Genomic DNA, 107,663 nt, shown 5'->3' on the forward strand with positions numbered 1-107,663 from the left:
ATCACCGGATACCTACTCGCCAACGGCCTTCAGGGACGCCTCAGAAGCGATCAAGCGTTACTCAGGTACGAGGCTCGTCGCCGACTTCGCGACGGTAACGGCCGTGAAGGGTTCCGAGGCAAACGAGTTGATCGCAGCAGAACGGGAACGGTTCGCGCAGCTATCAAACGACCTCGAGAGATACGCCGAGGGACTGGCCGACGCAGCCTCCGACAGCCCGGGCTCCATGCCGAATGAGATGCGAATGCGGATGGGCGAACAGGTTAGCGGCGGGCCACTCGCAAAACGCCCCCGGAATGAATCCAACCGAGCCGCAATGTCGGCCGAACACACGTTCCATATGATGCTGGAGACGTGCACATCGTGTCATGCCCGATATCGGGTGAGAGATTGACGAGCCAAGGCAGCGGCTGGCAGCTTGATCAATGTCGCTGTTGGTGTAACCTCTGATCTTCCTATCTGAAACTCGTTGCCGACACGCGCCGCAGCCTGCGGCGCGTGTTTATGCTACGTGTTCAAGCGACGTGGCTGCAGCACGATTTGTTGAAGGCGGCCCCATAGCCCGCTTCTTCGATTGCGGCGATGAAGGCTTCTGCTCCGATCGTGGATTCAATGGATGCCGTCTTTGCCTCGAGATCGACTGCAATCTTGGCCTCGGGATCGACGGACCTTACTGCCTTCTCGACCGCGCCCACACAGTGGCCACAAGTCATATCCGGAACATTTAGATGGATCATTGGATAGTCTCCTGCTCGTTTCATCTCAATGAAGATGGGGCCTCCAACGATGGGAAGGTCAATAGCGTTGGTTCGAATTTTGCCTGCCCGTGTGGGGCGCAATTTTTGCCTGGACGAGAAGCATGGCGGGGAGGGAGTGTTGACAGCGCCATTATATCCGTTATTCTGGATTAATGGATATCAATGTAGCAATCGCAGCGCTTGCCGCACTCGCTCAGACCACCAGGCTCGAGACTTTTCGACTTCTCGTCCGACACGAACCCGACGGCGTGCCAGCCGGCGAACTCGCCCGCCTTCTCGAGGTCCCGCAGAACACCATGTCCGCGCACCTTGCGACACTGTCACGCGCGGGCCTCGTGACAAGCGAACGCCAGAGTCGCTCGATCATCTACCGAGCGGACCTTCAGGGGCTGCGCGACCTAACCCTCTTTCTGTTGAAAGACTGCTGCGGCGGCTCGAGCGAACTCTGTGCGCCGCTGATTGCCGAACTTACGCCCTGCTGTGCTCCCGAGGTGAAGCCGTCATGAGCGACATCAGGTTGGAGCCAGTCCCGGGAGGCGATCCAGAACTGAAGCTGGCGCTGTCGGCTTCCGGTCTTCCAACTGAAGACCTCCTGGTCATCGCGCTCCACCTTGGGAGCAGGTGGACGGTAGTGATGGCCACTTTCCGGGGAATGTTGGGCGTGCAAGAGCGCAGTCTCTCCCGCGCTTTGCTGGCTCGCGCGGGTGCACTCGCGATCGCGGCTTGGGGCATGAAGAGTTCGTTCGAAATGGCCTTTGGTTCGAAGCTGATGCTGACCTACACACTCGACATGTGACTTCACGGAGTCGACGCTGGGATTCTTCCTAAACTACGGGTCGATTGTCGGGCTCTACACTTCGATCACACATTACGGTCTCGCTGGCGTCCGCAGACACCTCGCTCGTGAACGTCCCATACCGATCTCTTGATAAGAATAGTCGAATAGCCGTCGGTTCTATCTGACGGAAATGTAGACATAATCCAACGGGACCTTAGCCACGCCGGCGGCATCCGAATGCCGTAAGATCGCGACGATGGCCGAACCTATGACGTTGCGGTCGCTCCGGATGCCCGCTTGTCCCCTTGCGTCGGCAGCTTGTCTTCAGATCGCTGCCGTCAGCTAAAACGATATGCCGATTCGTTTCTATCGATCTCGAAGGCACTTGGTCTTCGGCCAGTTGGAGCTTATTTTCGGCTCAAATTTCCTCGGGCGATTTCCGGGTGGCTTCTGGGCGGCGCTCACGAGAGCGATACGGCCTCACAGCATGATTTCTCATCCCAACCGCGGGGCTAGCCCGCTTCGTTTGGTTGCAACGCCCCAAAGTGGAACGTCTGTCGCTCAAATGCCGCGAAAACCAAAGAAACACCATCGCCTCGAATCGAGTTAAGGAGCTTCTCGTCGAAACATGTCTCGATCTTGCCTGGCAGCTCTTGATCCTCTTCGGCCAGCGAGAACCGCGAATTCTTCCACCATAGATCGGGATAGTAATGCTTAGCGATGAGCATGCCAAAAGATCGAGGAGATAGTTTGCGTGATGAGGCCCATCGATCATCGCCGGACATACCGATGTGGAAATGCGCCCCAGGATGTCGCACGCGTTTGTACTGGCTCTCGCTGTACTCGAACCGCACACGCGGAATGTAGTTGCCAACATTGAGGCTTGAAATCAATGACGAATACTCTTCGTCATTGATCTCGTCTCGTTCTAAAGCGTCCTTCAATTCATTAAATTCGGCAAGGGCATCCGGCGAGCCACTCACTCGAGGATTTGGGTAGTACGCCAGCGCCCAGTCGCCCCCGGAATCGTGTGAGAACTGAAAGTATGCGAGGTCTTTTAATATGAAATTGTAGTGCGATAGGGAGAGGCCCTTTTCATAAACGACCCCATAATCTCTCGACGTAAGACTGGTCTTATTGAAGTCTTCAGACCGGGGCAGTGCCACTAAATAGACCGTGTGTTCGAGAAATTCCTCGCTTTCGAAGAAAGCATGGATCGCCCGGATGCTCGCATTGAAGTCATCCCGCGTCATTAGTCTTCCTCGACCAAGCTCGCCATATCCTCATCAGACAGGTTGAGCTCATTCTTCAAACGTTCCATTCGACGCTTGGCCTCGACCAGGCGGGCATGCTTTTCTTCCAGACCACGTTGAATTGTGTTCAGCTGGCTCATGTTTGGCATAGTGAAGCTTAATCGCGGGCTATTCTCGACCGCGGCGTTAATCTCCGACGCTAATTGAGAAAAGGTCCTAGTGGCCATGCCGAAAACGCGCAACCACCCCTTAGTACGGGTAAAGGCAACAAAGAGCTTGTTTCGGCCGGTTCTCGTCTTCAAGGAGGCTGCATCGGCACCCACGACGATCACAACCGCGGCCTCATTTCCTTTGGCGCGATAGACGGTGCTCAACGTCACTTTGCCATCTATCCGGAACGGCGGTTCGCTGTATTTGTCGATGATGATATTATTGCAAGGAATGCCGACGGCCAGAAGCCCGTCGGCAATCTTGGTGAAGTAGCTCCTAGCGGTGCGGTCATCCAAGCTCACTACCAGGATTTGATGTGGATGAATGCCTTTATCAATGAAAGAGCGTACCTCTGCCACTGCGGCTTCGACTTCTTCGCCAAAGGAATCAGCTGATTGTCCCCGAATAATCGGAACCTCAGCAGGCGTTTCCAAGACGCTCGGACTATTCACAAGCGGACGCTCTACAACATTTTCGCTGCCTGACGTGAAAGTTCCCGACACCACGTCATAGCCGACGTCCTCCCAGTGCTTGGCATTCTCGAGCATCTGGACAATTTCACCATAGATGCCGAAACCTACCGCGTGTGCGAGGATCAACACGTCGCGTTGATTTCGATACGAGCGTTGGAGAACGAAATCGTTTGTTTCAGTTCCTCCTGGCAGGCTGCGGGTCAGGGAGATGCGAGGTTGCCCGTCAGTGTCTTTTCCGAACAACTGTTCGGGCTCTCGTACCTTCACGTCGAATACGTTCTGAAGCTCATCATATGCCCAGATGATCTGCTTCCGATCGCGGTCGCCTTTTGCGAGATAGAAGCACATTTGGTAGAAGCCGTCGGGAAAGTCCTGACCTTCATCCACCAGAATAACATCATAGTACGGGGCAACAACGCCTCGATCCACCAAGTCGCGGCAGACGGTGCCAAATGGATCGCTGACGTTGCTTACCTCATTGTACGACTTCGGCGAGACGCCTGCGCGGATACAGGTATCACGATAGACGCCAGGCAAATTTTGCCGCCCCCAACCATGGCGAACATGGACGTTATCCCAGTTCGGATCGACCTCTGCAAAGTGCCGGTGAAACCGAGTGATCAATCGCTCAATGATATCTCGGAGACTCCGAGTATAGTAGGTAATCAGAATCTTCGCGTTTGGATTTTCAATGTGCGCAAGCGCGGCCTTCATAGCCAGGATGACCGTTTTGCCAGTGCCGGCCAAACCGCGAATGCGCTGGGGCCCTTGAATGGCGGTTAGTGCAACCGATCTCTGTGTTGCATCGAAATTATAGATCACAGCTTCGAGGTCGCGATATGCTCGGGCTACCGGATGTACTTCCTCGTCTTCTTCGGCATCCAGTATTTGTCCAAGGGCCTTTGCGCCTTCGATAATGGCTTGAACCTCTGCAATTTGAGTGCTGTCGAGCGGGCCACTCTCTTGTTTGAGCAGGCGGAAGAGTTCACCGTCGCTGCCCGCGAACTCGACTTCGTCGTTGTCAAATTTTTTCGGATCAAGGTTTGGGGCGTAAATGATTGGAACGACGTCAAAAATCAGCCGACGCTTCTTTTTCAGTTGCAGGCTCTTTCCCATCAGGGACTCTGTCGTGGCGGCCGCTTGAAGGATGCTGATGGCATCTCGCTTAACGTCCGCCCTGTCGGACGACAACGAAATCTTGACCAGTTTTATACCCTGTGTATCGCCCACCACCGTCAAGTCGGAGCTATGGGTTCGGCCGTCGTAGTCTTTGACTTGGGGCCATCCGGCATAGAGGACGATCTTTTCGGTTAGGCCAAACACCTCTCCCGCACGGACTGCGCGAACCAGATTGTTCGCAACCGCATCGTTCTCGCGTCGCCCGATGGTGGGGATGAAGGTTACCGGCATGAAGTATTTTCCCTATTCTCTAGCGGGCGACCCTAGTTCCAGCCCGTTTTTAGATCAAGTCGTCGGCACAATAGCCATTCCCACCGAACCGACATCTCTCTCGGAGAATTGCTCGGCAGAGCCGGAGAGACACCAGACCTACCGTTGGTGTTCCTCCATGACGGAAGGCCCGTGAAGCCCGGCTATCATGCGATCAAGATCAAGGCTGGCCAGTTTTCCGCGCTGTATTTCGGGGCGATTTAGGAGGCCTGGTCGGATATCTTAGTCCAACTCTGGGACATCGACGAAAACGAGCGGACACATATATCAGCCGGGAAGTTCTCGGCCACCGACCGCAAGTTTTCCGAACACGTCCGTCTTGACGGCTCCGCCAAGTTGACCTTCGAAGTCAGCGATGGCGTCCGCCCGATGCAGTTATTCTGCGCGAACGCTTCTAATGCGGAAGACGGCGCTCTCCACGTCGCGTTGACGCCGCGTCCGGCGAGTTGCAAGCCACACGGTCGGCCTTGCGCCACTAGGGCGCGAACCTTGAAGGCCAGCGGGACTGGAAAGCCCGCTGCCCTCCGGGCGCATGGCTGCGCCACCGCACGACGAATTCGGCCACACCCGGCACCACCCTGACGGCGCGCTTTTCCGCATCACCAAGGAAGGGTCCTGCAGCGGTCGTCGGCGGAGGCTACAAAAGCGACATGCGGGGATTCGGGAGTGTCATGAGCGACGACGATATCCGCGCCGTGCTCGCTTTCAACAAAGGCACCTGGCCGCAGCCGGAATGGGAGTATCAAGCGGAGATTAGTAGTCAGGAGCGAGAAACAACTCATTAACAGACGGCGTGCGCCAGTCGGGTCATCTTCAATTGCGCAGGCTCACAATCAAAAAGAGCAATTGTCGCTTCCAGCCGCTGGCGGATGGAAGCGAAGGCGCAATCTTATAGATTCTCACGCAAAAGTGAACCATAAGTTGAATTTTTAAATTAGAAAATTGTTCTATGGTGGGAAAAATTGAAGTCTTTAGTTAGGTAAAGAAACCTAAGTATAGCCTATAATTAAAGACTCCAAATAGCGGTCGATGCAAAGTTTTTCCCTTTGATGGTCGGCCAAAATAGTTTTGTTTGATCAATACTTTTTATTCGCGCTAAAGTAGTGGAAAAAAGGATCGGATGGTGCTTCCATTACAGCGCTGCAGCACTCGACGATACCTAGCTGCCGGACGGCGGTAGAATGGTTTGTTCCTAGTATACCTACAGGAGGAGGCTGAGGTGGTAGCACACGATGAAATGAAAACACGTGCAGTCGCATATCTTCGGAATGCCTGTGCAGACGATCTCAAGCTCGTGGATCAAAGAGCGCAGATCGAGCAGTTTTGCGCGGCACGTGGATGGCAGTTCATTGCAGAATACGCTGACAGTGGCTGTAGTGGTACTGATGGGAAGCGCCCACAGTTCCAACGGATGATTGCTCGGGCAGTCGATATTGACCATTCTTTCGACGTCGTTGTCGTGACCACGAACAGCCGTTTCTTTCGAGGTATGCGCGGATTAAATCGTTATGTCCAAGTGCTGGAGTGCGCCGAGGTCCGTTTAGTTTCGATTTCCGAAGGCGTGGCAGGCGCTCAGGATCGAACTACTATGAGACGCCTCATGGGAAAGTTCGGCGAATATCTCTCTCGACAAGACAGTCTGTACATCAGGGCTGCATTGGCGATGCTGCCGAGAGGCGGATATTCGACGGGGTCCCGCCGGCCATATTCCACTGCAACCGCTGTTCTACCCTATGGAAGAACCCGGCAAAGACTCGTTGCTGACTTGCTGGAGGCCAAGAACGTCAAATTGGTTTTCCAACTATTTCTCTCGGGTGATGGTGCGACGGGGCCATTGGGAACAAAAGAGATCGCCAAACGCCTAAAATTACCAATGAGACGAAGATTGTAGCAACGTCCTCCACCGCCGATCGATCGATGTTCGCTCCAGATGATCGTATTCCATTCAGCGGATAGGGGGCGACGCATTCACGTCGGTGGCTCCGTGAGGCCGCGAAATTCAGTAGGTTTGCCAATAACAAAGAAGTGACCGCTTAACGGAGCGACATATGAAGACGCGTGGCAACCAGATGTCCCTACTGCCATCTTCAGGGTTCTCTCGAGCGCGATCTGTGACCGAAAATTTTCGCCCACAGTCAAAGTTTCCGTGCCGCATGCAAACAAGAGCCAGCGGACGCTGGATTGTCACGACGGTCTTCACAACAGACTTTCGAGTGACCGATATTGAAGTACGCGCCCTCAGAGCCGGGCTTGCGAGCACTATCATGAGTGCCCTTTTTGACATCGGGCGGGAACCGAACCGTCCGCCTGGAAAATGAAGGATGATACCAATGCCCAAAAAGCCCCCCGAAACTCTTGCATCTGAAAAAACGGATTTCGGGCGGAGAGGCTCGGTCTCGGCGAGGCGGAAACTGCTCCAGGGTAAAACGACGAACTCCACGTCGCTGGCGAGTTTGGCGGTTCGGGCTGTTGCGTATTGCCGTGTTTCTACGGGAGAAAGCGCTGCGAGCAATTTGTCGATTCCAGATCAGGAGCAGCAGCTAAAGCGGTATATAAAAGATAAAGGATGGATACTTGTAGACGTGTACAAGGAAGAGGGTCGGAGCGCAAAGACGACAAATCGACCGATATTTAAGAAAATGATTGATGATGTTCTTAATTCTCATCCAAAAATTCAAAAACTTGTTGTTTATCATACTGCAAGGTTCTCCAGGAGGATGAGTGATTTTGATAGATATGAGACAATGTTATTCGAGAACGGGATTGAACTCGTATTTGTTACACAGAATTTTTCTAAAGACATTGGGGGCTTTATTGGGAAAGCTGCATCAACGCTCGTTGATGAAGTGCACTCAAGAAAAACTGCTGAAGACACAAGCCGAACTATGACCCGGCTAGCGCTGGAAGGGTTCTACGTAGGCGGAGTACTCCCTCTTGGTTACAAGGCCGTTCCAGTCGATTCGGACCCGTCGCGCAAAATTATTGTTGTGAACGAGGAGGAGCGCCCACTCGCGCGCCGCATCTTCGATTTGGCGTTGTACGGCTCTCCCGACAGCCCTCCGTTGGGTGTTAAGGCAATTGCCGTTAAGCTAAATGAAGAACACATCTGCATTGGTCGGATTCGGCGGTGGAATAAAGCCCACATCCATAGGATATTGACCAACCCGATTTACAAGGGCACCAAACTTTACAACGAAAATGCCAAAGATGAACAATGGCTGAGTCGCTCGCCGGAGCTCATAGTCATTCCCGTACCTGCAATCGTTACTTCAGAGGAGTTCGAGGCTCTCGCGGAGCAGCTTCAAAGCAAAGACCCGCGACTTGGCACGGCAAAAAAGTTCTCCAGTCCGCTCCTATTATCCGGGATTGCCTTTTGTGGGTGTGGCGCGGGAATGACGCTCTCAACCGGAAGAAACCACGTTGGCAAAGATTACCGCTACTATCATTGCGGACGGGACGATCGGTTTGGCAAGTTCGACTGCGATGGACCCAGAGTTCCCGAAACAACGCTCGATGAGATTGTTATTGATGAGATCATTACCCAGGTACTCGATCCGCGACGCATTCGTTCTCTTTTGGAAAAGCTGAGAGAGCATTACCTCGCGGAGCAATCCGAGCGAGAAGGGCACGCCCAGGCCCTGCGGGACCGCCTTAAAGTGGCTGAGCAGACCTTCGAAAATTTGTACACGATCGCAAAGCATTCACCGAATTTGGCCAAGGAGCCGTTGATACTTGAGCGCTTGGAAAAGGCGCAATCGAATCTTAGCCAGTGCAGAGGCGCTGTCAGGGAATTGATCTCTGACAAGGAAGTGGCAGGTATCAGCGATGACCAGATTGATTATTTTTCTTGTAAGGTAATCGATCATCTCCGGCATGGTGAGCCGGCGAGTATCAAGCGTTATTTGGGCTCCATTTTAGAGCGCGTGATTGTGACAGGCACTCGCAAGGAGGCAGGCACGACGATAACAATCGTCGGAAAATATGCTGAACTCGAGGCGGCGGTTAAGCGTGAATGCTCTGATACTGACAATTTAAGCCAGACGCCACGTGTTCGTGGATTTGTCAGAAAATGGTGCCCCCAGCAAGACTCGAACTCGCGACCCCCTGATTACAAATCAGGTGCTCTACCAACTGAGCTATAAGGGCATCATTGCTGGAGGGAGTTATCATATTTCGCGCCGCTGTAAAGCGAAAAACATGATGTTCATCAGATAGTCCAGTCGGGAATCATGGCGGGCCGGGGAATGACTTCGGCACAGCGGGACATCGAGCGCGGGAGGTTCTCCGCGAGGAACTCGATCAGCGCCCGGACAGCGGGAAGCATGCCGTGCCGGGAGGGGAAGGCCGCATGGACGGTCGATTCCGGTGACGACCACTCGGGCAGGATGGGCACGAGCACACCGGTTCTGAACCCGCGCTCAACGAGCGTATCGGGCAGGAGGCCGATGCCGATACCTTCGATCGCTGCCCGCTCAAGGATCGCGAAGTCTGCACAGGCAAGCACGGGCGTGTGAGCGATGTCGTGAAAATCGCCTTCAGCGTTCACGAGGGTCCAGATCACGCGCGACGACTGCTCGTGGAGAGCCACTGTCGGCATCCGTGGCAGCGTCTCGAGGGTGATCGGCCCGCGCTTCTCGACGAAGGATGGGCTCGCTGCAAGATAGCTTCGCGTGCCACCGAACTTGCGCACGATGACAGACTGGTCGCTGTCATATCCCTCGCGAACCCGCAGCGCCACGTCGATGCGCTCCTCGATGAGATCGATCGGTCGGTTGGTCACGGTAATCGAAAGGCGAATCAGCGGGTATTTCTTGAGGAAGGACGGGATCGCATCCGCGAGCATTGGCGCAAAGCCCGGCGGCATGGCGAGCCGCACCATCCCGGCCGGCTCATCCTTCGCCGCCGCGATCACGGCCTCGGCAGCCTCGACGCTCTCGAGCACGGTCGCGCAGTGTTCGTAGAAGGATTGTCCGATTTCCGTCACCCTGAGCTTGCGGGTCGAGCGTTCGAGAAGGCGTACGCCCAGTTGCTCCTCCAGACTGGCCACCCGCTTGCTCACCTTTGATTTCGGCACGCCGAGCGCGTTGGCTGCGGCAGTGAAACCCTTGTTCCTGACGACTGCGGCAAACAGGGCGAGATCATTGAGGTCCTGCATGGATCGGCTTCCGGCGTGGCGTTTGATCGGAACTGTCCATTTATTGTTTCTCTCGGGAAACAGTCAATTGTCCTTCGGCCGGCTTATCGGGTCATTGTTTTCGGAACATATGTCTGTGCATCGAAACCCGCTCAAAGGTGCAAGACCATGAACGTTCTTCACATCGACTCCGGCATTCTCGGAGACCATTCCGTATCCCGCCGCCTGACAGCGGCCATCGTCGCCCAGATCAAGGCCGATCACGCCGAGGCCAAGGTGGTTTACCGCGATCTCGTTGCCGAGGCGCTTCCCCACCTTCACGGCGGACACCTGATGGCGGCCAACGCCAAGCCCGAGGAAATCGACGCCCAGGTTGCCGGCGAAGTTGCCGTATCGGCGACCGTCCTCGATGAGTTCCTCGCAGCCGACACGCTCGTCATCGGTGCTCCTATGTACAACTTCTCCCTGCCGAGCCAGCTCAAGGCCTGGATCGACCGCATCGCGGTCGCCGGCAAGACCTTCCGCTACACGGAAAATGGTCCCGAAGGCCTGGCCAAGGGCAAGAAGGTGATCGTCGTCTCCACCCGTGGCGGCCACTACTCCAGCGGCCCTGCTGCGGCCATGGACCACCAGGAAGCCTACCTGCAGGCAGTCCTCGGCTTCCTCGGCATCACCGATATCGAATTCGTTCGGGCAGAAGGCCTGGCGCTTGGTGGTGACGCCAAGGATTCCGCGATTGCCGAAGCCGAGAAGTCGATCGCCGGCCGTGGCGACTGGAAGCTCGCCGGCTGATCCTGTCGCGCAGGCAGATGATTCTCGAGCCGCCGGACAGTCGTCCGGCGGCTCGTTCGATTCTGGACGACCGATTCCCTTCGGCACCGGATGGGTGTTGCCTTCGCCGCGCAGCGCCGTGCAAGCTCGACAAATCCGCCGATCGGACTAAAATTCGGCGATGGCCCGCTTCTCAAGAATGATCCTGTTCGCGGCAGTGCTGGCCGGCGTAGCGGCTGAGGCTCTTCCAGCCGCCGGCGGGCCGCCGGATGCGCGCTGTACCTGCCGCAATCGCGACGGGTCCAAGCACGAACTCGGCTCCGTTGTCTGCCTCAATGTCGATGGCCGCCGATATCTCGCGCGATGCACGATGGTTCTCAACGTGACGAGCTGGCAGAAGGTTCAGGACGGATGCCCGGTGTCCGCCAGGCCTTCCCTGATGTCGATGCCGGTCGCCTTCGCAGCCGATTGATCTCTACTTCGCGAGAAACTGCCGTGCGGCATACATGGCGATCGCCGCGGCATTCGACACGTTCAGCGACTTGATGGCGCCGGGCATGTCGAGGCGCGCAAGCGCCTTGCAGGTGGCGCGCGTCTTCTGGCGCAGTCCCTTGCCCTCTGATCCCATGACGAGTGCGATTCGGTCGCCGGAGAAAGTACCCTCGAGCGGCTGCGGACCTTCCGAATCGAGACCGATGGTCAAGAATCCAAGCTTGTGCAGTTCCTCGAGCGCCTCGGCCAGATTGGTGATCTGGATATAGGGAATGAGCTCGAGAGCACCGGAAGCGGTCTTGGCAAGCACGCCCGACTCGGTGGGCGAGTGGCGCATTGTGGTGATTACGGCGCCTGCGTCGAACGCGACGGCGGAGCGCATGATGGCACCCACGTTGTGCGGATCCGTCACCTGGTCCAGCACGAGGATAAGCGGGCTGTCCTTGAGTGCCTCCAGCCTGCGGACGGGCAAGGGACGCGTCTCCAGCATGACGCCCTGGTGGATCGCCTCGGGTCCGAGGATCTTGTCGAGATCGGAAGGAAGCACGGTTTCGACGGGATAGGGCAGGGTGGCCGGATCCGGCAGCTCGAGCCTGAGGGCGGCGTTCTGGGTCACGCTGAGCTTGACGATCTTTCGCTCGGCGTTGTCGAGAGCCGCGCGAACCGTGTGAAGTCCGTAGAGGAAGACCTGGTCGGGCGCGATTTCCGGCGCTTTCCAGCTCTCGGCCTGCCGGCGCCTGCGGTCGTCTTTGGGCGTGGGTATTTCGCCCCGTTCGCGCCGCTGGTCGCGGTGCGCCCTGCGCAGCTTGGCGTAGTGGGTGTCTTTGGCGCTCTTGCCGGTCTTTTCGTCTTTGCTCATGCCGCCTTATAGCCTTCGTTGACCGTTCCGCAAATCCCCGGTGCTCGAAACGGCCTCGCAACCTTTGTCGTGTTTTTCGCAAAAATTTCCGTACCCTCGTGTTGACAGGATCAAGGAGGCCGGTCATATAGCCGCCCAGATCGAAGGGGCCGCGCCTCACGGAATTGCCTCTCTGATCTGCTTATGCTTGGTCGCTTGATCCCGACAGAAAAATGGAGGGATGCCCGAGTGGTTAAAGGGGACGGACTGTAAATCCGTTGGCTCAGCCTACGTTGGTTCAAATCCAACTCCCTCCACCATTCTGTTGGTTCGGATCGAACGCCGCGGGTATAGCTCAATGGTAGAGCAGCAGCCTTCCAAGCTGAATACGCGGGTTCGATTCCCGCTACCCGCTCCAATCTTTTCAATCACTTACAGGTGGTGGCGTGTCACTCGTGTCACTGCCGTGTCACTCGGCTGATTTCGGCCGTTTTCCAGCTCTTGCTTCTGCTACCTTGCGGCTTGCCTCCAAACCGTCGCCACGGCTGTAACGACGAGTGGTTTTCGTCGTGGTGTGAGTCGCGAGGTCTCTTGCTGCTTCCAGAGAGCCGGTTGCTTCAACCGTTTCCGACACGGCGCCCGCTCGCGAATCCATCGACCAGATATTCGAGGGCACGCCCGCGGCATCCCGCACCTTGCGGAATTTCTCGGTGTAGCGATTCTCCCAGTATGGTTTCCCGGTGTCCTCGTCGATCACGACGGGGCCGATGTCGGGAATGCGGTAGGCTTTCAAGGCTTCCTGGACCAGCGGCAAGGTTTTGAGATCGCGTGCGACGCCCACGCCCGTCTTGCTGGTCTTGAGCGTGAGAATCATATCCTTCGAAATGGATTTGGCTTGCAGGCCTGTCCACCGGAAAGGCTGGCCCTCCGAAGACGGTGCCCATTCGCCAATGACGTCGATACGCCGGAGCGCCGTTTCGAACTTTACCGCCTCGACAAACCCGATTGAGGGGCATTCCATCTCGGCGCTCTTTGCCACGATCGCCAAGCACTGATCGTAGGTCATCGCGACCGTCCGCGGGGCCGGAAGTTCGAAGCGCATATCCGAAAGGATCAAGCGGGCCTCTGCGCAGCCGTGGAGGCGTTCTCCGGCTCCGTAGGAGATTATCACCCGGAGGAGCTTAATCGCGCCTGAGGCCCGTCTGTGGCCTTTTCTACGCCATCGTTCGAACCATCTTTTGAAGTCGGAGGCCCTCAGGGTAGCGATTTCAATCTCCCCGACGTTCTTCTCCAGCACCCTCAGGCTCGGCTCGTAGTCTCTGATTCGGGTAGAATGCTTGACCGTCCGGAGTGAACTGGTCGGATCGTGTCGATAGACATCTATCAGGGATTTGATCGTGCCGCTGTAGGTAGGCGCCGCGCCCAGATGCCTGAGTTCGTGCCGCAGCTGATCCGTCAACCGCTTGCAGGTCTCGGTAATCTGCTCGTCGGTCAAACCATCATCGAGGCGGCGTGCAGACAGGTAGTCTGGCGCTCCCTTCACTGCGCGTTTCGGGTTCCAGTAGTGGACGAGCGTGCCGTCCTTGTTCTTCCGGTACTGGTAACCGGGCCTATCAGTCCTCATCCCAGTGTTCCTTTCCATTTCGGGCGGGGATGCCCGAAGGAAGGATGCGGTCGGGGAGCAAGCCAGCGTCAATCGGGGCAGGGCTGTGGACAGCGGGGATAATGGTAGCAACCAGCGTCTTCATGTCGAATTGCACGACTGCGCCATGTTTCTGGGCGGCCTTGATCAGTCGCTCGGCGTCGGCCTGGCGAAGTGCGGATCTCGTCATGCGGCGCCTCTTTCATTGATTCCGGGAAGCGTCATCGCGCCCTCCGCCAATTGTCGAAATCATTCCGCAGCGACTGCCAGCGCTTGCGGGCGTTCTCGTCCTTGTTCAGTTCTCCCATGGACTGGACGGCGAGAAGGCTGCGCACGCGTGTCTTGATGCGCTCCAGATCGGTCGCCTCCAGCTGGTGGCGTTCGGCGAGGTAGCGGCGAAACAGGTGATCGTTTGCGCACTTCATGGCGCATTCGGCGGCGAAGTCTTTGGGCTTCGCTTGTTTCGGCTGCAGCTCGCGGATGACGCGGAACGCTTCATTGAGCAGCACGAGCAGCGCCGCCACATATTCCGGTGACCTGATCATCAGTCGGCGGTCGTCGTGGCTGCAATCGGGGAGGAGGGCCGCGATCGGCTCGACCTCGCCGGTCACGGTGTTCTCGACGCAGATTTCGGCGCGCATGGCTGTCGTGTCGTAGGATTCGGACCAGAGCGGGCTGGCAAGGTCGCTCGCGCTTCGGATATCGGGCAGGAGCTTGCGGGCGGTGGCGAGATCCATCAGCGGGCTTCCTCCGCCCTCGTCTGGGGCGGCTGGCTGGCATAGCTCGGACCAAGCCCGTCATGCTGGTTCGTCCAGTTGATGTTCCAGCTTTCCATGACGTGCGGCGTCTGGCCCTCAACCGTCAGCAGCTCGTGCATCAGTTCGGCGCAGATGTATGCCATCGCCGCCGACTGATCTTTGAAGGCGATCATCGACGAGTTCGCGCCTTTGCCTTTGCGCTCGTCGATAACGTCCCACTGGCTCGGCCCGCCACGAAGGCGGAAGAGACGACCATGATCGCGAGACGAAATATCCCAATGACCGTAGTTGCGGCGGTAGACTGAGAAACCGTCGATCATGACTGGCTCTCCGTGACGACGGACAGCGCCTTGCGGAGCTTATCGATGGCTATGTTATGGAGGTGGACGAGCGCACTTGCCGCCTCATGATGCTGGTCGCCGAGGTAGGCTATCTCGCGCTCGTAACCGAGATCAAACCTCGACGCCAACATGATGTGGTCGCCGCGCTGCGGTCCCGATCCTTGCCACCAAACTCGCCAGTAGCGCAGGTCTTCATCCTCGATCGGATAGCCCGTCAAGTCCGTTTCGGGCACGGGAGCGAAAAATGCTTCCTGGGGAGGATCGTCAGGGCGGCGCGGCTCGGGTGATGCTGTAGGCGGGTGCCTGCGAGCTTCATGGCGTAGCAGTTGGTGCAGCCCGGCGAGACCACGGCGCAGCCCGTGATCGGGTTCCATGTGGCGTCGGTCCACTCGATCTTCGTTCCGTCAGCCATTGGCGCGACCCTTCCTGACGAACTTCACCGTTTTCACACAGCTGCCGGGGTGGTCGGCTATGACCTTTTTCTCTGCCAGCAGGGCGTTGACTGCGCCGATGACGACGGTGCGGCCGTCGTGGAGAAAGACGCGGAAGAGGGGCTTGGCGGGCAGGATCATCGACCTTCCTCCATCATCTGCAGCACGTGCATGGTGTTGTAGGCGACGCTGACCGGGCGCATGTCGTAGCTGCCGGATTTGCGGGCAACGGGCTTGTAGAGGATGGTGCGCCTGCTGTCGGCCGCCCGACGCCGGGCGAGTTCCTCGCGCAGCCAGCGCGGCTTGCGGGTGGCTACATAGGAGATAAGCTCGGGCCTGCCGCAGCCGATCTCCTCGGCAATCTCGCGGTAGATGGCGCCGGCGAGAATGCGGGCGCGGATATGCGCCTCGATCTTTGGCGTGATGCGGCTCGAAAGCGGCGTCGACTTCTGGAGGGTGGTGCTCTCGGACATCAGAGCGCCTCGGCGAAAAGCAGGGGGTGCAGCACGCCCATGTTGCGGGCGGGGTCTTCCTGCGGACGATCGGCGAAATAGGCGTGGCCGGCCTCGGCGATAGCGAGTTCCGCCAGATCTTCGACGCGGCGATCGTGGATTTCCGCCGCGAGGCGGAGGCGCGCCTCGGTGGCTGCATCGAGCATGATGGTGATGTGGGTCACGACGGGTGTTCCTCGACGATGAAGGGGAGTGACGGGGCGGCTTTCCGCCCCGTTGCTTCGAAATCAGGCTGACGTGCCGGACATTTCCGGGCGGCCCTCGAACTTCGGCAGCTCGGTCTCGCGCGCGGCGAATTCGAGCGCGCGGCGGACTTCCTCGGTGATGTAGAGATCGGGCCGGAAGAGGACGAAGGTCCAGGCAATGACGCCGTCGCGCAGCTTGTATCGCAGGCGCACGGGGATGCGTGTCGCCTCGCCGCCGTGGAAGATCGGGATGTTGATGACGAAGACGCCATGCACGCTGATCGGCTGGCCGTCGGCGTTCTTGTGATCTTCCTCGAAAACGATCTGGCTTTCGCCCGACTGCAGCTTGATGGCGTTTTTCACGCGCACCTCGGCGTTGATCTGCAGGCCGCGGGACAGCACAACGAGATCATTCGGGAAGGCGACCTTCGCGGAGAACATCTTCGCGAAGGTTTCCTCCTCCAGCGTATCGGGGGCGGCAAGGTCGTGAGCGTGATCTTCGATGAATTCGGCAAAGGACGCCTGGTCCATTGCCTTGCCATGCACGGCCGTCCAGACCTTCCATTCCTCCGACTGGGGGAAGGAATAGAGGATGCGGTGCTTGCCATTATCGGGAACGGCTGCGGCGTGATAATCGATCACGGCGGTGAGGCTCGGCTTCTGCCAGTCGGTTTCGGCAAAGATCGCGCTCGTGCTCAACCTGTGCCGGTTCACCAGCTCTACGAAGGACTCGAGCGTTGCGACGGCCGCCGTGCCGATCTTGCGCTCCGGGCGTGTGCGCCACGGCTCGACGAGGTTGTGGATACCGGAGACGCTGCCATTGGTACGATTGAGCAGGACGGGAATGCTCGCCGGCACGCCCTGAACGCTGGACGGAAGGGAGATTATGACGATCTCGGTCTTCGCCTCCTGCGCGAGGGCGGCGATTGCTGTGACGGCGGTTTCGGACAGCTGGTCCATTGGTGTTTTCCTTCTGGTTGAGGTGGGAAGCTGAAAGGCTGGGGCCGGTTACTGGCTGACGCTCGCGCGCTCGCTGGCGTCGCGCGGTCCCGCGAACATGTCGTGCTGGCGCGGGTGTTCGGTCGAAAGGGCGCCATCCTCGACGACCCAGAAAACCGAGTTCTTGCGGGGGCGCTTCGGGGTCTTGGAATCCATCTCGACGCCGATCGTGACCATGCCGTCCTTGACGGAGAAGGCGAGCTTGACGGTCGTGGTGCCTTTGAAAGTGGCGTGGGGGTTCTCGTCCGACATGTCGGCGAGTTTCTTCAGCGTATCGCCGATCTCTTCGGAGAGTGCCGGATTGAACTGTCCGTTCTCCAGCATGCCGATGATCATGGACGCGTCGCGGATCTTCTTCATGGTTGGTGTTCCTTGGTGGCTTGGGGGAGGAGCCGGACGCGCGGGCGCGGCCGGTCAGTTGAGGCGGCTGGCGATGAGGGCGACGCCTTGAATGATGGCCATGGTGGCAATGCCGGCGGCGTAGGACATCAGGTGGCTGGTGAACCGGTCGGCGCGGGCAAGGGCTGCGCGGCGGCGGTGGATCGACTGCCATTCCGCATCGAGCGGCGCCGTGTCTTCGCGGGTGGAGACGGGGGCGGCGCGCATCAGGCATCGCCCCCCATGGTCAGCGCCAGAAGAGCGAGGATGCAGACCGCGATGATTGACCACATGGCGAGCTGCGTCCGCAGATGGTTGCGGCGGACGGCCGCGAGATCGCCGCTGTGGTCCTCGGCCGGATAGTCGCGGGGCGCCTCCATCTCCGTCAGCTCCTGCGGATGGCGCGGGCATTGGCGAGATCGCGGGCGGCTGGGCCATGCAGCTCGACCTGGCGGCCGGTGAAGCCTTCGCCGATCAGATCATCGGCGGTGCAGCCGTGACCGATGCGCAGCATGGTCTCGGCCATGTCGTGGCGGATATTGCGGGTTTCGTAGGGTGCGTTGTGCATGGGCGTTTCTCCGTTCGAAGCATTTCGACGGGGAAAACGTAGCCATAAACGCTACATCTGTAAAGATGACGTAGCTATTACGGCTACAAATATTTTGGTAGCTACGAATCGTAGCTGCAAGAGGGGTACTCGCGATGCTGTTAAAGTGGCTGTTTCGCGGAAACGAATATGCCGCCGGCCTACCTAGTCAGGGTTATTGGCCACGGTTCTCGAAGTGCTTCAGCAACGAGGTGGCACGGTTAATGATTTCCCGTACCGATGCGGCGCCGTTGTCCGGATCATCGTTTGCAAATGTCGACTCTAGACGCGAATTGATCTCCGCGGTGACTGAGCGTCCATTCTCCTTGGCTGCAGCCGTGACCTTTCTTCTGAGGTCCAATGGCATCCGCAAGTTGAATTGAGGGTCATCCTTCGACATGCTGAACTGATGACATAAAAATATTCCACCTGATATGCACCACCGGTGCACCACTTTGCGCCTTGCGCAGTGAAGCGCGGCTGGTAGTAATAGTAGGTGGTGAAATTGAGAAAGATTTTCCCGTAACGTGCGGGAATTAAACGAAAAGGGATTGTTTCAAATTGGGAATATCAGGTCACTTTCTGCGTAGGTGAGGCGCAGTAGCGAATTTTGAGGGGCGTTGCAAATCGTTTGGAGGCTGCGACGCAGAATTGAAAGCTGTATCGAGTTGGAGTGGAAATGCCGCATAGAGAGTCCAGCTATCTGCCGGAGGACAGTTTCCCGGAGGTTTCAACGCTGTCGACGAGCGATGCCCTGTTAGATGCGATCCATGCTTATCGGAGCGGGCTCGCTGATTTCATCGAGAATGCGCCGGAAGATGATGATGAGGCGAACGCCTACGCAGACACCACGTATTGCGGACCCATGTTGCTGTTGGAGGGGTGGAGTGCGCCTGCGGCGTCGAGGGGGTCGGCGCTGGCAGCGCTCAAGCTTGCGTGCGATGCGCACGCGGCTGGCGATCGGGGTCTCGTGGGCCCGATGATCTTGGCCGCCCTGGGTTATTTCGAGGGCGGCAGGTAGGCGGTTTTCTTACATATTGATGAGCGAGCGTCGCACGCGTCCAACCACGCGGGGCTCGTTGTCGAAGTAGATCGGTTCAATGTTTGGATCGGTCGATACGGGTTCGAACCGCTGCGGCGGACCTGGGCGATACCGCTTGTACGTTGCGTTTCCTTCGCCGTCGTCGATGACGTAGCATCCGTTGTTGACTAGCTTTGTGTCTCCGCGATCGACGAAGATTATGCTCTCCGGTGGCGATATTCTGTCCATAGAATTCCCTTCCACGCGTAGGGCGATCCAGTCACCCTTCGGAAGGTCTGCGACTATCAGGCTGCCGAGGTGTTCGTCGGCCGCGTCATCCCTAGATAGTGTTCCCGCACTGACCCATGAAATCAGCGGGACGGTCTGAGGCGGCGTGGTCTCGTCCGCCGGCAACGGAAAGCCGGTGACCTCAGAGATGGCAAACATCTCCTTGGCGTCCAGAATTCGACGACCCTTCAGGATCTTGTTTATAAGCGAACGGTCCTCGCGCCACCCGAATCGATTATGAAGGCGACGGGTGACCTCGGCCTGTTTCAGCTTGCTGTGAGCCAGTGCGGCTTCGACCCAATTCTTGTCCATATCCTCATTGTAGCGATGTGTTGGCAACAAATCAGTTTCCAAGATCGCTACACTCCTCTTGCGTTCGTAGCTATTTTGGCTACATTGCGTGCATGGAACCTGCTCGCACCATCATCAATCGGCTAGGCGGCCCTAGCAAAGTGGCTACCATTACCGGCGTTCATCGTACCCGCGTGTCCAACTGGGCACGCGAAAAGACGGCTGGTGGCACGGGCGGCATCATCCCCTTCAAGCACGTTCGCACACTGCTTGCGGCCGCGCGCGAACAGGGTGTGGAGCTTTCCGCGGATGACTTCCTTCCGCGCGAGCCCAGCGAGGCCGCCGAATGAGCAGCCTCTCTTCCTTCCCTTCGCGTCCGGCTCGTCGTTCCGCCGGTTCGCGTCAGCGTCGGAGGCCTGCAACAGTCTCCGGCGCGCCTTTTTTTCATGCCCTATTCCCCGCGGCGCATGCCGGGATTCCTCCCCTCGGCTGTGCCGCACCTGGCGTCCCGTCGCATTCGTGGCCACGCGACTGCGACGGGGCGTCTCTTTTGGTTCATCCCTGTGCATGCGGGCCTCCGTGATCTGACCCGCTGAATCTCTCACTTCCGAATTCTTCCCGCCACGGGAAAACCCGCCCGGATTTCCCGGCGCGGGAAAGCCATGTCTTTTTCCAGAGGACGCCATGACCGACGCATTCATCATGAGACTGAAGGCCGCACAACGGGACCTGATCGAGGCCTGCGGCGGCGTGGAACGGGCGGCCGCAAAGTGCGGCTATTCCAAATCGACCGTGGGGCGGTGGTACGACCCGAACGATGGAACGGTGATGCCGATCCCGGCCGTCGTCACGCTGGAGCGCGATGCCCGCGCGCCCTTCCTCACGGCGGTACAGGCGGAGGCCAACGGGCGGCGGCTGACCGACCCCGACCAGGAGCGGGCGACCGACATTTCCGTGTTGACCAGCCATGCCGAGGTGATGCGGCAGGCCTCCGAGCTGATGAACGCGATGGCGCTCGCCATGGAAGACGGGAAGATTACCCCGGCGGAAGCGACGACGGTCGACAGGATTGCATCCGCTCTTGATGCCGCCTCCTCGAACCTCCGGGCCTCGCTTGCCAACGTCAAGGCGCGACAGGGCGCGGTTGCCGCTCTGCGCGTCGTGAACGGGGAGGGCGAATGATGGGGCCGGGCCGGAAACAGGCGCTGCGGCGGTTCGATCCGCTCGACGAGATGTTTATCCAGCCGCTGAGCGGAACGGCGCGGGCCATGGTCCGCGCCGCTTTCGTCAGTGCCGACGGGACCGTGTTCGCCCAAACGGCCATGCGCGAGCGGGCGGCGGAGCAGGCGCTGGCCGCCGGATACCTCGCCGAACACGCCGCGGAAGGCGTGCTTCGCATTACCGCAGCCGGCATCGAATACATGCGGATGCTCGCGAGGGCCGCATGATGGCGCTTTCGATCAAGCAGTTAAGCGACGGGCAGCGCCATATCCTGACCGAGGCGCTTGCCAATGGCAGCTACCGCTGCGACGGCGACAGCGAGCAGAAGCGGGCGCGCAGCCTCAACAGCAAGGGGCTGCTTTCCCGCGACCCGAAGGATGGCTTTGTCTGGTCTTTGACCGATGCGGGCAGGGCGGCGGCCGGAGAGATTGCGCCGGTAGCCGTAAACGCGGTCGCGGTTCGGGAGCCGATCCCAGAAGAGGCAGCTACAGCGCCCGTGCGCTTCGATGCCTCGGACCTGACGGCGACGGTGCTGCGGGCGCGCGCGCTGCTCGACGATGGCGATGTTATCCGCGCCCGGATTCTGGCGGAAGGCGCCTATGAGCAGGCGAAAGCCGAAGCGCGGTTTGCCGAGAAGTTCGGCGCCGCCGAGCAGCTCGTCGCGAAGGCGCGGCAGCTGCAGGGCGATGCGTTGCTGATCGAGACGCGGGCAAAGATCCTGATCTCGTCGCAATGGGGCGCGGCGCAAGAGGCGGGTACGGCGACCAAGGGCGGGAGGCCAAAAACCGTTTCAGACGGAAACGGTTTGCGTGCCGAGGATACGGGGCTTTCCCGCAAGGAAATCCACGAGGCGCGCAAGCTTGCGGCGGCGGAAGAGCGTTCGCCGGGCATTGTCGAGCGGGCCATTATGGCTCGGGTCGCGGCAGGGCTCGAACCGAGCCGCGCAAACCTGCGCGTCGCCGTGGGCACGCAGTCCGCGACGAAAGAAGAGCGCGGAAACAATCTCTACGAGACGCCGCCGGAGGCGATGCATACCCTGCTCGCGCTTGAAACCTTCCTGCCGACCGTGTTGGAGCCGGCCTGCGGTCGCGGCGCGATTTCGGGCATGCTGGAGGCGGCGGGCTATGACGTCATCTTGTCGGATCTCGTCGACTACGGCACGGCGGACCAGCACGGCGAGGTGCAGGTCGTTGCCGATTTCCTCTTGAGCGAGGCGCATCCCGGCGAGCCGGACATCGTGACCAATCCCCCTATGGCGAGGTGCTGAATGCCTTCGTGGCGCATGCGCTGCGCGTGCACCGCCCCGGCAAGATGGCGCTTCTGCTCAATCTCAATTTCCTTGCCGGTTTCTACGACCCCGACCGTACCTTCGTGATGGACGAATGCTCACCCGCCCGGATCTACGTTTTCAAGCGGCGGCTGCCGATGATGCACCGCGACGGCTGGGACGGGCCGACGGCGAGCAGCCGAATGAATACTGCGTGGTTCATCTGGGAGCGGGACGAGGGCGGCAGCTACGGCGACCGGACCGAGATCCGCCGCGTGGACTGGAAAGACTACGTGCCCGCCGTGGCGGAAAGCGAGGCGGCGTGAGCGAGCGCACCTTTCCGCAGGCCCGTATCCCGTTCGGCGAGACTGTCGCGCTCGCCTATCAGATCACCTGCTCCGACTGCGAGGCCGTTGCCTACTTCCCCTTGAAACGCGGTGGCGTTCCTCGACCTCCCGCATCCGTCATCGCCCATTTCCACGCGGCCGGCTGGTCTGTCGGCAGCTCCTCCCGGAAGGACGCCTGCCCGGAATGCCTGCGCAAGTCGCGCGCTGCAAAACCCTCAGTGAAAGGACCAGAGATGTCGCTGACCTCCAAGCCGGCGGACGCGTCGCCCACGGCGACTGTCAAGCCCACCGCCGTTTCAGCCAAAGCCGCGCCGCCGCCGGAAATGGGGCGGACGGAACGGCGCATCATCAACGACAAGCTCGACGAGGTCTATGGCGAGGGCCGCTACAAGACGCCGTGGACCGACGCCCTGGTCGCCAAGGATCTGGGAGTGCCGCGCGCCTGGGTGGCGGAAGTCCGCGACTCCTTCTTCGGGCCGGAAGGCTCCAATCCGCTCTATGACGAGTTTCTGCGCGCGGCTACCGAGTTCAAGGCGCGGCACGATGCCTTCATCGAGCAGGAGAAGAGGCACTGCGAGGAGGTGAACCGCCTTCGCAAGCTGCGCGACGACCTGGCCGGGCAGGCGAGCGAGATCCAGCGCGTTGCCAAGCGCATCGAGCGGGAGATCGCCCGATGAACGAACTTCGCGAAGGAATTGCCGAGATCGCGGCGGCGACGAATGACGCGGAACGGGCGGCGGCGCTGCTGCGGTGCTCGCTTTCGCTGCTGATGACCTGCGAATTCACGCTCCGCAACCGCTTCATGCTCACCGGTTTTCACGAGGGGATTGCCTATCTCGATGCGGAGCTTTTGGCGCTGCGCACGCCGCGGGACGCGGAAGGCGGGATTGTGAACAGCATGGCCGTCGATGTGGGGCGCGGACGCATGCGGAACGTTGCGGCCGGGCTTCCGGCTTCGCGCATGGAGGCGCCGTGATGTATCGCGATAGCCTCTTTTCTGGCGCTGCCTTTGAGCAGCTCCCGCGTCATCATGGTTCGGGCCGCCCATTGATCGTCGACAGCTTTGCGGGCGGCGGCGGGGCCTCGACGGGTATCGAGATGGCGCTCGGCCGCTCGCCCGACATCGCCATCAACCACAATCCGGCGGCGCTAGCGCTCCATGCGGCGAACCATCCGGAGACGCTTCACCTTTCGGAGAACGTCTACCGCGTCGACCCGCTCGACCACCTGCGCGGGCGGCATATCGGGCTGATGCACTTCTCTCCCGACTGCAAGCACTTCTCCAAGGCCAAGGGCGGCAAGCCCGTGGAGCGCAACATCCGCGATCTCGCCTGGATCATTCCCGGCTGGATCGAACGCATCCAGAAGAGCGGCGGCCGGGTCGACGTCGTCACCATGGAGAACGTCGAGGAGTTCAAGGATTATGGTCCGCTGATCGAAACCGAACGCGGGCTGATGCCGGACCCGGAGCGCAAGGGCGAGAGCTACCAAGCGTGGGTGAAGGCGCTGAAGCGGCTCGGCGGCAAGATCCAGTCGCGCGAGCTGCGCGCCTGTGACTACGGCGCGCCGACCATCCGCAAGCGGCTCTTTGTCATCATACGCTTTGACGGAAAACCGATCATCTGGCCGGAGCCGACGCACGGACGGCCGGGCGATCCGGACGTGATTGCGGGCAAGAAACTGCCCTGGCGGACGGCGGCGGAATGCATCGACTGGAGCCTACCTTGCCCCTCGATCTTCGACACGGGCGACGAGATCATGGCGAAGCACGGCTTGAGGGCGGTGCGCCCGCTCGCCGGCAACACCATGGCGCGGGTCGCGCGCGGGATGAAGCGCTATGTGCTCGATGCCGAGCGGCCGTTCCTCGTGAACCTGACCCACGGCGCGCGCTGCGAGGATCTGGCGGCGCCATTCAACACGATCACCGGCGCGAATCGAGGAGAGAAAGCGCTCATTGCGCCCTCGGTCAGCCGCTTCAACAGCGGCGCAACGGGCAGCGCGATGGACGAGCCGATGTCGACCATCACCGCGAACAGCTTCATCAAGCGGCCGGGCGGCGCGGCGCCCCTCGGTGTCATCGCTCCGCATCTAATGACGATGCGCAATTCGGGAAAGCCGTTCAACGGAGCGGATGAGCCAACGCATACGATTACGGCTGGGGGTGCGGGCCAGACGGTCATCGCGCCTGTGCTCACGCATGCTCAACAGGGCGGGGCGGTTCGGCCCGTCGATGCGCCTCACCATACGATCACGGCGAGCACGAAGGACCAGAACGCGGTCATCATTCCGACGCTCGTCGGATGCGGTGGCCGGGCAGGGCAGAGCCGCCCGCGAGGCGGCGACGAACCTGTGGCCACGATCACGGCGAAGGCGGACAGCTGCGTGGCGGTCGCCTTCGTCGCGCAACACAACAACGACAGTCGTCGCGACGGCGGGGTGAACCCCGGCCGGTCAGCCGATGCGCCGCTATCGACCGTCACGGCGACCGGTGCGCAACAGGGCGTCATCTCCGCCTTCGTCTCGCGCCAGTTCGGCACGAGCACCGGACACGCGATGGACGAGCCGAACGGCACCATCACGGCGGACGGCGGCGGCAAGTCGCTGCTGGTGGCACCATACCTGCACGCCTACTACGGCGTTGATCAGGATACGCCGGAAACAGAACCGTTTCACACGATCACCACCAAGCCGCGTTTCAGTCATGTCGAGGGGGCAATCTCGGCGCCGCCCTTCACCGAGGCGCAGGCAGTTCGCGCCCGCGAGGTCGCTGCCTTCCTGCGCGCGCATGGCTTCTGGGACGAACGCGAATTCGTGACGCTTTCGATCGGCGGCGAGACCTTCGTCATCGTCGATATCGGCATGCGGATGCTGACGCCGCGCGAACTCTACAACGCGCAAGGCTTTCCGCCCGACTACGTGATCGACGGCGGCTGGAGCGTGCCGGAGGACGGCGGAGCGCCGGTCTGGATCTCGTTTCCGAAGTCGGTCCAGGTCTCCTGCGTCGGCAACAGCGTCTCTCCGCCCGTCGAGGCGGCGATCGTGGCGGCGAACTGCCCCGAGCTGATGGTGATCAGGGAGGCGGCCGAATGAGCAACAAGTGCTCCTTGATCGTCTGGGATCGGGATTTCGGCAGTTCGATCCGGAAGGTTATTGCCGCGCGCCTTGCTGACCACGCCGACGAAGAAGGGCGAGGGATCTGGCCAAGCGTCGAGCGGATCGCCGCTCAATGCAACACCTCCTGCCGGACGGTACAGCGGACCCTGGCGGCGTTCGTCGACGAGGGGGTTTTACGCATCATTTCCGAAGGCGGGCGCGGGCCGGGATCGACGCGCCGGTATGACTTCGACATGACAATTTTGCAGGCTTTGCCGCTCGCCGTTTGGGGCGCGGATGCCAAGGGTGACACTGACGACGCTAAGGGTGACACTGACGACATAAAAGGGTGTCACGGTGTCACCCAAACCACCATAGAACCACCAATAGAACCATCAGAGAGAGAGGGCGCGGGCGAGCGGGGGCAAAGGCAGGAAGCGGAACCGGCATCGCCAGCCGACGACGGCGAGGCCGATCCGCGGACGCTGATGAAGCGCGTCAAGGCGCTTGAGGTCGGCTTGAAGCGCAACCCGTGGCCGAAAGTGCTGTCGTCCTCGACGGATTGGTCGCTGCGCCAGTTCACCAAGCTTTCGCCCGAAGAACGCCGGCTGGCTGAAGAGCGGCGCGACGCCTATCTCGCCGCATGCCCGAAGGACCGCGACGGAAACCCGAAAGCCGTGCCGCTCGGCGTCTACCTGCGCGACCGGAAATTCCTCGACGTGGAAGCGATCGTGCCGCGTGTGGCCGCGAAAGCCGAAGTGATCGCGGTCGCGCCTTTCGGGCCGGTCTGGGCGGCTCTGCGCGAGATGGCTTTCATCAAGGGGCCGGTCTCGGTCGAGATGCCTGTCGGCCGCCGGGAGGCCATGCAGCGGACATTCGAGGCGCTGGGCCGGGCGAGCGCAAGCCGGGCACATGCCTACATCGCCGGCAAGGGCGTCCGCATCGGCGAGAATGGCGCGCTGATCTTTCCTGACGATTTCGAGCAGGCGGAGTATCGCCGGATGGTCCGCGATGGGGGCTATCCGGAGGTCAACCGGCTGCACGAGCTGGCCGGCAATCGCGAGCGTGGACAGGCGGAGGGGCGCTTTGCGGCGCTTGCGGATCTTTGCGAGCCGGTCCCGGTTGGCTCTGCCCTGTTCGAGGAATGGCGCCGGCACGATCACGAGGCGAACCGGCCCTTCGTGCCGAACCCCGGCAGCATGCCGGTTGTCTACTTCCCGAAGGGTGGCCCGGCCGGGCTGGTTGAATTCGAGCGCGCAGCGCGCGTGGCATTGGCAATGGAGCGAGGCGATGAATATGCGGCATAGTGGCTTTGACGGCGCGCGGGTTGGGTCGGATTGCGGCATGCACTTCGAGGATCGCATGAGGCAAATCCGCTCCGAAATGCTGGGTGCGGCCTCGCTTGCATGCAAGGCTGATTCGCCATGGTTCGCGCTGCGGGTGTGGAGCGGGCGCGAGGAAGCTGTGGAAAAGTCGCTGCTGGAGGCCGGCATCGAGGCGTTGGTGCCGATGCGGAAGGGGCGGGAGTATCGCCGTCGCGGTCGCGTGATCCCGGCGCAGATGATCCCGGTCATGACCGGTTATGTGCTGGTGCAATGCCTCCGCTCGGAGCAGGCATTCCTCGGCTTGCTCGGTGTCGAGCACGTGATTTCCGTCATCGGCGGCTGCGAAACGCCCTTGCCGATTCACAACGAAGAAGTGCAACGATTCAAGACGAAGGCCTGCGAGGGGGCTTATGACTGGGAAGTGCCGGCGGGGTTGTTCAAGCGTGGCATGAAGGTGCGCATAGGGCAGGGCCCGTTTGCCGGTATCACCGGTGAGATCGTTTCCTGCCGAGACGACGGGCGAGGCGATGCCGTGGTCGAAGCGCAGATGTTTGGCGCAATGACGCCGCTCCTGGTGCCTCTTGCAATTCTCGAAAAACCGTGAGTAAGAATTGCCTCAAGGATGATCCGATGATCCTGCAGTGAGCCCCTGAGAACGGCCGAAAGGTCGGGAACGCAAGTTCCGGGGTCGGTACACCGGTCGGACCCTTCCCTGACTGCCTCCCGAGCGAGGCGCCGATTCAGGGGCAGTGCGCAAGCTATGTTCAATCGTTCCCCTCTGGATACCTCGGCGGCCTTCGGGTCGCCGTTTTCGTATCAAGGGGTATGACCGCCGAAATCCGCTTTGACGCTTCCGACTTCGACAACCTCGGACGGGCAATCGCCCGCCTGCCTGGTGAGATCAAGACGAAGGCTATGGCGAGGGCAATGCGGCGCATGCGCGACATGGCGCGCACCCGCATCGTCGACCACTCGCACAAGCGCACAAAGGTGCCGGTCCGAATGGTGCAGGCGCTGACCAAGGCCTACTTCAACGCCGGCGGCAATACCGTCGAGGTGATCGAGAAGTCTGGCTGGATCGGGCTGGCCAAGCTGGGAGCGCGACAGACGAAAACCGGCGTAACCACTCGGGCACGGGGCTCATACAAGTCGGCTTTTATCGCCACGATGGCGAGTGGGCATAGGGCCGTGTTGATGCGGGACGGGAAGGGCAGGCTGCCGATCCACGAACTGTTCGGGGCAAACCCTGCGCATGACGTGACGAACAATCCCGACGAGTTCCTGCCAGTGTTGGCGCAGCTGATCGAGGAGCACCTCGCACCCCGCGTCCTTCACGAGATCGAACGCCAGCTCCCGCGCTGACCCCCTCGACCCCTGACCTCGACCCCTCGACCGGGCGCCCCCTCGATGGGTCCCTCCCGGACCTACCCCCAAGCGGGCCGGGACGACCCCGAAATTCCGCTAGTCAGAGCACCTGAAATCCTGACCTGACAAGCCTGACAACAGGCGTCAGGCCTGACAACGAGACCTTGCGCCAATCATGAACGCCCTCGAAAACCAGTCTTCGACACCGACCGGCGACGGCGGCGTATGGGTGACGATCGCCGACCTTGCAAAGCGCAAGGGCGTGTCGCGCCAGACGGTGCACGAGCGGGTGGCCCGGCTTGAGAAGGACGGGCTTCTCGCGACCAGACGCGATGGTCGCAGCAAGCTCGTCGAGCTGGCGACCTATGACCGGGCCGTCGGCCAGGCGGGCGATGCCTTTCGTGAGAGTGGTGCCGAGACCAAGCGCAAGGCCGCCGCGGCCGATGCCGCGCCGGTGCCTGCTCCGCTCCGAGATGCACAGGCCGAACGGGCGCAATACGAGGCCAAGCTTAAGGCGCTCGACTATGCCGAGCGGACGGGGCAGCTGCTGCCGATCCGCGGGCCGCATGGCATCGAGACGGCGATGATCCGCATTACCGAGGAGTTGGTGCGCGATCTGAACGCGCCCTTCAACTGGATCACCGATCTGATGGAAGCGGCGCGACAGGGTGAGCCGGCACTGCGCCGACTGCTCCGCTCCCGCATTCACGAGCAGCGCCAGACCATCGCGAACCGCATGGCCACCATCCTCGGCGAGGCTGCGGAAGCCGAAAAGGCCGGTGTCGAACTCGATCTTTTTGCCGGAGAAGGCGAATGAGGGTTGCCCTGAAGCGCTCGGCGCTCGCCGTCCTAGCCGGTGTGCTCGCGGCCGGTCTGATGCCGGAAGACGTCGTGACGCCGTCGGCGTGGGCGCAAAAGCACCTGGTCGTGCCGGACGGACCGCGCTCCGGCGAAATCTGGGATGCGCGCGAGACGCCTTACATCTGTGAACCGCTCGACATGATGGCGACGGAAGCGGGCGTCAACGAGATCGCCGTTCGCAAATCTGCGCAGACCGGCTTCACGACGATGGTGTTGGCGGCAGTCGGGCACATGATCGACAAGGACCCGTGCCGGGGCATGATCGTTCAGCCGACGACCGGCGCGCTCTCCGACTTTAATCGCGACAAGCTGGGGCCCGCGATCGAGCAGTCGCCGCTGCTCAAGAAGAAGGTGAAACCGCAGACGTCGCGCGAGGGCGACGCCTCGACGACCACATCGAAGCGTTACCCGCACGGTTCGCTCACGCTCGCGATTGCGACTTCCGCGGCCGATCTGCGTTCGAAGACGATCAAGAAGGCCTGGCTCGACGAGATCGACGAATACCCTGACGACCTCGACGGACAGGGCGATCCCATCGGCATGGTCGAGGCGCGGCAGGAATCCTTCCTGATGTCCGGCGAGTGGCTGCGGGCCTACGTCTCGACGCCGACCGTCAAGGGCGCGTCGAAGATCGACGACTATTTCCATGCCGGTGACCAGCGCTATTGGCACATTCCGTGCCCGCAGTGCGGCGCCGACTTCAAATTCATCTTCGACCGAAAGCACTTTCGCTTCAACGACAGCTACCCATACGAGGCGCACTATGTGACGCCGTGCTGCGGCGGTATCGTCGAGGCGCACGAGAAAGTGGCGTTGATGCGCAAGGGCCGGTGGATTGCGGAAGCGCCGCGGCCCGGCGCGTTCCCGTCCTACCACTTCGACGCCCTGACCTCTCCCTTCGTTCCGTGGGACAAGATCGCCTCACGTTTCGTCGAAGCGAATGACGATCCGCAGAAACTGAAGGTGTTCTACAACCTGACGCTCGGCCTCGCCTACGATATGAAGGGCGACGCTCCGGACCACGTTCGTCTCATGGAGCGCCGCGACTCCCATCTGACGCGCGGACACATTCCGGCGCTCGGCCTCATCCTGGTCGGCTCGGCCGACGTGCAGATGAAAGGCATCTGGTACTCAATCCGCGCCTACGCGCCGGATCGTCAGTCCTGGGTCGTTGATGCCGGCTATCTTGACGGCGCGACCGATGATCCGCATGGCGGAGCCTTCGTGATGCTGGAGGAGATCCGGACGAAGCAGTGGCCGGACGCGTTCGGGCAGAGGCGGACTGTGGATGCATTCGGGATAGACTCAGGCTACCGCTCGCACGTGGTTTACACCTGGGTGCGCGGCAAGCACGCGACCTTCGCCCTGAAAGGGCTGGACGGCTGGTCTCGTCCGGCGCTGGGGCAGCCGTCTCCGGTTGATATCGACTTCAACGGCAAGCGCATCCGCAGCGGTGCGATGGTGTGGGGCGTCGGCACCTGGTCTCTGAAGGGTGCACTCTATGCCGATCTTCGGAAAGAAGGGCTTGCAGCCGGTAAGGAACAGGACCCGCCCGGTTACATGCATTTCGGGAAATGGATGGATGAAGTCTATTTCCGGCAGATTACCTCGGAATATCTCGGGACGGAAAAGGTCAAGGGCAAGGGGCGCGTGCGGCGGATCTGGGTTCTGCGCGCCGGCGAGGAAAACCACCTTCTCGACTGCGAAGTCTACAACAACGCGCTCGCCGATTATCTCGGTGTGTCGCGAATGACGCCGCAGGAATGGGCGTCGCTTGCCGCAATGCGCGGCGTACCGGAAACGGTGAAAATGCCGGACATGTTCGCACCGGCTCCGTTGCAGGTCGCCCAGCACGCGGCGATGTCGAGCGAGAGCTCAACCGATCCGGTCGAACGGATAGAGGTCGACGAGGCCGCGCCGGAGGATGGTTCGGGCTGGTACGGAAACGGCGGATCGTTCTGGGAGTGACCATGACCGTTCAGACTACATGGGTTCAGGCCGATCTCGCGGCTATCGAGACGGCGATCGCGACCGGCGCGAAGCGGGTTCGGTTCCAGACGCACGAGGTCGAGTATCAGTCGATGAGCGATCTTCTGAAGGCGCGCGATCTCATCCGCGCGTCGCTCGATGCCTGCGCTGACGGCGGCAAGGTCTATTTCACCGAGTTCGATGGCGGGTACTGATGAACGTTCTCGATAAGGTTATCTCAGTGTTCAGCCCGGAAGCTGGTCTGAAGCGCGCCGCCTCGCGGCAGATGCTTGATCACTTTCGCGAGCGTGACTACGCGTCCGCGCAGACCGGTCGTCGCAACAAGGCGTGGCGCGCTCGCGCCACCTCGGCCAATGTCGAGGTCGGGGGCGCGCTCGGCACGCTGCGGAACCGCGCCCGTGACTTCGTGCGCAATCGCTGGATGGGGCAGCGGATTCTCGACGTTCTGACCTCGCATGTGGTCGGAACCGGGATCACTGTCGTGCCGAATACCGGCTCCGATCGGGCGGACAAAGCGTTCAGCAGCGCGTGGGAGGAATGGCAGGAAGTCTCAGACGCCGAGGGCGTGATGGGCTTTGGTGCCATGCAGGCGCTTACGGTTCGTTCCATGGTGGAGGGCGGCGACAGTGTCGTGCGGATGATCGACCTCGAAATGGGGGAGGCGGACGGATCGGTACCAATGCGGCTCCTCGGCCTCGAAGGGGATCAGATCGATACGAGCCGCGACCGATATTTCGCAGACCAGACCGTCCGTCTCGGCGTGCAGCTCGGCAAGTGGGGGCGCCGCAAGGGGCTCTGGCTTCTGCCGGAGCATCCCGGCGATATGTCCCTTGCCAGTGTTGCGGCATCCTCGCTCGTCGCCTGGGAAGATCTCTGCCACCTCTATCGTCCGCTGCGCTTTGGCCAGGTGCGGGGGATATCGTGGTTCGCGCCGCTTCTGGTCACCGCGAGCGAGATTCAGGATCTCATGGAGGCCGCAATCGTCCAGGCCCGGACACAGGCGAGCTTTGCCGGCTTCATCAAGAGGCAGCCGGGCGGGATGAATGTTCTGGCGGCGACCAAGGACGAAAAAGGAAAACCGGTCACGCGCATCGAGCCCGGCATGATTGCCGATATCGGCGAGGCGGATATCACGTTTTCCAATCCATCTTCGCAATCGGCCTTCGCCGAGACCTACATCGCCGGCATGCAGGCGATGGCCGCTGGCGCCGGACTTACCTATGACCAGATGACCGGAGATCTCCGGCAGGCAAACTATTCCAGCCTTCGGGCAGGCAAGATCGAGTTTCGCCGGCTCGTCGAGCAGATCCAGTATCACATCGTCGGCCCGCGCCTTTGCATGCCGGTGGCGCGCCGGTTTGCCGATCGCGCGGTCATGGCCGGCAAACTGGCATATCGCCGGGCTGGCTATCCTTGCGATTTGATCATGCCGGCCAACGAGCCGATCGATCCGAAGAAGGATCTGGAGGCCGACATTCTCGCGGTTCGCGCAGGGCGAATGTCGCCACAGGAATTCATATCCGCCTGGGGGAGCGACTGGCGCAAGGTCGTCGCCGACTTCAAGACGTTCTTCGCGACGATCGACGGTTCCGGCGTGGCGCTGGATATCGATCCCCGCCGCCCGGCCGGCGGACGAACCGAACGGCCCGAACCGGCTCCCGAAACCTGAGACAGGACATCACGATGAGCAAGGTTATCCAGTTCCCGAAGATGCTTCGGGACGCCGAAGTGCGCGCGCAGTCTTTTGATGAGGCCACCAACACGATCGACGTCGTCTGGACAACGGGTGCCACGGTACGCCGCGTGTCATGGGCCGACGGCGAATTCGACGAGGAACTGGTGGTCGACGGTTCGAATGTACGGCTTGACCGTCTGAACTCCGGCGCGCCCTTCCTCGATACGCATTCGAAATGGAGTCTCGGTGACGTACTTGGTTCCGTCGTGCGCGGCTCGGCCCGGATCGAGGGCGGCAAGGGGCTGGCAAAGATCCTGTTGTCGAACGCCGCTGATGTTGTCGATCGCGTCGCCAAGATCAAGGAAGGCGTCGTTTCCAACATTTCGGTCGGCTACCGCATCCATGTGGTCGAGAAGACGGAACGGATCGGCCAGACGCCGTTGCACCGCGTGGTCGACTGGGAGCCTTGGGAGATCTCCGCGGTGCCTATCCCGGCGGATGCCGGTGCACATGTGCGCAGCGGCGAGGGCGTCTCCGAGACGTTCGCCTGCCGCGTCATGTCAGGTCCGGCAACGCAGATTGAACTCCAGCGCATCCGCATGCGCATGGCTGCAGCTCAAAACGAATTGGTGCGTTCGCGGTAACTCCCGCGCCCGCCATCAGCCCGTCAAAGGCCTTCCGGGGCGAGGCAACCTCTGAAAGGAAATCATCATGAAAACTCTGAAGGAGTTGCGGGAGGAGCTTGCCCAGCTGAAGGCAAGGGCCGCCGCAAAGCTTGCCGAAGTCAGGGAAGGCATCGAGGCCGATGCGGCCCGTTCGATCGAAGACGAGCACAAGCAGATCCTCGCCGACATGGCGAAGGTGCAGTCGGAGATCGAGCGGCGCGAAGCTGAACTCGAGCAGATGGACCAGCGCAGCCAGCAGACGACCCCGCCGCCGGTTGCATCGGGCGATGCGGTTCGCTCCGCTGACATTCTTTCCCTCGGCCGTCAGGCGCGCATGGAAGATACGGCGATCGATGCCGCAATCCGTTCTGGCGAAACGGTCGACGCCTTCCGCGTCCGGGCATTCGAACATCTCGCCCGCGCATCCTCGGCAACGCCGACCTCTCCGGCTCGCATCATCCACGACGAGCGCGAGACCAGGCGCTCGGCCATGACGGAAGCGCTTGGCTACAGGCTCGGCGTTCCGATGCCGCAGGCTGGTCCCAGCGAAGCTGCGCGCCAGTACGCCGACAAGGGGTTGATCGATATGGCGGCGGAATGCGCCGGATATCGCGGAGGCCTGGTCATGAACGTCCGGCAGGTCGACGACATCTACACCCGCGCGTCGCATACCACGTCGGATTTTCCGATCATCTTCGAAGGCGCGATCAACCGGACGCTCGAGGGCCGCTATGCGCTCGCGCAGCCGACCTATCGCCGGATCGCCCGCAAGCGCAACTTCCGGGACTTCCGCCCGCACACCTCTGTCAAGCTCGGGGATTTCCCGCTGCTGCAGAAGGTGATCGAGAATGGCGAGATCAAGTACGGCACCTTCAGCGAAGGCAAGGAAACCGTGCAGGCGTTCAGCTACGCGATTGCGCTACGCATCACCCGCCAGATGCTGATCAACGACGATCTCGGTGCAATCGCCGAACTCCTGTCCAGCTACGGATCCTCGGTTGCGCTCTTTGAGGAAGTTACCTTCTACGCCAGCGCCTTCAACGGGGCGCTTGCCGACACGAAGACAGTCTTCCACGCCGATCACGGCAATCTGGCTGCGACCGGAACCGCGATCACTGTCGACGACGTCGGCAAGGGGCGCGCGGCGCTTTCCAAGCAGAAGAGCCTCGAAGGCAATCCGCTTCTGCAGAATCCGGCGAGGACCCTGCTTGTCGGGCCGGACAAGGCGACGGAAGCCGAAAAGCTCGTCGCCTCGATCACGCCGGCAACCATGTCCAACGTCAACATCTTTTCCGGACGGCTGGAAGTGCTCGAAACGGCCCAGATCTCCGGCAATGCCTGGCATCTGTTCGCCGACCCGGAAACCGGCATCGCCAACTATCGTTGGGGCTACCTCGAAGGATACGAGGCCCCGCGCGTTCGCATGGACGAGCCCTTTGGCCAGCAGGGCTTCGCCATGTCGGTTGAGCACGACTTTGGTTGCGGCGCGACCGACTACCGCGGTGGCTACAAGAACGCCGGCGCCTAACGTCCCAGCGAGGGGCGCTCGCCGCCCTTCGTGTTTCTTCACCCGTTTCCTTTCACTGAGGGTTTCCCCATGAAAAATTTCACTCAGCCCGGCGACGTTCTCGACGTCCCCGCACCGAGCGGCGGCGTCGTCTCCGGAAAGCCTGTCATCATCGGCTCGCTCATCGGCATTGCCGCGTTGACGGCCGCCGAAGGCGTTACGTTCCCTCTCCAGCGCACGGGCGTTCACACGCTTGCCAAGACGTCCGCGCAGGCCTGGACCGTCGGCGCCAAGATCTACTGGACCGGAACGGAGGCGACCACTACCTCTTCCGGCAATACGCTGATCGGCATCGCCGCCGAGGCGGCCGCCAACCCCAGCTCCACCGGCAAGGTGCTGCTCGGACCGACGACCGTCTAAGATGGATGCTTTGTTTCAGAGGCTGGCGCGGGCAAGTCGCGTCGTTGTCGAGACGGTACACGGCGATGCCGTGACCGTCGTTCCGCTCGCTCGTTCGGGCGGGGTCAACGGACCGACGACGCCGGACCACGCGTCAGCCTATGAAACGGTCGCCTGCTTTTTCGAGAACACGCTCGCCGAAAATGAGGCCTCCATCCGACCGCTGACCGGAGAGGGCAGGATGCTCAATGCGTCTCCTGCCATCAGTGCGTCGATCCGGATTGTGCCGGGCCAGCCGCTCACCGCCGAATGTGCGCTGGTTCGTGTCAGGGACGGACAAACCTTTCGCATCACGAGTTTCAAACCGGACGGCGTGGGCACGGTCCTCGCCGCGGTCACCAAGATCCAGCCGCTTGGGGAGTCTGTCTGATGCTTGCCGCCGAAGCGGTCCGCCTGGCCGCGATCGAGGTGTTGTGCCCGACGCAGGCGATTATTGACCAGTCCGGTTTCCCTACGCTTGCCGGCGAGCGCGTCTATGACAGCCGCGCGGTACCTTTGCAGGATCTGGACGCAGGCCAACCTTATACGCCGGTTCTTGCGCTTTATACGGCTGAGAGTGGCTCTCGGCTGCGCAGCGCCATATCCGACGCATCGGACCGGGATGCCGACGCCGTGATCGACATCGTCGCCGAACTCGCCGTCGGAATGCAAGACGAGGGCGGACAGTTTGCCGATGCCATGGCGGAAGAAGATCCGGATGCGCGCCTGGTGTTGGCGGCGCTGACGGCGCAGGTACGCTATCTGCTGGAGCATGCGCCATCAGGTTCTTTGTTCCGGCGGGTGGTTCACAGCGTCAGCGCCATAGAGATCAAGACTTTTAGCGCTCCAGAACTTGGCATGCGCTGGCAGCGCCAGACCATCCGGCTGCACTGCGACATCCGCGACGACGATTTTGATGTGCCGGACGGAGAGTTGCCGGAGCCTTGCCGGACGCTGCTGTCTGGACTCCCCGCGCAATCCTATGCACGGGCGAAGCTTGCCGCACTCGCCGCGCACTTCGCCCAGCAGGCGGTGCCTGCGCTTAAAAGCACGAAACTGACTACAGCGCCCGGCGTGACCGGTGAAGCGCTGCCTCAACCCTGACCATCCGGAGAACCGCAATGCCCAACCTTTACCGCCCGGCGCCCGGACGGCGCGTTCCCATGTCTCCCGGCAACAGCGATTGGCCTTCCGACGGCCTGCCGGTCGATTTCTCCAATCCCTATCAGGCCCGCCTCGTCAAGGATGGCGACCTCGTGCCTGTCACCGATGATGCGGCGGCCGCGGCCGAAGCGACGGCGGAAAAGCCGAAGAAGTAACCACTCCACCCTTTGAGGAGCTTTCCCCATGACGATACCGTCAAACCTGACCGCGCCAATCCTAGCCTTCGACGTGACCAGCGGCGGTCAGTTCGAAAATGAAAGCCGCGTAATTCTGCTCGGCCACGCAACGGCGACGGGTTCGCTTGCCGCCGGTGAGATCTCGACCTGCAACAACGAGATGGACGCGCGTCTCCTTTGCGGCGCCGGCTCGATGCTTGAATCAATGTATCTTGCTGCACGCCGCAATGCGCCGTCGCAGGAAATCTGGGTCGGACATGTGGCGGCATCCGGCACGCCGGAGGTGCGGACCATTACCATCAGCGCGGTCCCAGCCGCCGGCGGACAGGGTACCATACTGATCGCGGGGCGCTCGATCGCCATCGACATTGCGGCCGGAGCGACCGCAACGGCCGTGGCGACCGCGCTGACGGCTGCGATCAACGGCTATTATGACCGGCTGACCAAGCGCTCGCTTCCCTTTACGGCCACTTCGGCGGCGGGCGTCATCACGCTCACGGCGCGCCATGCTGGCGCCTATGCCAGCGGCATCGACATCTCCATTCCTGTCGTCGACGGCGTGAATGCCTTTACCGGCAATGTCGCAATGGCGACGACCACGGCAGGAGCCGGCGTGCCCTCGATCGCCAACGCGCTTGCCACCATGGGTGATGATCCTTTCGAGACGATGATCTCGGCATTCGGTGACAGCGCCAACCTGGCGCTTGCGTCGAGCTTCCTCAACAACATCGCCGGGCGCTGGTCCTATGCGCAGCAGCTCTATGGCCATTTCTTCTATCCGAAGACCGGCACGAGTTCGGACCTGACGACGGCGGGGCTTGCGAAAGACGACTGGCATCTGACGCTCGTTCCCCGATTTTCCGCCGGTGGCAATGCCGAGCCCGACTATGAGTTTGTCTCCGCCGTCGTCGGCCGTGTCGCCGCCTGGTTCGGAGGCGGGGCAAATGGCGACGTCTCGCGCAACCAGACCGGCCTTGTCGTTGATGGCATCACGGCGCCCCGTGACCGCGCCTACTGGCCCGACTATGCCACGCGCGATGCCTTCCTCAAGAACGGAGTTTCCACATGGAAGGTCGATCGGACGGGTAGCGTGATGATCGACAAGCTTATCACCCAGCAGCAGACAACCGACGGCGCGCCCGATACCACCTTCCGCGACATCCAGCGGCCCTATCAGCTGATGTATGCGCTTAAGAAGTTTCGCGCGGATCTCGCCGCCGAACACTCGAACAAGGGGCTTGCCGACGACAACCCGGACAATCTGGAGGCGCTCACCACGCCGAAGGACATCAAGGCGACGCTCATCCACTCCTATATCGAAATGAGCGGGGTGCTGGAGAACGTTTCGGCAGCGACGCAGGCGCTCGTCGTGACCCGCGACAGCGATAATGCGAACCGCGTCAACATCCACCTCGAACTCGACTTCGTCAACGCGATGGACATCTTCGCGGGCCTCGCCGTCGCCAACAGCCAGCTTAGCGCAACTGCCGCCTAACGCCTGGCGCCACGAAAGGATATTTCCATGGGTAAGAAGGATTTCGGCGGCATCGTCCGCATGAAGCTCTCCAACGGCGAGCAGATCTCGCTTCGCGGCACGCTCAACATGAACACGGCCGGCGTCTCCAGCGAGTCTATCACCAACCAGGATGGGTCGGTCGATCGAGTAATGACGCCGCGGGCACGAACGGCGGAGTTCAGCTTTGCCGACCGCGGGCTTGACCTCGATGCTTTGATGAAAGCCGATCGCTTCAACGTGACTTTCATCGAGGACACGACGGGCGTGACGCATTTCTTCACGAGTGCCGTTGTCGTTGGCGATCCGCAGAAGAACCGGCTCAATGGCGAGGTAACAGGTGTTTCGATCGCCGCGGAAGGTTACCGCAAGACGGAGGACTAAGCCTTGGAAAAGGTGACCGTGAAGCTCTCGCGCTCCTACCAGGGGCACGATGGCACATTCGATAGCGTCACGCTGCGCGAGCCGACCTACAAGGAAATCTTCATTGATGGTCTCGGCGAGCCACAGCAGTGGCAGCCGGCGCCGGACGGCTCGAATGTGCTGATCACCCTGCCTGATGTTGTCGACGACTACGTGCGCAAGCTCGCCGTGACGCCGACGGCTGATAACTTGTCCACTCTGGGTGTGAGGGACGCGTTGGCTGTCGGGCGGGCAGTGCTTAGTTTTTTTCAGGAGCTGCCAGCGCGCGAGACGCCGCGGACTGGCTCGTCTTCCGCTTCGGATGGGACGCAGGTCGCGTCGAGCTGATGACCGTGCGTCAGATCCACTACTGGATCCATCGCTATGTTGAATTCCGGGAAAACTCGAAATGACGCGTGAAGTCGAAGCCAGGCTGAAGATCTCCGCCGTCGATCGGACGGGCCGGGTGTTCCAGTCGCTTGCCGGCCGGATGCAGCAGGTGAACCGGCAGGCGTCTGCGCTCAACCGTCAGCAGTCAATGGTCGGCCGTAGCGCCACGTCGATGATGGCGGCAGTCGGCCGGATTGCGGCACCTGCTGCACTCACGGCTTTCGCGACATCCGCGGTCAAGGAGTTCGCTGCGGTCGAGCGGCAGATGACGCGCATCGGGATCACGGCGGGCTCGAGCTCGGCGGAAACCGAAGCCGCATTTTCCCGCATGCAGCAAGTCTCGAAGGACATGGCGTTGCCGGTCGACAGCGCGATCGAGGCGCTCGATACGCTCGTTTCGTCCGGTCTTTCGTTGAAGGAGGCTATGGATTTCCTGCCGTCAGTTCTGGCGACCGCGCAAGCGTCCGGCTCCGCGACGCAGGACATCGCCAATACCGCGATCAAGGCGTCTTCGGCGTTGAAGATCGAGGCCGGACAGATGCAGCGCGCCTTCGATGTCATGGTGACAGGCGGCAAGGCAGGTCAGTTCGAACTGAAGGACATGGCCGCCTATATTCCCGAGCTGGCGAACTCCTTTGCCTCCCTCGGCTATACCGGGGAAGACGGTCTCAAGCAGCTGATCGCCATACTCCAAACGCTGCGCGAGGACACGGGCGATGCGAGTGCTGCGGCGACGCAGGCGCAAAACATCTTCGGCAAAATGTTCTCCTCGGACACGGCCAAGAAATTCTCCAGCTTCGGAATCAATCTCCGCAAGGAACTGGAGGCGGCCCGCAAGAACGGCGAGGATGCGGTCTCCGCTTTCGTTCGTCTGTCCAAGGAGGCCATCGACGGCGACCTGTCGAAGCTGCCGCTGCTCTTCACCGATCAGGAATTCCGCCTCGGCATGCAGTCGCTGATTACCAGCGCAGATTCCTACAAGCGATTTGTTGATGCGGTGAACTCCTCCGAAGTCGACGGAACCGTCATGCGGGACGTCAAGCGCGTCACGGACGATGCGCAGGCAAGCATCGATCGGGCCTGGTCGAGCTGGGAAAGGTTGAAGAACAGTATTGGCGGCAAGATCGCTCCGGCGGCGACGTCTGCAATGGATTTCGTTTCCAACGAGACGGACTATCAGGCAGCCGTCGATCGAGCCCTGGACGCGCGCGGTATGGGCTTCCTCGACAAGGAATGGTGGAAGTTCCAGAACACCAACGGCCGAGGCGGCGCCCGCGGGAATGAAACCGAGGAATCAGACCGCATGGCCATGGAGGGCGGCTTCAACCGCCCGTCGATCCGCTCGAAGTATGAGCAGGGGCCGCGTCTGCCTGCTGGCTGGAAAGCACAAAAGGAGTTTCCGGGCGGTGGCACGGGTGCTCTCCCGCTTCCCGTTTCCCGTCCCACTGCGCTCCCGTCCATGCCGGAGCGATTGGAAGGCGTTCCTGCAGGGCTCCGTCCGTCTCCGACTGTCGCGGCGATGGGGCAGGTTTCGGGGAGTTTCTTCCGCGTTCCGTCACGCGACGAACTCAAGGATGCGTTGAAGATCGACGCTAGCGGCCTGAAGGACACCAGCGACGAGGCGGCACAGAAAGTTGCCGAAGGAGGGCGAGCTGCCGGGCAGGCGATCGAGGAAAGTGCGGCCTTCTTCAAGGTCGCAGGTGTCGACGTCGGCGCGGCCCTCATGTCCGCCGCAGAGAAAATGCTCCAGGCGGCAAACAAGCTCAACAGCGCGCAGGTCGCTGTCGCCAACGCAGCCATCAACGGCAGGTCGAATGTGAACGCTGACACCGGCCGCAGCATGCCGGCGGTGGCGGCGTCGGCGAACGGTGCGGGTGGGCGCTAGCTATGCGGGACTGGACAAAAACGCTTCTCTCCGCCTCGTTCCGGGGGGTGAGCTTTTACGTCGAGCGGGACGATCTGGCGGGCGGGAGGCGGGCGGCAATCCACGAATACGCCGGCGGCGAGACATCGATCATCGAAGATCAGGGGAGACGGACGCGGACATTCGACGTTGCGGCCTATGTCACCGGTGACACTGCCGACGGGCGCGCGCACCGTCTGACGGCGGCGCTCGACGCGGCTGGACCCGGCATGCTGGTATTGCCGATCGACGGCGGCCAGATGGTTCATATCCTCGAATGGCGCCGCATGCGCGAGCGCGACCGCAATGGATATCTCGCTTTCGATATCAGGGCGGCGGTTCCATTCGCCGGGACGGCGTCCGGTCTGACAATTGGGGATGTCGGAGCGGCATTCTCGTCGGGACTTGCTGCGGCAAGGTCCGCATTCGGAGGGTTATTCTGATGGCTGCGGACAGGACTGTCATTCTCGACTGGGTCGCGACCGTCGTTGCCGATATCGTCACCGATGCGGAAGACGAGGCCGATATCGCAACGCGCGTTGCCGAGGCGCCTGATCTCGACAGTGCGGAATTTGCCGCCGAGATCATCGATCTGACGCGGATCATCGGCGAGAGCGTGACCGATGCGCGTGGCTTTGCGGCGTTTGTGGTCCCGGAGACGGCGGACACGGAAACGCGTGAAGCGATCGTATTCCTTTGTGCTGTCGGGCAGGCGCTGTCCGCCGGACGGGTGTCGTGGCCGTCGCGGCCGTCGGCAAGGAATGCCAGGGCGAGCCTCGGAACGATCGCCGAGGAGGCCTATGCGGTCGCAGCGCGCCTCGATCCCGATCTTTACGCATGGCTGCGCAACCTGGTGCAGGTAGCAATCCGTTTGGTTTCGGAAATTGCTGCCAATTCGACACCGATGGTGCGGGTTGCGGCGGGGGTTTCACTTCCCTCGACGGCCCTTGCCTATCAGCTCTACGGCGACGCCACGCGCGCGGCGCAACTGGTTGAGATTGCCGACAGCTCCACACCGATGCTTATGCCGGTGAGCTTCGACGCGCTCGCCAGCTGACAATTGCAAACGGACCCTGACAGATGCTTGAGACCGTGACGATTGCCGGAATGCCGCCGATCATCGGAGTTGCTATATCGATGTCCGTCGAGGAAGCGGTGCGCACGGCGAGCGTCGACCTGGTGCCCGCGGGCGATCGCGTTCCGGTTTCGGTCGGGCAGGAAGTCGTCATCAAGGCGAGCGGGACGACGGTGCTGACAGGCTATGTCCGAGACGTGTCGCCATCGCACGAGGGAGAGGCCCGGGCGCTGTCGGTCTCTCTGGTTTCGCGAACCGTCGACGCGACGGAATGCTCTGTCCTTCACAAGACCGGTGAAGTCCGGGGCAAGAGCCTCGCCGATATCGCCCGCGAATACGATGGGCTGGGTGTCGGCGTGGAGGATGACGGCGGCCTCCCGGTTGAGCCCGTGCATCGCCTTCGCGTTGGGGAAAGCCAGTTCCACACGATAGAGCGACGGGCGCGTGGGCGCGGAATTCTTATCCATGACACGCCCGAAGGCAGGCTGAAACTTGCCACCAAACCGGCCGGCACTCATTCAGGCGGTCTTCGCTTTGGTGTCAACATCAGAAGGGCGTCGGCGAGCTTCACCGAGCGCGGCCGTCACTCCAAGGTGCACGTTCGTGGACAGGCGAGCGAAGGCATCGACGCACAGCAGCTTCGCGGACAGGCGGTCGCGACCGACAGCAGTGTTTCGCGCGATCGGCCGCTGGTGTTGCAACACGAGGGCGAGTCGACGACCGACCGCATGAAAAAGCGGGCGGAATGGCAGGCCAAACGCGCCGCCGGCAATGCGGCAACGGCAGAGATCACGGTCACCGGATGGCGGGATTCTGCCGGGATAATCTGGACGCCCAACTTCCTCGTCTACGTCGAGGATGACTGGATTGGCATCAACGGCTCGATGCTGATCAAGGCCGTGACGCTGTCGCAGACCGGCGACGGCGAAGACGGCACCACGGCGACGCTCTCGCTTGCCGATCCGCGCGGCTATGGCGGCGAGAACCCGCGCGGCAGTTCCTCTGACGCCTACGCGGCGCCGGGCAAAATCACGGCCACATGGGAGCAGGAATGATGAACGGCGCGCGCTTTGAGTTCGACGGAACGATCGAGGAGAAGAAGGGGCAGCAGTTCGTCAACGGTCGCGGACGCTATGGACAGGGTTTCACGAGGCTACACCGCCCCGAGCCGCACGGCTTCGCGTCGCAGCCGATAAGCGGCGCCAAAGGATTGTTGGTCTTTCCGAACGGGCAGAGCGACGAGGGCTATGTGCTCGGCGGTGAGCATCCGGAGAAGCGCCCGACCGGTTTGCCATCGGGCGCAACGGCGCTCTACGACGCCAACGGCAACATCATTCGCCTGCTGATGTCGGAGGTCGTGATGGACTTCGCGAGCCGCACCATCACCATGATCGGAGGCGAGTGGCAGATCACCGGAAATGTCACCATTACCGGCAATCTGGAAGTCAACGGCAACATCCATGCCAGCGGTACGATCATCGACGAGCTGGGCAACACAAACCACCACGTTCACTAAAGGCGCTTCATGCTCCGGATCATTCCGCTTGATGACGGCGAGGAACCTTATCGCGCGCCCGATCTCGGTTGGGACGGCTTTAGCGGCGACCTCATTCTGAACAGTCTGACACATTCGACTTCACCCGGCGACTTCCGCGCGGAGCAAGGGTTGGCGACGCAGGTACTGATCTGCCTCATGACTGATCGCCGTGTCGAGGCTTATGAACTCAGGGACGGCGACGTCAACAAGGGCTGGGTGGGCGACAGCTTCGATCTCGGACCCGGAGAAACGGCGATCGGTTCGAAGCTCTGGCTGCTTCGCCGCTCGGCGCTCTACGAGGGGATCGAGACGCTTGCCGAAACCTATGCTCTGGAAGCGCTGCAGCCTCTGATCGACCAGGGCGCAGCGGTGCGGGCGACAGTGACGGCCACCGCTGACCGGAGAGCGAACCGGCTCGATCTCGCCATCGCGCTCTACGGCCGCGACGGTACGCAGAGCTTCAACAAGACATTCGAAATCCTCTGGAGGCAGATCGATGGCGTGGACCGTCCGCTCGCTCGCTGACATTTCCGTACGCGTTCGCGGTGCGTTTCGCGAATACCTGCCGGGTACCGATTCAGCACTCGCTACCAATTTCGTGACGGTGACGGGCAAGGTACTGGCCGCCCTTAGTCATGAATTCGAGTTGCGCATGGCCTATCTCGCGCGGCAGATCTTCCTGTCGACGGCGGATTCGCAGTTCCTCGTCCGTCATGCTGCGGACGTCGGCATCTTCCGCAAGCCGGCCGCTGCGGCCTCGGGGTCGATCGGAGGCACGGGCGAGGCCAACGTCATCTACCCCGCCGGTATCCGGTTCGTCTCGGGCGAGGTGACCTATCTGTCGGCAAGCCCGGCATCGGCGAGCCCCAGCGGCGCTATTACCTTCGCTGTGGTGTCCGAAGTCGTGGGAGCCCATTCGAACAGGGATGGAGGAGGATCGCTCGCGCTTGCAGATCCTATTCTCTGGCCGGCGCTCTCCTCGGAATGGATCATCTCTGACGACGGACTGGGCGGCGGAGCTGATATTGAGACCGACGAGGCGCTGCGGGCGCGGGCGCTGGTGCGCAAGCGCAATCCGCCTGGCGCTGGAACGCTCTCCGACTATGAGCAGATCGCCCTTGCCGTGCCTGGGGTCGCCAAGGCCTGGGCGTACCGTGACCCGGCGGGACCGGGCTTCGTCGCCGTGCTTTTCCTCTTCAACGGGAGGCCGAACCTCATCCCGACGGATAGCGATGTCGAGGTCGTCCAGGCGGCGATCGACGCGAAGCGGTTGATAAGGGTCGACGACAGTGTGGCTGCGGCGCCCGTAGCCAAGTCCGTCGATCTCACCATTTCCGGTCTCGTGACCGATACGACCGCGGTGCGAGAAGCGATCTCCTCGGCTGTCGCAACGGTGCTCCTCGAAAAGGGCAAGCCGGGCGTTACGGGCGACGTCTTCATGTTCTCGCGCTCATGGATTGACGAGGCGATCTCCGCGGTGATCGACGAGGATCGTCACCTGCTGGTAGAGCCTGCCGGCGATGTGATGCTGACCGGCGGCGAATACGCCGTGCTCGGAGAGATCACCTATGTCTCGTAGCCCGGTCTTCCACACCATCACGAGGGGTTACACTGAAGGTACTTCGACGGCAGTTGCGGAGCCGGCTGACGCGCTGAGCGCACCGACGAACGACGATCTGATCACGGCAGGGTTGTCGCTTTGGCCGCAAGGGGCGGCGTGGGGATCGCCGGACGGGGAGGCGGTTCCGCTCTCGTCCAATCTGGCGCGGTTCACGCGTGTCCTCCTTGACGGTCTCGTCTTGCTCTATGCGAGGGCCTTTCGTGTCGCGATAGAGGCAAGCCCACGCGGGGCGGCGGAGCTGCTCGACGCATGGGAGGATGATCACGGGCTTCCGGAACCCTGCTTCAGTGGAGACCGCACCACCACGGAAAGGCTTTCCGCGCTGGCAGACAAGGTGAGGGGCGGGGCTGTCGCTCATCCAACCGACTTTATCCGGGTTGCTGCCGCCTATGGTTTCGAGATCGAGATCGAGGAACCGGACATCTTCACCTGCGGATTGTCCGAGTGCGCCAGCTATCATGAGACGGGGGACGGCTCGGAAGAGACCTACTGGATCGTTCGCGTGAAGGATTCAGGTTTCAGCTACTTCGAGGCCGGCGCTGGCGAGTGCGGTTACGACCCGCTCTTCTCCTTCGGTGTTGCAGAGGAAATCCTCTGCTTGCTGCGCAAGCTGGCGCCGGCATGGACGATCCCCGTGCTTATGCCGTGGATCGATTACGCGCTGCTGATCACCGACAGCAACGCCCCAATCATCGACGAATACGGCAATCCGCTGTTCGTCTCGCTCTGAGCCCAGAACCTACGAGAGGTCATCATGAAGTATAGCCCGCCTTATGGCAGCTCAGATCCGAACGCTGCCTATGTGGACCGCAATACGGCTGGCGCCCAGTCAGGCTCACGTGTGCCCGCCATGGCCGTCGAGGCGGCGCAGCGCGAGATCGTCGCTGTCATCACAGACGCCGGCCTCACGCCCGACTCGGCCGACATGACGCAGCTCCTTCAAGCTATCGCCCTGAAGATCGCGGCGGCGACCGGCGGCGGCGCCGTGGAAAATTATCTCCTCATGACGCAGGCGCGTGCTCGCCTGCCTATATTCCCGGAGGTGCTGACGAGCGACGGGCGCTTGCCCGTCGTCTCTCCTTCGACCGGGCAGATACGTGTGCCGGCTGGTTATGAGTTTCTGCACCGCGGCATTTTCTCTGTGACGACGGTGCAGGCGGATTTCGCGACAGCCGGCAACAAGACCTATCATCTCCGCTGGTCGCCGACGGCCGGTTTTGCGCTCAAGGATGTCTCCGACCTGACCTACAATTCGAGTTCGCTTGCCGAGTCCAGCGCGACTTTCGATTCGAAGTATGACGACATGCTGGTTAGCCGCGTGGTCACCAGTTCCGGCAATATTCCGACGATCACCAATCTGGTGAACGTCGCCAGGGTGATCGAGGAAATGACGGCCTCCGGGACGATCACGACGCTCCCCTATAGCAACGCTTCCGAAGGCAGTGCCTCGATCGTTTACAATCTCGCGCGCACCCCGAAAATCAGCGTTACGCCCCGCGAGATCAACACCGGAGCAAACGAGGGCGGAAGCTTTCCGAGCAGCTCCTCCCACGATCACGACTTCTTTCTGCAGACGACCGCAAAGACCAGATATGGCGCGACATTCCGCATGCTGCGGGATTTCTCGCTCAATGATTTTGCCCTGAACGTGGTGGTATTCGCATGAGCACGATTGTCATTGCCGGTGAAGCCATCGAAGCCCTTCGCATCGATGAACTCAGTTCCGACAATTCCTCGGACCTCTCGGGCGTCAGCTTCCCTGTCATGCGCGACGGTCAGACCGGGAGAACGGACGGTGGAGCAATCAAGGACTACGTTCGCGAGGAGATGATTGATCTCGTCCCAGAGCTTCAGGCCGGCAGCATCGCCGTCACCAACGAGGATGGGACAAGCCGGGAAGAGAAGACGCTCGCCGAGCTAGGGGACATTCTCGGTGCGGCTGTGTGGACGAGCGGCCAGTATCGTACGCTGCGCGCGCGCGGGCGGGACACCTATTGCATCCTCGATGCGCCCGGCAACCCGGACCCGACAGGCGGCAATCTGAGCACTACGGCACTTCAAGCGATGACGGCGGAAGCCAACGCGGGCAAGGGCGTCAAGCTCGATCTGCTCTATGGAAACTATCGCATAGACACGGGCCTGAAATTTACGAAGCCTGTCGAGATTGTGGGGCGCGGTCGTGGGTACTGGCATCCGAAGCCGCCAAGCGCTGGCGATGGTGTATCGAGCGAAGCGCCAACGCAAATCATCCTGACCGGTACGGGGCCGAAAGCTTACACCGTGCACGGCATCAGTTCCATGCTCGTGAGCGGGGGTGTAGTAACGAACCCTTCCGCCTCTCTAGGGAACGATTCGGCTTATCGGTTATCGTCGTTCGAAACGGCCGTCGCGACTGCGGCAGGGCGTTCCCGCAAGGCGTTCTCCGCCGGTTTGTGGTTCGCGCCAGGTGCTGCGGGCTCGCGCCTTTCTGGGCTTCGGATCATTCCGGATGGAGGCGGAGTCAATGGTCTTGACAAGTACATTACCGCTGGCCTCGCGACTGACGCGTGGGCTGCGGATTGGGATGTCGGTCTCGTCATCGAGATGGCAAACCAGATGCTTATCAAGGATGTTGAAAGCGTCGGCCACTTCCGGATGATGGGGGAACTGCTTCTCGCCATCCCTGCGAATCCGGCAGATTCCGCTATACCCGCGATGTGGGGCATCGCGCATGAGAACGTCCAGACAGCGGGCTTCCGTGCAACGGAAATCCGCGGCGCGGACGCTTTCCGCTGCGTCACGGTTGGGGCCGACTATATCGAGGTTCCCTGGGCGGACGATCACCCGTTCGACCCTTCGGCCTTCAGCTACATCGGTTATGGCACGGGATTGTTCACCTTGGTCGGGTCCACGACCTTCACGGGGATATCCAAGGTCGGTAGCAATCTGCGGCTGACGGGTGTGGTATCCGCAGGCTCGATTTCGGTAGGCAACCACATCTATGCCCGCCGTTTTGGTGGCGGGACATCCCACGTAACGTGGGACAACAACTGCAAGTTTGCGGGCATGCAGCATCAATCGGGCAACGTCTGCCATAGCAGCGCGCTCGGTGCGAATGCCATGCCATCCCCTGGCGCGGCATTCGTTGCGTCCGGTTGGCGCATGACTGAGCTTGAAATCTATGGAGCGATCCAGACAATCGAAGAAGTTGCAATTCATGTTCACGCACTGTCCGGATCAAGGATCATCGTGCAGGACGAAGGCAGCGGCCCCAAGCCATCACGTATCATCACCTCGCTCGGCGAGGCTGACAACGCCCGGGTCGCGAACCCGGCCGGGCGCACTCAGTACTGCTTCATCGACGGCATCCGCGGGATGAAGAATGACACAGGAATTGATACGAGGCCTGTGTTGGACAATGCCGCTGCGAGCAGCGCTTACCCATCAGACACGGGCTTGTTCGCGCTTGCGTCGAACATGGAGGTCCCCTCCATGGAGTTTACCAAGGCGGACGGCAGCCGCTCGTTTTACTTCGACCGCACTAACTTATGGAACAGTCACAGCGCCCATAACTTACCCAGCGTCGACAACACTTATGACGACGGCAGCACCTCGTTCAGAAAGCGCTCCGACTTCGCGCGCCAGCAGTTTTTTGGCACTGGGCAAGCCTCGCTAACCGGAGGTGCTGGAACGCCGATCGGGAGTGTCGGCGGCAACCGCGGCACGGTGTACGTCGATGAGAGCACTGGCAAGGTATACGTCAAGCCAACGTCCACCGGGAACTCCGACTGGAGGGAGCTCCCTCAAATCCTCACAGGCTCCACCACATGGGACCCTGCGAGCCTGGCGGACGGAGCCGGCGCCTCGTACAACGTCACCGTCACGGGTGCCGTACTAGGGGACTATTGCATTCCGTCGTTCTCGTTGAACACACAAGCGATGATCCTGACCGCACACGTGACCTCGGCGGACACAGTTACGGTCAGGCTGCAGAACGAGACCGGAAGCACGATCGACCTTGCGTCGGGAACACTTAGGGTTGCCGTGTTCAAGCAGTGATCAGCGTTTGAAACGCTCTTGGTACAAGCGGTCATCAACTGCGCTCAGGTATGCCTGCAACGCCGGGATGTTCTCTGTCGGGATGTCAAGGAAGTCCGCAACCTTGATCACATATTCCATCGAGAATTGCCCGTCGAATAGTGCATTGGCGACCGGGATAGCGTCCTGTTTAAATTCGTTATCCCGGTCGGCTGCCATGCCTAGATGATGCACAATTGACATCTGCTGGAAATCGAGTTCCTTCTTCCGCGCCTTTCTGGCCGTGAAGAGGCTCAGTACGTTGCTAACCGGCTTCATCGGAATCCTCTCATTCATCTGCAAGTTTTTCACTGTCGCCACTAACCCGAAAGCGATGCTTCATCTCGGTGATGAGGTCAAGCAATTCCTCTCGCTCGATCAACATGCCAGTGAGGGGGGCTGTAAACGGACTGCCGAACGCACGCCGCGTGGAACAGTTCCTCGATCGAACGTCTCGCTTTCGCCAGGCTATCCCGGTTGTATTGCACGCCTTACGCAATCATAAAGGGTTTTGGCAGGAACTGGAGAAATGGCGGCCGAAGCAATTCACGTATTCTGCGCGAGATCGCTTTGATTTGTGGAGCAGACTTTCATGTTTGCTTAATAAGGTGGAAGGATAGCGGCCTTGCGCTTGCCCGATAGCATCGAGCAGCAATCTTAAACTCATGGGCTGCCTTCTGATAGTTCACCTTCTCAATCGCTTGCCGTCCCCTGTCCCTAATTTCTTTCGTACTGGCCGGCTTTCTTGACACCAGGCGAGATTCCGATCGCTATTTGCTAACCTGCATCTATCCTCGGTATCGAGGTGCGCCTCGAGCCGTAGTAACTTCAGTCGGCTCGTCTATTTTGGTCCGTCCGATGTTTGGGGCATCTTCCGTCTCAAACTTCTTTGCGGTATAGGAGCACCGTCTCGCGAGGACCAGTTCCGTCTCAGCGAGACGTCCTCGCTCGCGAATCGCGTTTCCATTGTGCGGTATCGTTACGGACTGTTCTTTAGGGATGTGATCTTGGCCAATACAATTCAATTCTCCAACGTTTTTATAGCCTCGGACATCTTGTCCACCAGTATGAAAGAGCAGGATAGCAACCTTAGGTGGCTGCAGGATCTGTTTAGCCGGCCACTATCAAATGGTTCCGGAGTGGCTGTCGCGGTGGCGTCGAGGCGGTGGAACGACGCATTCGGGTTCGAACGCGAGCGGTTCTTTGAACTCTCCGGAATGGCCGTCGACCTTGAGGAAACTCAGATTTTTTTTGAGGCTTCGAAGGTGGCGGATGCGTCCATCGACTACTTTAGGCAGCACTTTCCGCCAGGTAGCGTTATTTTCGGCTACGAGCTGAGCGCCGCAACGCGGGAAGTTATCGATCGATCCGGGCTCACATATATCGATATGTGGCTGCATCCAATAAGGTTTTTGGATGACCTTCTGTTTGCGTTCAACTCGAACGACCATGAATTTAAGGAGCGGATGTCGTCATTCGAATTGCCTGAAGAGTTGAGCTACGTCTATGCGGGCCGGCTGAGGGTGCAGATGTACCGCGGCAAGCCGCGCATTAGCAACGATCTCAAGCCGCACAGCGCGCTTTACGTGGGGCAAACCTTAAAAGACAAAGCTATCGCGTCTGACCGGGGGATGTTGAGCCTACTCAACTTTTGTCCTGAGTTCGATGCCGCTGCCCAACGCTACCATCACATCTATTACTCACGGCACCCGTTCGTGAAGAACGGAGACGAAAAGACACTCTCCTATGCCCGCGGGTTTAAGAACGTTTCGCTAACAGAGAATCCTACTTACATGCTGCTGGCATCGGACGAAATTGAGTTCGTATTCACGATATCATCGTCTGTGGTTACCGAGGCAAAGTATTTCGGAAAAGAAACTCAATACCTTTTTAAGCCTCCTGTTCGAATTTACTCTGACGATGGGTACTGTAGTTTGCTGCACAACTATCTCTTTTCTGACTTCTGGAGATATGTGTTTTCGGGCGGTGAACGGCCCGACGCTCGATCTATCAATTTCATTGACGGTAGAAACAAGGTTCGGGATATGTTGAATTGGTATTGGGGCTTCAGGCAAATCGATCGCCTAGAGGGCCTCTATAACAATGTCTCCTCCCTTCTTGCGCGGAAGGGGTAATTCTATGCTCAACATTTCCGCGGCAAAAGTACGGATCGGGGCGGCAGACGTCGTCTCCTTCGACGTCTTTGACACGTTGATCCGCCGGAACGTCGATTCCCCCCGTGACGTTTTCCATCTGATGAAAGGTGCGGCCAGCGAGTTGTCTGACGGGCACGTGTCGGACTTTAAGACCACTCGCGTGCATGCCGAGAAGGCGGCATTGAAGAAGGCCCGCGAAGGCGGTGTAGAGGAAGTAACGTTCGATCAAATCTATCAGGAGTTTAAAAAGTTAACTGGGATTGACGACGTCACAATTTCTCGCCTGCAGGAGTTGGAAGTTGAGACGGAGCTTCGTTGCGTAGATGTGCGTATTATCGGACGCGACCTGTTTCACTACGCGAAGATGCTCAATAAGAGAATTATCCTCGCCTCCGATATGTATCTACCGCGATCAGTGATCCTCGAGTTGCTGGATCGTGCTGGCATTAATGGATATTCGACTCTTTACCTGTCGAATGAATTGATGAAGACAAAGCGCGAAGGTGATCTCTTTGTTCACATTCTGCAAGATTTGAGAATAAACCCTTCGCAGATGGTCCATGTCGGTGACAATCCCATAGGTGATTTGTCGTCGCCGAATGCGCTCGACATTGCCACCATCCATTTACCCAGATCGGTGGTGAATTTTCGGAAATCTTCGGAGTTCGCGGTAAGGCTAGCCGCAGCTGGAAAGAAGCGCTGGTCGCTTACAAAGAGTGTTGTCGATGCGTTGATAGCAGATCGTTTCTTTGATGCGGCTGACAGCCGCACTGAGGATTCGTTCTTTCGTGACGATCCGTTCCAGTTCGGCTACACGGCTCTCGGGCCTGCTATCTTGGGTATGAGCTTCTGGCTCTATCGTGAGGCCAAGTCGGATAGAGTGAAGAAACTCTTCTTCCTGTCGCGAGACGGCCTGGTTATGAAGCGTGTCTTCGACGAACTGTTCCCTGCTGAAGAAAGTGGGATCGAGACGGACTATCTTTATTGTTCCCGCAGAATGTCTCGGGTGGCTCTCATCCGAAACAGGATCGATCTTTTGCAACCGGTAGGTCGGCGAATATTCGCTTCTACCCTCGAAAGCTGGCTGGAGCAAAATTACGGTGTCGCTCCGGGACAAATAGACCCACTTGTGGCTGAGCGACATGGTTTCTCGGGCCTTGATGCTATCATTGACAACAATACAGATCGCGAAACTCTGTCTGCGCTGGTCGTGGACATTGAGGACACCTTGCTCGCCATCGCCGCGGGTGAAAGGGCAGCGCTGATGCGGTATCTTGCCGAGAAAGGCGTCGGTGGCGGCGAGCACGCGGTTGTGGACATTGGATATGCCGGCACCATGCAGGAGGCTCTAACTACACTGCTCAGGACAGATCTCAAAGGATATTACTTTGCGGTGTTCAATACGGCTTCTGGCGTGAAGAACCAGCTTGACCTTAAAGGATACGTTTCACATTTCGGCGTGGACGACAACTCGTCCCTCGGTATCTGTACGCACAGGTTCATATACGAAAGCCTCATCTGCAGTAGTGAGGATAGCGTCTTGAAAATGACCGAGACCGAGGCTGGCGTAAAGCCGGTGGGGCGACCGAACAAGTTAGATTTGCGGCGCAAGTGCTTTGTGGACTACGCTCATTCAGGCGTGGTTGCATTGGCAAGGGAATATAAGAATAACTCTCCAGTTGCTCCTGCAACCTCGATCCTTCCCCCAGAGTCAAGCACGCTGATTCTTGATTTGTACCTTCGAAAGCCGATGCCGAAAGATGTTCCGCTGCTCTACGGTATCGCTTTCGAGGATATCTATGGCGTAGAGAAGGAAAGATATTTGGCTGTTGAGCCGGCTATAATGGAACAACTTGAGCCAAGCCAGATCATCTGGAAAGAGAGTATTGCGATACAGTCAGAAACTGTACAAGCGCCGCCCGATGCGCCAGCTAAAAAACCAGCTAAGAAACCAGCTAAGAAACCAGCTAAAAAACTGACCGCAACGAGTGTGCTGGGCAAAGCAAAAGACGCTTTCGCTGATAAGAACTTCACTGCAGCCGCTGAGGGCTTCATGGAGGTTTTTGAGATGGACCCTAGGAAGTCGAACTATTTGCGGGCGGCCGCCGAGGCATATTTCAAGGCGGGGAACAGGCCTCTCGCGGTGGCAAAGCTTTCCCAATATCGAAAACTGACCCCGAAGAACCGTCGCGCTAGATACAGACTTTGGGTAATGCGCTTTCCGACGTTGGGCAAGATAATCGGCCAGAACGAATTCGTGCTGCGATAAAACAATGTTGGCGGTGGCTTCAGTGCTCCGCCAACCTCGTTTAGCATCGTGTGAGATTTCTTATCGCATGACCGTACATGCGGCCGTCAAAGTTTTCGGCGCAGTCGGGCGGGAAGAACTTTGAAAGCCGATCAACATCCCCAGAGTCGTAGTCGAGGGTAGGGAGCTCGACTGGCGCCTTTGGCACCATCACGGTGATGTTGTAATCATAATTCATTATGAGAGCACTAGAGCAGTCGTTACCGGCGAGAACGAACTGATACAACAATATTCCTGCGTTCCACAGGGTGACGTGTCCCCCGACTATCGGATGTTTCAACGGGGGGACCGTGACAGCGAGCCAGCCATTGTCGTTAAGGTGAGACAGGCATTTTTTAAGGAACAAGTTCGGATTCACCTGGTGCTCCAGAACGTGGCTGCACCAAACGAGATCGTACTTTTCGGTTGACTTGAAAGTCATGAAGTCGCCAATGGTCTTGCGTATGTTCGGGTGGCGCTCGGTATCCGCCAAAGCCTCTGAGTTCTGGACATAGATCGAAGTTCCGTAGTCAACGCAATGAACCATCTTGTTGGCCTGAGCGAAGCGCAACGCGTGCTCTTCACCGCCGGAACCGACATCGAGAACTGAGTTAATTCCAGGAAGCGAAAGGGCATGGGAAAGCGCCACCCCAGACCGCATTCTTCTGAGATCAGGCTTGGTTCTCATCTGCCAGAAGAGTGATTCAAGTTGATGTGTAAAATTAGCCTTGTTGGCTTTAGCGATAGCGGCCTTTAGGGAACGTTCGGCCTCCTGAATGAACCCAATCTCCATCAGAACTTTAGCGTAGAATGTTATCTCGTCGATGCTGGCGTGTCGCTCGTCCACCTTGAATAGGTATGCAATTCCTTCAGCTTGCTGCTTTTGCCCCTTCGAGATGAGCGCTCTGATTTTTTGGAGAGCTTCCCTTTTAACACTCGCGTCTGACATCAAATTTCCCCGTTGTGAGGGGGAACGCTTATAGTTCAAACACGGCCTGATCAACTAGCCAAGACATTTGAATCCTCTTCGCTGCAAACCTGCCACACATCTGTAAGCTAACCAACAACCACGCGGCATTCTTTGCCTCGGTGCGCCGCCGCGCGCTCTAAGCCCAATTGAAACCCACATACGATCACGACCACGTCTCAGCGTGGCCGCGCCCTCATGCGTGGTCGATAGGCCTCCAAACTCAAAGGACAGAGCTATGAATTTTGAACAGTGGCTGCAAAGCCGGCTGACCGCGCACGGCTACCCTGTCGGCACGATCGACGAAGTGATCGGGCCTGTTACCGTCAATGCCCTCAAGGCATTCCAGAAGGCGCGCGGCGTCGAGGTAACGGGTGCAGCGGACGGAACGACCGTCAGTTTCTTGCGTATGCCGGCAAGCACCGTGCTGCCTGAGAACGCCGTCGCGGGTCGTGACGTTCAGCCGGCAACCGAAGCGCATCAACCGTCGGGCACGGTCTGGCCACGGCAAGCGGACTGCATGTCGTTTTACGGCCCGGTTGGTCAGCGACAGACCACGATCGATATCCCTTTCGACATGTATCTCGCATGGGACAAGGGCACGCGCGTGCGGAAGATGACGCTGCATGAGAAGGTCGCGATTTCGGCCGGCATCGCGCTCAACAAGATTGCCGGCATCTATTCCGCGGCAGAGCGCAAGTCGCTCGGTATCGATCTGTTCGGCGGCTCGCTGAACGTTCGGCGCATGCGGGGCGGCTCCAGCTATTCGATGCATAGCTGGGGTATTGCCATCGATTTCGATCCGGAGCGCAACCAGCTGAACTGGGGACGGGACAAGGCGCGGCTTGCGCAGCCCGACGCCGTGCCGTTCTGGGTGGCATGGGAAAGCGAGGGCTGGCTTAGCCTCGGCCGCGCCAAGAACTTCGACTGGATGCATGTGCAGGCGGCGAGGCTCTGATGGATCGGTCATGGTTCTGGCGGCGTGTGGCCGTGTTCAGCACGCTTGGCGTCTGCTTTGCTCTTCTCTTCTGGCTTGCGCTGTTCGGCAAGGATACCGGCCTCAACCGCGACATAGTCAGCGGTGCGTTTATGCTGCTCGGAATCGTCATCACCGGCTACGTCTTCGGCGCGGTCTGGGATGACAAGATCAAGGGCAGCGAGCGCCGGTCGCCGGACGAGACGAGGCCGCTCCCATGAGTGTTCTCGTTTCGATTGTCAAACAGATCGGGTTCGCCGGCTGCGTCATCCTCGCGCTGCTGGCCTACTACGAAGGACTTCCGATCGTCCGCGAGATCCCCTTCGTCGACCGGGTTCCGTTCCTTCGTGACGTCATCGTCGGGCGGGTGAAGACGGAAAGAGCCAAGGCCGCCGAAGCCGCGATCGAGGGCTACGTGCAGCGCTCCAAGTTGGCCGCCGCAAATGCGCTCTTGGCCAAGGCGAATGAGGAGGCCTTGCTCGCGACCCGCAAGGCCAGAGAAGCGGAGGCGCAGGCGAAAGCCGCGCGTATCGCCGAAAAACAAGCAAACGAAAGGTTGGAAGATGCGATTGCCAAGGACACTGGCGACGATGGCTGCACTTGGTCTGACGGCGATCTTGAGTGGCTGCGGAACCACTGACCAGATCCGCCAGGCAGAGCAAGCCGCTGCGACAACGGCGACCGCTTCGGCCTCGACAGGCCTTCCCGATTGGCCGGACTACTGCCGCGACAAAATGCCGGGCGTTGATCCGAAGGTGGGCGAGAAAGCCCGCTGGACGATCAAGCGCTGGGAGATCGTCCACGAAAACGATAATGCCCGCACCGCATGGTGCGCGGGCTTCTACGACGACGTGCGGGCGAGTGTGGCAAACCCCGCTGTATCTATAGCACCGAACTAACTGGAGCCGAAATGTCCCCACCTGAAATCGATGCCGCCATGCACCAGCAGCTCGGCTCCCTCGACGCGAAGGTCGATCGCATCCTTGCCGACCAAGACCAGGCGAGGGCAGACCGGAAGCAGCAATACCAGAAGGCGGAGATGACCGACCGGCGGATTGACGACGTTGACCGCAAGCTCGCTGATCTAGATACCCGCTTGAAGAAAATGGAACCGATCACCGCGGACATCGGACGGTGGAAGGAACGCTTCATCGGAATGCGGCTTTTGATCGTGGTGGTGGCCGCGACATTCGGCGCAACCCTTGCGACCTTCGGCAAGTGGATTGCCGTCAAGCTCGGGCTGAGCTGATCACCAAACCCCGAGCAGCATTCCTATTCGGATGATGATTCCAATCACCGCCGAAAGGCAGACGATCATTCCCAGAGAGTAGATTAGGACGGTGCGGGCCATGCTCGCTATGCTGGTGTATCCTGCCGCATTATGTCAATCGGCCGATGCTCCATACAGAACCAGTCAACCCGCCCCTGGCGCCGGTTCTCAAAGCCGAACGCCCCCACTCCTTGCAGCCCGGATGCTCGCAATAATGCTCGACGTGCAAATTGTCCGTCTTGGTGGAGTTCTTCTCGTCGCTCATTCAGCTTCTTCCCGTCTGCTTTTCATCCTGCGCTCCAGCGCGAGGACATCCTCGATATCCTCCGGCACCATGCCCCGCAGCTTGCCAGCCATGAAGTTTTCATAGGCATCCTCGCAAGCCTTTGCCCCCAGCCGGGACGTCTCCGCTCTCCCGTACCATCCCACGATCAACGTCGGATTCTTCTTGAGCCCGTGCAGGCACGTCAAGTTCCATTCCCAGCTGTTGCTTGGATCATTCGGAGGCTGGATCAGCCTGCCGAAACCGCGCTCCCCATCGTAGGCATGGAAGCCGGTGTCGGATGGGCCATCTTTCACCCAGCGGTATCGCGGCCTGGGGCCTTCCTTGTCCGTCATCGCTGTTTCTCGATCGCTTTTCGAATCGCCGCGTCTGTCTCGGCGTTCGCGTTCATAGCCAGGATGTGATTGTCCGCAAGCGAGGCAATTGCCTGGCAGGCTTCTTCCTCGTTCCAGCCGGCTTGCATGGCGCGCCAGATCAGTTCCTGGAACGCAGCCTCGATTGCTTCCTCGCAATCAAGCGATCGGCAGTGGATGTCTGTTTGGTGAGGTGAGGGGATACTTTGCATCGAGCGCCTCCTATTCTGAGGAGGTAGGGCGCGGCATCAATGTAGGCAAACGAACCGAGTACAGCGTTCTGACACGGCAGACCGGCTTTGCAACACATGAGTGACACGCCGGCCTGTAATCATTGAAAGATCTGGAAGCCTTCCAAGCTGAATACGCGGGTTCGATTCCCGCTACCCGCTCCAGCTCTCCCAATCGCCCGCGAGAGCAACTTGGCGCACGCGCCATCAATGCCGCCGGCGACACTCATGCTTCCAGTTCACCTTGCCGCGAATCTTCCAGCCGATTCGGTGTTCAGCCGAACCTGCTGATCTCTATGGACATCGCGATGGATCTTCGTCAGTTCAGGGGAATGCGGACGCCGCCTGCATCCCGGGGCTGCGCATAGGTCGTGTTGTTCGAGGCGGTGCTTGTGCATCCTGAGAGTGCCAGGAGTGCGGTTGCGACGACGACAAGCAAGGCTCGATTGGGCATGTAACTCTCCAATGCTGAACGGTGGGTGGGGGTGGTCTATGCCTGCGCGGACCAGGAGGCGGCGCACTCGGTTTCTGTGTCGGGGTACGTCTGCTCCTCTGGCTGCCACAGTCGCCAAGGACGTATCCGATCAGAACGCCCGTATCGGGATCGTTGCGCATGCGGTCCCAAAAGGCAAGGGAGCACAGTAGCTCCCGATCGCCCGCGGCGGATGCACCGTCCCATGGGTGAGCAGCCTGAGAGCCGCCATTCCGTGCTCCGAGCCCTAACAATGCGCCATGTCCCTTCTATATTCCTTTGACAGCGTTCGGAGGGCTCAGGTCATGGAAGCATTTCGGGAATTCTCGGCCAGCGCAAACGGCGATCGCTGGTTCGTGGGCAGGGATGAAGGAACGGGTGAACTCGTCGTGCTGCACAGGGCCAATCCGTCGTCCGGCGGCGCCGAGACGATCACTCCGGTGGATCTGTTCCTGGCCACCGATCCTTCGCACCCCGAGCGACAAGCGCTGGCAGCGTTTCTCGAAACGGTCGAGCGCGGGGAGGGAGCGGACAAGACGCAACAGTCCGGGCCTGATCCTGCTGTCGCGGACACGATGCCGGATGAGCCGTCAGGGAAGGCCGATCAGCCGCAGAGGTTTCTCTCCACGGTCATGGGGTTTCTCTCGGGCGTCCGCTGAAGTCCGGTTGTTCGCGGCTGTACGGACGGTCCCGGCCGCTCGAACCCCGGCGGTCACTTCGCCCGTGTGCATTTCACTTCTGTCTAAGGCAAGGAAAAGCTGTAGCTCGGTCTCGTGCAACGCTGGATACCTGGGAAATCGGGGCGAAACTGTCGTGCAGGCAACCGTTTGGTTGTATCGTTCGGTCGAAACCGATGCCATTCGCGCACCGCTCCTCAGTGTTCGCGTGCGCGCTCCCGGCGTGATGCGTCGAGGAACTGTGTCGCGACCGGCGGCGCACCTCATGTCATGAATGAGGAAATTATCGCAAAGCGCTAATCAACGTGACCTTTTGGCAAGCGACATCCGCGGCAGGTCCTGCTGCTTCGCCCGTGGGTCCGTGCCACGATCGCGGCGGCGCTCCTGCTGGCGTGCCCGCGCATTTAGCGCTTGCGCAAACGTTGCGAAAGCCTTAAACGGCTGCCAAACCGGAAGGGCCGGTTCGCCCAACTTTCGTTTACAGGAAAGATTCACATGGCAAAAGGTAAGTTTGAGCGCAATAAGCCTCACGTAAACATTGGCACGATTGGCCACGTTGACCATGGCAAGACGTCGCTGACGGCTGCGATCACCAAGTACTTTGGTGAGTTCAAGGCCTATGACCAGATCGACGCAGCGCCGGAAGAAAAGGCACGCGGCATCACCATCTCGACGGCACACGTCGAGTACGAGACGCCGAACCGCCACTATGCGCACGTCGACTGCCCCGGCCACGCCGACTATGTGAAGAACATGATCACCGGTGCTGCCCAGATGGACGGCGCGATCCTGGTTTGCTCGGCTGCTGACGGCCCGATGCCGCAGACGCGCGAGCACATCCTGCTCGCCCGCCAGGTTGGCGTTCCCGCGATCGTCGTGTTCCTGAACAAGGTCGACCAGGTTGACGACGCCGAGCTCCTCGAGCTCGTCGAGCTGGAAGTTCGCGAACTTCTGTCGTCCTACGAATTCCCGGGCGACGACATTCCGATCATCAAGGGCTCGGCACTTGCCGCTCTCGAAGATTCGGACAAGAAGATCGGCGAAGACGCGATCCGCGAGCTGATGGCAGCGGTTGACGCCTACATCCCGACGCCTGAGCGTCCGATCGACCAGCCGTTCCTGATGCCGATCGAAGACGTGTTCTCGATCTCGGGCCGTGGTACGGTTGTGACCGGCCGCGTCGAGCGCGGTATCGTCAAGGTTGGCGAAGAAGTCGAGATTGTCGGCATCCGCCCGACCTCGAAGACGACTGTTACCGGCGTTGAAATGTTCCGCAAGCTGCTCGACCAGGGCCAGGCCGGCGACAACATCGGCGCACTGGTTCGCGGTGTGAACCGTGACGGCGTCGAGCGTGGCCAGATCCTGTGCAAGCCGGGTTCGGTCAAGCCGCACAAGAAGTTCATGGCTGAAGCCTACATCCTGACGAAGGAAGAAGGCGGCCGTCATACGCCGTTCTTCACGAACTACCGTCCGCAGTTCTACTTCCGCACGACGGACGTGACAGGCATCGTTTCGCTTCCGGAAGGCACGGAAATGGTCATGCCGGGCGACAACGTCACCGTTGCCGTCGAGCTGATCGTTCCGATCGCGATGGAAGAAAAGCTGCGCTTCGCGATCCGCGAAGGCGGCCGCACCGTCGGCGCCGGAATCGTCGCCTCCATCGTCGAGTAATTGCTCGCGCGATCCCCAATAGAGAGCCCCGCCGGAAACGGCGGGGCTTTTGCGTTTCAGGGGGATGATGGCAATCGTGGTCCTGACAGGTGCCTCCGGGGCAGGGAAGACGACGATTGCGCAAGCGGTGCGGGCGGCACGCCCCGACATGCCTGTCCTCCACTTTGACAGTATCGGCGTGCCTGAGACGGCGCGGATGATTTCCGACTTCGGCTCGCCGGAGGCGTGGCAATATGCGATGGTGCTGGAATGGATGCGGCGCCTGAAGGTCTTGAGAAGCGGGGCGTCCGCTGTCCTGTTCGAGGGACAGGCCCGGCTCGCCTTCCTCAAGCACGCTGCAGCGGCGGTCGGCGGCGTGGCCTATCGTCCGATCCTTGTCGATTGCGACGACCAGACCCGGCGGCAGCGGTTACGCGTCAATCGCAACCAGCCGGAACTCGCAACGCAAGACATGATGAACTGGGCGCTCTATCTTCGTAAGGAGGCCGCGGAGTACGGGGCGGACATACTGGATACGTCGGGAATGGCGATCGACGCATCTGTGGCAAGGGTTCTTGCCCGGCTCGATCAGTGAAACATGAAACGGTTGGGAGGAAATATTTGATGACGAAGCGTATTCTGTTCACCGGTGGCTCGGGCAAGGCTGGCCGGCACGTCGTGCCCTATCTAGTCGCGGCCGGATACGACGTTCACAACGTCGATCTCGTTCCTCTTGAGAGCCCCGGCGTCACCAATCTTTTGGCCGACATCACCGATTCGGGTCAGATGTTTAATGCGCTTTCCATGCATCGTTCGCTTCCCGATCTCGACAAGCAGCCGCACGGGCATACCTTCGATGCCGTCGTGCACTTCGCGGCCATTCCGCGCATTCTCATCCGGCCGGACAACGAGACCTTCCGTGTCAACACGATGGGCACGTACAACGTGATCGAGGCGGCCGTGAATCTCGGCGTCAGCAAGGTGATCGTTGCTTCGAGCGAGACCACCTACGGCATCTGCTTTGCCGAGGGAGACAGGGACTTCCACAGTTTCCCGCTGGAGGAAGACTACGACGTCGATCCGATGGATTCCTACGGGTTGTCCAAGGTACTGAACGAGAAGACGGCCCGGGCCTTTGCCGAGCGATTCGGCGCGGACATCTATGCGCTGAGAATCGGCAACGTGATAGAGCCGCATGAATACGATCTGTTCCCCGCCTTCCTCGCCGATCCGCCCCTGCGCAAGCGCAATGCGTGGAACTATGTGGATGCGCGCGACCTTGGCCAGGTAGTGAAGCTCTGCATCGAGAAGGACGGGCTCGGCTATCAGGTGTTCAATGCCGTCAACGACAGCGCCGTGTCGAATCTCCCGTCGAGGGAGCTCGCCGCGCGGTATTTCCCGAACGTGCCGTTCACCCGGGAGATCGGTGAACATGAAGGCCTGATGTCCAACCGCAAGATTCGCGAAGTGCTGGGCTTCCGCGAGGAGCATGACTGGCGGAAATATGTGTTCGTATAGGACGATAGCGGGTCCGCGGGTATGAATAGCGGGGAGGCGGCGATCAATTGTGAAAAAATCTGCATCCCGCCCTTGCCAATTCGTCGGCAGCGCCGTAAAGACGCCCTGCCTCGTGTGATGCTCTTCCGAAGCGAAGGGTTCCAAGGCAGTTAGGGGTATAGCTCAGTTGGTAGAGCGGCGGTCTCCAAAACCGCAGGTCGGGGTTCGAGCCCCTCTGCCCCTGCCACTTCCTCGTCAGCGCAGAGTGTTGCAGCGATGATGGTATCGGCTAACTGGAAGTTTACTTCCGCAGGAACGCAGCGCACTGAAAAACGAAAGCAATTTGGTGCTCTGGGTCATTGGCGTGCGGCTGCTTCTTTCGTTTCGGCGAGAGGGCGGGGCGCTATAAATTCGCGAAAAGTCCGTTTGCCTCTTGTGAAAAAGGGAATCGGGCTTTATGTAAAGCAAAACAGACACGCGGTGCGTGGGGCTGATGTTTCAGCTTTACGCGCCGTAATGGCGTGGGCATTCAATGGCATCGAAGACAAATCCATTTACGTTTCTGCAGCAGGTCCGCTCTGAGACGGCGAAAGTCACTTGGCCGTCGCGACGTGAGACGATGATCTCGACCGTCATGGTTTTGATCATGGTCTTTTTTGCGGCGCTGTTCTTCTTCGCTGCGGACCAACTGATGGGATGGCTGATCGGCCTTATCCTGAACGTCGGCACGTAACTGGTTGGAGATGAGCATGGCTTCGCGTTGGTACATCGTCCACGCCTATTCGAACTTCGAAAAGAAGGTTGCCGAGTCGATCGAGGAGAAGGCGCGTCAGAAGGGGCTCGATCATCTGTTCGAGAAAATCCTGGTTCCGACTGAGAAGGTCGTGGAAGTGCGTCGTGGCCGCAAGGTCGACTCCGAGCGCAAGTTCTTCCCCGGCTACGTCCTGGTTCGTGCGAACCTGACGGACGAGGCCTACCACCTCATCAAGAACACCCCGAAGGTTACGGGGTTCCTTGGGTCCGACAACAAGCCGGTCCCGATTCCGGATTCCGAAGCCGAGCGCATCCTGTCGCAGGTGCAGGATGGCGTCGATCGTCCGAAGCCTTCGGTCTCCTTCGAGATCGGCGAGCAGGTCCGCGTGTCGGATGGTCCGTTCGCGTCGTTCAACGGCGTGGTTCAGGATGTCGACGAGGAGCGTTCGCGCCTCAAGGTCGAAGTCTCGATCTTTGGCCGCGCTACGCCGGTCGAGCTCGAATACGGCCAGGTCGAGAAGATCTGATTTTTGCGCCGGGGAAGCTTTGTGGCTTCCCGCGGCGCGTCTTGAATTCCGGCGCCTCATGGTGCCGGTAGACGGGTGTTCCCGTCATCGCGTGGGAGGGGGAATGGCCTGAAGCCGGGCCTTTCGACCGCACCACGCAACCGCAGCCGCCGGCCCTCGGGTCGGCATTCGTAGGCCGGGAAACCGGTCGTATTTGGAAAGGCAGAGAGAAATGGCTAAGAAAGTTGCAGGCCAGCTCAAGCTGCAGGTCAAGGCAGGATCGGCAAACCCGTCCCCGCCGATTGGTCCTGCGCTCGGTCAGCGTGGCATTAACATCATGGAATTCTGCAAGGCGTTCAATGCCGCCACGCAGGAAATGGAAAAGGGTATGCCGATCCCGGTCGTCATCACCTACTACCAGGACAAGTCCTTCACCTTCGTCATGAAGCAGCCGCCGGTCAGCTACTTCCTGAAGAAGGAAGCGAAGATCCAGTCCGGTTCGAAGCTGCCTGGCAAGACCAAGGCTGGTTCGATCACCAAGGCTCAGGTCAAGACGATTGCCGAAGCCAAGATGAAGGATCTCAACGCTGCCGATATCGAAGGCGCAATGGCCATGATCGAGGGCTCCGCCCGCGCCATGGGCCTGGAAGTGGTAGGTTAAGACCATGGCGAAGCTTGCAAAGCGTATTCAGAAGATCCGTGAAGGCGTCGACCCGACCAAGGTCTATGGCCTCAGCGAAGCCGTAACGATGGTCAAGGAACGGGCTGTCGCCAAGTTCGACGAGACGATCGAAGTCGCGATGAACCTCGGTGTTGATCCGCGTCACGCTGACCAGATGGTCCGCGGCGTCGTCAACCTGCCGAACGGCACTGGCCGCGACGTTCGCGTTGCCGTCTTCGCACGTGGCGCCAAGGCTGATGAAGCCAAGGCTGCTGGTGCAGACGTCATCGGTGCGGAAGATCTCGTCGAGATCGTTCAGGGCGGCAAGATCGATTTCGATCGCTGCATCGCCACCCCGGACATGATGCCGCTCGTCGGCCGCCTCGGTAAGGTTCTCGGCCCGCGTGGCATGATGCCGAACCCGAAGGTCGGAACCGTGACCATGGACGTTGCCGGTGCCGTCAAGGCTTCCAAGGGCGGCGCCGTTGAGTTCCGCGTCGAGAAGGCCGGTATCGTGCATGCCGGCATTGGCAAGGCCTCGTTCGACGTCAAGGCGATCGAAGAGAACATCCGCGCCTTTGCTGATGCGGTCATCAAGGCGAAGCCGGCTGGTGCGAAGGGCAACTACGTCAAGCGCGTAGCGATCTCCTCGACCATGGGCCCGGGCGTCAAGATCGACCCGTCGACGCTCAGCGTCGCATAAAGTTTGGCCGGGCTTCGGCCCGGTTTGGGAGCGGTCCGGAAGGTGCGAGGCACCCTCAAAGGATCGTTCCTCATCAAGAGTTCCCGGCCTTGTCTGGCCGGGAATTTCCGGGGCAACCCGGAACTCCTGTCCGAGATTGCAGGTGGTTATCCCTTAATCACTTTGCCTGCATGAGACGGGTAAGACTCGAGTTTTCGCGCCCCGGCGCAGAATTCGGTTCGAACCTACCTTGCCTTGTGCCGCGACCGGAAACGGTCGAGCGCGAGGGGACAGGATCCTCGAGCGTCGCTCGGGATCTCGTAAAGACGATCCCTTGCGGCAAAGGCAAACCCGATGGGGACTGTGACAGTCACAGCCTCGTCAACTGGAGATAGGCAGTGGAAAGAGCGGAAAAACGCGAATTCGTCACGGAGCTGAACGAAGTCTTCAAGGCTTCCGGTTCAGTCGTCGTGGCCCGCTATGCCGGTATCACGGTTGCACAGATGAACGATCTTCGTTCGAAAATGCGTGCAGCTGGCGGAACCGTCAAAGTCGCGAAGAACCGCCTGGCCAAGATTGCCCTTCAAGGTACGGAGTCGGAAGGGATGTCTGATCTCTTCCAGGGTCAGACGCTCATTGCATACGCGAATGATCCGATGATTGCTCCGAAGGTTGCCATGGATTTCGCCAAGACCAACGACAAGCTCGTTGTTCTCGGTGGCGCCATGGGTGCGACCACTCTCGACGCAGAAGCAGTTAAGTCGCTTGCGACCCTGCCTTCGCTCGACGAGCTTCGTGCAAAGCTCCTGGGCCTGCTTGCAGCCCCGGCAACGCGCGTCGCCACGGTCGTTGCAGCACCGGCAAGCCAGCTTGCACGCGTGTTCGCAGCTTACGCCAAGAAGGACGAAGCCGCTTGAGGCGGTTTTTCGCTGTAAATCAAACAACCCAGTTCGAACCGAACAAAAGGAACTATCAAAATGGCTGATCTCGCAAAGATCGTTGAAGACCTCTCCTCGCTCACCGTGCTCGAAGCCGCTGAGCTTTCGAAGCTCCTCGAAGAAAAGTGGGGCGTTTCCGCCGCTGCTCCGGTAGCTGTTGCTGCTGCTGCTGGCGGTGCAGGTGCTGCTGCAGCTGCTGAAGAAGAAAAGACCGAGTTCGACGTCATCCTCACGGATGCCGGTGCGAACAAGATCAACGTCATCAAGGAAGTCCGCGCCATCACCGGTCTCGGCCTCAAGGAAGCCAAGGACCTCGTCGAAGGCGCTCCGAAGCCGGTCAAGGAAGCTGTTTCCAAGGCTGAAGCAGCGGACCTCAAGAAGAAGCTCGAAGACGCTGGCGCCAAGGTCGACGTCAAGTAATCTTCGCCAATACAGGGGAGGTGGCCAATCGGCCGCCTCCTTCTGGTCGCTTTCGGAACATATTACCCAAAAGCCCCGTGAAACCGGCTTTTGGGTAATGGGTTCTTCAAGAGGATAGTCTCGAACAGGAACGGCGAAGCAAATCCGTGCTCCCGTTGCTGGAAGTGAGACGAGATTGAACGACCCATTGTTTGACGGAGCCGACTGGCCAGCGGTGACCGTCTGTTGCAGGCCCGGATGCAAATTTTAAAGGAGCGACGATGGCTCAGACCCTTTCGTTTAACGGTCGCAGGCGCGTACGCAAGTTTTTTGGTAAGATTCCCGAAGTCGCTGAGATGCCGAACCTGATCGAGGTTCAAAAGGCTTCCTACGACCAGTTTCTCATGGTGGACGAACCCGTTGGCGGCCGTCCGGACGAAGGCCTTCAATCCGTCTTCAAGTCGGTATTTCCGATCACCGACTTCTCGGGCGCGTCCATGCTCGAATTCGTTTCCTACGAGTTCGAACAGCCCAAGTTCGATGTCGACGAGTGCCGTCAGCGCGACCTGACCTACGCAGCTCCCCTCAAGGTGACGCTGCGCCTCATCGTGTTCGATATCGACGAGGATACCGGCGCGAAGTCGATCAAGGACATCAAGGAACAGAACGTCTACATGGGCGACATGCCGCTCATGACCGACAACGGCACGTTCATCGTCAACGGCACCGAGCGCGTCATCGTCTCCCAGATGCACCGCTCGCCGGGCGTGTTCTTCGACCACGACAAGGGCAAGAGCCACTCGTCGGGCAAGCTGCTCTTCGCAGCCCGCGTCATCCCGTACCGCGGCTCCTGGCTCGACATCGAGTTCGACGCCAAGGACATCGTGCATGCCCGTATCGACCGCCGCCGCAAGATCCCGGTGACGTCGCTGCTGATGGCGCTCGGCATGGACGGCGAAGAAATCCTGTCGACCTTCTACACGCAGTCGCTCTACCAGCGCGAAGGTGACGGCTGGCGCATTCCGTTCCAGCCCGACACGCTGAAGGGCCAGAAGGTCCTGGCCGACCTCGTTGACGCCGACACTGGCGAAGTCGTGGTCGAGGCCGGCAAGAAGCTGACCCCGCGTCTGCTGAAGCAGCTCACCGAAAAGGGTCTCAAGGCCCTCAAGGCCACGGATGATGACCTTTACGGCAACTACCTTGCCGAGGATGTCGTCAACATGGCGACCGGTGAGATCTATCTGGAAGCCGGCGACGAGATCGACGAGAAGACACTTCCTGTGATCCTGTCGGCAGGCTTCGACGAGATCCCGGTTCTCGACATCGACCACATCAACGTGGGCGCCTATATCCGCAACACGCTTTCGGCCGACAAGAACGAGAACCGTCAGGACGCTCTGTTCGACATCTACCGCGTCATGCGTCCGGGTGAGCCGCCGACCATGGATTCGGCCGAAGCCATGTTCAACACGCTGTTCTTCGATGCGGAGCGTTACGACCTCTCCGCCGTCGGTCGCGTGAAGATGAACATGCGTCTCGATCTCGACGTCGCCGACACTGTTCGTATCCTGCGCAAGGAAGACATCCTGGCTGTCGTCAAGATGCTCGTCGAACTGCGTGACGGCAAGGGCGAGATCGACGACATCGACAACCTCGGCAACCGTCGTGTCCGTTCGGTCGGCGAGCTGATGGAGAACCAGTACCGTCTCGGCCTGCTTCGCATGGAGCGCGCGATCAAGGAACGTATGTCCTCGATCGAGATCGACACGGTCATGCCGCAGGACCTGATCAATGCGAAGCCGGCAGCTGCTGCCGTTCGCGAATTCTTCGGTTCCTCGCAGCTCTCGCAGTTCATGGACCAGGTGAACCCGCTTTCGGAAATCACTCACAAGCGTCGTCTTTCGGCTCTTGGTCCGGGTGGTCTGACCCGCGAGCGCGCAGGCTTCGAAGTCCGCGACGTTCATCCGACCCACTACGGCCGTATTTGCCCGATCGAAACGCCGGAAGGCCCGAACATCGGTCTGATCAACTCGCTCGCAACCTTCGCCCGCGTCAACAAGTACGGCTTCATCGAGAGCCCGTACCGCAAGATCGTGGACGGCAAGGTGACGACGGACGTGGTCTACCTCTCCGCCATGGAAGAGGCCAAGTACCACGTTGCTCAGGCGAACTCGGTACTCAACGACGACAACTCCTTCTCGGAAGAATTCGTCGTTTGCCGTCACGCCGGCGAAGTTATGCTCGCCCCGCGCGACCAGATCAACCTGATGGACGTTTCGCCGAAGCAGCTCGTTTCGGTAGCGGCCGCGCTCATCCCGTTCCTTGAGAACGACGACGCGAACCGCGCGCTCATGGGTTCGAACATGCAGCGTCAAGCCGTGCCGCTCCTGCGTGCGGAAGCTCCGTTCGTCGGTACCGGCATGGAGCCGGTCGTTGCCCGCGACTCCGGTGCTGCCATCGCGGCCCGCCGCGGCGGCGTTGTCGACCAGGTCGACGCGACGCGTATCGTTATCCGTGCGACCGAAGACCTCGATCCGTCGAAGTCCGGCGTCGACATCTACCGTCTGCAGAAGTTCCAGCGTTCGAACCAGAACACCTGCGTCAACCAGCGTCCGCTGGTCACCGTCGGCGACGTTCTGAACAAGGGCGACATCATCGCGGACGGTCCGTCGACCGACCTCGGCGATCTGGCTCTCGGCCGCAACGCGCTCGTCGCGTTCATGCCGTGGAACGGCTACAACTACGAAGACTCCATCCTGCTCTCCGAGCGGATCGTGTCCGACGACGTGTTCACCTCCATCCACATCGAGGAATTCGAAGTGATGGCGCGTGACACCAAGCTTGGTCCGGAAGAAATCACGCGCGACATTCCGAACGTTTCGGAAGAAGCGCTGAAGAATCTCGACGAAGCAGGCATCGTCTACATCGGTGCGGAAGTTCAGCCGGGCGACATTCTCGTCGGCAAGATCACGCCTAAGGGCGAAAGCCCGATGACGCCGGAAGAAAAGCTTCTGCGCGCCATCTTCGGTGAAAAGGCTTCCGACGTCCGCGACACCTCCATGCGCATGCCCCCGGGCACGTTCGGCACCGTCGTCGAAGTTCGCGTCTTCAATCGCCACGGCGTTGAGAAGGACGAGCGCGCGATGGCGATCGAGCGCGAGGAAATCGAGCGCCTGGCAAAGGACCGCGACGACGAGCAGGCGATCCTCGACCGCAACGTCTACGGCCGTCTGGTCGACATGCTTCGCGGTCACGTGGCTGTTGCCGGCCCCAAGAGCTTCAAGAAGGGCACCGAGCTTTCCAACGCTGTCATCAGCGAATATCCCCGCTCGCAGTGGTGGATGTTTGCCGTCGAGGACGAAAAGGTCCAGGGCGAGATCGAAGCGCTCCGTGGTCAGTACGACGAGTCCAAGTCGCGCCTCGAACAGCGCTTCATGGACAAGGTCGAGAAGGTTCAGCGCGGCGACGAAATGCCTCCGGGCGTCATGAAGATGGTCAAGGTCTTCGTTGCTGTTAAGCGCAAGATCCAGCCGGGCGACAAGATGGCCGGCCGTCACGGCAACAAGGGTGTCGTGTCGCGCATCGTGCCTGTCGAGGACATGCCGTTCCTCGAGGACGGCACGCACGTCGACATCGTGCTGAATCCGCTGGGCGTGCCTTCGCGCATGAACGTCGGTCAGATTCTCGAGACGCACCTTGGTTGGGCTTGTGCCGGCATGGGCAAGCAGATCGGCGAGATGCTGGACGCCTACAAGGCGGGCGGCGAGATCAAGCCGCTTCGCGACACCATCGACAGCGTCATCGGATCCGGTCCGAAGGGCGAGCCGATCAAGCAGTACGACGATGAGTCCATCGTTCGCCTGGCGGAGCAGACCCGCCGCGGCGTATCGATCGCGACGCCGGTCTTCGACGGCGCCGTCGAGAAGGACGTCAACGAGATGCTTTCTCAGGCGGGCCTGAAGGTTACCGGCCAGTCCACGCTTTATGATGGACGTACCGGCGATCAGTTCGACCGTCAGGTGACAGTGGGCTACATCTACATGTTGAAGCTCAACCACCTTGTCGACGACAAGATCCACGCCCGTTCGATCGGTCCTTACTCGCTCGTTACCCAGCAGCCGCTGGGCGGCAAGGCGCAGTTCGGCGGTCAGCGCTTCGGGGAAATGGAAGTCTGGGCGCTCGAGGCCTATGGCGCCGCCTACACCCTGCAGGAAATGCTGACGGTGAAGTCGGACGACGTGGCCGGTCGTACGAAGGTCTACGAAGCGATCGTCAGGGGCGACGACACGTTCGAAGCCGGTATTCCGGAAAGCTTCAACGTTCTCGTCAAGGAAATGCGCTCGCTGGGTCTCAGCGTCGAGTTGGAAAACTCGAAGGTCGACCCGGCTGCAGAAGCAGCGCAGCTTCCGGACGCCGCGGAATAAGTCATATCGGGTGCGCGCTGCCTTGGCGGCGCGCACCGTTCCCGTCCCGCCTGTTCTGGCGTGGCAGGGAAATTGGCCGCTTTGATAGAGCGGCATTATCCGTTTCAGGCAGCGTTTCGGCACCCGGGTATCGCCGTATTCGTTCGCCAAGCTGAGGGCTACGGCCCACGAAGGAGACAGGCATGAACCAAGAGGTCATGAATCTTTTCAATCCGCAGGTGCCTGCGCAGACTTTCGACTCCATCCGGATTTCGATCGCCAGCCCCGAGAAGATTCTCTCCTGGTCTTACGGCGAAATCAAAAAGCCGGAGACGATCAACTACCGCACGTTCAAGCCCGAACGCGACGGCTTGTTCTGCGCGCGCATCTTTGGCCCGATCAAGGACTACGAGTGCCTGTGCGGCAAGTACAAGCGCATGAAGTACAAGGGCATCATCTGCGAAAAGTGCGGCGTCGAAGTCACGCTGTCGCGCGTTCGCCGTGAGCGCATGGGCCACATCGAACTCGCAGCGCCCGTCGCGCACATCTGGTTCCTGAAGTCCCTGCCGAGCCGCATCGCGACCCTGCTCGACATGACGCTGAAGGATGTCGAGCGCGTTCTCTATTTCGAGAACTACATCGTCACCGAGCCAGGCCTGACGGCACTGAAGGAAAACCAGCTCCTCAGCGAAGAGGAGTACATGATCGCGGTCGACGAGTACGGTGAAGACCAGTTCACCGCGATGATCGGCGCCGAGGCGATCTATGAAATGCTCGCCTCGATGAACCTCGAGAAGATCGCCGGCGACCTGCGTTCAGATCTGGCCGACACCACGTCGGATCTCAAGCAGAAGAAGCTGATGAAGCGCCTGAAGATCGTCGAGAACTTCATGGAGTCCGGCAACCGCCCGGAATGGATGATCATGAAGGTCGTTCCGGTCATCCCGCCGGACCTGCGCCCGCTGGTTCCGCTGGACGGCGGCCGTTTCGCGACGTCGGACCTGAACGATCTGTACCGCCGCGTGATCAACCGTAACAACCGTCTGAAGCGCCTCATCGAGCTGCGCGCACCGGGCATCATCATCCGTAACGAGAAGCGCATGCTTCAGGAATCGGTTGACGCCCTGTTCGACAACGGCCGCCGTGGCCGCGTCATCACCGGTGCCAACAAGCGTCCGCTGAAGTCGCTGTCCGACATGCTCAAGGGTAAGCAGGGCCGCTTCCGCCAGAACCTGCTCGGCAAGCGCGTCGACTATTCCGGTCGTTCGGTCATTGTGACGGGTCCGGAACTGAAGCTGCACCAGTGCGGCCTTCCGAAGAAGATGGCGCTCGAACTGTTCAAGCCGTTCATCTACGCCCGTCTCGATGCGAAGGGTTTCTCCTCGACCGTCAAGCAGGCGAAGAAGCTGGTTGAGAAGGAAAAGCCTGAGGTCTGGGATATCCTCGACGAGGTCATCCGCGAGCATCCGGTTCTCCTGAACCGCGCACCGACGCTGCACCGCCTGGGCATCCAGGCCTTCGAACCGATCCTGGTCGAAGGCAAGGCGATCCAGCTGCATCCGCTCGTCTGCACGGCCTTCAACGCCGACTTCGACGGTGACCAGATGGCCGTTCACGTGCCGCTGTCGCTCGAAGCCCAGCTCGAAGCCCGCGTGCTCATGATGTCGACCAACAACATCCTGCACCCGGCGAACGGCGCACCGATCATCGTTCCGTCGCAGGACATGGTTCTCGGCCTCTACTACCTCTCGATCATGAACCAGAACGAGCCGGGCGAAGGCATGGCCTTCTCCGACCTCGGCGAACTTCATCATGCGCTTGAGACGAAGTCGGTCACCCTGCATGCCAAGATCAAGGGCCGCTACAAGACCGTCGACGCCGACGGCAACCCGGTCTCGAAGATCCATGAGACGACTCCTGGCCGCATGATCATCGGCGAACTCCTGCCGAAGAATCCGAACATCCCGTTCGATATCTGCAACCAGGAAATGACCAAGAAGAACATCTCCAAGATGATCGACACGGTCTACCGTCACTGCGGCCAGAAGGACACGGTCATTTTCTGCGACCGGATCATGCAGCTCGGCTTTGCGCACGCTTGCCGCGCCGGCATCTCGTTCGGCAAGGACGACATGGTCATTCCGGATACCAAGGCGAAGATCGTTGCCGACACCGAGTCCCTGGTGAAGGAATACGAGCAGCAGTACAACGACGGTCTGATCACTCAGGGCGAGAAGTACAACAAGGTCGTTGATGCCTGGGGCAAGGCGACCGAAAAGGTCGCCGAAGAGATGATGGCGCGCATCAAGGCGGTCGAGTTTGACGACAATGGTCGCCAGAAGCCGATGAACTCGATCTACATGATGTCGCACTCGGGTGCTCGTGGTTCTCCGAACCAGATGCGCCAGCTGGGCGGCATGCGCGGCCTGATGGCCAAGCCGTCGGGTGAAATCATCGAGACGCCGATCATCTCGAACTTCAAGGAAGGCCTGACCGTGAACGAGTACTTCAACTCGACGCACGGTGCCCGTAAGGGTCTGGCGGACACCGCCTTGAAGACCGCGAACTCCGGTTACCTGACCCGTCGTCTCGTCGACGTGGCGCAGGATTGCATCGTCACGCATGTCGATTGCGGCACCGACAAGGGCCTCACGATGACGGCGATCGTCGATGCCGGCCAGGTCGTGGCTTCGATAGGCACTCGCGTTCTGGGCCGTACCGCTCTCGACGACATCGATCACCCGGTCACGGGTGTCCGCATCGTCGACGCGGGCCGGATGATCCTCGAGGCCGACGTAGTCGAAATCGAAAAGGCTGGCATCCAGTCGATCCGCATTCGTTCGGCGCTAACCTGCGAAATCCAGACCGGTGTCTGCGGCGTCTGCTACGGTCGTGACCTTGCACGCGGTACGCCCGTCAACATGGGCGAAGCCGTTGGCGTCATCGCGGCACAGTCGATCGGTGAACCTGGCACCCAGCTCACCATGCGTACCTTCCACTTGGGCGGCACGGCGACCGTGGTCGACCAGTCGTTCCTGGAAGCGTCGTATGAAGGCACGGTGCAGATCAAGAACCGCAACATGCTGCGCAACTCCGAAGGCGTTCTCGTCGCAATGGGCCGCAACATGGCGATCCAGATCCTGGACGAGCGTGGCGTGGAACGTTCCTCGCAGCGCGTTGCCTACGGTTCGAAGATCTTCGTGGACGATGGCGACAAGGTGAAGCGCGGACAGCGTCTCGCAGAGTGGGACCCCTACACCCGTCCGATGATGACGGAAGTGGAAGGTACCGTTCACTTCGAAGACGTCGTCGACGGCATCTCGGTTCTGGAATCGACCGATGAGTCGACGGGCATCACCAAGCGTTCGGTCATCGACTGGCGCTCGACGCCGCGTGGTACGGACCTGAAGCCGGCAATCGTGATCAAGGACAAGAATGGCGCTGTCGCCAAGCTGTCCCGTGGTGGCGATGCGCGCTTCATGCTCTCCGTCGACGCGATCCTGTCGGTCGAGCCGGGCCAGAAGGTCAGCCAGGGTGACGTGCTTGCACGTTCGCCGCTGGAAAGCGCCAAGACCAAGGACATCACCGGTGGTCTGCCGCGCGTGGCCGAGCTGTTCGAAGCCCGTCGTCCGAAGGACCACGCCATCATCGCAGAGATCGATGGTACGGTTCGCTTCGGCCGCGACTACAAGAACAAGCGTCGCGTGACGATCGAGCCTGCTGAGGACGGTGTCGAGCCGGTCGAGTACCTGATCCCGAAGGGCAAGCCCTTCCATCTTCAGGACGGCGACTACATCGAAAAGGGCGACTACATCCTCGACGGCAACCCGGCACCGCACGACATCCTGGCGATCAAGGGCGTGGAGGCTCTGGCTTCCTATCTCGTGAACGAAATTCAGGAAGTCTATCGTCTGCAGGGCGTTGTCATCAACGACAAGCACATCGAGGTGATCGTTCGTCAGATGCTGCAGAAGGTGGAAATCACCGATGCGGGCGACTCGACCTACATCGTCGGCGACAATGTCGACCGGATCGAGCTCGAAGACGCCAACGACCGCCTGATCGAGGAAGGCAAGAAGCCGGCCTACGGCGACCCGGTCCTGCTGGGTATCACCAAGGCCTCGCTGCAGACCCCGTCCTTCATCTCGGCTGCGTCCTTCCAGGAAACCACCAAGGTTCTCACGGAAGCCGCGATCGCCGGCAAGATGGACGGCCTGCAGGGTCTGAAGGAAAACGTCATCGTCGGTCGTCTGATCCCGGCCGGTACGGGCGGAACCATGACCCAGATCCGCCGCATCGCGACCTCGCGCGACGAGATGATCCTCGACGAGCGCCGCAAGTCGACGGGCGCCGGCGTTGCAACGCCGATGCTTGCCGATCTTGCTGGCAGCGAAGGCGCTGCGGCCGAGTAAAGGCGAGGAGGGGGCTCCGGCTCCCTCTGCTCCAGCCCCCGATATTGAAGAAGCCGCCCGGATTGCTCCGGGCGGCTTCTTTCGTCTTGCCTTGGTGGCACGCGTGTGCCGTCTCGCGGTACTCGCGTATCAGGTGAAGCGTATGATCGCGACTTCGCCTTCGAGCGCGCCCTGGTAAGCGGAAGCGTGAGGCTCCTCGTCGGGGGCGTCCGTCAGCGTGCCGATCTGGTCGAGATCCGCCTCGAGGAAGCCTTCCGCCGAGAGCGCATTCAGCGTCTCGCGTACCGCAGTGTCGTCATCGGGAGCACGCAGCATCACGTGGATGTCGACACCTTCTTCGTCTCCGTCATGTTCATAGGCCTTGCCGATGATGATGAAGACCATCGGCTCGTCGGCGGTGTTGTCGTTGTCAGGGGAGACGCCCATTGTTCATCCTTCGCATGTCTGGGATTTTTCGGTTCCTATAGGCCCTTCGTCCATGGAACCCAAATAGAATCGCGCCGTCTTCGAAAAAGACAAGGCCCGGGCAGGGAATCGGTCGGACCGTGAATAAACAAATTTCGCCGGTTGATTCTAAATTTACGAAACTTTAGGAATCATATCGAAGAAGTGCAGGTACCAAACGGTCCAGGCGACTGGTCGGAAGGGGCGGGGATTGCCGCCAAACCTCCGGCTTTGCAGGCGTTGCCGCCGGTTGCGGGCAAGATTCTTTCGCCGCGCCCCTTGACGTATTCCCCTTTAAACAGTAGACCGCACGCCATCAGAGCCCATGTGAGGCTGGCTGGTTCGGAACGACTCGTTCTGGAGTTCGCCTCAAACAAGGTTCTTTACGCACGTTGAGACATGAATGCTGCACGCACGACGCGGATATAGCGCGTCCTCTGCCTTTTAGGGGCCATCCGCGGAAAAGTGGATCGGCCTTGTTTTGCGCATGAAAGGCAATCGTGTGGCAGTCGCCGGAGACGGCATTGATCCGCCCGAAAGGGTAACGAGACAAGATTTTGCAAGGGATGGTTATATGCCTACCGTAAACCAGCTGATCCGCAAGCCGCGTCAGGCACAGGTAAAGCGCAACAAGGTTCCTGCTCTGCAGGAAAACCCGCAGAAGCGTGGCGTTTGCACCCGCGTTTACACGACGACCCCGAAGAAGCCGAACTCGGCTCTGCGTAAGGTTGCCAAGATCCGCCTGACCAACGGCTTCGAAGTCATCGGTTACATTCCGGGTGAAGGTCACAACCTGCAGGAACACTCCGTTGTCATGATCCGTGGCGGCCGCGTGAAGGACCTTCCGGGTGTGCGTTACCACATCATCCGCGGCGTTCTCGACACCCAGGGCGTCAAGAACCGCAAGCAGCGCCGTTCGAAGTACGGTGCGAAGCGTCCGAAGTAACCAGTAACCGGCGCCATTTCGCCGGATCCAAAAATTCAAAGTTGAGAGACGAAAACGATGTCCCGTCGTCATAGAGCAGAAAAGCGCGAGATTAACCCGGATCCGAAGTTCGGTGATCTCGTCGTCACGAAATTCATGAACGCCATCATGCTTGATGGTAAGAAGTCCGTCGCCGAAACCATCGTTTACGGTGCGTTCGATGCCGTACAGGGCAAGTCGAAGCAGGAGCCGCTGGGTATCTTCCATCAGGCCCTGGACAATGTAGCGCCGCACGTCGAAGTGCGTTCGCGCCGCGTTGGTGGTGCGACCTACCAGGTCCCCGTCGACGTCCGTCCGGAGCGCCGTCAGGCTCTGGCGATCCGTTGGCTGATCGCGGCTGCTCGCAAGCGTAACGAAACGACCATGGTCGAGCGCCTTTCCGGCGAACTCATGGACGCAGCGAACAACCGTGGCAGCGCCGTCAAGAAGCGCGAAGACACGCACAAGATGGCTGATGCCAACCGTGCGTTCTCGCACTACCGCTGGTAATCTCGAGAGGCAGTCCACAATGGCACGCGAATACAAAATCGAAGACTACCGTAACTTCGGTATCATGGCGCACATCGACGCCGGCAAGACGACGACGACCGAACGCATCCTTTACTACACCGGCAAGTCCCACAAGATCGGCGAAGTCCATGACGGCGCCGCTACGATGGACTGGATGGAGCAGGAGCAGGAACGCGGTATCACCATCACGTCTGCTGCCACCACGACCTTCTGGAAGGGCCGTGACGGCAAGATGCGCCGCTTCAACATCATCGACACCCCGGCCACGTTGACTTCACCATCGAAGTCGAGCGTTCGCTGCGCGTTCTCGACGGCGCAATCGCGCTGCTCGATGCCAACGCCGGCGTTGAGCCGCAGACGGAAACCGTCTGGCGTCAGGCCGAGAAGTATCATGTTCCGCGCATGATCTTCTGCAACAAGATGGACAAGACCGGCGCTGACTTCTACCGCTCGGTCGAGATGATCAAGACCCGTCTCGGTGCGACCGCTGTCGTCATGCAGCTGCCGATCGGCGCTGAGACCGAATTCAAGGGCGTCATCGACCTGATCGAGATGAACGCACTCATCTGGCGCGACGAATCGCTCGGCGCCCAGTGGGACGTCGTCGAGATCCCGGAAGACATGAAGGCCAAGGCGGAAGAATACCGCGAGAAGCTCATCGAGACCGTCGTCGAAATCGACGAAGCCGCGATGGAAGCCTATCTCGAAGGTGAGATGCCGTCCAACGACAAGATCCGCGAACTCGTTCGCCGCGGCACCATCGACGTGAAGTTCCACCCGATGTTCTGCGGTACTGCGTTCAAGAACAAGGGCGTACAGCCGCTTCTCGATGCCGTCGTGGACTTCCTGCCGTCGCCGGCAGACATCCCGGCCATCAAGGGCGTGGACGTCAAGACCGAAGCCGAAATTGAGCGTCATGCTTCTGACGAAGAGCCGCTTTCGATGCTCGCCTTCAAGATCATGAACGACCCCTTCGTCGGTTCGCTCACCTTCGCCCGCATCTACTCCGGCAAGCTCGAGAAGGGCACGTCGGTCATGAACACGGTCAAGGAAAAGCGCGAGCGCGTCGGCCGCATGCTGCAGATGCACTCGAACTCCCGTGAAGACATCGAAGAAGCCTTTGCAGGCGACATCGTTGCTCTCGCCGGCCTCAAGGAAACCACGACTGGCGATACGCTCTGCGATCCCCTGAAGCCGGTTATCCTCGAGCGCATGGAATTCCCGGAGCCGGTCATTCAGATCGCGATCGAGCCGAAGACCAAGGGCGACCAGGAAAAGATGGGCCTCGCGCTCAACCGCCTGGCAGCCGAAGATCCGTCCTTCCGCGTCAAGACCGACGAAGAGTCCGGCCAGACGATCATCGCAGGCATGGGTGAACTCCACCTCGACATTCTCGTCGACCGCATGCGTCGCGAGTTCAAGGTCGAAGCAACCGTCGGCGCGCCGCAGGTTGCCTACCGCGAAACGATCACGAAGAAGCACGAGGAAGACTACACCCACAAGAAGCAGTCGGGTGGTACCGGTCAGTTCGCCCGCGTCAAGTTGGTGTTCGAACCGAACCCGGAAGGCGAAGACTTCGTTTTCGAATCCAAGATCGTCGGTGGTGCTGTTCCGAAGGAATACATCCCGGGCGTTCAGAAGGGTATCGAGAGCGTTCTTTCTTCCGGTCCGCTGGCAGGCTTCCCGATGCTCGGCGTCAAGGCGACGCTCATCGACGGTGCGTTCCACGACGTCGACTCGTCGGTTCTGGCGTTCGAAATCGCTTCCCGCGCCTGCTTCCGTGAAGCAGCGAAGAAGGCTGGTGCACAGCTCCTCGAGCCGATGATGAAGGTCGAGGTTGTGACCCCGGAAGACTACGTCGGTGATGTCATCGGCGACCTGAACTCCCGTCGTGGCCAGATCCAGGGCCAGGAATCGCGCGGCGTCGCGGTTGTTATCAACGCGCATGTCCCGCTGGCGAACATGTTCAAGTACGTCGACAACCTGCGCTCCATGTCGCAGGGTCGCGCTCAGTACACGATGCTGTTCGATCACTATGCGCCGGTTCCGACGAACGTCGCACAGGAAATTCAAGCCAAGTACTCCGGTCAGAAGTGACCGGAGACAGCCGCCAGTAACAGAATTGAACGAATTCCCCGCTAGGGGACAGAAATGGAGAGCCGGAAATGGCAAAAGGTAAGTTTGAGCGCAATAAGCCTCACGTAAACATTGGCACGATTGGCCACGTTGACCATGGCAAGACGTCGCTGACGGCTGCGATCACCAAGTACTTTGGTGAGTTCAAGGCCTATGACCAGATCGACGCAGCGCCGGAAGAAAAGGCACGCGGCATCACCATCTCGACGGCACACGTCGAGTACGAGACGCCGAACCGCCACTATGCGCACGTCGACTGCCCCGGCCACGCCGACTATGTGAAGAACATGATCACCGGTGCTGCCCAGATGGACGGCGCGATCCTGGTTTGCTCGGCTGCTGACGGCCCGATGCCGCAGACGCGCGAGCACATCCTGCTCGCCCGCCAGGTTGGCGTTCCCGCGATCGTCGTGTTCCTGAACAAGGTCGACCAGGTTGACGACGCCGAGCTCCTCGAGCTCGTCGAGCTGGAAGTTCGCGAACTTCTGTCGTCCTACGAATTCCCGGGCGACGACATTCCGATCATCAAGGGCTCGGCACTTGCCGCTCTCGAAGATTCGGACAAGAAGATCGGCGAAGACGCGATCCGCGAGCTGATGGCAGCGGTTGACGCCTACATCCCGACGCCTGAGCGTCCGATCGACCAGCCGTTCCTGATGCCGATCGAAGACGTGTTCTCGATCTCGGGCCGTGGTACGGTTGTGACCGGCCGCGTCGAGCGCGGTATCGTCAAGGTTGGCGAAGAAGTCGAGATTGTCGGCATCCGCCCGACCTCGAAGACGACTGTTACCGGCGTTGAAATGTTCCGCAAGCTGCTCGACCAGGGCCAGGCCGGCGACAACATCGGCGCACTGGTTCGCGGTGTGAACCGTGACGGCGTCGAGCGTGGCCAGATCCTGTGCAAGCCGGGTTCGGTCAAGCCGCACAAGAAGTTCATGGCTGAAGCCTACATCCTGACGAAGGAAGAAGGCGGCCGTCATACGCCGTTCTTCACGAACTACCGTCCGCAGTTCTACTTCCGCACGACGGACGTGACAGGCATCGTTTCGCTTCCGGAAGGCACGGAAATGGTCATGCCGGGCGACAACGTCACCGTTGCCGTCGAGCTGATCGTTCCGATCGCGATGGAAGAAAAGCTGCGCTTCGCGATCCGCGAAGGCGGCCGCACCGTCGGCGCCGGCATCGTCGCCTCCATCGTCGAGTAAGTCAGGCCGGTCCGGCCGTTTCGAGAAAAGGGGCAGGGGTCACCCTGTCCCTCCGATCTTTGATAGAAGCGGCCGGCCGAACGTTAATAGAAGTTCAATGTGTCTCCCTTATCGGGGCCACGGAAAACACGAACAAGGACAAGTCGTATGAACGGCCAGAATATCCGCATCCGCCTTAAGGCGTTTGATCACCGGATCCTCGATGCCTCCACGCGTGAAATCGTGTCGACGGCGAAGCGCACTGGTGCAAGCGTGCGCGGACCGGTGCCGCTTCCGACGCGTATTGAAAAGTTTACCGTCAACCGCTCGCCGCACGTTGACAAGAAGAGCCGCGAACAGTTCGAGATGCGCACACACAAGCGCCTCCTCGACATCGTCGACCCGACCCCCAGACCGTGGACGCGCTGATGAAGCTCGACCTGGCTGCCGGCGTCGACGTCGAGATCAAGCTCTAAGAAGAATGCTGGAGCCGCCGCGGGTGTTTTACCGTCACCCAAGGCTCCAGAGGGTCCGGCGCAAGCCGAAATAACAAGGAAGGTACGTGGCTGTCCGCCAACGGCTTCCAGGAACGGGAAACCGGAAATCCGTGAGGATTGCCGGGATCTTTAACAAGAGGCGTGGAGGGGTTCTGCCCCGACAGGGACTCTCAAAAGGATTGAACCAATGCGTTCAGGTGTGATTGCACAGAAAGTGGGAATGACCCGGGTCTATAACGACGCCGGCGAGCATATCCCGGTAACAGTATTGCGTCTGGAAAACTGCCAGGTGGTAGCCCAGCGCACGGAAGACAAGAACGGCTACACCGCAGTTCAGCTCGGTGCGGGCCATTCCAAGGTAAAGAACACGTCCAAGGCACTGCGCGGCCAGTTCGCCGCTGCAAGCGTTGAGCCGAAGGCGAAGCTCGTCGAGTTCCGCGTCACCACGGAAAACCTGATCGACATCGGCGCGGAACTGACCGCAAGCCACTTTGTCGCCGGCCAGCTGGTCGACGTCACGGGCACCACGATCGGTAAGGGCTTTGCCGGCGCCATGAAGCGCCACAACTTCGGCGGTCTGCGTGCAACGCACGGCGTGTCCGTTTCTCACCGTTCGCATGGTTCGACCGGTTCCAACCAGGATCCGGGTCGCGTCTGGAAGGGCAAGCGCATGGCTGGTCACATGGGCCAGACGCGCGTCACCACCCAGAACCTCGAAGTGGTTTCCACGGATGAAGACCGTGGTCTGATCCTCGTCAAGGGCGCAGTACCGGGCTCCAAGGGTTCCTGGATCGTTGTACGCGACGCCATCAAGTCCGGCACCCCGGCAGACGCTCCGCGTCCGGCTGGCGTGCGCGCCGCAGCAGAGTAAGGGAGCCCGATCATGGATCTCAAAGTCACGACCCTCGAGGGAAAGGACGCCGGCAAGGTCTCCCTTTCTGAGGCAATTTTCGGCCTGGAGCCGCGCGAGGACATCATCGCTCGCGTTATCCGCTGGCAGCTCGCTAAGAAGCAGCAGGGCACCCACAAGTCCAAGGGCCGTGCGGAAGTCTCCCGCACCGGCGCGAAGATGTACAAGCAGAAGGGCACCGGCCGCGCACGTCACCATTCGGCACGCGCTCCGCAGTTCCGCGGCGGCGGCAAGGCTCACGGCCCGGTCGTTCGCAGCCACGAGCACGACCTTCCCAAGAAGGTTCGCGCACTCGGCCTGCGTCACGCCCTGTCTGCCAAGCTGAGGGCAGAGGATGTCATCATCGTTGATGACCTCGTTGCCAACGAAGCAAAGACCAAGGCACTCGCCGGCACGTTTGCCAGCCTGGGCCTCACCAACGCCCTCTTCATCGGTGGCGCCGAGCTCGACAACAACTTCAAGCTCGCAGCACGGAACATCCCGAACGTGGACGTTCTCCCGATCCAGGGCATCAATGTTTACGACATCCTGCGCCGCGGCAAGCTCGTGCTTTCCAAGGCTGCGGTCGAAGCTCTGGAGGAGCGGTTCAAATGACGGATCTTCGCCACTATGATGTGATCGTCTCGCCGTCGATCACCGAAAAGTCGACGCTGGTATCCGAACAGAACCAGGTCGTATTCAACGTCGCCAAGGACGCTTCGAAGCCGGAAATCAAGGCCGCCGTCGAAGCTCTGTTCGGCGTCAAGGTCAAGGCTGTGAACACGCTGCTTCGCAAGGGCAAGGTCAAGCGTTTCCGCGGCTTCTCCGGCCGGCAGGGAGATGTCAAGAAGGCTATCGTCACGCTCGCTGACGGTCAGTCGATCGACGTCTCCACCGGGCTCTAAGGCAGCCCAGTCGGCTAAAGACCCAAAGGGAACAAGAAAATGGCATTGAAAAGTTTCAATCCGACCACCCCGAGCCAGCGTCAGCTGGTCATTGTCGACCGTTCGGGCCTGTACAAGGGCAAGCCGGTCAAGGCTCTGACCGAAGGTCTGTCCAAGAGCGGTGGCCGTAACAACCTCGGTCGCATCACTGCCCGCTTTATCGGCGGCGGTCACAAGCGTACCTACCGTCTGGTTGACTTCAAGCGTCGCAAGTTCGACGTCGAAGGCACGGTCGACCGTCTGGAATACGACCCGAACCGCACCGCGTTCATCGCGCTCGTCAACTATGCCGATGGCGATCAGGCCTACATCCTCGCTCCGCAGCGCCTCGCTGCCGGCGACAAGGTCATCGCCTCCGACAAGGCTGTCGACGTCAAGCCGGGCAACACGATGCCCCTGCAGTACATCCCGGTTGGCTCGATCGTTCACAACGTCGAGATGAAGCCGGGCAAGGGCGGCCAGATCGCCCGTTCGGCAGGCACGTTCGTCCAGCTCGTCGGCCGCGACGCCGGCATGGCGATCCTGCGTCTGAACTCCGGTGAACAGCGCCTGGTGCACGGCTCTTGCCTTGCTTCGATCGGCGCGGTCTCCAACCCGGACCACGGCAACATCAACGACGGCAAGGCCGGTCGTACTCGCTGGCGCGGCAAGACCCCGCACAACCGCGGTGTTGTCATGAACCCGGTCGACCACCCGCACGGCGGTGGTGAAGGCCGCACCTCCGGCGGTCGTCACCCGGTTTCGCCGTGGGGCAAGCCGACCAAGGGCAAGCGCACCCGTTCGAACAAGTCGACCGACAAGTTCATCATGCGCTCGCGCCACCTGAAGAAGAAGTAAGAGAGGTAGTCAGAAATGGCTCGTTCAGTATGGAAAGGCCCGTTTGTTGACGGCTATCTTCTCAAGAAGGCTGAGAAGGTGCGCGAAGGCGGCCGCAATGAAGTGATCAAGATCTGGAGCCGTCGCTCCACGATCCTGCCGCAGTTTGTTGGTCTCACCTTCGGTGTCTACAACGGCAGCAAGCACGTTCCGGTCAGCGTCAACGAAGACATGGTCGGCCATAAGTTTGGCGAATTCTCTCCGACCCGGACCTACTACGGTCACGGTGCGGACAAGAAGGCGAAGAGGAAGTAACGATGGGCAAGGCAAAAGCCGAACGCCGGCTGAAGGATAATGAAGCGCAGGCAATTGCGCGCACGATCCGCGTCAGCCCCCAGAAGCTCAACCTCGTTGCCGCGATGATCCGCGGCAAGAAGGTCGACCGCGCTCTGGCCGAACTCGAATTCTCGCGCAAGCGCATTGCAGAAACGGTCAAGAAGACCCTTGAATCGGCAATCGCAAACGCGGAAAACAACCACGATCTCGACGTTGATTCTCTGATCGTCGCTGAGGCATTCGTCGGCAAGTCCATCGTCATGAAGCGTTTCCACGCTCGTGGCCGCGGCCGTGCATCGCGTGTTGAGAAGCCGTTCTCGCACCTGACGATCGTCGTTCGCGAAGTCGAAGCCAAAGGGGAGGCCGCATAATGGGCCAGAAGATTAATCCAATCGGTTTCCGCCTCGGCATCAACCGTACCTGGGACAGCCGCTGGTTTGCGGACAACGCAGAATACGGTCAGCTTCTTCACGAAGACCTGAAGATCCGCGAATACCTGATGGAAGAGCTGAAGCAGGCTGGTATCGCCAAGGTGGTCATCGAGCGTCCGCACAAGAAGTGCCGCGTCACGATCCACTCGGCTCGTCCGGGCCTGATCATCGGCAAGAAGGGCGCAGACATCGAGAAGCTCCGCAAGAAGCTTTCCGAGATGACCAACTCCGAAACGCACCTCAACATCGTTGAAGTGCGCAAGCCGGAAGTCGACGCGACGCTCGTCGCTCAGTCGATCGCCCAGCAGCTCGAGCGCCGCGTTGCATTCCGTCGCGCCATGAAGCGTGCGGTTCAGTCGGCCATGCGTCTTGGTGCCGAAGGCATCAAGATCACCTGCGCCGGCCGTCTTGGTGGTGCTGAAATTGCCCGTACCGAGTGGTACCGCGAAGGTCGTGTGCCGCTGCACACGCTGCGCGCAGATATCGACTACGGCACGGCCGAGGCAGAAACCGCATTCGGTATCTGCGGCGTCAAGGTCTGGATCTTCAAGGGCGAAATCCTTGAGCATGATCCGATGGCTTCCGAGCGTCGTGCGACCGAGGGTGACAGCCAGGGCGGCAACACCAGAGACAGAGATCGCCGCCGCGAAAACGCTTGATAGCGTGCGTGGCAGACAAGTTCGGAGAATAGAAAAATGTTGCAGCCAAAGCGTACGAAGTACCGCAAGCAGTTCAAGGGCCGCATCAAGGGCGTTGCCAAGGGCGGTTCTGACCTAGCCTTCGGCGAATTCGGCCTGAAGGCGCAAGAACCCAACCGCGTTAATGCCCGCGAAATCGAAGCGGCCCGCCGCGCGATTACCCGCTACATGAAGCGTGCAGGCCGCGTTTGGATCCGCGTGTTCCCGGATGTTCCGGTAACCGCGAAGCCGACCGAAGTCCGCATGGGTAAGGGTAAGGGCTCGGTTGAATACTGGGCATGCAAGGTCAAGCCCGGCCGCATGATGTTTGAGATCGATGGCGTCAGCGAGGAAATCGCGCGCGAGGCTCTGCGCCTCGGCTCCGCCAAGCTCTCGGTCAAGACGCGCTTCGTTCAGCGCATTGCAGAGTAAGGATTGAGCCCATGAAAGCCGCAGATGTTCGCGCACTCAGCGCAGATCAGCTCAACGAGGAGCTCGCCAAGCTGAAGAAGGAGCAGTTCAACCTGCGCTTTCAGAAGGCGACTGGCCAGCTCGAAAAAACGTCGCGTATCAACGAAGTCCGCAAGGACATCGCCCGCGTGAAGACCATTGCCCGCCAGAAGGCGGCAGAAGCCAAGGCCTAAGGACCAAGAAAAATGCCGAAACGCATTCTGCAGGGCACAGTCGTCAGCGACAAGAACGACAAGACTGTTGTCGTTCGCGTCGAGCGCCGCTTTGCACACCCGCTTCTTCAGAAGACCGTGCGTCGTTCCAAGAAGTACAAGGCGCACGACGAAGCCAACCAGTACAAGGTTGGCGACGTGGTTTCCATTGAGGAATGCCCGCCGATCTCCAAGGACAAGCGTTGGGTGGTTGTATCCTCCCAGGCTTAATTTGTACGGAATCGCGCTCGGCTCTTGCAGTTGGCGCAAAAATCTGTATGAAGCAGCGCAAGGACGCTCGGAATCGAGCGTTCTTTTGCTTTGAGCGCAGGGAAGGTCCCGTGGGAAACCACCGAGGAAACCACCTTGGCAAGACCCATCCCGCGCAAAAAACATAGATTCTCCAAGCCGGAATAGGGGGCCCAGGCCCAACCAGTCCGGTAACAACAAGAAGGCGACCTGATATGATTCAGATGCAAACAAACCTCGACGTGGCGGATAACTCCGGCGCACGTCGTGTCATGTGCATCAAGGTGCTGGGCGGTTCCAAGCGCAAGTACGCTTCGGTCGGCGATATTATCGTCGTGTCGATCAAGGAAGCGATCCCGCGCGGCCGCGTCAAGAAGGGTGACGTGATGAAGGCGGTTGTCGTTCGCACCGCCAAGGACATCCGTCGTCCCGATGGCAGCGTCATTCGTTTCGACAACAACGCAGCCGTCCTGATCGACAACAAGAAAGAGCCGATCGGCAGCCGTATCTTCGGACCGGTTCCGCGCGAACTTCGCGCCAAGAACCACATGAAGATCATCTCGCTGGCTCCGGAAGTACTCTAAAGGAGCGATGGCTATGCAGAAGATTCGCAAGGGCGACAAGGTCGTCGTATTGACCGGTAAGGACAAGGGCCGCACCGGTGAAGTAGTTCAGGTCATGCCGAAGGAAGACCGTGCGGTCGTTCGTGGTGTCAACCTGGTGAAGCGTCACCAGCGCCAGACCCAGACCCAGGAAGCCGGCATCATCACCAAGGAAGCATCGATCCATCTGTCGAACATCGCGATCGCCGACCCCAAGGACGGCAAGCCGACCCGCGTCGGTTTCAAGATCGAAGGCGACAAGAAGGTTCGTGTGGCTAAGCGTTCGGGAGTGTCGATCGATGGCTGACTCTAAGTATGAGCCCCGGCTCAAGAAGGAATATGTCTCGCGTATTCGCCAGGCACTCCAGGAACAGTTCTCCTTCGCCAACGAGATGCAGATCCCGCGCCTCGAGAAGATCGTGATCAATATGGGCGTTGGCGAAGCCACGGCGGACTCGAAGAAGCCCACCGTTGCTGCTGCCGATCTCGCAGCGATCGCCGGCCAGAAGCCGGTCATCACGCGCGCTCGCAACTCGATCGCTGGCTTCAAGGTTCGTGAAGGCATGCCGATCGGTGCCAAGGTCACCCTTCGTGGCGCCCGCATGTATGAATTTCTGGATCGCCTCGTGAACATCGCGCTCCCCCGCGTGCGCGACTTCCGTGGTCTGAACCCGAAGTCCTTCGATGGCCGTGGCAACTTCGCCATGGGTATCAAGGAGCACATTGTGTTCCCTGAAATCAACTACGACAAGGTTGATCAGATGTGGGGCATGGACATCATCGTTTGCACGACGGCCACTAACGACGACGAAGCTCGGGCTCTCCTGAAAGAGTTCAACTTCCCGTTCCGTCAGTAATCCGTAACGACAAGCGTAAAGAAGGATAACTGTTATGGCGAAAACGAGCGCAGTTGAAAAGAACAAGCGCCGCCGCAAACTGGTTGCCGGACAGGCCGCGAAGCGTGCGGCTCTCAAGGCGATCATCCAGAATCAGGCTCTTCCGATCGAAGAGCGGTTCAAGGCCACCATCAAGCTTGCCGCCCTGCCGCGCAATGGCTCCAAGACCCGCATCCGCAATCGTTGCGAAGTCACGGGCCGTCCGCGCGCATTCTATCGCAAACTTCGCATGTCGCGTATCGCGCTGCGTGAACTCGGCAACCTCGGCAAAGTGCCGGGCGTCGTCAAGTCGAGCTGGTAAGGAGCTGGGCACATGGCAATGACTGATCCGCTGGGCGATATGCTCACCCGTATCCGTAACGGTGCTGCCCGCCGTAAGTCGAGCGTTTCCACGCCGGCTTCGAAGCTGCGCGCACGCGTTCTCGACGTCCTCCAGGCTGAGGGCTACATCCGTGGATACTCCGAAGTCGAATTCGGCAACGGCAAGGCCGAGCTGAACATCGAGCTGAAGTATCACGAAGGCGCGTCTGTGATCCGCAAGATCGACCGCGTCTCCAAGCCGGGCCGCCGGGTTTATGTCTCGGTTAAGTCCATTCCGCAGGTCGCGAACGGTCTCGGCATCACCATCCTTTCGACTCCGAAGGGTGTGATGGCCGATCACCAGGCACGCGAACAGAATGTTGGTGGCGAGCTTCTTTGCTCTGTCTTCTAAGACAGCGCACAGGATCTCCATAACGAACAGACAGGTATAAAAAATGTCTCGTATCGGTAAAAAGCCCGTTCAGGTTCCGGCTGGTGTCACGGCTTCGGTTGATGGCCAGAAGGTTTCCGCAAAGGGCCCGAAGGGTGAACTCTTCTTCGTCGCTAATGACGAAGTTTCCGTGAAGCTGGAAGACAACGCCGTTGTTGTACAGCCGGTCAGCCAGTCCAAGGATGCGCGGTCCAAGTGGGGCATGTCCCGCACGATGATCGAAAACATCTTCAAGGGCGTGAAGGACGGCTACGAGCGCAAGCTCGAAATCAACGGCGTCGGTTACCGCGCTTCCATGCAGGGCAAGAACCTGCAGCTGGCACTCGGCTTCAGCCATGACGTCGTCTATCAGACGCCGGAAGGCATCACGATTGCTGTTCCGAAGCCGACCGAAATCATCGTGTCCGGCATCAACAAGCAGCAGGTCGGCCAGGTTGCCGCGGAAATCCGCGAATACCGTGGCCCCGAGCCCTACAAGGGCAAGGGTGTCAAGTACGCCGAAGAGCGGATTGTCCGCAAAGAAGGCAAGAAGAAGTAAGGATCACGCGAAATGGCTAGCAGGAAAGATACTCTTGTGCGTCGCGCCAGCCGCGTGCGCCGTCAAATCAAGGCGGTCGCCAACGGCCGTCCGCGCCTGTCGGTTCATCGCTCGTCGAAGAACATCTACGTACAGGTTATCGACGACGTGGCCGGCAAGACGCTTGCGTCCGCTTCCACGCTCGACACCGATCTGCGCTCGTCCCTGAAGACGGGCGCCGACACGGCAGCTGCGGCTGCTGTTGGCAAGCTCATTGCAGAGCGCGCCGTCAAGGCTGGCGTCAAGGACGTGGTTTTCGACCGCGGCGCCTTCATCTATCACGGCCGCATCAAGGCTCTTGCCGAAGCTGCCCGTGAAGGTGGCCTCAACTTCTGATGCACTTCGGGCGCATCCGCGCCCGTTAGGTGCACAGTGGAATATCGTCGCTTCCGTTTCATCGAGATGGGGGCGACTTTCGTCAATCTGCCGATTGCACCCGGAAAAGAAAAAGGAAAAGGACAATGGCACAGGAAAGAAGGGGCTCTCGCGAAGATCGCCAGAGCCGCGAAGAGCGCGACAGCGAATTTGTCGACAAGCTCGTAGCAATCAACCGCGTCGCCAAGGTGGTGAAGGGCGGCCGTCGTTTCGGCTTCGCTGCTCTCGTCGTCGTTGGTGACCAGAAAGGCCGCGTCGGCTTCGGCCACGGCAAGGCTCGTGAAGTTCCGGAAGCAATCCGCAAGGCAACGGAAGCTGCCAAGCGCGACCTGATCTTCGTACCGCTGCGCTCCGGCCGCACGCTGCACCACGATGTGCACGGCCGTCACGGCGCCGGTAAGGTTCTGCTCCGTTCGGCCAAGGCCGGTACCGGTATCATCGCTGGTGGTCCGATGCGCGCTGTGTTCGAAACGCTCGGCATGCACGACGTCGTCGCGAAGTCGACGGGTTCCTCGAACCCGTACAACATGATCCGTGCGACGTTCGACGCTCTCAAGAACCAGATGCACCCGAAGGACATCGCGGCGCAGCGCGGCATCAAGTACGCCACGCTCCAGGCCCGCCGTGCTTCCGCCGGCGTTGCTTCCGAAGAATAAGGGAGCCTGAACCATGGCCAAGAAAGAAGTTGCACAGAAGACGGTCACCGTCGAGCAGATCGGCTCGCCGATCCGCCGCCCGGCTGTTCAGCGCCAGACGCTGATCGGCCTCGGTCTTAACAAGATGCACCGGGTTCGCACGCTGGAAGACACTCCTTCCGTTCGCGGCATGATCCGTGCCGTCCAGCACCTCGTTCGCGTTGTCGACGAGAAGTGAGGGAGATGAATCATGAAACTGAATGAAATCAAGGACAACGAGGGTTCGACCCACAGCCGCAAGCGCCTCGGCCGCGGTATTGGTTCGGGCTCCGGCAAGACCGCAGGTCGCGGTGTCAAGGGTCAGAAGGCTCGTTCGGGCGTTGCGATCAACGGCTTCGAAGGCGGTCAGATGCCCATCTACCGTCGTCTGCCGAAGCGCGGCTTCAACAACATCTTCGCTTCCGAATTCGTTGTTGTTTCGCTCGCTCGTATCCAGACCGCGATCGACGCCAACAAGCTCGACCCGAAGGCAACTGTTGATGCAGCTGCCCTCAAGGCAGCCGGCGTTATCCGTCGCGCCAAGGACGGCGTCCGCGTTCTCGCTGACGGCGAACTGAAGGCGAAGGTAACGATCGAAGTTGCTGGCGCCTCCAAGGCCGCGATCGAAAAGATCGAAAAGGCCGGCGGTTCCATCAAGCTGCTTTCGGCTGCTGCCGAGTAATGACGAATTAATCGCCCGGTGTGCTTCACACCGGGCGATTTTGCGCCCATATGTGAGCCTCACATCGGCATGTGGATGCAACACTCCGCACGCCGTCCGGAAGGAAAAGCCAAGGTGAGGCCCGGATTGCTTGACAATCCGCGTCGGTCCGGGTTTAGCCTCCGAACATCCAGCGTTCCCCCTGCGGGTGAAGCTGGTCGAAGGAATTTCAAGCGTATGCCCTGAGGCGCGGCCAGAAGGCCGGGCAGGGGATGCGGCAACGGATCAGCTGTTTCCGGACCTGGCCGGTTCATCCGCCACCGGAAATGGTTACGCGGAGATATGCATGGCTTCGGCAGCGGAACAACTCGCCTCGAATCTCAATTTCTCGACCTTCGCCAAGGCGGAGGACCTGAAGAAGCGCCTTTGGTTCACGCTCGGCGCGCTGCTGGTGTACCGACTCGGTACCTACATTCCGCTTCCCGGCCTCAACCCGGAAGCCTTCGCGCAGGCCTTCCAGGGCCAGAGCAGCGGTATTCTCGGCCTCTTCAACATGTTCTCCGGTGGCGCCGTCGAGCGCATGGCGATCTTCGCGCTCGGCATCATGCCGTACATCTCCGCGTCGATCATCGTGCAGCTGATGACATCGGTCGTTCCTTCGCTCGAGCAGCTGAAGAAGGAAGGTGAGCAGGGCCGCAAGATCATCAACCAGTACACCCGCTACGGTACGGTGCTGCTCGGCGCCCTCCAGGCTTATGGTATTTCGGTCGGTCTCGAAAGCGGATCCGGCCTTGTGAACGATCCGGGCTGGTTCTTCCGCATTTCGACCGTGATCTCGCTGCTCGGCGGCACGATGTTCCTGATGTGGCTGGGCGAGCAGATTACCTCGCGCGGCATCGGCAACGGTATCTCGCTGATCATTTTCGCGGGTATCGTGGCTCACCTCCCGACGGCACTGGCCGGAACCCTCGAGCTCGGCCGTACCGGCGCGCTCTCGGTCGGCGTGATCTTCGCGGTCGTCGTCATGGCTGTTGCGGTCATTGCGGTCATCGTCTTCGTGGAGCGCGCGCAGCGCCGGCTCCTGATCCAGTATCCGAAGCGCCAGGTCGGCAACCGCATGTTCCAGGGCGATACGTCGCACCTGCCGCTGAAGCTCAACACCTCGGGCGTTATCCCCGCGATCTTCGCGTCCTCGCTTCTGCTCTTGCCCGCGACGCTTGCTGGTTTCAGCAACACCGCAGCTCTGCCTGCCTGGGCGACGACGATCGTTTCGTCGCTCGGTCACGGCAAGCCGCTCTACATGATCCTCTACGCGGCAATGATTGCCTTCTTTGCCTTCTTCTATACGGCTATCGTCTTCAATCCGAAGGACACGGCCGACAATCTGAAGAAGCACGGTGGCTTCATTCCGGGCATCCGTCCGGGCGAGCGTACGGCGGAGTACATCGACTACGTGCTGACTCGCATCACGGTGATCGGCGCGCTCTATCTTGTATTCGTGTGCATTCTTCCTGAAATCCTAATCGCGCAGACGGGTGTGCCGTTCTACCTTGGTGGTACGTCGCTTTTGATTGTTGTCAGCGTGACCCTTGATACGGTAGCACAGATACAGGGTCACCTGATTGCTCAGCAATATGAGGGGCTGATCAAGAAATCGAAGCTGCGTGGAGGGAAGAGGGGACGATGAGACTGATATTCTTGGGACCGCCGGGAGCAGGCAAGGGGACGCAAGCCAAGCTGCTGACGGAGAAGTACGGCATTCCGCAGCTCTCCACGGGAGATATGCTGAGGGCGGCCGTAGCTGCCCAGACCGAGGTCGGAAAGCGTGCCAAGGCAGTCATGGACGCCGGGCAGCTGGTTTCGGACGCGATAGTCAACGAGATCGTGTCGGACCGGATTGATTCGGCGGACTGTGCCAGGGGCTTCATCCTCGACGGCTATCCCCGTACGGTTCCGCAGGCCGAAGCGCTTGATGGCATCCTTGCCGGCAAGGGGCTTGGCCTCGATGCGGTGATCGAGCTGAAGGTCGACGAGGATGCGTTGGTCAAGCGGATGGAAACCCGTGTGGCCGAAACCATTGCAGCCGGGGCACTGTGCGCTCGGATGACAATCCCGAGGCGTTCAAGCGCCGACTCACCGAGTATCGGGAAAAGACCGCTCCGCTGTCGAATTACTATTCGACGACCGGCAAGCTGAAGACGATCGATGGCATGGCTGATGTCGGCGTTGTCACCGCAGCCATCAACGGGATTCTTGGCTAGGCCCGGAACAGGTTGAAAAACAGGCGGTCGGGGAGTTGACTTTTCCGGCCGATTCCTCTTAAGACAGCGCCAACTCGCGGCATGAAAAGCGGTCGGCGCGGATTTCAGAAGAACGAAGTCCGGGTGCGGTCGTTTTTGACGTGTCCCGAACCTCATGTTGAACGAGTGGCCGGATGCGGCCGCATAACGAAGCACCTATTGCCGGATGGCAACTGGAAGCAAGGAGAACAGGCGTGGCACGTATCGCTGGCGTCAACATCCCGACTGCAAAGCGCGTAGTCATCGCGCTGCGCTACATTCACGGGATCGGTCCGAAATTCGCACAGGAGATCATCGAGAAGGTCGGTATTCCGGCTGATCGCCGCGTGCACCAGCTCACGGATGCGGAAATCCTGCAGATCCGTGAAACGATCGACCGCGACTATCAGGTCGAAGGCGACCTGCGTCGTGAGACGGCTATGAACATCAAGCGTCTGATGGACCTCGGCTGCTACCGCGGCCTGCGTCATCGTCGCGGCCTTCCGGTCCGCGGCCAGCGCACGCACACCAATGCTCGCACCCGCAAGGGTCCGGCAAAGGCCATCGCCGGCAAGAAGAAGTAATTTCCCGGAAACGGGGAATAAGGGGCTGGCGCGATGCGCCGGCCTCTTTTGAGTTTCGAAAGGGGCTTTGCCGCTGTCATTTCAGCGGGCCGTCAAGAGACGGTTGCCCCGATCGGTGGAGCTGCTGGTGCTACGGCAGTGACGATATCGCCGCGCGGTCGTTCTCTTTACGTCGCGCATATTCAAGGACAGGGCAGGGGCGACTGAGCTCCAACCCGGTGGAGCCGCTGGAACTACGGCGGTGTCGAGATCAACGAAAGGAATACCCATGGCCAAGGAAGCCGCACGCGTCCGCCGTCGCGAACGCAAGAACATCACCTCTGGTGTTGCTCACGTCAATTCTTCGTTCAACAACACGATGATCACCATCACCGACGCACAGGGCAACGCGATTGCCTGGTCGTCCGCCGGTGCAAAGGGCTTCAAGGGTTCGCGCAAGTCGACCCCGTTCGCTGCCCAGATCGCTGCTGAAGACTGCGCCAAGAAGGCTCAGGAGCACGGCATGAAGTCGCTCGAAGTCGAAGTCTGCGGTCCGGGTTCCGGTCGCGAATCGGCTCTGCGTGCACTGCAGGCTGCCGGCTTCATGATCACTTCGATCCGCGACGTCACGCCGATCCCGCACAATGGCTGCCGTCCGCGCAAGAAGCGCCGCGTCTGATCATTTGCATTCAACCGGTCGGTGAGCGCGCGGGCGCTCCTCCCGGCTCTTCAAGGCTCGGCCGGCACGATTGGATGGTGCCGGCGAACGGAAGGCAAGAAATATGATCCAGAAAAACTGGCAGGAACTGATCAAGCCGAACAAGGTGGAGTTCTCCTCCTCGGGCCGCACCAAGGTTAGCCTGGTCGCGGAACCCCTGGAGCGTGGCTTCGGCCTGACGCTCGGCAACGCGCTTCGTCGCGTTCTGCTCTCCTCTCTGCGTGGTGCCGCTGTTACGGCCGTGCAGATCGACGGCGTGCTGCATGAGTTCTCCTCTATCCCGGGCGTTCGGGAAGACGTGACGGACATCGTGCTCAACATCAAGGAAATCGCCATCAAGATGGATGGCGACGATGCCAAGCGCATGGTCGTGCGCAAGCAGGGCCCGGGCGTTGTTACGGCTGGCGACATCCAGACGGTTGGCGATATCGAGATCCTCAACCCGAACCATGTGATCTGCACCCTCGACGAGGGCGCCGAGATCCGCATGGAGTTCACCGTCAACAACGGCAAGGGCTATGTTCCGGCCGAGCGTAACCGCTCGGAAGACGCTCCGATCGGCCTCATCCCGGTCGACAGCCTGTACTCGCCGGTCAAGAAAGTGTCCTACAAGGTGGAAAACACCCGCGAAGGCCAGGTTCTCGACTACGACAAGCTGACGATGTCGATCGAAACCGATGGTTCGGTCACGGGTGAAGATGCGATCGCATTCGCGGCCCGCATCCTTCAGGACCAGCTGTCGGTCTTCGTCAACTTCGACGAGCCGCAGAAGGAAGCTGAAGAAGAGTCCGTCACGGAACTCGCCTTCAACCCGGCGCTTCTCAAGAAGGTTGACGAACTGGAACTGTCCGTCCGTTCGGCCAACTGCCTGAAGAACGACAACATCGTCTACATCGGCGACCTCATTCAGAAGACCGAAGCCGAAATGCTCCGGACTCCCAACTTTGGTCGCAAGTCGCTGAACGAAATCAAGGAAGTTCTCGCTTCCATGGGCCTGCACCTCGGCATGGAAGTGCCGGCATGGCCGCCCGAGAACATCGAAGATCTCGCAAAGCGTTACGAAGACCAGTACTAACAGAACAAAAGGCAGGGTCTTTTCGCTGCCTTTCCCCGTCAAACAGCAGGTGTTGACGCCTGTATGTGCCAGGAAACGGCAGGCCCGAACGAGAATGGGTCCCTGCATTAAAGGAGAATAGCAATGCGCCACCAGAAAGCCGGCCGCAAGCTGAATAGGACCGCCAGCCACCGCAAGGCAATGTTTGCCAACATGGCTGCTTCGCTCATCACGCATGAGCAGATCGTAACGACGCTCCCGAAGGCGAAGGAAATTCGTCCGATCGTCGAAAAGCTTGTCACGCTCGGCAAGCGCGGCGACCTGCACGCTCGCCGTCAGGCGATCTCGCAGATCCGCGACGTTGCCGTTGTTTCGAAGCTGTTCGACGCGATCGCAAGCCGTTACGCAAACCGCAACGGCGGCTACCTTCGCATCATGAAGGCAGGCTTCCGCCACGGCGACAATGCGGCTCTGGCCGTCATCGAGTTCGTCGACCGTGACGTCGACGCCAAGGGCGCAGCCGACAAGGTTCGCGTTGCCGCTGAAGCAGACGCTGCCGAAGCCGCCTGATCGAAAAAACGTCCTCACCGGACGTCTTGAAGCCGGACGCGAAAGCGTCCGGCTTTTTCTTTTCAAAAATGCGCTTTGCAAGGTTTTGGAAACCATGTCGCTAGGGATTGTCTTTAGCCCCGAGCCTTAAGGTCCCGTCCGGGTTTAATCGAGTTTGGGCGATGGTCGAGAATTTCGCATTTCTGCTGCCGGTGGTTCTCACCCTGTTCGGCGTGGCGTTTCTCATCGTCGCGCGCTTCGGCAACCGTTCCGCCCTGTCTTGGGGTGGCGGCTATCTCTGTGCGGCGCTCGGCTTCCTTGCGCCGCTTCTGCAGGCTGTCGCGCCGGTGCCCCTGGTCGCGATGACGGCGGACGCCACGTTCCTCAGCGCCTTCCTCCTCTACAGCAATGGCCTGACCACGCATTTTGACGCGCCCCGGCATCTCGCCCTTCGTCTTGGCATTGCTGCTGTCGCCTATGGCGTCATCGCCTACGCGGTTTTTGTCGCGCAAAGCCTGCGCGTCGAGCTCTTCGTCAGCGACATTGCCTGCAGCCTGCTGATGCTGGTTGCGCTGCTGTCCTCCTGGCGCCGGGCCGCCACGTGGGTGGATCGTGCGCTCCTTGGCGCTGTGATCTTCGTCATGCTGGAGACGACGGTGCGCACGGTCGTCTTCTTCATCATGGCGGGTAGCCCTGCCATGGATGCCTTTATTGGCTCGTCCTACGCCTTCATCATGCAGATCACGGCGACGATCGGTGCATTGCTCATGGCGCTGACGGCGCTTGCTTCCGTGGCGTTACGGATCGTCGAGCGGCACCGCAAGGCGTCGGAGGAGGATCCACTGACCGGTCTTCTCAACCGTCGAGGCTTCGACCAGCTCATCGGTGAAAACGGGCATGCGGGCAAGAACGACGCCGCCATCATCGTTGCCGATATCGATTGGTTCAAGTCGATCAACGACCGCTTCGGACACGCTGCCGGGGACGAGGCTATCCGTGAGGTAGCCACGCACCTGCGCTCGCTTGACTGGCCGGGCGTTGCTGTCGCCCGCTTCGGCGGTGAGGAGTTTATCGCCTATCTGCCGAATTGCCGCTTGCAGGACGCCCATATGCTCGCGAACACGGTGCGCCTCGCATTGTCGGAACAAGACCTCGGCCACATCGGCATCGACCACTCGATCACCGCGAGTTTCGGCGTCGCGGTCACGGCTGCCGGCGATCACACGATCCATGACGCGATCAGCCGCGCGGACCGGTTGCTCTATCTTGCCAAGAGCAATGGCCGGAACCGCGTCGTCAGCAGCGCGGCCGACAAGGCCCACCATGCTGGCCAGGAAGCAGGAGTCGGGCCGAAAGGTCCGAATCTTCGCGTTATTTGACGCTTTGCCGTACCACTGCGGGGCGCAGCCGAGCGCGTCCGCCTTTGAACTCGCGGATGATCGGGCGGGCCGAGCGATAGAGCAGCAGCCCGATGATGATCGTGAGATAGACGTACTGTTCCACGGTTAGAACCTTGGTGGACAGCGCGAAATGGATGATCCCAAGCGCCGCGATGATGTAGACGAGGCGGTGCAGCCGGTTCCAGTTCATTCCCAGGCGTCGGATCGAGTAGGTGTTTGATGTCAGGGCGAGGGGTATGAGGAGGACAAGCGCTGCCATTCCAAACATGATGAAGGGCCGCTTGAGCACATCCTGAACGACCGCCTTGAGGTAGAGCGCCTGGTCGAGGATCATGTACACGGAGAAATGCATCACCGCGTAGTAGAAAGTCAGAAGTCCCAGTGCCCGCCTGTAGCGGATGAGGTTCCAGCCGCCGAGTTCGCGTAAGGGGCTGATGGCAAGGGTCAGGATGAGGAAGCGAAGGGTCCATAGCCCAAGTGCCAGCTCGAAGGTCTTGACGGGGTCTGGCCCAAGGCGGCCGGTAGCTCCGAGATAGAACTGCGAGACAGCCGGCACGAGGCCGATGGCATAGAGCATCCAGACCGAGGCGGGTTGCCAGCGCTTCGGAATCTCCAGCTTGACGCCCATCAGAAGTTTGCCCTCAAGTCCATGCCGGCATAGAGGCTTGCGACCTCCTCGCCATAGCCGTTGAAGGGAAGAGTCGGCCGGCGATCCGCACCGAAGAAGCCCCCGCCACCGATCCGACGCTCCGTGGCCTGGCTCCAGCGCGGATGATCGACCTCCGGATTGACGTTCGCATAGAAACCGTACTCCTGCGGGTTGGCGACCTGCCATGTGTTCTTCGGTTCCTGGTCCGTAAGCGTGATCCGGACGATCGACTTGATCCCCTTGAACCCGTACTTCCAGGGAACGACGAGCCGGATGGGTGCTCCGTTCTGGTTCGGGAGCGTCTGGCCGTAGAGCCCGACGGCGAGGATGGCCAGGGGATGCCGGGCCTCGTCCAGGCGCAGACCTTCGACATAGGGCCAGGGCAGCGACTGGAAATAGCCAGCCTGGCCGGGCATCTCCTCGGGCCTGACGACGGTCTCGAATGCTACGTACTTGGCGCTGCCGAGCGGTTCGACCTTGTCGAGGAGGGCAGAAAGGGGGAAGCCGATCCAGGGTATGACCATCGACCAGGCCTCGACGCAGCGCATACGGTAGATGCGCTCTTCGATCGGCATTCCGAGAAGTTCCTCGATGCCGAAGTCCTTCGGCTTCGAAACCATGCCGTCGACCTTTACCGTCCAGGGCGTCGGCTTGAAGTTTTCTGAACTGGCAGCCGGATCGGCCTTGCCCATGCCGAACTCGTAGAAATTGTTGTAGGTCGTGACATCCTTTTCAGGCGTCAGCGGCTCGTCGACCTTGTAGCTGCTTGCGGCCGCTTTCAGTGCTGCGGCCTCGGCGCTTGCCGCACCGGCTAGAAGCAGGCCGCCCGCGGAGGTGGCGAGGAAAGCCCGGCGGTTCAGGAAACACTGCTTCGGCGTAATCTCCGAACTGGCGATTTTCGGGACGCGGTAGGCTGGCATGGCCTTGCTCCTTGAGCAACGAGTGCGATGGATGATGGCACAAGTACGATCGTTGCACTCGTCGATGATAAGGCGGGTGTGACGGTTGAGGAAAACAGAGATTCGTTCACGGCGAAAGGGGGCGGGCAACCACGTTTTCGTGCGCGCAACGTGAGTTTCTTCGTATAGTCCGACCGCGACCGCGTTTGCCTTTTTTCGTCCGAAATCCTATCTGAACGTGGCGGCGAAGAAACGGAGAATGCTTCATGCTGATCGGCCAACGAATTGTAACGGCGTTTGTTTTTGCCATGGTTGCCTGCGGGCCGGCGATGGCTCAGGCCGAGAGGGCCGTTCCCCAGTCCAAACTCGAAATGCAGCTGTCTTTTGCGCCCCTCGTGAAGCAGACCGCCAACGCAGTCGTGAACGTCTATGCCGAAAAGGTGGTCGAGCGCCGATCGATCTTCGAAGACAATCCCTTCTTCGAGGAGTTCTTCGGACAGCGGATGCCGAATCGCTCGGAGAAACAGTCGTCGCTGGGTTCCGGGGTCATCGTCGGCAAGAATGGCATCGTCGTCACGAACAATCACGTGATCGACGGTGCAAACGACATCAAGGTCGCACTCGCCGATGGTCGCGAATATCCGTGCAAGGTGATGCTCAAGGACGACCGGGTGGACCTTGCGGTGCTGAAGATCGACGCGAAGGCAGAGTTCGAGACTATGCCGCTCGGCGACAGCGACGCGGTGGAGGTCGGTGACCTCGTTCTGGCGATCGGCAATCCGTTCGGAGTGGGGCAGACTGTCACCAGCGGCATCGTTTCCGCCCTCGCACGCAATCAGATCAAGTCCGGTGATTTCGGCTTCTTCATCCAGACCGACGCCTCGATCAATCCCGGCAACTCCGGTGGCGGTCTCATCAACATGAAGGGCGAGCTCATCGGCATCAACACGGCCATCTTTTCCCGGGAGGCGGTTCGAACGGCGTGGGCTTCGCCATTCCCGCCAACCTTGTGAAAGCCTTTGTGACGAGCGCGGAAGGCGGAAGCACGACGTTCGACCGTCCCTTCGTCGGCGCGACCTTCGACGCCGTCACCTCGGAGGTCGCCGAGGCGCTGGGTCTCGATCGTGCACGCGGCGCGCTCGTGTCGAAAGTCCTGCCAAACAGCCCCGCGGAGAAGGCGGGCCTGAAGCCCGGCCAGGTGGTTCTTGCCGTGAACGGCATTCCGGTCGAACATCCCGACGCCCTCGGTTATCGCCTGGCGACGGTCGGCATCGGCGGCAAGGCGACGCTGACCGTCAGCATCGACGGCAAGGAACAGGAACAGCTGACGATTGCGCTCGACCGCGCACCGGAGACCGTGCCGCGCGACGAGCGGCTGGTCGAGGGACGCAACCCCTTCGCAGGCGCCGTGGTCGCCAATCTTTCGCCGCGTCTCGCCGAGGAGCTGCGCATGTCGACGAGTTCGTCGGGCGTGGTGGTGACGCAAGTCAATCGAGGCTCGCCAGCCGCACGCATCGGCCTGCAGCCGCGCGATATCGTTGTTGAGCTGAACGGTACGGCCGTGGCTTCCACCGAGGTGCTGGAAAGCCTCGTGGACGAGGATCCCTCCATCTGGCGCGTCGAGATCGAGCGCGACGGCCAGCGTATCCGACAGTTTTTCCGATGAGCGACCTTTTCACGCCCAAGGAACCGGAAGGAATGGCGGCCAAGCGGCCGCTTGCCGACCGTCTGCGGCCGCAGACGCTGAAGGAGGTGTCCGGTCAGGAGCATCTCACCGGGGAGGACGGCGTGCTTTCCCGGATGATCGAGGCGGGCTCGCTCGGCTCGATGATTTTCTGGGGACCTCCCGGTACGGGCAAGACGACCGTCGCCCGCCTGCTTTCCGGAGAGGCCGGTCTCGCCTTTGAACAGATCTCCGCCATTTTCTCGGGTGTCGCGGACCTGAAGAAGGTCTTCGACGCGGCGCGCCAGAGGCGCATGAACGGTCGCCAGACACTGCTTTTCGTGGACGAGATCCACCGCTTCAACAGGGCGCAGCAGGACAGTTTCCTTCCTGTGATGGAGGATGGCACCATTATCCTCATCGGCGCGACAACGGAGAATCCCTCCTTCGAGCTCAACGCAGCGCTTCTGTCGCGTGCCCGTGTCCTGACGTTCAAGTCGCATGACGCTGACAGCCTCGAGGAACTGCTGAAGCGCGCCGAGGAAACCGAGAGCAGGGCGCTGCCGCTCGACCCGGACGCGCGCGCGTCGCTGATCCGGATGGCGGATGGCGACGGCCGTGCGGTCCTGACGCTTGCCGAAGAGGTATGGCGTGCTGCCCGACCGGATGAAGTGTTCGGCCAGGAAGACCTGTTCCGTATCGTCCAGCGAAGGGCGCCGGTCTACGACAAGGCGCAGGACGGCCACTACAATCTCATCTCGGCGCTCCACAAGTCGGTCCGCGGATCGGATCCGGATGCGGCACTCTACTACCTGGCGCGCATGTTCGATGCCGGGGAGGATCCGCTCTTTCTCGGTCGGCGGCTGGTGCGGATGGCGGTGGAAGACATCGGCCTTGCCGATCCGCAGGCGCTCGTCGTCTGCAATGCCGCCAAGGACGCCTACGATTTCCTCGGTTCGCCGGAAGGTGAGCTCGCGCTCGCCGAGGCCTGCGTTTACCTCGCCACCGCACCGAAGTCGAACGCCGTCTACACCGCCTTCAAGGCGGCGACGCGTGCGGCCAAGGAAAACGGCTCCCTGCTGCCGCCTAAGCATATCCTCAACGCCCCCACCAAGCTGATGAAGGGGGAAGGGTACGGTGACGGCTACCGCTACGACCACGACGAGCCCGACGCCTTTTCCGGCCAGGACTATTTTCCGGAGAAGATGGGCCGGCAGACCTTCTATGATCCGCCGGAGCGCGGATTCGAGCGCGAGATCCGCAAGCGGCTGGACTGGTGGGCCAAGCTGCGCCGCGAACGCCGCTGAAGGCTCAGGACGCCTGATTGAAGCGTGGCCGCGGTGCCGGTTTCGGTGGCGGGAAGAGCTTGATGGAGCTTTCGGCCTTGGTCGGATGGCCTTCCATGTCGACCACGACATGCCAGTGACCGCTTTCCGGAATTGACAGACGGATCGGCGACTTCTTCGCGACCCCGCCCAGGAACTTGTGCTTGCGCGCATTCTTGAACAGGTCGAAATTCGCATGGGTCATCAGCCGGACATTGGCAACCGCCGTCAGCGTGATTTCGATCACCGATCCGGAGCGCTGGTCGTTGAGGTCGTAATGCGTGTAGGGGAAGCCGTTCGTTGACATGGAGTTCCTGACGATGCCGCGATCTCCCTGATACTCGCTTTCCCGGGTTAAGGAATCCCTGCAAGAGCGCTCGCTTGATGGATCCTATCATCGGCGTTTTGTGCGGGGATGATCCGGGTGGATTTTTGGGGTGTGGCATGGCGCGACGGAAGGGGATTCCCTGGCCGCTCGTCACCGCCGGCCATCGACGACCGAGTGCGGCGCCCACGGCCGTCAGTGCCGGGTACGGACGAGCCTCGGTGGGCGTGCCAGCGTTCCCGCTGTGGAGGCCGGTCTGGAAAATCCGCCGAATTCGACGATGACGCCCTGCGGCGCCCTCGAAATCTCCGTCGGGTTACGCCCGCATTCGGCGGCGGCGAAATGGAGGGCGGCGTCCTCGCTGACGAAGAGGCCTCCGACCCTCCCAAGTCTGTCGTTGACGACCCACCAGCCGTGATCGTCACGGCCGATCGTGAAGCGGGCGGCTTCGGGAACATTCCATTGCTTGTGATGGCGACTGGCCATGGGGCTGCATTTCCTTGTTGAAGAACTGGATGGGAAGTCACGGCGCCGTGGAGGTGATGGCCTCGACGACGGCGGCGAGAAGAAGGACGACGGCAAGTCGCGGGGCAAGCGCCCGCAGAGCGGCGCGCCATGGTGCCGGGTCCTGTCCCGGTGGGGTGTTCGGAAGTCCGGTTCCCGTCATTTCGCGCCTCACCCTGCACGCCGGTGCCGTTCGCCGCATTCGGGCAGCGACGACAGGGCCATCCGGATTTCCGCCTGCGTTTCGAGGGCCGCAGCCGTGATCGGGAGCCGCACCTCGGCGCTGAGGGGAAGCACGAGGGACAGCGCATGCTTGATGGCGGCGGGCGTGCCTTCCTTCTCCAATGCCTGCACAAGTGGATTGAGCCGCGCCTGCAGGGCATAGGCCGCATCGACGTTGCCGGTCCTAAGCGCACTGTGCATGGCCGCGAAGAGCCGTGGTGCCACGTTGGCCCCGGCGGAGATCGAGCCGCTGCCGCCGCACAGGAAGAACGGGCAGGCGGTCGCGTCGTGACCCGAGAGATGACGGAAACGGTCCCGAAGCGCGGGCGGCAGTCCGGCAAAGCGGGTCATGTCCCCGGTGCAATCCATGACGCCGACGATCGAGGGGATCGAGGCGAGGCGTTCCAGCGTCCGCGTGGAGAGGTCTACCGCCGTGCGACCGGGCGCGTTGCACACGATGATCGGGAGATCGACGGCCGCCGCCAGTTTTTCGAAATGACGAAACAGGCCCTCCTGCGACGGCTTGTTGTAGTAGGGCGTTACGACGACAGCTGCGTCCGCGCCAAGGGCCTGTGCCTGTCGCGTTAGACCGATCGTGGTTTCGGTCGAATTGGTGCCGGTGCCTGCGAGAAGCGGCACCTGATGATCGACGACGTCAGCCGCAAGACCGATGACCGCTGCGCGTTCCTCGCGCGAGAGGGTTGGTGCTTCGCTTGCCTCGCCGCAGACGACGAGACCTGAGATCCCGCTGCGGATCTGCCACTCGATGAGCGTCATCAGCCCGACGCGGTCGACCTCTCCATCGCGGAAGGGGGTGACGAGATCGCAGATTGCGCCTTCGGGAAGATATCTTCGAAGGGAAGTCGGCATGGAATGCTCCGGTATGTTTCGATCGGTTGTTTTTGTGTGCTGCTCGCTCGAGACGACGGCTGCGAGAAGGGCTGCCGCGCGGTCACGGTGCCGCGCGGTGGCGTGCCAGCGCGGGATGGCACCGCCTGCTCCTCCACGCTCAAGCTGGCAGATCCAGTTTTCCTCGCTGCGGGAGACATCTATCAGGCGCCATTCCGGCCGTGCGGCGGTGCCGAGGAACTGGATTGCCTCGATGAGGGATCCCGCCTCCATCAGCGCCCGAAATCTGGCGAAGCGGTCGCTGTCATCGCGGAATTCGGCGAGTGCGGGGAGAACGCGCAGCGCTTCCCAGACGTGGTGCTCGCGAAGGATACGGGCGGCGGAAAGCCGGTCCGCCAGGCTGGAAACCGGATCGCTCGACCACGCGCCTTCCCCGGTCACCGCCTCGTCAGGGTTATCGTTCGTTTGACCCTCACTGTGCATGAAGCAATCCTCTGCCGGTTCAGCCGATGATGATAAGCCAGCCGATGCCGGCGAGGATGAGCGCGGTCGTGGCCAGGGTGCGCAGCGCCCGGAGGCGGTTCTCGCGCAGGGCGTTGGCACGACCGGACGGCTGCTTCGGTCTGCGGGCGAAGGCATCGAGCGCGAGACGGGCAAAGACCATCCGCGTGGAGAGAAAGTGGAGGGGATCGTTTGGGTTGGACGACATGGCATCGTTTCCGATTTGACGATGCCCGCATGCTAGATCTGCACGCCGTAGGATTTCGATTGCGAAGAACGGTGCCCGGCATAAGGAAAGCATAAGGACCGCCGATGCCGGGCGGCATGCTCCGTGGGCCGATTACCGGCCCGGCGGGGAAGGGCGGTCGGGAAGCAGTGCCCTACGGCTCAGTGCTTGCTGTCCGTGACGTGACCCGGCGCGATGGGATCACTGGCGGGGAAGGTCTCCTCCAGGGCTTCCTCGAGATAGTCGTCCTGTTCCTTCCGCTTGGCCTTTTCGTCTTCCGGCGACTTCTGGGCCGGGGGCTTTCCGCTACGGGGCTTTTCGGCTGTCATCTCGGGCTCCTCGTGAGGCAAGGGCTGTTTCGGCGGCAGCCGGGGCTACCGCCGCTCTATTGTGGACAGGATGCGCTCCTGGATCTCCTGATCCTGCTCGCGGATCGCGGCGAGGACCTCTGTCAGTCTACCACGAAGATCGTGAATCTGGTCGAGAAGATGCATCGCGACATCGACGCCGGGGGAATTGACGCCCATCGGACCGGACAGGTCCTGGATGAGGCGGGCGCGGGCAAGGTCCGCCTCCTCGAAGACCGCGGCCCCCTCGGTGTCCCTCGGCAACAGCCACCTCTGTTCGATCCAGACGCGGAGGACCGAGACCTCGATCTCGAGACTCCTGCAGAACTCGGTGTCGTCCATGATCAGCCTCCCATGCCCTTGCGCGGATCCTCCGCCTTGCCCGCGGACCAGCCCTGGATGAAAGCGGCCAGTTCCTGGTCGGGTTCCGCCGGAAGCATGATTTTGAGCGTGACGTAGGCATCGCCATGTCCTCCGCCCTGTCTGTGCAGTCCCTTGCCCTTGAGACGTAGCGTCTTGCCGGTGTTGGAATTTGCCGGAATGGTGACATTGACCGCCCCGTCGAGCGTCGGCACGCGGATCTTGCCGCCGAGCACAGCCTCCGAAAGCGAGATCGGGACCTCGAAGCGCACGTCGTCGCCATCGGCCTTGAAGAGCGGGTGCGGGCGAACGCGGATCTCGATCAGTGCATCGCCCGCCTGTCCGCCGTCGAAGCCGGGCTCGCCCTTGCCGCGCAGCCTGAGCGTCTGGCCGTCACGGGTGCCCGGCGGGATCTGCAGATCGATGGGCGGCCCGTCGGGCAGGCCGATCTGCCTCTTGGCGCCGTTGGCCGCGTCCAGGAAGTCGATCTCCATCGAGAAATGCGCGTCCCGTCCGCGCATCGTCCGGCGACCGCCCTGGCCCCCGCGCGAGAAGAAGCCGGAAAACACCTCGTCGGCATCGGTGAAGTCGCCGAAGCCCTGGGCGCTGCCGTAGCGCCCGGCCGTGTCGCCGGCGGAGGCATATTCGCGGTAATAGTGTCGCGGAGCCGCTTCCGCACCGGTCTCGTCGATCTCCCCGCGATCGTACTTGCCGCGTTTCTCCTCGTCGCCCAGCAACGAATAGGCGGCCGAGACCGCCTTGAACTTCTCCTCGGCGCTCTTGTCGCCGGGGTTGAGGTCAGGGTGAAGCTTCTTCGCAAGCTTTCGGTAGGCGCTCTGGATGTCCTTCTGTGGCGCATCGCGGGCAACGCCGAGAACTTCGTACGGACTGCGGCTCATTCGGTCTCCCTCGGAACCATCCCATCAGTTTCTGCCGTCTCCGAGGAGGACCGTGGCAAAGGTCCGCCGGACGCAACGCCCAACGTGCCATGTCTGCGTTCCGACCACAACCGTCGCGGACACGGGGAGGGGGAGGCAGGGCCGGAAGGGACCGGCAGGGGAGGATCGCTGTTGCCCCCTTTTGCCATGCCGCGCACGGATATCCACGCGCGGTTTGCCGCCGTGGGTTTGCAGAAGGGTTCGGACGGGGCGCCGGAAGCTGCCTCGTGAAATGAAACAGTATGGCACCTTGCGGCGCCCCGTTCGGCGGTTTGTGCCCGCAACTCCGGTTCCTCTGCGCGGATGACGGCACCTTTCCAGGGTGGCACTCGCGGCGGGACCTTGGCACGGTCGCCGCGGCGCCACGAAAGGCGGGCTTTCAGAGAGCCGTTCCGCCTTGGCGGATCGGCCGCTCTTCGGCCGGCCAGTCGCCGGTCCATTCATATGTGCCGCACAGGCACGTCCCGCCCCTGTTCAAGGGGGTGAGAGGGGAACCATTTTCTGCGGACCCCCGGTGCGGAAGCTCACGTCCTTCCTCCGCACAGAGCGCCGGTCCCGCCTCGCCACGACGCCTCGCAGTGTATCCGCGGCGGAACGACAGGATGATCGCATGGCTGCCGCGAGCGGGGAAAACCGAGAAACGGTTTGGGCTGAACGGGGGCAGGTTCCGGCGGCATGTCCTCGTGCTGCTCCACGTGGCGACTGGGGCAGGCACGGGAGAAGAAGATCCGGCAAGGTCCGGTTGCAGGTGGGCTGCAAGGGGTGTCCGATGAACCGCCGCCGTGTCTTCCGGGCAGGGGACCGAGGGTGTTTTGAACCGAAGTGACCGGGTAGAGAATACCCTGCGTGGCCTTTCAATTTCCGCGCGTAGAACGCTGGAAGCGCGCGGATTTCCGAAAGACGATTTGCGGGGAGCTCAGTATTGCCAGCCAAAATATATCTTTCGGCAGATTTTCAATTCGCTTTGAGGAAGTAACATCGCAATCCGTATCACTCGCCCAAAAGCCGCAACCACCAGGAGCGCCCGGTATTGTCTCAAGCAAGCACAAGCGCTTTCGGGTCTGATGCGGTTTTCGGTGCCGGAGTGGCGACGCGCGAGAGGCTGGCCTACCTCCATTATTTCCGCGGCCTGACGATGCTGCAGATCATGATCATGCATGCCGGGCGCGGCTTCATGCTGCGGGGCTACGACGAACCGGTTGCCGCGTCGAACCCGGTCTTCATCGCAAACGACATCCTTTTTCACAACACGACGCTCTACTTCACGCTAATTTCAGGGATATTCTATTCCCGCAGCCTCTCGAAGCAGCCGGTGACCGATTTCTACAAGGGGCGCCTGCGGAACATTGCGGCGCCCTATGTGGTGATGACGGTCCTGTTCACGACCCTCGTCTTCTTCCTGTCCGCAAACGGCGCGCCCGATGGCATCAGCATCGGCTCCTTTGCAAGGACGCTCGGCTACAATCTCTTGTGGGGCGAGGCGCAGGTCGTCTACTGGTATATACCGGTGGTGCTGCTTCTTTACGCTCTCAGTCCCGTGTTGCACGCTCTGCTTGCTTCGCGCTTTCGCAACTTGCTCCTGGCCTCGGCAATCATTCTACCGATGTTGTTCTCCCGGACGGGCACAGAAGTTACGCTATCGACGATCCTATACTTTACCGGTGCATATATTATTGGATTGTACCTCGGCAGGGATATCGAAGGCCGGCTGACGGACGTTTCCCGCTATGCATGGTTGCTCGGACTTCTCGCCGTCGCGGCGACCGCCACCCTCGTCGTGCTCAATGCACGCGACATCGACTACTGGGGCCCGACCTCGCTCAGGGAGAGCGTCTACTACGTGCAGAAGCTGTCGCTCGGTCTGCTGCTCATGCTCTGGGTCTGGCGTTTCTCGGGCGGATTGCCGCCGGGGCCCGCGCGGCTGCTTTCGCTTTTCGGGTCCTATGCGTTCGGGCTCTACTTCCTCCACGGCTTCGTGTTCCGCCGCTTCATCGGTTTCTCGGCGGATATAGCGTCGTCACCGGATTCGAACTGGGATCTCGTCCTCGGGGGGGCGATTACGTTCCTGCTTGGAACGGCAACCTGTTTTGCCGTCATCTTCGTCCTGCGTTGGGTGCTGGGCAGATATTCGCGGCTAGTGGTGGGAGCATGATGGAGAAAGGCGACCGGGAACCGGGAGGGTCCGGCAGGGAAGAAAAGGGCCGGCAGCAGCGCGCGATCGAGGCGGCGTGGCGGTATCGGCTGCC

The 107,663-nt window shown here is 60.5% G+C and carries 126 protein-coding genes, 4 tRNA genes and 7 pseudogenes (1 of these 137 cut by a window edge); 100 read left to right on the forward strand and 37 right to left on the reverse strand.

Features of this window, described 5'->3' with window-relative positions:
- Positions 1 to 394, forward strand: the 3' portion of a protein-coding gene (locus F3Y30_RS11565; protein WP_281435462.1) for a cytochrome c. The gene continues 68 nt to the left of window position 1, outside the view; 394 of the gene's 462 nt are visible here — the last part of the coding sequence; its start codon lies beyond the left edge, outside the window; it ends in the stop codon at positions 392 to 394.
- A gap of 121 nt (positions 395 to 515) precedes the next feature.
- Here F3Y30_RS11565 and F3Y30_RS11570 read toward each other — a convergent pair whose 3' ends face one another.
- Positions 516 to 737, reverse strand: a complete 222-nt coding sequence (locus tag F3Y30_RS11570) for a heavy-metal-associated domain-containing protein (RefSeq protein ID WP_203422875.1) — start codon at positions 735 to 737, stop codon at positions 516 to 518.
- Between the two features lie 173 nt (positions 738 to 910).
- Between F3Y30_RS11570 and F3Y30_RS11575 the strand changes: the two genes are divergently transcribed.
- From F3Y30_RS11575 to F3Y30_RS26350, 3 genes and pseudogenes are all read left to right on the forward strand, one after another.
- Positions 911 to 1,264, forward strand: coding sequence for a metalloregulator ArsR/SmtB family transcription factor (locus F3Y30_RS11575; protein WP_203422876.1), 354 nt, complete (start codon positions 911 to 913; stop codon positions 1,262 to 1,264).
- Complete coding sequence (locus F3Y30_RS11580) at positions 1,261 to 1,554, forward strand: hypothetical protein (RefSeq protein ID WP_203422877.1); 294 nt, start codon at positions 1,261 to 1,263, stop codon at positions 1,552 to 1,554. The genes F3Y30_RS11575 and F3Y30_RS11580 overlap by 4 nt, the downstream gene beginning before the upstream one ends.
- A 156-nt stretch (positions 1,555 to 1,710) precedes the next feature.
- Positions 1,711 to 1,879: pseudogene (locus F3Y30_RS26350) on the forward strand (enolase C-terminal domain-like protein); the annotation flags it as partial.
- A gap of 169 nt (positions 1,880 to 2,048) precedes the next feature.
- Here F3Y30_RS26350 and F3Y30_RS11585 read toward each other — a convergent pair.
- Together F3Y30_RS11585 and F3Y30_RS11590 are read right to left on the reverse strand one after the other, a co-directional pair.
- Positions 2,049 to 2,789 carry a DUF2290 domain-containing protein gene (locus F3Y30_RS11585; RefSeq protein WP_203422878.1) on the reverse strand — a complete coding sequence of 247 codons (741 nt, stop codon included), beginning with the start codon at positions 2,787 to 2,789 and terminating at the stop codon, positions 2,049 to 2,051.
- A complete protein-coding gene (locus tag F3Y30_RS11590) occupies positions 2,789 to 4,882 on the reverse strand; it encodes an ATP-binding domain-containing protein (protein WP_203422879.1) in 2,094 nt (697 codons plus the stop codon). The genes F3Y30_RS11585 and F3Y30_RS11590 overlap by 1 nt, the downstream gene beginning before the upstream one ends.
- 93 nt (positions 4,883 to 4,975) lie before the next feature.
- On the opposite strand from F3Y30_RS11590, the pseudogene F3Y30_RS26355 reads away from it, so the two are divergent.
- Positions 4,976 to 5,503 (forward strand): annotated as a pseudogene (locus F3Y30_RS26355) (DUF6428 family protein).
- A 637-nt stretch (positions 5,504 to 6,140) separates the two neighbouring features.
- Positions 6,141 to 6,812: a recombinase family protein gene (locus F3Y30_RS11600; RefSeq protein ID WP_203422880.1), complete on the forward strand. Its 672-nt coding sequence runs from the start codon at positions 6,141 to 6,143 to the stop codon at positions 6,810 to 6,812.
- Between the two features lie 2,179 nt (positions 6,813 to 8,991).
- Here the strand turns inward: F3Y30_RS11600 and F3Y30_RS11620 are convergent.
- Together F3Y30_RS11620 and F3Y30_RS11625 are read right to left on the reverse strand one after the other, a co-directional pair.
- Positions 8,992 to 9,067: transfer RNA gene (locus F3Y30_RS11620), tRNA-Thr, on the reverse strand.
- 61 nt (positions 9,068 to 9,128) lie between these two features.
- Positions 9,129 to 10,076 carry a LysR family transcriptional regulator gene (locus tag F3Y30_RS11625; RefSeq protein WP_203422881.1) on the reverse strand — a complete coding sequence of 316 codons (948 nt, stop codon included), beginning with the start codon at positions 10,074 to 10,076 and terminating at the stop codon, positions 9,129 to 9,131.
- A 147-nt stretch (positions 10,077 to 10,223) separates the two neighbouring features.
- Between F3Y30_RS11625 and F3Y30_RS11630 the strand changes: the two genes are divergently transcribed.
- Both F3Y30_RS11630 and F3Y30_RS11635 read left to right on the forward strand, forming a co-directional pair.
- Positions 10,224 to 10,847 carry an FMN-dependent NADH-azoreductase gene (locus F3Y30_RS11630; protein WP_203422882.1) on the forward strand — a complete coding sequence of 208 codons (624 nt, stop codon included), beginning with the start codon at positions 10,224 to 10,226 and terminating at the stop codon, positions 10,845 to 10,847.
- Between the two features lie 160 nt (positions 10,848 to 11,007).
- Entirely contained in the window at positions 11,008 to 11,298 is a 291-nt protein-coding gene (locus F3Y30_RS11635) for a hypothetical protein (RefSeq protein WP_203422883.1), read from the forward strand.
- 3 nt (positions 11,299 to 11,301) lie between these two features.
- Here F3Y30_RS11635 and F3Y30_RS11640 read toward each other — a convergent pair whose 3' ends face one another.
- Complete coding sequence (locus F3Y30_RS11640) at positions 11,302 to 12,177, reverse strand: RNA methyltransferase (protein ID WP_203422884.1); 876 nt, start codon at positions 12,175 to 12,177, stop codon at positions 11,302 to 11,304.
- Between the two features lie 214 nt (positions 12,178 to 12,391).
- On the opposite strand from F3Y30_RS11640, the gene F3Y30_RS11645 reads away from it, so the two are divergent.
- A tRNA-Tyr gene (locus tag F3Y30_RS11645) sits at positions 12,392 to 12,476 on the forward strand.
- Between the two features lie 24 nt (positions 12,477 to 12,500).
- Positions 12,501 to 12,574 (forward strand) — tRNA-Gly (locus F3Y30_RS11650).
- 51 nt (positions 12,575 to 12,625) lie between these two features.
- On the opposite strand, the gene F3Y30_RS11655 is transcribed toward F3Y30_RS11650, so the two are convergent.
- The 14 genes and pseudogenes from F3Y30_RS11655 to F3Y30_RS11720 form a co-directional block, all read right to left on the reverse strand.
- Positions 12,626 to 13,651 carry a hypothetical protein gene (locus F3Y30_RS11655; RefSeq protein WP_203422885.1) on the reverse strand — a complete coding sequence of 342 codons (1,026 nt, stop codon included), beginning with the start codon at positions 13,649 to 13,651 and terminating at the stop codon, positions 12,626 to 12,628.
- A gap of 118 nt (positions 13,652 to 13,769) precedes the next feature.
- Positions 13,770 to 13,988, reverse strand: a complete 219-nt coding sequence (locus tag F3Y30_RS11660; RefSeq protein ID WP_203422886.1) for a hypothetical protein — start codon at positions 13,986 to 13,988, stop codon at positions 13,770 to 13,772.
- A gap of 31 nt (positions 13,989 to 14,019) precedes the next feature.
- The gene (locus F3Y30_RS11665) at positions 14,020 to 14,535 is read right to left on the reverse strand and encodes a hypothetical protein (RefSeq protein ID WP_203422887.1); all 516 of its coding nucleotides are present in this window, start codon (positions 14,533 to 14,535) and stop codon (positions 14,020 to 14,022) included.
- Positions 14,535 to 14,876, reverse strand: a complete 342-nt coding sequence (locus tag F3Y30_RS11670; protein ID WP_203422888.1) for a hypothetical protein — start codon at positions 14,874 to 14,876, stop codon at positions 14,535 to 14,537. Before F3Y30_RS11670 ends, F3Y30_RS11665 begins: the two co-directional genes overlap by 1 nt.
- Complete coding sequence (locus F3Y30_RS11675) at positions 14,873 to 15,130, reverse strand: hypothetical protein (RefSeq protein WP_203422889.1); 258 nt, start codon at positions 15,128 to 15,130, stop codon at positions 14,873 to 14,875. The genes F3Y30_RS11670 and F3Y30_RS11675 overlap by 4 nt, the downstream gene beginning before the upstream one ends.
- A 29-nt stretch (positions 15,131 to 15,159) precedes the next feature.
- Positions 15,160 to 15,309 (reverse strand): annotated as a pseudogene (locus tag F3Y30_RS11680) (DUF5131 family protein); the annotation flags it as partial.
- Positions 15,302 to 15,469, reverse strand: a complete 168-nt coding sequence (locus F3Y30_RS11685; protein WP_203422890.1) for a hypothetical protein — start codon at positions 15,467 to 15,469, stop codon at positions 15,302 to 15,304. The gene F3Y30_RS11685 and the pseudogene F3Y30_RS11680, both read right to left, overlap by 8 nt.
- Positions 15,466 to 15,801, reverse strand: a complete 336-nt coding sequence (locus tag F3Y30_RS11690) for a hypothetical protein (protein WP_203422891.1) — start codon at positions 15,799 to 15,801, stop codon at positions 15,466 to 15,468. Before F3Y30_RS11690 ends, F3Y30_RS11685 begins: the two co-directional genes overlap by 4 nt.
- Positions 15,801 to 16,004 (reverse strand): hypothetical protein, encoded by a 204-nt coding sequence (locus tag F3Y30_RS11695; RefSeq protein WP_203422892.1) that lies wholly within the window; start codon positions 16,002 to 16,004, stop codon positions 15,801 to 15,803. Before F3Y30_RS11695 ends, F3Y30_RS11690 begins: the two co-directional genes overlap by 1 nt.
- A gap of 63 nt (positions 16,005 to 16,067) precedes the next feature.
- Complete coding sequence (locus F3Y30_RS11700; RefSeq protein WP_203422893.1) at positions 16,068 to 16,985, reverse strand: DUF2303 family protein; 918 nt, start codon at positions 16,983 to 16,985, stop codon at positions 16,068 to 16,070.
- A 48-nt stretch (positions 16,986 to 17,033) separates the two neighbouring features.
- Positions 17,034 to 17,384 (reverse strand): hypothetical protein, encoded by a 351-nt coding sequence (locus F3Y30_RS11705; RefSeq protein WP_203422894.1) that lies wholly within the window; start codon positions 17,382 to 17,384, stop codon positions 17,034 to 17,036.
- A gap of 54 nt (positions 17,385 to 17,438) precedes the next feature.
- Positions 17,439 to 17,630 carry a hypothetical protein gene (locus F3Y30_RS11710; protein ID WP_203422895.1) on the reverse strand — a complete coding sequence of 64 codons (192 nt, stop codon included), beginning with the start codon at positions 17,628 to 17,630 and terminating at the stop codon, positions 17,439 to 17,441.
- On the reverse strand, positions 17,630 to 17,782 hold the full coding sequence (locus tag F3Y30_RS11715) for a hypothetical protein (RefSeq protein ID WP_203422896.1): 153 nt from the start codon (positions 17,780 to 17,782) through the stop codon (positions 17,630 to 17,632). The genes F3Y30_RS11710 and F3Y30_RS11715 overlap by 1 nt, the downstream gene beginning before the upstream one ends.
- A gap of 5 nt (positions 17,783 to 17,787) precedes the next feature.
- On the reverse strand, positions 17,788 to 17,970 hold the full coding sequence (locus F3Y30_RS11720) for a hypothetical protein (protein ID WP_203426718.1): 183 nt from the start codon (positions 17,968 to 17,970) through the stop codon (positions 17,788 to 17,790).
- Between the two features lie 697 nt (positions 17,971 to 18,667).
- Here F3Y30_RS11720 and F3Y30_RS11730 point away from each other — a divergent pair.
- The gene (locus tag F3Y30_RS11730; protein WP_203422898.1) at positions 18,668 to 19,009 is read left to right on the forward strand and encodes a hypothetical protein; all 342 of its coding nucleotides are present in this window, start codon (positions 18,668 to 18,670) and stop codon (positions 19,007 to 19,009) included.
- A 9-nt stretch (positions 19,010 to 19,018) separates the two neighbouring features.
- Here the strand turns inward: F3Y30_RS11730 and F3Y30_RS11735 are convergent, their stop codons facing one another.
- Positions 19,019 to 19,651, reverse strand: coding sequence for a S24 family peptidase (locus tag F3Y30_RS11735; protein WP_203422899.1), 633 nt, complete (start codon positions 19,649 to 19,651; stop codon positions 19,019 to 19,021).
- Between the two features lie 98 nt (positions 19,652 to 19,749).
- Here F3Y30_RS11735 and F3Y30_RS11740 point away from each other — a divergent pair, with 98 nt between their 5' ends.
- The 34 genes from F3Y30_RS11740 (at position 19,750) to F3Y30_RS11900 (ending at position 49,160) form a co-directional block, all read left to right on the forward strand.
- Positions 19,750 to 19,938 carry a hypothetical protein gene (locus F3Y30_RS11740; protein ID WP_203422900.1) on the forward strand — a complete coding sequence of 63 codons (189 nt, stop codon included), beginning with the start codon at positions 19,750 to 19,752 and terminating at the stop codon, positions 19,936 to 19,938.
- A 334-nt stretch (positions 19,939 to 20,272) separates the two neighbouring features.
- Complete coding sequence (locus tag F3Y30_RS11745; RefSeq protein WP_203422901.1) at positions 20,273 to 20,770, forward strand: hypothetical protein; 498 nt, start codon at positions 20,273 to 20,275, stop codon at positions 20,768 to 20,770.
- The gene (locus F3Y30_RS11750) at positions 20,767 to 21,036 is read left to right on the forward strand and encodes a hypothetical protein (RefSeq protein WP_203422902.1); all 270 of its coding nucleotides are present in this window, start codon (positions 20,767 to 20,769) and stop codon (positions 21,034 to 21,036) included. The genes F3Y30_RS11745 and F3Y30_RS11750 overlap by 4 nt, the downstream gene beginning before the upstream one ends.
- The gene (locus F3Y30_RS26360) at positions 21,033 to 22,076 is read left to right on the forward strand and encodes an SAM-dependent methyltransferase (RefSeq protein WP_246752720.1); all 1,044 of its coding nucleotides are present in this window, start codon (positions 21,033 to 21,035) and stop codon (positions 22,074 to 22,076) included. The genes F3Y30_RS11750 and F3Y30_RS26360 overlap by 4 nt, the downstream gene beginning before the upstream one ends.
- 8 nt (positions 22,077 to 22,084) lie before the next feature.
- The gene (locus F3Y30_RS26365) at positions 22,085 to 22,402 is read left to right on the forward strand and encodes a hypothetical protein (protein ID WP_246752721.1); all 318 of its coding nucleotides are present in this window, start codon (positions 22,085 to 22,087) and stop codon (positions 22,400 to 22,402) included.
- Positions 22,399 to 23,100: a hypothetical protein gene (locus tag F3Y30_RS11760; RefSeq protein WP_203422903.1), complete on the forward strand. Its 702-nt coding sequence runs from the start codon at positions 22,399 to 22,401 to the stop codon at positions 23,098 to 23,100. The genes F3Y30_RS26365 and F3Y30_RS11760 overlap by 4 nt, the downstream gene beginning before the upstream one ends.
- Positions 23,097 to 23,399 (forward strand): hypothetical protein, encoded by a 303-nt coding sequence (locus F3Y30_RS11765; protein WP_203422904.1) that lies wholly within the window; start codon positions 23,097 to 23,099, stop codon positions 23,397 to 23,399. Before F3Y30_RS11760 ends, F3Y30_RS11765 begins: the two co-directional genes overlap by 4 nt.
- A complete protein-coding gene (locus tag F3Y30_RS11770; protein ID WP_203422905.1) occupies positions 23,399 to 25,513 on the forward strand; it encodes a DNA cytosine methyltransferase in 2,115 nt (704 codons plus the stop codon). Before F3Y30_RS11765 ends, F3Y30_RS11770 begins: the two co-directional genes overlap by 1 nt.
- Positions 25,510 to 26,823 (forward strand): helix-turn-helix domain-containing protein, encoded by a 1,314-nt coding sequence (locus F3Y30_RS11775; RefSeq protein ID WP_203422906.1) that lies wholly within the window; start codon positions 25,510 to 25,512, stop codon positions 26,821 to 26,823. The genes F3Y30_RS11770 and F3Y30_RS11775 overlap by 4 nt, the downstream gene beginning before the upstream one ends.
- 55 nt (positions 26,824 to 26,878) lie before the next feature.
- Entirely contained in the window at positions 26,879 to 27,445 is a 567-nt protein-coding gene (locus F3Y30_RS11780; RefSeq protein ID WP_203422907.1) for a transcription termination/antitermination NusG family protein, read from the forward strand.
- Between the two features lie 221 nt (positions 27,446 to 27,666).
- Positions 27,667 to 28,203, forward strand: a complete 537-nt coding sequence (locus F3Y30_RS11785; protein WP_203422908.1) for a hypothetical protein — start codon at positions 27,667 to 27,669, stop codon at positions 28,201 to 28,203.
- Positions 28,204 to 28,381: 178 nt separating this feature from the next.
- A complete protein-coding gene (locus F3Y30_RS11790; RefSeq protein WP_203422909.1) occupies positions 28,382 to 29,023 on the forward strand; it encodes a winged helix-turn-helix domain-containing protein in 642 nt (213 codons plus the stop codon).
- Positions 29,020 to 31,035 carry a terminase gpA endonuclease subunit gene (locus F3Y30_RS11795; RefSeq protein ID WP_203422910.1) on the forward strand — a complete coding sequence of 672 codons (2,016 nt, stop codon included), beginning with the start codon at positions 29,020 to 29,022 and terminating at the stop codon, positions 31,033 to 31,035. The genes F3Y30_RS11790 and F3Y30_RS11795 overlap by 4 nt, the downstream gene beginning before the upstream one ends.
- A 2-nt stretch (positions 31,036 to 31,037) precedes the next feature.
- On the forward strand, positions 31,038 to 31,250 hold the full coding sequence (locus tag F3Y30_RS11800; protein WP_203422911.1) for a hypothetical protein: 213 nt from the start codon (positions 31,038 to 31,040) through the stop codon (positions 31,248 to 31,250).
- Entirely contained in the window at positions 31,250 to 32,725 is a 1,476-nt protein-coding gene (locus tag F3Y30_RS11805; RefSeq protein ID WP_203422912.1) for a phage portal protein, read from the forward strand. The genes F3Y30_RS11800 and F3Y30_RS11805 overlap by 1 nt, the downstream gene beginning before the upstream one ends.
- A 14-nt stretch (positions 32,726 to 32,739) precedes the next feature.
- Positions 32,740 to 33,375, forward strand: coding sequence for an HK97 family phage prohead protease (locus F3Y30_RS11810; protein ID WP_203422913.1), 636 nt, complete (start codon positions 32,740 to 32,742; stop codon positions 33,373 to 33,375).
- Positions 33,376 to 33,442: 67 nt separating this feature from the next.
- A complete protein-coding gene (locus tag F3Y30_RS11815; RefSeq protein WP_203422914.1) occupies positions 33,443 to 34,924 on the forward strand; it encodes a hypothetical protein in 1,482 nt (493 codons plus the stop codon).
- A gap of 69 nt (positions 34,925 to 34,993) precedes the next feature.
- Positions 34,994 to 35,323 (forward strand): DUF2190 family protein, encoded by a 330-nt coding sequence (locus F3Y30_RS11820; RefSeq protein ID WP_203422915.1) that lies wholly within the window; start codon positions 34,994 to 34,996, stop codon positions 35,321 to 35,323.
- Between the two features lies 1 nt (position 35,324).
- A complete protein-coding gene (locus F3Y30_RS11825) occupies positions 35,325 to 35,732 on the forward strand; it encodes a hypothetical protein (RefSeq protein WP_203422916.1) in 408 nt (135 codons plus the stop codon).
- A complete protein-coding gene (locus F3Y30_RS11830; RefSeq protein ID WP_203422917.1) occupies positions 35,732 to 36,445 on the forward strand; it encodes a hypothetical protein in 714 nt (237 codons plus the stop codon). Before F3Y30_RS11825 ends, F3Y30_RS11830 begins: the two co-directional genes overlap by 1 nt.
- Positions 36,446 to 36,462: 17 nt before the next feature.
- Positions 36,463 to 36,660, forward strand: coding sequence for a hypothetical protein (locus F3Y30_RS11835; RefSeq protein ID WP_203422918.1), 198 nt, complete (start codon positions 36,463 to 36,465; stop codon positions 36,658 to 36,660).
- A 28-nt stretch (positions 36,661 to 36,688) separates the two neighbouring features.
- Positions 36,689 to 38,176 (forward strand): phage tail sheath subtilisin-like domain-containing protein, encoded by a 1,488-nt coding sequence (locus tag F3Y30_RS11840; protein ID WP_203422919.1) that lies wholly within the window; start codon positions 36,689 to 36,691, stop codon positions 38,174 to 38,176.
- Between the two features lie 27 nt (positions 38,177 to 38,203).
- Entirely contained in the window at positions 38,204 to 38,578 is a 375-nt protein-coding gene (locus tag F3Y30_RS11845) for a phage tail tube protein (protein ID WP_203422920.1), read from the forward strand.
- Positions 38,579 to 38,581: 3 nt separating this feature from the next.
- Positions 38,582 to 38,944, forward strand: coding sequence for a hypothetical protein (locus tag F3Y30_RS11850; RefSeq protein ID WP_203422921.1), 363 nt, complete (start codon positions 38,582 to 38,584; stop codon positions 38,942 to 38,944).
- 61 nt (positions 38,945 to 39,005) lie between these two features.
- Entirely contained in the window at positions 39,006 to 40,871 is a 1,866-nt protein-coding gene (locus tag F3Y30_RS11855; RefSeq protein WP_203422922.1) for a phage tail tape measure protein, read from the forward strand.
- Between the two features lie 2 nt (positions 40,872 to 40,873).
- Positions 40,874 to 41,332 carry a DNA circularization N-terminal domain-containing protein gene (locus F3Y30_RS11860; RefSeq protein ID WP_203422923.1) on the forward strand — a complete coding sequence of 153 codons (459 nt, stop codon included), beginning with the start codon at positions 40,874 to 40,876 and terminating at the stop codon, positions 41,330 to 41,332.
- On the forward strand, positions 41,332 to 41,946 hold the full coding sequence (locus F3Y30_RS11865; protein ID WP_203422924.1) for a hypothetical protein: 615 nt from the start codon (positions 41,332 to 41,334) through the stop codon (positions 41,944 to 41,946). The genes F3Y30_RS11860 and F3Y30_RS11865 overlap by 1 nt, the downstream gene beginning before the upstream one ends.
- A gap of 23 nt (positions 41,947 to 41,969) precedes the next feature.
- On the forward strand, positions 41,970 to 43,019 hold the full coding sequence (locus tag F3Y30_RS11870; protein WP_203422925.1) for a hypothetical protein: 1,050 nt from the start codon (positions 41,970 to 41,972) through the stop codon (positions 43,017 to 43,019).
- Complete coding sequence (locus F3Y30_RS11875; protein WP_203422926.1) at positions 43,016 to 43,480, forward strand: phage baseplate assembly protein; 465 nt, start codon at positions 43,016 to 43,018, stop codon at positions 43,478 to 43,480. Before F3Y30_RS11870 ends, F3Y30_RS11875 begins: the two co-directional genes overlap by 4 nt.
- A 9-nt stretch (positions 43,481 to 43,489) precedes the next feature.
- Entirely contained in the window at positions 43,490 to 44,026 is a 537-nt protein-coding gene (locus F3Y30_RS11880) for a phage GP46 family protein (protein ID WP_203422927.1), read from the forward strand.
- Positions 43,998 to 45,080: a baseplate J/gp47 family protein gene (locus tag F3Y30_RS11885; RefSeq protein ID WP_203422928.1), complete on the forward strand. Its 1,083-nt coding sequence runs from the start codon at positions 43,998 to 44,000 to the stop codon at positions 45,078 to 45,080. Before F3Y30_RS11880 ends, F3Y30_RS11885 begins: the two co-directional genes overlap by 29 nt.
- Positions 45,070 to 45,852: a putative phage tail protein gene (locus F3Y30_RS11890; RefSeq protein ID WP_203422929.1), complete on the forward strand. Its 783-nt coding sequence runs from the start codon at positions 45,070 to 45,072 to the stop codon at positions 45,850 to 45,852. Before F3Y30_RS11885 ends, F3Y30_RS11890 begins: the two co-directional genes overlap by 11 nt.
- 24 nt (positions 45,853 to 45,876) lie before the next feature.
- Complete coding sequence (locus F3Y30_RS11895; RefSeq protein WP_203422930.1) at positions 45,877 to 46,788, forward strand: hypothetical protein; 912 nt, start codon at positions 45,877 to 45,879, stop codon at positions 46,786 to 46,788.
- The gene (locus F3Y30_RS11900; RefSeq protein WP_203422931.1) at positions 46,785 to 49,160 is read left to right on the forward strand and encodes a hypothetical protein; all 2,376 of its coding nucleotides are present in this window, start codon (positions 46,785 to 46,787) and stop codon (positions 49,158 to 49,160) included. Before F3Y30_RS11895 ends, F3Y30_RS11900 begins: the two co-directional genes overlap by 4 nt.
- On the opposite strand, the gene F3Y30_RS11905 is transcribed toward F3Y30_RS11900, so the two are convergent.
- Positions 49,161 to 49,475, reverse strand: a complete 315-nt coding sequence (locus tag F3Y30_RS11905; protein ID WP_203422932.1) for a hypothetical protein — start codon at positions 49,473 to 49,475, stop codon at positions 49,161 to 49,163.
- 710 nt (positions 49,476 to 50,185) lie between these two features.
- On the opposite strand from F3Y30_RS11905, the gene F3Y30_RS11910 reads away from it, so the two are divergent.
- Both F3Y30_RS11910 and F3Y30_RS11915 read left to right on the forward strand, forming a co-directional pair.
- Positions 50,186 to 51,313 (forward strand): hypothetical protein, encoded by a 1,128-nt coding sequence (locus F3Y30_RS11910; protein WP_203422933.1) that lies wholly within the window; start codon positions 50,186 to 50,188, stop codon positions 51,311 to 51,313.
- Between the two features lie 4 nt (positions 51,314 to 51,317).
- Complete coding sequence (locus F3Y30_RS11915) at positions 51,318 to 53,603, forward strand: HAD family hydrolase (RefSeq protein ID WP_203422934.1); 2,286 nt, start codon at positions 51,318 to 51,320, stop codon at positions 53,601 to 53,603.
- A 40-nt stretch (positions 53,604 to 53,643) separates the two neighbouring features.
- Here the strand turns inward: F3Y30_RS11915 and F3Y30_RS11920 are convergent, their stop codons facing one another.
- Positions 53,644 to 54,570 (reverse strand): class I SAM-dependent methyltransferase, encoded by a 927-nt coding sequence (locus F3Y30_RS11920; RefSeq protein WP_203422935.1) that lies wholly within the window; start codon positions 54,568 to 54,570, stop codon positions 53,644 to 53,646.
- A 256-nt stretch (positions 54,571 to 54,826) separates the two neighbouring features.
- On the opposite strand from F3Y30_RS11920, the gene F3Y30_RS11925 reads away from it, so the two are divergent.
- From F3Y30_RS11925 to F3Y30_RS11945, 5 genes are read left to right on the forward strand one after another with little or no spacing between them, the layout of a single operon-like run.
- The gene (locus F3Y30_RS11925; RefSeq protein ID WP_203422936.1) at positions 54,827 to 55,546 is read left to right on the forward strand and encodes a peptidoglycan-binding protein; all 720 of its coding nucleotides are present in this window, start codon (positions 54,827 to 54,829) and stop codon (positions 55,544 to 55,546) included.
- Positions 55,546 to 55,785, forward strand: coding sequence for a hypothetical protein (locus F3Y30_RS11930; RefSeq protein ID WP_203422937.1), 240 nt, complete (start codon positions 55,546 to 55,548; stop codon positions 55,783 to 55,785). The genes F3Y30_RS11925 and F3Y30_RS11930 overlap by 1 nt, the downstream gene beginning before the upstream one ends.
- Positions 55,782 to 56,204: a hypothetical protein gene (locus tag F3Y30_RS11935; protein WP_203422938.1), complete on the forward strand. Its 423-nt coding sequence runs from the start codon at positions 55,782 to 55,784 to the stop codon at positions 56,202 to 56,204. Before F3Y30_RS11930 ends, F3Y30_RS11935 begins: the two co-directional genes overlap by 4 nt.
- Positions 56,155 to 56,463: a hypothetical protein gene (locus tag F3Y30_RS11940; protein ID WP_246752722.1), complete on the forward strand. Its 309-nt coding sequence runs from the start codon at positions 56,155 to 56,157 to the stop codon at positions 56,461 to 56,463. The genes F3Y30_RS11935 and F3Y30_RS11940 overlap by 50 nt, the downstream gene beginning before the upstream one ends.
- An 11-nt stretch (positions 56,464 to 56,474) precedes the next feature.
- A complete protein-coding gene (locus F3Y30_RS11945; RefSeq protein WP_203422939.1) occupies positions 56,475 to 56,813 on the forward strand; it encodes a DUF1515 family protein in 339 nt (112 codons plus the stop codon).
- A gap of 282 nt (positions 56,814 to 57,095) precedes the next feature.
- On the opposite strand, the gene F3Y30_RS11950 is transcribed toward F3Y30_RS11945, so the two are convergent.
- From F3Y30_RS11950 to F3Y30_RS26605, 3 genes are all read right to left on the reverse strand, one after another.
- Positions 57,096 to 57,452 carry a hypothetical protein gene (locus tag F3Y30_RS11950; protein ID WP_203422940.1) on the reverse strand — a complete coding sequence of 119 codons (357 nt, stop codon included), beginning with the start codon at positions 57,450 to 57,452 and terminating at the stop codon, positions 57,096 to 57,098.
- The gene (locus F3Y30_RS11955) at positions 57,449 to 57,682 is read right to left on the reverse strand and encodes a hypothetical protein (protein ID WP_203422941.1); all 234 of its coding nucleotides are present in this window, start codon (positions 57,680 to 57,682) and stop codon (positions 57,449 to 57,451) included. The genes F3Y30_RS11950 and F3Y30_RS11955 overlap by 4 nt, the downstream gene beginning before the upstream one ends.
- 337 nt (positions 57,683 to 58,019) lie before the next feature.
- Positions 58,020 to 58,154 (reverse strand): hypothetical protein, encoded by a 135-nt coding sequence (locus F3Y30_RS26605; RefSeq protein ID WP_281435379.1) that lies wholly within the window; start codon positions 58,152 to 58,154, stop codon positions 58,020 to 58,022.
- A gap of 323 nt (positions 58,155 to 58,477) precedes the next feature.
- Here F3Y30_RS26605 and F3Y30_RS11960 point away from each other — a divergent pair, with 323 nt between their 5' ends.
- The 13 genes from F3Y30_RS11960 (at position 58,478) to rpoC (ending at position 74,750) form a co-directional block, all read left to right on the forward strand.
- Positions 58,478 to 58,831 (forward strand): hypothetical protein, encoded by a 354-nt coding sequence (locus F3Y30_RS11960; protein WP_203422942.1) that lies wholly within the window; start codon positions 58,478 to 58,480, stop codon positions 58,829 to 58,831.
- Between the two features lie 513 nt (positions 58,832 to 59,344).
- Positions 59,345 to 60,520, forward strand: coding sequence for an elongation factor Tu (gene tuf, locus F3Y30_RS11965; RefSeq protein ID WP_203422943.1), 1,176 nt, complete (start codon positions 59,345 to 59,347; stop codon positions 60,518 to 60,520).
- Between the two features lie 67 nt (positions 60,521 to 60,587).
- Positions 60,588 to 61,094, forward strand: coding sequence for an AAA family ATPase (locus F3Y30_RS11970; protein WP_203422944.1), 507 nt, complete (start codon positions 60,588 to 60,590; stop codon positions 61,092 to 61,094).
- Positions 61,095 to 61,123: 29 nt separating this feature from the next.
- Entirely contained in the window at positions 61,124 to 62,017 is an 894-nt protein-coding gene (locus F3Y30_RS11975) for an NAD(P)-dependent oxidoreductase (protein WP_203422945.1), read from the forward strand.
- Between the two features lie 151 nt (positions 62,018 to 62,168).
- A tRNA-Trp gene (locus F3Y30_RS11980) sits at positions 62,169 to 62,243 on the forward strand.
- 285 nt (positions 62,244 to 62,528) lie between these two features.
- Positions 62,529 to 62,729, forward strand: a complete 201-nt coding sequence (secE, locus tag F3Y30_RS11985) for a preprotein translocase subunit SecE (protein WP_203422946.1) — start codon at positions 62,529 to 62,531, stop codon at positions 62,727 to 62,729.
- A 16-nt stretch (positions 62,730 to 62,745) separates the two neighbouring features.
- On the forward strand, positions 62,746 to 63,276 hold the full coding sequence (gene nusG / locus F3Y30_RS11990; protein ID WP_203422947.1) for a transcription termination/antitermination protein NusG: 531 nt from the start codon (positions 62,746 to 62,748) through the stop codon (positions 63,274 to 63,276).
- 211 nt (positions 63,277 to 63,487) lie between these two features.
- A complete protein-coding gene (gene rplK, locus F3Y30_RS11995) occupies positions 63,488 to 63,916 on the forward strand; it encodes a 50S ribosomal protein L11 (RefSeq protein WP_203422948.1) in 429 nt (142 codons plus the stop codon).
- Positions 63,917 to 63,920: 4 nt separating this feature from the next.
- The gene (gene rplA / locus F3Y30_RS12000; protein ID WP_203422949.1) at positions 63,921 to 64,619 is read left to right on the forward strand and encodes a 50S ribosomal protein L1; all 699 of its coding nucleotides are present in this window, start codon (positions 63,921 to 63,923) and stop codon (positions 64,617 to 64,619) included.
- A gap of 377 nt (positions 64,620 to 64,996) precedes the next feature.
- On the forward strand, positions 64,997 to 65,515 hold the full coding sequence (rplJ, locus tag F3Y30_RS12005) for a 50S ribosomal protein L10 (RefSeq protein ID WP_203422950.1): 519 nt from the start codon (positions 64,997 to 64,999) through the stop codon (positions 65,513 to 65,515).
- Positions 65,516 to 65,575: 60 nt separating this feature from the next.
- On the forward strand, positions 65,576 to 65,956 hold the full coding sequence (gene rplL / locus F3Y30_RS12010) for a 50S ribosomal protein L7/L12 (RefSeq protein WP_203422951.1): 381 nt from the start codon (positions 65,576 to 65,578) through the stop codon (positions 65,954 to 65,956).
- Positions 65,957 to 66,216: 260 nt separating this feature from the next.
- Positions 66,217 to 70,359 (forward strand): DNA-directed RNA polymerase subunit beta, encoded by a 4,143-nt coding sequence (gene rpoB, locus F3Y30_RS12015; protein WP_203422952.1) that lies wholly within the window; start codon positions 66,217 to 66,219, stop codon positions 70,357 to 70,359.
- A gap of 182 nt (positions 70,360 to 70,541) precedes the next feature.
- Positions 70,542 to 74,750 (forward strand): DNA-directed RNA polymerase subunit beta', encoded by a 4,209-nt coding sequence (rpoC, locus tag F3Y30_RS12020; RefSeq protein WP_203422953.1) that lies wholly within the window; start codon positions 70,542 to 70,544, stop codon positions 74,748 to 74,750.
- Positions 74,751 to 74,879: 129 nt separating this feature from the next.
- Here rpoC and F3Y30_RS12025 read toward each other — a convergent pair whose 3' ends face one another.
- Positions 74,880 to 75,176, reverse strand: coding sequence for a transcriptional regulator (locus tag F3Y30_RS12025; RefSeq protein ID WP_203422954.1), 297 nt, complete (start codon positions 75,174 to 75,176; stop codon positions 74,880 to 74,882).
- A gap of 592 nt (positions 75,177 to 75,768) precedes the next feature.
- Between F3Y30_RS12025 and rpsL the strand changes: the two genes are divergently transcribed.
- The 32 genes and pseudogenes from rpsL to F3Y30_RS12185 all read left to right on the forward strand — a co-directional run bounded on the left by rpsL (position 75,769) and on the right by F3Y30_RS12185 (position 96,588).
- Positions 75,769 to 76,140 (forward strand): 30S ribosomal protein S12, encoded by a 372-nt coding sequence (gene rpsL, locus F3Y30_RS12030; RefSeq protein WP_003507760.1) that lies wholly within the window; start codon positions 75,769 to 75,771, stop codon positions 76,138 to 76,140.
- 57 nt (positions 76,141 to 76,197) lie between these two features.
- The gene (gene rpsG, locus F3Y30_RS12035; protein ID WP_203422955.1) at positions 76,198 to 76,668 is read left to right on the forward strand and encodes a 30S ribosomal protein S7; all 471 of its coding nucleotides are present in this window, start codon (positions 76,198 to 76,200) and stop codon (positions 76,666 to 76,668) included.
- Positions 76,669 to 76,687: 19 nt separating this feature from the next.
- A pseudogene (gene fusA / locus F3Y30_RS12040) lies at positions 76,688 to 78,786 on the forward strand (elongation factor G).
- 68 nt (positions 78,787 to 78,854) lie between these two features.
- Entirely contained in the window at positions 78,855 to 80,030 is a 1,176-nt protein-coding gene (gene tuf / locus F3Y30_RS12045; protein WP_203422943.1) for an elongation factor Tu, read from the forward strand.
- A 147-nt stretch (positions 80,031 to 80,177) separates the two neighbouring features.
- A pseudogene (gene rpsJ, locus F3Y30_RS12050) lies at positions 80,178 to 80,485 on the forward strand (30S ribosomal protein S10).
- Between the two features lie 208 nt (positions 80,486 to 80,693).
- The gene (gene rplC / locus F3Y30_RS12055) at positions 80,694 to 81,377 is read left to right on the forward strand and encodes a 50S ribosomal protein L3 (protein WP_203422956.1); all 684 of its coding nucleotides are present in this window, start codon (positions 80,694 to 80,696) and stop codon (positions 81,375 to 81,377) included.
- A gap of 12 nt (positions 81,378 to 81,389) precedes the next feature.
- The gene (gene rplD / locus F3Y30_RS12060; RefSeq protein ID WP_203422957.1) at positions 81,390 to 82,010 is read left to right on the forward strand and encodes a 50S ribosomal protein L4; all 621 of its coding nucleotides are present in this window, start codon (positions 81,390 to 81,392) and stop codon (positions 82,008 to 82,010) included.
- Entirely contained in the window at positions 82,007 to 82,300 is a 294-nt protein-coding gene (locus tag F3Y30_RS12065) for a 50S ribosomal protein L23 (protein WP_203422958.1), read from the forward strand. Before rplD ends, F3Y30_RS12065 begins: the two co-directional genes overlap by 4 nt.
- A 39-nt stretch (positions 82,301 to 82,339) precedes the next feature.
- Positions 82,340 to 83,176 carry a 50S ribosomal protein L2 gene (rplB, locus tag F3Y30_RS12070; RefSeq protein ID WP_203422959.1) on the forward strand — a complete coding sequence of 279 codons (837 nt, stop codon included), beginning with the start codon at positions 82,340 to 82,342 and terminating at the stop codon, positions 83,174 to 83,176.
- Positions 83,177 to 83,191: 15 nt separating this feature from the next.
- On the forward strand, positions 83,192 to 83,470 hold the full coding sequence (gene rpsS / locus F3Y30_RS12075; RefSeq protein WP_075627127.1) for a 30S ribosomal protein S19: 279 nt from the start codon (positions 83,192 to 83,194) through the stop codon (positions 83,468 to 83,470).
- A 2-nt stretch (positions 83,471 to 83,472) separates the two neighbouring features.
- Positions 83,473 to 83,862, forward strand: a complete 390-nt coding sequence (rplV, locus tag F3Y30_RS12080) for a 50S ribosomal protein L22 (protein ID WP_203422960.1) — start codon at positions 83,473 to 83,475, stop codon at positions 83,860 to 83,862.
- Positions 83,862 to 84,581: a 30S ribosomal protein S3 gene (gene rpsC, locus F3Y30_RS12085; RefSeq protein ID WP_203422961.1), complete on the forward strand. Its 720-nt coding sequence runs from the start codon at positions 83,862 to 83,864 to the stop codon at positions 84,579 to 84,581. Before rplV ends, rpsC begins: the two co-directional genes overlap by 1 nt.
- A gap of 36 nt (positions 84,582 to 84,617) precedes the next feature.
- Positions 84,618 to 85,031, forward strand: a complete 414-nt coding sequence (rplP, locus tag F3Y30_RS12090) for a 50S ribosomal protein L16 (protein WP_003573792.1) — start codon at positions 84,618 to 84,620, stop codon at positions 85,029 to 85,031.
- An 11-nt stretch (positions 85,032 to 85,042) separates the two neighbouring features.
- Positions 85,043 to 85,243 carry a 50S ribosomal protein L29 gene (gene rpmC, locus F3Y30_RS12095; RefSeq protein ID WP_203422962.1) on the forward strand — a complete coding sequence of 67 codons (201 nt, stop codon included), beginning with the start codon at positions 85,043 to 85,045 and terminating at the stop codon, positions 85,241 to 85,243.
- 12 nt (positions 85,244 to 85,255) lie between these two features.
- Positions 85,256 to 85,492: a 30S ribosomal protein S17 gene (rpsQ, locus tag F3Y30_RS12100; protein ID WP_203422963.1), complete on the forward strand. Its 237-nt coding sequence runs from the start codon at positions 85,256 to 85,258 to the stop codon at positions 85,490 to 85,492.
- Positions 85,493 to 85,725: 233 nt separating this feature from the next.
- Positions 85,726 to 86,094: a 50S ribosomal protein L14 gene (rplN, locus tag F3Y30_RS12105; RefSeq protein WP_203422964.1), complete on the forward strand. Its 369-nt coding sequence runs from the start codon at positions 85,726 to 85,728 to the stop codon at positions 86,092 to 86,094.
- Positions 86,095 to 86,107: 13 nt separating this feature from the next.
- A complete protein-coding gene (gene rplX / locus F3Y30_RS12110) occupies positions 86,108 to 86,419 on the forward strand; it encodes a 50S ribosomal protein L24 (protein ID WP_203422965.1) in 312 nt (103 codons plus the stop codon).
- Positions 86,412 to 86,969, forward strand: a complete 558-nt coding sequence (gene rplE, locus F3Y30_RS12115) for a 50S ribosomal protein L5 (protein ID WP_203422966.1) — start codon at positions 86,412 to 86,414, stop codon at positions 86,967 to 86,969. The genes rplX and rplE overlap by 8 nt, the downstream gene beginning before the upstream one ends.
- A gap of 34 nt (positions 86,970 to 87,003) precedes the next feature.
- Complete coding sequence (rpsN, locus tag F3Y30_RS12120; protein ID WP_203422967.1) at positions 87,004 to 87,309, forward strand: 30S ribosomal protein S14; 306 nt, start codon at positions 87,004 to 87,006, stop codon at positions 87,307 to 87,309.
- 12 nt (positions 87,310 to 87,321) lie between these two features.
- On the forward strand, positions 87,322 to 87,720 hold the full coding sequence (rpsH, locus tag F3Y30_RS12125) for a 30S ribosomal protein S8 (RefSeq protein WP_203422968.1): 399 nt from the start codon (positions 87,322 to 87,324) through the stop codon (positions 87,718 to 87,720).
- Positions 87,721 to 87,763: 43 nt separating this feature from the next.
- Complete coding sequence (rplF, locus tag F3Y30_RS12130) at positions 87,764 to 88,297, forward strand: 50S ribosomal protein L6 (protein ID WP_203422969.1); 534 nt, start codon at positions 87,764 to 87,766, stop codon at positions 88,295 to 88,297.
- Between the two features lie 12 nt (positions 88,298 to 88,309).
- Positions 88,310 to 88,672, forward strand: coding sequence for a 50S ribosomal protein L18 (gene rplR, locus F3Y30_RS12135; RefSeq protein ID WP_203422970.1), 363 nt, complete (start codon positions 88,310 to 88,312; stop codon positions 88,670 to 88,672).
- 125 nt (positions 88,673 to 88,797) lie between these two features.
- Entirely contained in the window at positions 88,798 to 89,367 is a 570-nt protein-coding gene (gene rpsE / locus F3Y30_RS12140; RefSeq protein WP_203422971.1) for a 30S ribosomal protein S5, read from the forward strand.
- 13 nt (positions 89,368 to 89,380) lie between these two features.
- The gene (gene rpmD, locus F3Y30_RS12145) at positions 89,381 to 89,584 is read left to right on the forward strand and encodes a 50S ribosomal protein L30 (protein WP_203422972.1); all 204 of its coding nucleotides are present in this window, start codon (positions 89,381 to 89,383) and stop codon (positions 89,582 to 89,584) included.
- Positions 89,585 to 89,596: 12 nt separating this feature from the next.
- On the forward strand, positions 89,597 to 90,067 hold the full coding sequence (gene rplO, locus F3Y30_RS12150; RefSeq protein ID WP_203422973.1) for a 50S ribosomal protein L15: 471 nt from the start codon (positions 89,597 to 89,599) through the stop codon (positions 90,065 to 90,067).
- A gap of 325 nt (positions 90,068 to 90,392) precedes the next feature.
- Positions 90,393 to 91,733 carry a preprotein translocase subunit SecY gene (gene secY, locus F3Y30_RS12155; RefSeq protein ID WP_203422974.1) on the forward strand — a complete coding sequence of 447 codons (1,341 nt, stop codon included), beginning with the start codon at positions 90,393 to 90,395 and terminating at the stop codon, positions 91,731 to 91,733.
- Positions 91,730 to 92,307 (forward strand): annotated as a pseudogene (locus tag F3Y30_RS12160) (adenylate kinase). The gene secY and the pseudogene F3Y30_RS12160 overlap by 4 nt, the downstream one beginning before the upstream one ends.
- 233 nt (positions 92,308 to 92,540) lie before the next feature.
- Positions 92,541 to 92,909: a 30S ribosomal protein S13 gene (gene rpsM / locus F3Y30_RS12165; protein WP_203422975.1), complete on the forward strand. Its 369-nt coding sequence runs from the start codon at positions 92,541 to 92,543 to the stop codon at positions 92,907 to 92,909.
- 268 nt (positions 92,910 to 93,177) lie between these two features.
- Complete coding sequence (rpsK, locus tag F3Y30_RS12170) at positions 93,178 to 93,567, forward strand: 30S ribosomal protein S11 (protein ID WP_023513823.1); 390 nt, start codon at positions 93,178 to 93,180, stop codon at positions 93,565 to 93,567.
- A 103-nt stretch (positions 93,568 to 93,670) separates the two neighbouring features.
- Positions 93,671 to 94,681 (forward strand): DNA-directed RNA polymerase subunit alpha, encoded by a 1,011-nt coding sequence (locus tag F3Y30_RS12175; RefSeq protein WP_203422976.1) that lies wholly within the window; start codon positions 93,671 to 93,673, stop codon positions 94,679 to 94,681.
- A 123-nt stretch (positions 94,682 to 94,804) separates the two neighbouring features.
- On the forward strand, positions 94,805 to 95,230 hold the full coding sequence (gene rplQ, locus F3Y30_RS12180) for a 50S ribosomal protein L17 (RefSeq protein WP_203422977.1): 426 nt from the start codon (positions 94,805 to 94,807) through the stop codon (positions 95,228 to 95,230).
- Between the two features lie 161 nt (positions 95,231 to 95,391).
- Positions 95,392 to 96,588: a GGDEF domain-containing protein gene (locus tag F3Y30_RS12185; protein WP_203422978.1), complete on the forward strand. Its 1,197-nt coding sequence runs from the start codon at positions 95,392 to 95,394 to the stop codon at positions 96,586 to 96,588.
- Here the strand turns inward: F3Y30_RS12185 and msrQ are convergent.
- Positions 96,581 to 97,240, reverse strand: coding sequence for a protein-methionine-sulfoxide reductase heme-binding subunit MsrQ (gene msrQ / locus F3Y30_RS12190; RefSeq protein WP_203426592.1), 660 nt, complete (start codon positions 97,238 to 97,240; stop codon positions 96,581 to 96,583). The two genes, F3Y30_RS12185 and msrQ, sit on opposite strands and share 8 nt — an antisense overlap.
- A complete protein-coding gene (gene msrP / locus F3Y30_RS12195) occupies positions 97,237 to 98,178 on the reverse strand; it encodes a protein-methionine-sulfoxide reductase catalytic subunit MsrP (protein ID WP_203422979.1) in 942 nt (313 codons plus the stop codon). The genes msrQ and msrP overlap by 4 nt, the downstream gene beginning before the upstream one ends.
- A 245-nt stretch (positions 98,179 to 98,423) precedes the next feature.
- On the opposite strand from msrP, the pseudogene F3Y30_RS12200 reads away from it, so the two are divergent.
- Positions 98,424 to 99,823: pseudogene (locus F3Y30_RS12200) on the forward strand (DegQ family serine endoprotease).
- Entirely contained in the window at positions 99,820 to 101,127 is a 1,308-nt protein-coding gene (locus F3Y30_RS12205; RefSeq protein WP_203422980.1) for a replication-associated recombination protein A, read from the forward strand. The pseudogene F3Y30_RS12200 and the gene F3Y30_RS12205 overlap by 4 nt, the downstream one beginning before the upstream one ends.
- 4 nt (positions 101,128 to 101,131) lie before the next feature.
- On the opposite strand, the gene F3Y30_RS12210 is transcribed toward F3Y30_RS12205, so the two are convergent.
- The 8 genes from F3Y30_RS12210 to F3Y30_RS12245 all read right to left on the reverse strand — a co-directional run bounded on the left by F3Y30_RS12210 (position 101,132) and on the right by F3Y30_RS12245 (position 105,378).
- Positions 101,132 to 101,452: a DUF1883 domain-containing protein gene (locus F3Y30_RS12210; protein ID WP_203422981.1), complete on the reverse strand. Its 321-nt coding sequence runs from the start codon at positions 101,450 to 101,452 to the stop codon at positions 101,132 to 101,134.
- 213 nt (positions 101,453 to 101,665) lie between these two features.
- The gene (locus F3Y30_RS12215; RefSeq protein ID WP_203422982.1) at positions 101,666 to 101,956 is read right to left on the reverse strand and encodes a hypothetical protein; all 291 of its coding nucleotides are present in this window, start codon (positions 101,954 to 101,956) and stop codon (positions 101,666 to 101,668) included.
- 37 nt (positions 101,957 to 101,993) lie between these two features.
- A complete protein-coding gene (locus F3Y30_RS12220; RefSeq protein WP_203422983.1) occupies positions 101,994 to 102,137 on the reverse strand; it encodes a hypothetical protein in 144 nt (47 codons plus the stop codon).
- A gap of 8 nt (positions 102,138 to 102,145) precedes the next feature.
- Positions 102,146 to 103,528, reverse strand: coding sequence for a 4-hydroxy-tetrahydrodipicolinate synthase (gene dapA, locus F3Y30_RS12225; RefSeq protein ID WP_246752723.1), 1,383 nt, complete (start codon positions 103,526 to 103,528; stop codon positions 102,146 to 102,148).
- Positions 103,529 to 103,547: 19 nt separating this feature from the next.
- The gene (locus tag F3Y30_RS12230; RefSeq protein WP_203422984.1) at positions 103,548 to 103,754 is read right to left on the reverse strand and encodes a hypothetical protein; all 207 of its coding nucleotides are present in this window, start codon (positions 103,752 to 103,754) and stop codon (positions 103,548 to 103,550) included.
- A gap of 179 nt (positions 103,755 to 103,933) precedes the next feature.
- Complete coding sequence (locus F3Y30_RS12235) at positions 103,934 to 104,101, reverse strand: hypothetical protein (protein ID WP_203422985.1); 168 nt, start codon at positions 104,099 to 104,101, stop codon at positions 103,934 to 103,936.
- A 45-nt stretch (positions 104,102 to 104,146) separates the two neighbouring features.
- Entirely contained in the window at positions 104,147 to 104,461 is a 315-nt protein-coding gene (locus F3Y30_RS12240; RefSeq protein WP_203422986.1) for a chaperone modulator CbpM, read from the reverse strand.
- A gap of 2 nt (positions 104,462 to 104,463) precedes the next feature.
- Positions 104,464 to 105,378, reverse strand: a complete 915-nt coding sequence (locus F3Y30_RS12245) for a J domain-containing protein (RefSeq protein WP_203422987.1) — start codon at positions 105,376 to 105,378, stop codon at positions 104,464 to 104,466.
- Positions 105,379 to 106,447: 1,069 nt separating this feature from the next.
- On the opposite strand from F3Y30_RS12245, the gene F3Y30_RS12250 reads away from it, so the two are divergent.
- Complete coding sequence (locus F3Y30_RS12250; protein ID WP_203422988.1) at positions 106,448 to 107,569, forward strand: acyltransferase; 1,122 nt, start codon at positions 106,448 to 106,450, stop codon at positions 107,567 to 107,569.
- Positions 107,570 to 107,663 lie beyond the last annotated feature (94 nt).

This window comes from Sinorhizobium sp. BG8, assembly GCF_016864555.1.
Lineage (GTDB): Bacteria > Pseudomonadota > Alphaproteobacteria > Rhizobiales > Rhizobiaceae > BG8.

Excerpts from the sequence above, each read along its gene's own strand:
- F3Y30_RS11570 (WP_203422875.1), bottom strand. The coding sequence starts at position 737 with ATGATCCATCTAAATGTTCCGGATATGACTTGTGGCCACTGTGTGGGC.
- F3Y30_RS11575 (WP_203422876.1), top strand. The coding sequence starts at position 911 with ATGGATATCAATGTAGCAATCGCAGCGCTTGCCGCACTCGCTCAGACC.
- F3Y30_RS11580 (WP_203422877.1), top strand. The coding sequence starts at position 1,261 with ATGAGCGACATCAGGTTGGAGCCAGTCCCGGGAGGCGATCCAGAACTG.
- F3Y30_RS11585 (WP_203422878.1), bottom strand. The coding sequence starts at position 2,789 with ATGACGCGGGATGACTTCAATGCGAGCATCCGGGCGATCCATGCTTTC.
- F3Y30_RS11590 (WP_203422879.1), bottom strand. The coding sequence starts at position 4,882 with ATGCCGGTAACCTTCATCCCCACCATCGGGCGACGCGAGAACGATGCG.
- F3Y30_RS11625 (WP_203422881.1), bottom strand. The coding sequence starts at position 10,076 with ATGCAGGACCTCAATGATCTCGCCCTGTTTGCCGCAGTCGTCAGGAAC.
- F3Y30_RS11630 (WP_203422882.1), top strand. The coding sequence starts at position 10,224 with ATGAACGTTCTTCACATCGACTCCGGCATTCTCGGAGACCATTCCGTA.
- F3Y30_RS11635 (WP_203422883.1), top strand. The coding sequence starts at position 11,008 with ATGGCCCGCTTCTCAAGAATGATCCTGTTCGCGGCAGTGCTGGCCGGC.
- F3Y30_RS11640 (WP_203422884.1), bottom strand. The coding sequence starts at position 12,177 with ATGAGCAAAGACGAAAAGACCGGCAAGAGCGCCAAAGACACCCACTAC.
- F3Y30_RS11660 (WP_203422886.1), bottom strand. The coding sequence starts at position 13,988 with ATGACGAGATCCGCACTTCGCCAGGCCGACGCCGAGCGACTGATCAAG.
- F3Y30_RS11665 (WP_203422887.1), bottom strand. The coding sequence starts at position 14,535 with ATGGATCTCGCCACCGCCCGCAAGCTCCTGCCCGATATCCGAAGCGCG.
- F3Y30_RS11670 (WP_203422888.1), bottom strand. The coding sequence starts at position 14,876 with ATGATCGACGGTTTCTCAGTCTACCGCCGCAACTACGGTCATTGGGAT.
- F3Y30_RS11685 (WP_203422890.1), bottom strand. The coding sequence starts at position 15,469 with ATGATCCTGCCCGCCAAGCCCCTCTTCCGCGTCTTTCTCCACGACGGC.
- F3Y30_RS11690 (WP_203422891.1), bottom strand. The coding sequence starts at position 15,801 with ATGTCCGAGAGCACCACCCTCCAGAAGTCGACGCCGCTTTCGAGCCGC.
- F3Y30_RS11700 (WP_203422893.1), bottom strand. The coding sequence starts at position 16,985 with ATGGACCAGCTGTCCGAAACCGCCGTCACAGCAATCGCCGCCCTCGCG.
- F3Y30_RS11705 (WP_203422894.1), bottom strand. The coding sequence starts at position 17,384 with ATGAAGAAGATCCGCGACGCGTCCATGATCATCGGCATGCTGGAGAAC.
- F3Y30_RS11710 (WP_203422895.1), bottom strand. The coding sequence starts at position 17,630 with ATGCGCGCCGCCCCCGTCTCCACCCGCGAAGACACGGCGCCGCTCGAT.
- F3Y30_RS11715 (WP_203422896.1), bottom strand. The coding sequence starts at position 17,782 with ATGGAGGCGCCCCGCGACTATCCGGCCGAGGACCACAGCGGCGATCTC.
- F3Y30_RS11720 (WP_203426718.1), bottom strand. The coding sequence starts at position 17,970 with ATGCACAACGCACCCTACGAAACCCGCAATATCCGCCACGACATGGCC.
- F3Y30_RS11730 (WP_203422898.1), top strand. The coding sequence starts at position 18,668 with ATGCCGCATAGAGAGTCCAGCTATCTGCCGGAGGACAGTTTCCCGGAG.
- F3Y30_RS11745 (WP_203422901.1), top strand. The coding sequence starts at position 20,273 with ATGACCGACGCATTCATCATGAGACTGAAGGCCGCACAACGGGACCTG.
- F3Y30_RS11750 (WP_203422902.1), top strand. The coding sequence starts at position 20,767 with ATGATGGGGCCGGGCCGGAAACAGGCGCTGCGGCGGTTCGATCCGCTC.
- F3Y30_RS26360 (WP_246752720.1), top strand. The coding sequence starts at position 21,033 with ATGATGGCGCTTTCGATCAAGCAGTTAAGCGACGGGCAGCGCCATATC.
- F3Y30_RS11765 (WP_203422904.1), top strand. The coding sequence starts at position 23,097 with ATGAACGAACTTCGCGAAGGAATTGCCGAGATCGCGGCGGCGACGAAT.
- F3Y30_RS11770 (WP_203422905.1), top strand. The coding sequence starts at position 23,399 with ATGTATCGCGATAGCCTCTTTTCTGGCGCTGCCTTTGAGCAGCTCCCG.
- F3Y30_RS11775 (WP_203422906.1), top strand. The coding sequence starts at position 25,510 with ATGAGCAACAAGTGCTCCTTGATCGTCTGGGATCGGGATTTCGGCAGT.
- F3Y30_RS11780 (WP_203422907.1), top strand. The coding sequence starts at position 26,879 with ATGAGGCAAATCCGCTCCGAAATGCTGGGTGCGGCCTCGCTTGCATGC.
- F3Y30_RS11785 (WP_203422908.1), top strand. The coding sequence starts at position 27,667 with ATGACCGCCGAAATCCGCTTTGACGCTTCCGACTTCGACAACCTCGGA.
- F3Y30_RS11790 (WP_203422909.1), top strand. The coding sequence starts at position 28,382 with ATGAACGCCCTCGAAAACCAGTCTTCGACACCGACCGGCGACGGCGGC.
- F3Y30_RS11795 (WP_203422910.1), top strand. The coding sequence starts at position 29,020 with ATGAGGGTTGCCCTGAAGCGCTCGGCGCTCGCCGTCCTAGCCGGTGTG.
- F3Y30_RS11800 (WP_203422911.1), top strand. The coding sequence starts at position 31,038 with ATGACCGTTCAGACTACATGGGTTCAGGCCGATCTCGCGGCTATCGAG.
- F3Y30_RS11805 (WP_203422912.1), top strand. The coding sequence starts at position 31,250 with ATGAACGTTCTCGATAAGGTTATCTCAGTGTTCAGCCCGGAAGCTGGT.
- F3Y30_RS11810 (WP_203422913.1), top strand. The coding sequence starts at position 32,740 with ATGAGCAAGGTTATCCAGTTCCCGAAGATGCTTCGGGACGCCGAAGTG.
- F3Y30_RS11815 (WP_203422914.1), top strand. The coding sequence starts at position 33,443 with ATGAAAACTCTGAAGGAGTTGCGGGAGGAGCTTGCCCAGCTGAAGGCA.
- F3Y30_RS11820 (WP_203422915.1), top strand. The coding sequence starts at position 34,994 with ATGAAAAATTTCACTCAGCCCGGCGACGTTCTCGACGTCCCCGCACCG.
- F3Y30_RS11825 (WP_203422916.1), top strand. The coding sequence starts at position 35,325 with ATGGATGCTTTGTTTCAGAGGCTGGCGCGGGCAAGTCGCGTCGTTGTC.
- F3Y30_RS11830 (WP_203422917.1), top strand. The coding sequence starts at position 35,732 with ATGCTTGCCGCCGAAGCGGTCCGCCTGGCCGCGATCGAGGTGTTGTGC.
- F3Y30_RS11835 (WP_203422918.1), top strand. The coding sequence starts at position 36,463 with ATGCCCAACCTTTACCGCCCGGCGCCCGGACGGCGCGTTCCCATGTCT.
- F3Y30_RS11840 (WP_203422919.1), top strand. The coding sequence starts at position 36,689 with ATGACGATACCGTCAAACCTGACCGCGCCAATCCTAGCCTTCGACGTG.
- F3Y30_RS11845 (WP_203422920.1), top strand. The coding sequence starts at position 38,204 with ATGGGTAAGAAGGATTTCGGCGGCATCGTCCGCATGAAGCTCTCCAAC.
- F3Y30_RS11855 (WP_203422922.1), top strand. The coding sequence starts at position 39,006 with ATGACGCGTGAAGTCGAAGCCAGGCTGAAGATCTCCGCCGTCGATCGG.
- F3Y30_RS11860 (WP_203422923.1), top strand. The coding sequence starts at position 40,874 with ATGCGGGACTGGACAAAAACGCTTCTCTCCGCCTCGTTCCGGGGGGTG.
- F3Y30_RS11865 (WP_203422924.1), top strand. The coding sequence starts at position 41,332 with ATGGCTGCGGACAGGACTGTCATTCTCGACTGGGTCGCGACCGTCGTT.
- F3Y30_RS11870 (WP_203422925.1), top strand. The coding sequence starts at position 41,970 with ATGCTTGAGACCGTGACGATTGCCGGAATGCCGCCGATCATCGGAGTT.
- F3Y30_RS11875 (WP_203422926.1), top strand. The coding sequence starts at position 43,016 with ATGATGAACGGCGCGCGCTTTGAGTTCGACGGAACGATCGAGGAGAAG.
- F3Y30_RS11880 (WP_203422927.1), top strand. The coding sequence starts at position 43,490 with ATGCTCCGGATCATTCCGCTTGATGACGGCGAGGAACCTTATCGCGCG.
- F3Y30_RS11885 (WP_203422928.1), top strand. The coding sequence starts at position 43,998 with ATGGCGTGGACCGTCCGCTCGCTCGCTGACATTTCCGTACGCGTTCGC.
- F3Y30_RS11890 (WP_203422929.1), top strand. The coding sequence starts at position 45,070 with ATGTCTCGTAGCCCGGTCTTCCACACCATCACGAGGGGTTACACTGAA.
- F3Y30_RS11895 (WP_203422930.1), top strand. The coding sequence starts at position 45,877 with ATGAAGTATAGCCCGCCTTATGGCAGCTCAGATCCGAACGCTGCCTAT.
- F3Y30_RS11900 (WP_203422931.1), top strand. The coding sequence starts at position 46,785 with ATGAGCACGATTGTCATTGCCGGTGAAGCCATCGAAGCCCTTCGCATC.
- F3Y30_RS11905 (WP_203422932.1), bottom strand. The coding sequence starts at position 49,475 with ATGAATGAGAGGATTCCGATGAAGCCGGTTAGCAACGTACTGAGCCTC.
- F3Y30_RS11915 (WP_203422934.1), top strand. The coding sequence starts at position 51,318 with ATGCTCAACATTTCCGCGGCAAAAGTACGGATCGGGGCGGCAGACGTC.
- F3Y30_RS11920 (WP_203422935.1), bottom strand. The coding sequence starts at position 54,570 with ATGTCAGACGCGAGTGTTAAAAGGGAAGCTCTCCAAAAAATCAGAGCG.
- F3Y30_RS11925 (WP_203422936.1), top strand. The coding sequence starts at position 54,827 with ATGAATTTTGAACAGTGGCTGCAAAGCCGGCTGACCGCGCACGGCTAC.
- F3Y30_RS11930 (WP_203422937.1), top strand. The coding sequence starts at position 55,546 with ATGGATCGGTCATGGTTCTGGCGGCGTGTGGCCGTGTTCAGCACGCTT.
- F3Y30_RS11935 (WP_203422938.1), top strand. The coding sequence starts at position 55,782 with ATGAGTGTTCTCGTTTCGATTGTCAAACAGATCGGGTTCGCCGGCTGC.
- F3Y30_RS11940 (WP_246752722.1), top strand. The coding sequence starts at position 56,155 with ATGGCTGCACTTGGTCTGACGGCGATCTTGAGTGGCTGCGGAACCACT.
- F3Y30_RS11945 (WP_203422939.1), top strand. The coding sequence starts at position 56,475 with ATGTCCCCACCTGAAATCGATGCCGCCATGCACCAGCAGCTCGGCTCC.
- F3Y30_RS11950 (WP_203422940.1), bottom strand. The coding sequence starts at position 57,452 with ATGACGGACAAGGAAGGCCCCAGGCCGCGATACCGCTGGGTGAAAGAT.
- F3Y30_RS11955 (WP_203422941.1), bottom strand. The coding sequence starts at position 57,682 with ATGCAAAGTATCCCCTCACCTCACCAAACAGACATCCACTGCCGATCG.
- F3Y30_RS26605 (WP_281435379.1), bottom strand. The coding sequence starts at position 58,154 with ATGCCCAATCGAGCCTTGCTTGTCGTCGTCGCAACCGCACTCCTGGCA.
- F3Y30_RS11960 (WP_203422942.1), top strand. The coding sequence starts at position 58,478 with ATGGAAGCATTTCGGGAATTCTCGGCCAGCGCAAACGGCGATCGCTGG.
- tuf (WP_203422943.1), top strand. The coding sequence starts at position 59,345 with ATGGCAAAAGGTAAGTTTGAGCGCAATAAGCCTCACGTAAACATTGGC.
- F3Y30_RS11970 (WP_203422944.1), top strand. The coding sequence starts at position 60,588 with ATGGCAATCGTGGTCCTGACAGGTGCCTCCGGGGCAGGGAAGACGACG.
- F3Y30_RS11975 (WP_203422945.1), top strand. The coding sequence starts at position 61,124 with ATGACGAAGCGTATTCTGTTCACCGGTGGCTCGGGCAAGGCTGGCCGG.
- secE (WP_203422946.1), top strand. The coding sequence starts at position 62,529 with ATGGCATCGAAGACAAATCCATTTACGTTTCTGCAGCAGGTCCGCTCT.
- nusG (WP_203422947.1), top strand. The coding sequence starts at position 62,746 with ATGGCTTCGCGTTGGTACATCGTCCACGCCTATTCGAACTTCGAAAAG.
- rplK (WP_203422948.1), top strand. The coding sequence starts at position 63,488 with ATGGCTAAGAAAGTTGCAGGCCAGCTCAAGCTGCAGGTCAAGGCAGGA.
- rplA (WP_203422949.1), top strand. The coding sequence starts at position 63,921 with ATGGCGAAGCTTGCAAAGCGTATTCAGAAGATCCGTGAAGGCGTCGAC.
- rplL (WP_203422951.1), top strand. The coding sequence starts at position 65,576 with ATGGCTGATCTCGCAAAGATCGTTGAAGACCTCTCCTCGCTCACCGTG.
- rpoB (WP_203422952.1), top strand. The coding sequence starts at position 66,217 with ATGGCTCAGACCCTTTCGTTTAACGGTCGCAGGCGCGTACGCAAGTTT.
- rpoC (WP_203422953.1), top strand. The coding sequence starts at position 70,542 with ATGAACCAAGAGGTCATGAATCTTTTCAATCCGCAGGTGCCTGCGCAG.
- F3Y30_RS12025 (WP_203422954.1), bottom strand. The coding sequence starts at position 75,176 with ATGGGCGTCTCCCCTGACAACGACAACACCGCCGACGAGCCGATGGTC.
- rpsL (WP_003507760.1), top strand. The coding sequence starts at position 75,769 with ATGCCTACCGTAAACCAGCTGATCCGCAAGCCGCGTCAGGCACAGGTA.
- rpsG (WP_203422955.1), top strand. The coding sequence starts at position 76,198 with ATGTCCCGTCGTCATAGAGCAGAAAAGCGCGAGATTAACCCGGATCCG.
- tuf (WP_203422943.1), top strand. The coding sequence starts at position 78,855 with ATGGCAAAAGGTAAGTTTGAGCGCAATAAGCCTCACGTAAACATTGGC.
- rplC (WP_203422956.1), top strand. The coding sequence starts at position 80,694 with ATGCGTTCAGGTGTGATTGCACAGAAAGTGGGAATGACCCGGGTCTAT.
- rplD (WP_203422957.1), top strand. The coding sequence starts at position 81,390 with ATGGATCTCAAAGTCACGACCCTCGAGGGAAAGGACGCCGGCAAGGTC.
- F3Y30_RS12065 (WP_203422958.1), top strand. The coding sequence starts at position 82,007 with ATGACGGATCTTCGCCACTATGATGTGATCGTCTCGCCGTCGATCACC.
- rplB (WP_203422959.1), top strand. The coding sequence starts at position 82,340 with ATGGCATTGAAAAGTTTCAATCCGACCACCCCGAGCCAGCGTCAGCTG.
- rpsS (WP_075627127.1), top strand. The coding sequence starts at position 83,192 with ATGGCTCGTTCAGTATGGAAAGGCCCGTTTGTTGACGGCTATCTTCTC.
- rplV (WP_203422960.1), top strand. The coding sequence starts at position 83,473 with ATGGGCAAGGCAAAAGCCGAACGCCGGCTGAAGGATAATGAAGCGCAG.
- rpsC (WP_203422961.1), top strand. The coding sequence starts at position 83,862 with ATGGGCCAGAAGATTAATCCAATCGGTTTCCGCCTCGGCATCAACCGT.
- rplP (WP_003573792.1), top strand. The coding sequence starts at position 84,618 with ATGTTGCAGCCAAAGCGTACGAAGTACCGCAAGCAGTTCAAGGGCCGC.
- rpmC (WP_203422962.1), top strand. The coding sequence starts at position 85,043 with ATGAAAGCCGCAGATGTTCGCGCACTCAGCGCAGATCAGCTCAACGAG.
- rpsQ (WP_203422963.1), top strand. The coding sequence starts at position 85,256 with ATGCCGAAACGCATTCTGCAGGGCACAGTCGTCAGCGACAAGAACGAC.
- rplN (WP_203422964.1), top strand. The coding sequence starts at position 85,726 with ATGATTCAGATGCAAACAAACCTCGACGTGGCGGATAACTCCGGCGCA.
- rplX (WP_203422965.1), top strand. The coding sequence starts at position 86,108 with ATGCAGAAGATTCGCAAGGGCGACAAGGTCGTCGTATTGACCGGTAAG.
- rplE (WP_203422966.1), top strand. The coding sequence starts at position 86,412 with ATGGCTGACTCTAAGTATGAGCCCCGGCTCAAGAAGGAATATGTCTCG.
- rpsN (WP_203422967.1), top strand. The coding sequence starts at position 87,004 with ATGGCGAAAACGAGCGCAGTTGAAAAGAACAAGCGCCGCCGCAAACTG.
- rpsH (WP_203422968.1), top strand. The coding sequence starts at position 87,322 with ATGGCAATGACTGATCCGCTGGGCGATATGCTCACCCGTATCCGTAAC.
- rplF (WP_203422969.1), top strand. The coding sequence starts at position 87,764 with ATGTCTCGTATCGGTAAAAAGCCCGTTCAGGTTCCGGCTGGTGTCACG.
- rplR (WP_203422970.1), top strand. The coding sequence starts at position 88,310 with ATGGCTAGCAGGAAAGATACTCTTGTGCGTCGCGCCAGCCGCGTGCGC.
- rpsE (WP_203422971.1), top strand. The coding sequence starts at position 88,798 with ATGGCACAGGAAAGAAGGGGCTCTCGCGAAGATCGCCAGAGCCGCGAA.
- rpmD (WP_203422972.1), top strand. The coding sequence starts at position 89,381 with ATGGCCAAGAAAGAAGTTGCACAGAAGACGGTCACCGTCGAGCAGATC.
- rplO (WP_203422973.1), top strand. The coding sequence starts at position 89,597 with ATGAAACTGAATGAAATCAAGGACAACGAGGGTTCGACCCACAGCCGC.
- secY (WP_203422974.1), top strand. The coding sequence starts at position 90,393 with ATGGCTTCGGCAGCGGAACAACTCGCCTCGAATCTCAATTTCTCGACC.
- rpsK (WP_023513823.1), top strand. The coding sequence starts at position 93,178 with ATGGCCAAGGAAGCCGCACGCGTCCGCCGTCGCGAACGCAAGAACATC.
- F3Y30_RS12175 (WP_203422976.1), top strand. The coding sequence starts at position 93,671 with ATGATCCAGAAAAACTGGCAGGAACTGATCAAGCCGAACAAGGTGGAG.
- rplQ (WP_203422977.1), top strand. The coding sequence starts at position 94,805 with ATGCGCCACCAGAAAGCCGGCCGCAAGCTGAATAGGACCGCCAGCCAC.
- F3Y30_RS12185 (WP_203422978.1), top strand. The coding sequence starts at position 95,392 with ATGGTCGAGAATTTCGCATTTCTGCTGCCGGTGGTTCTCACCCTGTTC.
- msrP (WP_203422979.1), bottom strand. The coding sequence starts at position 98,178 with ATGCCAGCCTACCGCGTCCCGAAAATCGCCAGTTCGGAGATTACGCCG.
- F3Y30_RS12205 (WP_203422980.1), top strand. The coding sequence starts at position 99,820 with ATGAGCGACCTTTTCACGCCCAAGGAACCGGAAGGAATGGCGGCCAAG.
- F3Y30_RS12210 (WP_203422981.1), bottom strand. The coding sequence starts at position 101,452 with ATGTCAACGAACGGCTTCCCCTACACGCATTACGACCTCAACGACCAG.
- F3Y30_RS12215 (WP_203422982.1), bottom strand. The coding sequence starts at position 101,956 with ATGGCCAGTCGCCATCACAAGCAATGGAATGTTCCCGAAGCCGCCCGC.
- F3Y30_RS12220 (WP_203422983.1), bottom strand. The coding sequence starts at position 102,137 with ATGACGGGAACCGGACTTCCGAACACCCCACCGGGACAGGACCCGGCA.
- dapA (WP_246752723.1), bottom strand. The coding sequence starts at position 103,528 with ATGCACAGTGAGGGTCAAACGAACGATAACCCTGACGAGGCGGTGACC.
- F3Y30_RS12230 (WP_203422984.1), bottom strand. The coding sequence starts at position 103,754 with ATGTCGTCCAACCCAAACGATCCCCTCCACTTTCTCTCCACGCGGATG.
- F3Y30_RS12235 (WP_203422985.1), bottom strand. The coding sequence starts at position 104,101 with ATGACAGCCGAAAAGCCCCGTAGCGGAAAGCCCCCGGCCCAGAAGTCG.
- F3Y30_RS12240 (WP_203422986.1), bottom strand. The coding sequence starts at position 104,461 with ATGGACGACACCGAGTTCTGCAGGAGTCTCGAGATCGAGGTCTCGGTC.
- F3Y30_RS12245 (WP_203422987.1), bottom strand. The coding sequence starts at position 105,378 with ATGAGCCGCAGTCCGTACGAAGTTCTCGGCGTTGCCCGCGATGCGCCA.